The organism is Adlercreutzia murintestinalis, from assembly GCF_943192905.1.
Taxonomy (GTDB): Bacteria; Actinomycetota; Coriobacteriia; order Coriobacteriales; family Eggerthellaceae; genus Adlercreutzia_A; species Adlercreutzia_A murintestinalis.
Genome location: NZ_CALPCC010000009.1, coordinates 1 through 89,187 on the forward strand (window position 1 = coordinate 1; position 89,187 = coordinate 89,187).

Annotated in this window: 79 protein-coding genes and 2 tRNA genes; 56 read left to right on the plus strand and 25 right to left on the minus strand. The window is 55.1% G+C overall.

Annotated elements, in window-relative coordinates:
* Positions 1-226: 226 nt before the first annotated feature.
* From NFR19_RS04005 to rplT, 10 genes are all read left to right on the plus strand, one after another.
* On the plus strand, positions 227-832 hold the full coding sequence (locus NFR19_RS04005; RefSeq protein ID WP_251212501.1) for a hypothetical protein: 606 nt from the start codon (positions 227-229) through the stop codon (positions 830-832).
* A 70-nt stretch (positions 833-902) separates the two neighbouring features.
* A complete protein-coding gene (locus tag NFR19_RS04010) occupies positions 903-1,988 on the plus strand; it encodes an isocitrate/isopropylmalate dehydrogenase family protein (protein WP_251212502.1) in 1,086 nt (361 codons plus the stop codon).
* Positions 1,989-2,259: 271 nt separating this feature from the next.
* Entirely contained in the window at positions 2,260-4,920 is a 2,661-nt protein-coding gene (gene acnA, locus NFR19_RS04015) for an aconitate hydratase AcnA (RefSeq protein ID WP_251212503.1), read from the plus strand.
* A 13-nt stretch (positions 4,921-4,933) separates the two neighbouring features.
* On the plus strand, positions 4,934-6,877 hold the full coding sequence (locus NFR19_RS04020) for a Tat pathway signal sequence (RefSeq protein WP_251212504.1): 1,944 nt from the start codon (positions 4,934-4,936) through the stop codon (positions 6,875-6,877).
* 122 nt (positions 6,878-6,999) lie between these two features.
* Positions 7,000-8,400 (plus strand): UDP-N-acetylmuramate--L-alanine ligase, encoded by a 1,401-nt coding sequence (gene murC / locus NFR19_RS04025; protein ID WP_251212505.1) that lies wholly within the window; start codon positions 7,000-7,002, stop codon positions 8,398-8,400.
* A gap of 34 nt (positions 8,401-8,434) precedes the next feature.
* The gene (gene murB, locus NFR19_RS04030) at positions 8,435-9,328 is read left to right on the plus strand and encodes a UDP-N-acetylmuramate dehydrogenase (RefSeq protein WP_285813450.1); all 894 of its coding nucleotides are present in this window, start codon (positions 8,435-8,437) and stop codon (positions 9,326-9,328) included.
* 103 nt (positions 9,329-9,431) lie between these two features.
* Positions 9,432-10,328, plus strand: a complete 897-nt coding sequence (locus NFR19_RS04035; protein ID WP_251212507.1) for a cell division protein FtsQ/DivIB — start codon at positions 9,432-9,434, stop codon at positions 10,326-10,328.
* A 204-nt stretch (positions 10,329-10,532) separates the two neighbouring features.
* Positions 10,533-11,108 carry a translation initiation factor IF-3 gene (gene infC, locus NFR19_RS04040; protein WP_251212508.1) on the plus strand — a complete coding sequence of 192 codons (576 nt, stop codon included), beginning with the start codon at positions 10,533-10,535 and terminating at the stop codon, positions 11,106-11,108.
* A complete protein-coding gene (gene rpmI, locus NFR19_RS04045) occupies positions 11,101-11,298 on the plus strand; it encodes a 50S ribosomal protein L35 (protein WP_251212509.1) in 198 nt (65 codons plus the stop codon). Before infC ends, rpmI begins: the two co-directional genes overlap by 8 nt.
* 13 nt (positions 11,299-11,311) lie before the next feature.
* The gene (gene rplT, locus NFR19_RS04050; protein ID WP_251212510.1) at positions 11,312-11,671 is read left to right on the plus strand and encodes a 50S ribosomal protein L20; all 360 of its coding nucleotides are present in this window, start codon (positions 11,312-11,314) and stop codon (positions 11,669-11,671) included.
* A gap of 162 nt (positions 11,672-11,833) precedes the next feature.
* Here rplT and NFR19_RS04055 read toward each other — a convergent pair whose 3' ends face one another.
* The gene (locus tag NFR19_RS04055) at positions 11,834-13,381 is read right to left on the minus strand and encodes a lysylphosphatidylglycerol synthase transmembrane domain-containing protein (protein WP_251212511.1); all 1,548 of its coding nucleotides are present in this window, start codon (positions 13,379-13,381) and stop codon (positions 11,834-11,836) included.
* A 20-nt stretch (positions 13,382-13,401) separates the two neighbouring features.
* Positions 13,402-14,460: a glycosyltransferase family 2 protein gene (locus NFR19_RS04060; protein ID WP_349665505.1), complete on the minus strand. Its 1,059-nt coding sequence runs from the start codon at positions 14,458-14,460 to the stop codon at positions 13,402-13,404.
* Between the two features lie 59 nt (positions 14,461-14,519).
* Here NFR19_RS04060 and NFR19_RS04065 point away from each other — a divergent pair, with 59 nt between their 5' ends.
* Positions 14,520-15,482: a glycosyltransferase family 2 protein gene (locus NFR19_RS04065; protein ID WP_251212513.1), complete on the plus strand. Its 963-nt coding sequence runs from the start codon at positions 14,520-14,522 to the stop codon at positions 15,480-15,482.
* A 204-nt stretch (positions 15,483-15,686) separates the two neighbouring features.
* A tRNA-Ser gene (locus tag NFR19_RS04070) sits at positions 15,687-15,774 on the plus strand.
* Positions 15,775-15,957: 183 nt separating this feature from the next.
* Here the strand turns inward: NFR19_RS04070 and NFR19_RS04075 are convergent.
* Positions 15,958-16,200 carry a hypothetical protein gene (locus NFR19_RS04075; RefSeq protein ID WP_251212514.1) on the minus strand — a complete coding sequence of 81 codons (243 nt, stop codon included), beginning with the start codon at positions 16,198-16,200 and terminating at the stop codon, positions 15,958-15,960.
* 2 nt (positions 16,201-16,202) lie between these two features.
* Complete coding sequence (locus NFR19_RS04080; protein ID WP_251212515.1) at positions 16,203-17,636, minus strand: citrate synthase; 1,434 nt, start codon at positions 17,634-17,636, stop codon at positions 16,203-16,205.
* Positions 17,637-17,772: 136 nt separating this feature from the next.
* Here NFR19_RS04080 and NFR19_RS04085 point away from each other — a divergent pair.
* From NFR19_RS04085 to NFR19_RS04095, 3 genes are all read left to right on the plus strand, one after another.
* Positions 17,773-17,849 (plus strand) — tRNA-Arg (locus NFR19_RS04085).
* Between the two features lie 171 nt (positions 17,850-18,020).
* Positions 18,021-19,388 carry a magnesium transporter gene (locus NFR19_RS04090; protein ID WP_251212516.1) on the plus strand — a complete coding sequence of 456 codons (1,368 nt, stop codon included), beginning with the start codon at positions 18,021-18,023 and terminating at the stop codon, positions 19,386-19,388.
* Positions 19,381-20,694 (plus strand): NRAMP family divalent metal transporter, encoded by a 1,314-nt coding sequence (locus NFR19_RS04095; RefSeq protein WP_251212517.1) that lies wholly within the window; start codon positions 19,381-19,383, stop codon positions 20,692-20,694. The genes NFR19_RS04090 and NFR19_RS04095 overlap by 8 nt, the downstream gene beginning before the upstream one ends.
* Here NFR19_RS04095 and NFR19_RS04100 read toward each other — a convergent pair.
* Together NFR19_RS04100 and NFR19_RS04105 are read right to left on the minus strand one after the other, a co-directional pair.
* Positions 20,691-21,176, minus strand: coding sequence for an Rrf2 family transcriptional regulator (locus NFR19_RS04100; protein ID WP_251212518.1), 486 nt, complete (start codon positions 21,174-21,176; stop codon positions 20,691-20,693). The genes NFR19_RS04095 and NFR19_RS04100 overlap by 4 nt on opposite strands.
* A 225-nt stretch (positions 21,177-21,401) precedes the next feature.
* Positions 21,402-23,090: a Na+/H+ antiporter NhaC family protein gene (locus NFR19_RS04105; protein WP_251212519.1), complete on the minus strand. Its 1,689-nt coding sequence runs from the start codon at positions 23,088-23,090 to the stop codon at positions 21,402-21,404.
* Positions 23,091-23,264: 174 nt separating this feature from the next.
* Here NFR19_RS04105 and glmU point away from each other — a divergent pair, with 174 nt between their 5' ends.
* The 5 genes from glmU to NFR19_RS04130 all read left to right on the plus strand — a co-directional run bounded on the left by glmU (position 23,265) and on the right by NFR19_RS04130 (position 28,675).
* Positions 23,265-24,653: a bifunctional UDP-N-acetylglucosamine diphosphorylase/glucosamine-1-phosphate N-acetyltransferase GlmU gene (glmU, locus tag NFR19_RS04110; protein ID WP_251212520.1), complete on the plus strand. Its 1,389-nt coding sequence runs from the start codon at positions 23,265-23,267 to the stop codon at positions 24,651-24,653.
* Positions 24,654-24,726: 73 nt separating this feature from the next.
* Entirely contained in the window at positions 24,727-25,707 is a 981-nt protein-coding gene (locus NFR19_RS04115) for a ribose-phosphate diphosphokinase (RefSeq protein WP_251212521.1), read from the plus strand.
* Positions 25,708-25,892: 185 nt separating this feature from the next.
* Positions 25,893-26,489 (plus strand): aminoacyl-tRNA hydrolase, encoded by a 597-nt coding sequence (pth, locus tag NFR19_RS04120; protein ID WP_251212522.1) that lies wholly within the window; start codon positions 25,893-25,895, stop codon positions 26,487-26,489.
* A gap of 927 nt (positions 26,490-27,416) precedes the next feature.
* Complete coding sequence (locus NFR19_RS04125) at positions 27,417-28,361, plus strand: ATP-binding protein (RefSeq protein ID WP_251212523.1); 945 nt, start codon at positions 27,417-27,419, stop codon at positions 28,359-28,361.
* Between the two features lie 17 nt (positions 28,362-28,378).
* Positions 28,379-28,675 carry an STAS-like domain-containing protein gene (locus tag NFR19_RS04130; protein WP_251212524.1) on the plus strand — a complete coding sequence of 99 codons (297 nt, stop codon included), beginning with the start codon at positions 28,379-28,381 and terminating at the stop codon, positions 28,673-28,675.
* A gap of 966 nt (positions 28,676-29,641) precedes the next feature.
* On the opposite strand, the gene NFR19_RS04135 is transcribed toward NFR19_RS04130, so the two are convergent.
* Positions 29,642-30,181 carry a hypothetical protein gene (locus NFR19_RS04135; RefSeq protein WP_251212525.1) on the minus strand — a complete coding sequence of 180 codons (540 nt, stop codon included), beginning with the start codon at positions 30,179-30,181 and terminating at the stop codon, positions 29,642-29,644.
* Between the two features lie 444 nt (positions 30,182-30,625).
* Here NFR19_RS04135 and NFR19_RS04140 point away from each other — a divergent pair, with 444 nt between their 5' ends.
* The 17 genes from NFR19_RS04140 (at position 30,626) to NFR19_RS04220 (ending at position 49,616) form a co-directional block, all read left to right on the plus strand.
* Positions 30,626-31,234, plus strand: coding sequence for a sugar transferase (locus NFR19_RS04140; protein WP_251212526.1), 609 nt, complete (start codon positions 30,626-30,628; stop codon positions 31,232-31,234).
* A 142-nt stretch (positions 31,235-31,376) separates the two neighbouring features.
* Positions 31,377-32,486, plus strand: coding sequence for a glycosyltransferase family 1 protein (locus NFR19_RS04145; RefSeq protein WP_251212527.1), 1,110 nt, complete (start codon positions 31,377-31,379; stop codon positions 32,484-32,486).
* Between the two features lies 1 nt (position 32,487).
* Positions 32,488-33,654, plus strand: a complete 1,167-nt coding sequence (locus NFR19_RS04150; protein WP_251212528.1) for a polysaccharide pyruvyl transferase family protein — start codon at positions 32,488-32,490, stop codon at positions 33,652-33,654.
* A 10-nt stretch (positions 33,655-33,664) separates the two neighbouring features.
* Entirely contained in the window at positions 33,665-34,876 is a 1,212-nt protein-coding gene (locus NFR19_RS04155) for a Coenzyme F420 hydrogenase/dehydrogenase, beta subunit C-terminal domain (protein WP_251212529.1), read from the plus strand.
* Entirely contained in the window at positions 34,873-35,946 is a 1,074-nt protein-coding gene (locus NFR19_RS04160; protein WP_251212530.1) for a glycosyltransferase family 2 protein, read from the plus strand. The genes NFR19_RS04155 and NFR19_RS04160 overlap by 4 nt, the downstream gene beginning before the upstream one ends.
* Positions 35,947-35,984: 38 nt before the next feature.
* A complete protein-coding gene (locus tag NFR19_RS04165) occupies positions 35,985-37,088 on the plus strand; it encodes an EpsG family protein (RefSeq protein ID WP_251212531.1) in 1,104 nt (367 codons plus the stop codon).
* Between the two features lie 72 nt (positions 37,089-37,160).
* On the plus strand, positions 37,161-38,231 hold the full coding sequence (locus tag NFR19_RS04170) for a glycosyltransferase family 2 protein (RefSeq protein ID WP_251212532.1): 1,071 nt from the start codon (positions 37,161-37,163) through the stop codon (positions 38,229-38,231).
* Between the two features lie 39 nt (positions 38,232-38,270).
* Entirely contained in the window at positions 38,271-39,386 is a 1,116-nt protein-coding gene (locus tag NFR19_RS04175) for a polysaccharide pyruvyl transferase family protein (RefSeq protein WP_251212533.1), read from the plus strand.
* Between the two features lie 28 nt (positions 39,387-39,414).
* On the plus strand, positions 39,415-40,947 hold the full coding sequence (locus NFR19_RS04180; RefSeq protein WP_251212534.1) for a lipopolysaccharide biosynthesis protein: 1,533 nt from the start codon (positions 39,415-39,417) through the stop codon (positions 40,945-40,947).
* Positions 40,948-41,099: 152 nt separating this feature from the next.
* Positions 41,100-42,833 carry an aldo/keto reductase gene (locus NFR19_RS04185; RefSeq protein ID WP_251212535.1) on the plus strand — a complete coding sequence of 578 codons (1,734 nt, stop codon included), beginning with the start codon at positions 41,100-41,102 and terminating at the stop codon, positions 42,831-42,833.
* A gap of 12 nt (positions 42,834-42,845) precedes the next feature.
* The gene (locus NFR19_RS04190) at positions 42,846-43,499 is read left to right on the plus strand and encodes an acyltransferase (RefSeq protein ID WP_251212536.1); all 654 of its coding nucleotides are present in this window, start codon (positions 42,846-42,848) and stop codon (positions 43,497-43,499) included.
* A gap of 16 nt (positions 43,500-43,515) precedes the next feature.
* Positions 43,516-44,682: a Coenzyme F420 hydrogenase/dehydrogenase, beta subunit C-terminal domain gene (locus NFR19_RS04195; RefSeq protein ID WP_251212537.1), complete on the plus strand. Its 1,167-nt coding sequence runs from the start codon at positions 43,516-43,518 to the stop codon at positions 44,680-44,682.
* A 39-nt stretch (positions 44,683-44,721) separates the two neighbouring features.
* Complete coding sequence (locus tag NFR19_RS04200; protein ID WP_251212538.1) at positions 44,722-46,461, plus strand: HAD-IIIC family phosphatase; 1,740 nt, start codon at positions 44,722-44,724, stop codon at positions 46,459-46,461.
* Complete coding sequence (locus NFR19_RS04205; protein ID WP_251212539.1) at positions 46,448-46,687, plus strand: acyl carrier protein; 240 nt, start codon at positions 46,448-46,450, stop codon at positions 46,685-46,687. Before NFR19_RS04200 ends, NFR19_RS04205 begins: the two co-directional genes overlap by 14 nt.
* Positions 46,688-46,790: 103 nt before the next feature.
* Positions 46,791-47,117, plus strand: coding sequence for a MaoC/PaaZ C-terminal domain-containing protein (locus NFR19_RS04210; protein ID WP_285813448.1), 327 nt, complete (start codon positions 46,791-46,793; stop codon positions 47,115-47,117).
* Between the two features lie 5 nt (positions 47,118-47,122).
* Entirely contained in the window at positions 47,123-47,872 is a 750-nt protein-coding gene (locus NFR19_RS04215) for an SDR family NAD(P)-dependent oxidoreductase (RefSeq protein WP_251212540.1), read from the plus strand.
* Positions 47,873-48,059: 187 nt separating this feature from the next.
* Positions 48,060-49,616 (plus strand): DUF6020 family protein, encoded by a 1,557-nt coding sequence (locus tag NFR19_RS04220; protein WP_251212541.1) that lies wholly within the window; start codon positions 48,060-48,062, stop codon positions 49,614-49,616.
* 14 nt (positions 49,617-49,630) lie between these two features.
* Here the strand turns inward: NFR19_RS04220 and NFR19_RS04225 are convergent, their stop codons facing one another.
* From NFR19_RS04225 to NFR19_RS04235, 3 genes are all read right to left on the minus strand, one after another.
* Positions 49,631-50,347, minus strand: coding sequence for a glycosyltransferase family 2 protein (locus NFR19_RS04225; RefSeq protein WP_251212542.1), 717 nt, complete (start codon positions 50,345-50,347; stop codon positions 49,631-49,633).
* Positions 50,348-50,420: 73 nt separating this feature from the next.
* Positions 50,421-51,158, minus strand: a complete 738-nt coding sequence (locus NFR19_RS04230) for a sugar phosphate isomerase/epimerase family protein (protein ID WP_251212543.1) — start codon at positions 51,156-51,158, stop codon at positions 50,421-50,423.
* 84 nt (positions 51,159-51,242) lie between these two features.
* A complete protein-coding gene (locus NFR19_RS04235) occupies positions 51,243-52,892 on the minus strand; it encodes a glucosyltransferase domain-containing protein (protein WP_251212544.1) in 1,650 nt (549 codons plus the stop codon).
* Positions 52,893-52,973: 81 nt separating this feature from the next.
* On the opposite strand from NFR19_RS04235, the gene NFR19_RS04240 reads away from it, so the two are divergent.
* From NFR19_RS04240 to NFR19_RS04255, 4 genes are all read left to right on the plus strand, one after another.
* Positions 52,974-54,101: an FAD-dependent oxidoreductase gene (locus NFR19_RS04240; protein WP_285813449.1), complete on the plus strand. Its 1,128-nt coding sequence runs from the start codon at positions 52,974-52,976 to the stop codon at positions 54,099-54,101.
* The gene (locus NFR19_RS04245; RefSeq protein WP_251212546.1) at positions 54,094-55,032 is read left to right on the plus strand and encodes a glycosyltransferase; all 939 of its coding nucleotides are present in this window, start codon (positions 54,094-54,096) and stop codon (positions 55,030-55,032) included. Before NFR19_RS04240 ends, NFR19_RS04245 begins: the two co-directional genes overlap by 8 nt.
* An 11-nt stretch (positions 55,033-55,043) precedes the next feature.
* The gene (locus NFR19_RS04250) at positions 55,044-55,799 is read left to right on the plus strand and encodes a glycosyltransferase (RefSeq protein ID WP_251212547.1); all 756 of its coding nucleotides are present in this window, start codon (positions 55,044-55,046) and stop codon (positions 55,797-55,799) included.
* A 97-nt stretch (positions 55,800-55,896) separates the two neighbouring features.
* Positions 55,897-56,730, plus strand: a complete 834-nt coding sequence (locus tag NFR19_RS04255) for an NAD-dependent epimerase/dehydratase family protein (RefSeq protein WP_251212548.1) — start codon at positions 55,897-55,899, stop codon at positions 56,728-56,730.
* A gap of 26 nt (positions 56,731-56,756) precedes the next feature.
* Here the strand turns inward: NFR19_RS04255 and NFR19_RS04260 are convergent, their stop codons facing one another.
* On the minus strand, positions 56,757-57,230 hold the full coding sequence (locus NFR19_RS04260; protein ID WP_251212549.1) for a hypothetical protein: 474 nt from the start codon (positions 57,228-57,230) through the stop codon (positions 56,757-56,759).
* Positions 57,231-57,421: 191 nt separating this feature from the next.
* On the opposite strand from NFR19_RS04260, the gene NFR19_RS04265 reads away from it, so the two are divergent.
* Positions 57,422-57,766, plus strand: coding sequence for a hypothetical protein (locus tag NFR19_RS04265; protein WP_251212550.1), 345 nt, complete (start codon positions 57,422-57,424; stop codon positions 57,764-57,766).
* Positions 57,767-57,785: 19 nt separating this feature from the next.
* Positions 57,786-58,688, plus strand: a complete 903-nt coding sequence (locus NFR19_RS04270; RefSeq protein WP_251212551.1) for a hypothetical protein — start codon at positions 57,786-57,788, stop codon at positions 58,686-58,688.
* 158 nt (positions 58,689-58,846) lie between these two features.
* On the opposite strand, the gene NFR19_RS04275 is transcribed toward NFR19_RS04270, so the two are convergent.
* Positions 58,847-59,587, minus strand: coding sequence for a TIR domain-containing protein (locus NFR19_RS04275; protein ID WP_251212552.1), 741 nt, complete (start codon positions 59,585-59,587; stop codon positions 58,847-58,849).
* Between the two features lie 270 nt (positions 59,588-59,857).
* On the opposite strand from NFR19_RS04275, the gene NFR19_RS04280 reads away from it, so the two are divergent.
* The 3 genes from NFR19_RS04280 to NFR19_RS04290 are packed head-to-tail and all read left to right on the plus strand — an operon-like array spanning position 59,858 to position 62,742.
* Complete coding sequence (locus tag NFR19_RS04280) at positions 59,858-60,700, plus strand: sce7726 family protein (RefSeq protein WP_251212553.1); 843 nt, start codon at positions 59,858-59,860, stop codon at positions 60,698-60,700.
* Positions 60,701-60,712: 12 nt separating this feature from the next.
* Positions 60,713-61,648: a sce7725 family protein gene (locus NFR19_RS04285; RefSeq protein WP_251212554.1), complete on the plus strand. Its 936-nt coding sequence runs from the start codon at positions 60,713-60,715 to the stop codon at positions 61,646-61,648.
* Positions 61,645-62,742, plus strand: coding sequence for an RES family NAD+ phosphorylase (locus tag NFR19_RS04290; RefSeq protein WP_251212555.1), 1,098 nt, complete (start codon positions 61,645-61,647; stop codon positions 62,740-62,742). The genes NFR19_RS04285 and NFR19_RS04290 overlap by 4 nt, the downstream gene beginning before the upstream one ends.
* 293 nt (positions 62,743-63,035) lie before the next feature.
* On the opposite strand, the gene NFR19_RS04295 is transcribed toward NFR19_RS04290, so the two are convergent.
* The gene (locus NFR19_RS04295) at positions 63,036-63,542 is read right to left on the minus strand and encodes a hypothetical protein (RefSeq protein WP_251212556.1); all 507 of its coding nucleotides are present in this window, start codon (positions 63,540-63,542) and stop codon (positions 63,036-63,038) included.
* A gap of 432 nt (positions 63,543-63,974) precedes the next feature.
* Here NFR19_RS04295 and NFR19_RS04300 point away from each other — a divergent pair, with 432 nt between their 5' ends.
* Complete coding sequence (locus NFR19_RS04300) at positions 63,975-64,472, plus strand: GNAT family N-acetyltransferase (protein ID WP_251212557.1); 498 nt, start codon at positions 63,975-63,977, stop codon at positions 64,470-64,472.
* Between the two features lie 341 nt (positions 64,473-64,813).
* On the opposite strand, the gene NFR19_RS04305 is transcribed toward NFR19_RS04300, so the two are convergent.
* Positions 64,814-65,566, minus strand: a complete 753-nt coding sequence (locus NFR19_RS04305) for a Fic family protein (RefSeq protein ID WP_251212558.1) — start codon at positions 65,564-65,566, stop codon at positions 64,814-64,816.
* 364 nt (positions 65,567-65,930) lie between these two features.
* Here NFR19_RS04305 and rfbA point away from each other — a divergent pair, with 364 nt between their 5' ends.
* The 4 genes from rfbA (at position 65,931) to rfbC (ending at position 69,457) form a co-directional block, all read left to right on the plus strand.
* A complete protein-coding gene (gene rfbA, locus NFR19_RS04310) occupies positions 65,931-66,833 on the plus strand; it encodes a glucose-1-phosphate thymidylyltransferase RfbA (protein WP_251212559.1) in 903 nt (300 codons plus the stop codon).
* Positions 66,833-67,741 (plus strand): dTDP-4-dehydrorhamnose reductase, encoded by a 909-nt coding sequence (gene rfbD, locus NFR19_RS04315; RefSeq protein WP_251212560.1) that lies wholly within the window; start codon positions 66,833-66,835, stop codon positions 67,739-67,741. Before rfbA ends, rfbD begins: the two co-directional genes overlap by 1 nt.
* Positions 67,734-68,756, plus strand: coding sequence for a dTDP-glucose 4,6-dehydratase (gene rfbB / locus NFR19_RS04320; protein ID WP_251212561.1), 1,023 nt, complete (start codon positions 67,734-67,736; stop codon positions 68,754-68,756). Before rfbD ends, rfbB begins: the two co-directional genes overlap by 8 nt.
* 107 nt (positions 68,757-68,863) lie before the next feature.
* Entirely contained in the window at positions 68,864-69,457 is a 594-nt protein-coding gene (gene rfbC, locus NFR19_RS04325; protein WP_251212562.1) for a dTDP-4-dehydrorhamnose 3,5-epimerase, read from the plus strand.
* A 64-nt stretch (positions 69,458-69,521) separates the two neighbouring features.
* Here rfbC and NFR19_RS04330 read toward each other — a convergent pair whose 3' ends face one another.
* From NFR19_RS04330 to NFR19_RS04340, 3 genes are all read right to left on the minus strand, one after another.
* Positions 69,522-69,791, minus strand: coding sequence for a type II toxin-antitoxin system RelE family toxin (locus tag NFR19_RS04330; RefSeq protein WP_251212563.1), 270 nt, complete (start codon positions 69,789-69,791; stop codon positions 69,522-69,524).
* Positions 69,788-70,012, minus strand: a complete 225-nt coding sequence (gene relB, locus NFR19_RS04335) for a type II toxin-antitoxin system RelB family antitoxin (RefSeq protein ID WP_251212564.1) — start codon at positions 70,010-70,012, stop codon at positions 69,788-69,790. Before relB ends, NFR19_RS04330 begins: the two co-directional genes overlap by 4 nt.
* A gap of 229 nt (positions 70,013-70,241) precedes the next feature.
* On the minus strand, positions 70,242-71,186 hold the full coding sequence (locus NFR19_RS04340) for a hypothetical protein (protein WP_251212565.1): 945 nt from the start codon (positions 71,184-71,186) through the stop codon (positions 70,242-70,244).
* Positions 71,187-71,317: 131 nt separating this feature from the next.
* Here NFR19_RS04340 and NFR19_RS04345 point away from each other — a divergent pair, with 131 nt between their 5' ends.
* On the plus strand, positions 71,318-72,709 hold the full coding sequence (locus NFR19_RS04345) for an ATP-binding protein (protein WP_251212566.1): 1,392 nt from the start codon (positions 71,318-71,320) through the stop codon (positions 72,707-72,709).
* A gap of 123 nt (positions 72,710-72,832) precedes the next feature.
* On the opposite strand, the gene NFR19_RS04350 is transcribed toward NFR19_RS04345, so the two are convergent.
* From NFR19_RS04350 to NFR19_RS04375, 6 genes are all read right to left on the minus strand, one after another.
* Positions 72,833-75,853 carry an ABC transporter permease gene (locus tag NFR19_RS04350; protein WP_251212567.1) on the minus strand — a complete coding sequence of 1,007 codons (3,021 nt, stop codon included), beginning with the start codon at positions 75,851-75,853 and terminating at the stop codon, positions 72,833-72,835.
* Entirely contained in the window at positions 75,850-76,533 is a 684-nt protein-coding gene (locus NFR19_RS04355) for an ABC transporter ATP-binding protein (RefSeq protein WP_251212568.1), read from the minus strand. The genes NFR19_RS04350 and NFR19_RS04355 overlap by 4 nt, the downstream gene beginning before the upstream one ends.
* A gap of 268 nt (positions 76,534-76,801) precedes the next feature.
* On the minus strand, positions 76,802-77,803 hold the full coding sequence (locus tag NFR19_RS04360) for a sensor histidine kinase (protein ID WP_251212569.1): 1,002 nt from the start codon (positions 77,801-77,803) through the stop codon (positions 76,802-76,804).
* Positions 77,804-77,879: 76 nt separating this feature from the next.
* Positions 77,880-78,551, minus strand: coding sequence for a response regulator transcription factor (locus NFR19_RS04365; RefSeq protein ID WP_251212570.1), 672 nt, complete (start codon positions 78,549-78,551; stop codon positions 77,880-77,882).
* Between the two features lie 88 nt (positions 78,552-78,639).
* Entirely contained in the window at positions 78,640-79,923 is a 1,284-nt protein-coding gene (gene brnQ / locus NFR19_RS04370; protein ID WP_251212571.1) for a branched-chain amino acid transport system II carrier protein, read from the minus strand.
* Between the two features lie 121 nt (positions 79,924-80,044).
* On the minus strand, positions 80,045-80,548 hold the full coding sequence (locus NFR19_RS04375; RefSeq protein WP_251212579.1) for a phosphatase PAP2 family protein: 504 nt from the start codon (positions 80,546-80,548) through the stop codon (positions 80,045-80,047).
* A 133-nt stretch (positions 80,549-80,681) separates the two neighbouring features.
* Between NFR19_RS04375 and NFR19_RS04380 the strand changes: the two genes are divergently transcribed.
* Complete coding sequence (locus tag NFR19_RS04380) at positions 80,682-82,184, plus strand: excinuclease ABC subunit UvrA (RefSeq protein WP_251212572.1); 1,503 nt, start codon at positions 80,682-80,684, stop codon at positions 82,182-82,184.
* 92 nt (positions 82,185-82,276) lie between these two features.
* Positions 82,277-83,842 carry a phosphoenolpyruvate carboxykinase (ATP) gene (gene pckA / locus NFR19_RS04385; RefSeq protein WP_251212573.1) on the plus strand — a complete coding sequence of 522 codons (1,566 nt, stop codon included), beginning with the start codon at positions 82,277-82,279 and terminating at the stop codon, positions 83,840-83,842.
* A 189-nt stretch (positions 83,843-84,031) separates the two neighbouring features.
* Here the strand turns inward: pckA and NFR19_RS04390 are convergent, their stop codons facing one another.
* Positions 84,032-84,442, minus strand: a complete 411-nt coding sequence (locus NFR19_RS04390) for a 4Fe-4S binding protein (RefSeq protein WP_251212574.1) — start codon at positions 84,440-84,442, stop codon at positions 84,032-84,034.
* A gap of 3 nt (positions 84,443-84,445) precedes the next feature.
* A complete protein-coding gene (locus NFR19_RS04395; protein ID WP_251212575.1) occupies positions 84,446-86,842 on the minus strand; it encodes a molybdopterin-containing oxidoreductase family protein in 2,397 nt (798 codons plus the stop codon).
* 303 nt (positions 86,843-87,145) lie between these two features.
* Between NFR19_RS04395 and NFR19_RS04400 the strand changes: the two genes are divergently transcribed.
* Together NFR19_RS04400 and NFR19_RS04405 are read left to right on the plus strand one after the other, a co-directional pair.
* Positions 87,146-88,132, plus strand: a complete 987-nt coding sequence (locus NFR19_RS04400) for a MarR family winged helix-turn-helix transcriptional regulator (RefSeq protein WP_251212576.1) — start codon at positions 87,146-87,148, stop codon at positions 88,130-88,132.
* 224 nt (positions 88,133-88,356) lie between these two features.
* The gene (locus tag NFR19_RS04405; RefSeq protein WP_251212577.1) at positions 88,357-88,914 is read left to right on the plus strand and encodes a hypothetical protein; all 558 of its coding nucleotides are present in this window, start codon (positions 88,357-88,359) and stop codon (positions 88,912-88,914) included.
* Positions 88,915-89,187 lie beyond the last annotated feature (273 nt).

The window sequence follows — 89,187 nt, forward strand, 5'->3', positions numbered from 1 at the left end:
TAAGCCCCGCATCGCCGATGGTACTGCGGCGTCAGGCCGCGGGAGAGCAGGACGTTCCGCTCGCGCAGGGTGCTTTTGCATTCCCGGAGAAGAGGGAATGTAGTACACTATCGTGCGATCGATTCTGATGCACTATTGAATTATCAAGCCGCTTGCGAGCGGCTTTTTTCATGCCTGATCGGGTATAATAAAAAGCTCAATCATTTTCAGTAGAGGAGTTGGAGCATTGAGCACGCGATCCGACGATATACGCGAACAAGCTGATAAAGCACTGCGCAATAAAAAGGAGCGCGAAGGGCTGGTGAAGGCGCTGGAGGGATCTTCGCGGCTCTCTCGGCAGCAGTCCGCTGCGGCGCTGGCATTGGTGATCAAGGAGAAGCCGGAGTTGGGTGCTCCGTATATCAGCAATATTATCGATGCTCTCAATCGGCCAGAGGCGCAAACGCGGTGGGAATGCCTTGATGCGTTGACCGAATTGGTTGCTCTTGACCCGCGCGGCTGCGAGAAGGCGGTCGTGGGGGCAGAGACGGCGCTCTTCGATGAGGACAGCGGTCCGCTTCGGCTTTCGGCCATGCGGTTCCTGTGCCGCTTTGGCGCCACCACCGAGAACCGTAGCGAAAAAGTCTGGGGCCTGATCGATGAGGGTATCCAGTGCTATCACGGTGACGTTGAGTTCCAAGATATGCTGGTGGCAGTGATCGACTTCTCTGCGGGCAAGCTTGCTCCTGGTGTCAAGGCAGAGCTGGCTGAGCGCATGTTGTTCGATGCCGAGAATGGCAAGGGAATGCTGAAAAAGCGCGCCATGCAGATCCAGGAGAATCTGAAGAAGTAGCGATGGAGGGCAGCTGAAACTGCCCTTTCGGTAGCGGAGCCCACAAAGGGGTTGCGCAGAGGGAGGTGTCATGCGGCATACGGTGACCCTGATACCGGGGGATGGCATAGGATTAGAGACGTCGGCTGCCATGCAGCGCGTAGTGGCAGCGAGCGGTGCGCAGATCGAGTGGGAGATGGCTCAGGCGGGTGCGGCGTGCATCGAGAGATATGGCTCTCCGCTGCCCGAGGAAACCATTGAGGCAGTGCGTCAGACGAAGGTGGCCATCAAGGGGCCGTGCACGACACCGGTGGGCACGGGCTTTCGTAGTGTGAACGTGGCATTGCGTAAGACGCTCGATCTGTACGTCAATTTGCGGCCCGTAATGAGCATTCCTGGCGCCGGTGGTCGTTATGACGACGTCGATCTGGTGATCGTTCGTGAGAACACCGAAGATTTGTATGCGGGTATTGAGTTTGAAGAAGGGTCTTCTGCTGCCCGCGAACTCATTCGCTTTATCGATGAACATGGGCAGGGCACCATTCGTCCTGATTCGGGCATTTCCATCAAGCCCATTTCAGTAACCGCAACACGCAATATCGTAGAGTTCGCGTTCGACTATGCGGCAAAACAAGGTCGTCATAAGGTAACCGCTGCGCACAAGGCCAACATCATGAAGCACTCTGACGGGTTGTTCTTACGCGTGGCGCGCGAGGTGGCGGCCGAGCATGCGGATATCGAGTTCGACGATAAGATCATCGATGCGTTCTGCATGAACATGGTGATGGATCCCTCGCAGTTCGATGTGATCGTGTTTCCGAATCTGTATGGAGATATAGCAAGCGATTTGGCGGCGGGGCTCGTGGGCGGCCTTGGTCTGGCACCGGGGGCGAACATCGGTCATGAATACGCCGTGTTCGAGGCGGTGCATGGGAGCGCACCCGATATCGCAGGCAAAGACTTAGCGAACCCGACAGCGCAGATACTGAGCGCTGCCATGATGCTGGATCACTTGGGCGAGCATGCATGCGCGGAGCGTATTCGTGCGGGCGTGCGGGCTGTGTATGCTGAGGGTACGCATCTGACAGGAGATATCCGTCGCGCGGATCGAACGACCGAGCCTGCCACGTGCACAGGCTTTACGCAGGAGTTGGTGCGCACGATAGAGCAGCTGTGAGAGCTCATACCGGAGCTATTCGAGAGAATACTCTTTTGGCGCAAGGCTGCCTCGAAAAGGCAGCAAGAGGCTTCTCGAGCGGGCCTTTATCCCAAAAGGCAGGAAAGAGGCGAAGCGAACGCGGCATGTGCAAGGAAGAGCGTCATGATTCACGTGTTCTTGTCCGTTCGATGCCTCGTTGTACCACATGAGGGCTGATTTCGAGAAAAAAAGGGAAAGCGATGCGGAACGTCCACGTGGGCATGAGTAAAGGGAAGAGGAGCAGCGGGCAATGGCGAAGAAGTACCAAGCAGAGTTGAAGGTAGGCGAGCAGCAGTATCGTTACTATCCCGTGAGTGCGATCGAAGGGGCGGATAAGCTGCCGTTCAGCTTGAAAGTGGTGCTGGAGAACGTGCTGCGTAACGCATGCAGCGACGAGGACGCTACGGCGATGGCGAATAGCATCGTGTGTGCGGGTGCAGCAGGCCAGGTGGGTGATGAGATCGAGTTCGGCCCGGCGCGCGTGCTCTTCCAGGATTTCACCGGCGTGCCCGTGTTCGTTGATCTGGCGGTGATGCGCGAGGCGTGCGCGGATCTGGGCGGTGATCCGAAGCGGATCAACCCGCAGATACCGTGCGATCTGGTCATCGACCATTCGGTGATAGCAGATGCAGCTGGGTGCGCTGGCTGCATGGACGAGAATACGAGGTTGGAGTTCGAGCGTAACGCAGAGCGCTACGAATTCCTCAAGTGGGCGCAGGCATCGTTTGAGAATGTGCGCATCGTGCCGCCCGGTCAGGGCATCTGCCACCAGCTCAACATCGAAGAATTCGCCAGCGTGGTGATGACCGACAGCGACGATGGAGAGACTCCTGCGGCTTACTTTGATACGCTCGTAGGCACCGACAGTCACACGCCCACGGCAAACGGTATCGGTGTGCTGGGCTGGGGCGTGGGTGGAATTGAGGCTGAGGCGGCTGCGTTGGGGCAGCCCATCACTACGCTGGTGCCGCAGGTGATCGGCGTGCATATGACCGGTGAGCTGACGCCAGGCGTGATGGCTATGGATGTGGCGCTCACGTTTGCACGTCTGCTGCGCGAGAAAGGCGTGGTGGGGCGCTTCGTGGAGTGCTTCGGCGCAGGCGTGAGCGCACTCTCAGCGCAGCAGCGTGCGTGCATCTCGAATATGACGCCCGAGTATGGCAGCACCTGCACGCTGTTCCCCGTTGATGAGCGCACGATCGATTTCTTGCGCATGACCGGGCGCAGCGATGAGCAGATAGCGCTCGTGCAGGCATATGCGCAGGCTCAGGGCTACTGGAATACGGCCGATGCTGCGGGACGTGCGTATGCGGAGGTCATTGAATTCGACCTGTCAGGCGTGCAGCCGTCCCTTGCGGGACCAAGCCGCCCGCACGACCGCATCAATCTGAAAGATGCCGGTGCGCGTTTCGCGGAGATCTGCGATGAGCGCGGATTGGACAACACGAAGACGGTTCCGGTGCAGATCGGTGGGCAGACCTACGAGCTGGGCAACGGCGCCATTGCCATTGCGGCGGTAACCAGTTGCACGACGGCCACCGATCCGGCCATGATGCTGCAAGCTGGCTTGCTGGCGCGCAATGCTGCAGCGCGCGGGCTCGCGCCTGCGCCATGGGTGAAGACGATCCTGGCGCCGGGAAGCCATGCGACCGAGTTGCTGCTCGAGCGCGCAGGCTTGCTTCCGGCCTTGCAGAAGCTGGGCTTTTATACGTGCGGGTTCGGATGTATGAGCTGCATCGGCAACAGCGGCCCCCTTCTTGATGCGCTGCATGACATTGCTGACGATATTGAACTGGCGAGCGTGCTTTCAGGCAACCGCAATTTTGAAGGCAGGATATCGCCCGATGTATCGCAGAATTATCTGACCACTCCCGCCCATGTGATCGCGTGGGCGCTGGCGGGCACCATGGATTTCGCGCCTGAGACCGATCTGTTGGGCATGGATGCGAACGGTCAACCGGTATATCTGCGTGATATCGAGCCCGATCAGGCCGAGCTCGATGCGCTCGTTGCCGCATACGTGAGTGCTGATCTTTACCGGTGCGGCGCCGAGGGGCTGTATGAGGGGGATGCGGCCTGGCAGGACTTGGCCGCTCAGCCCAGTGACACGTTCGCGTGGGATACAGAGTCTACCTACGTGCGTCGTCCTCCCTATTTCGACGGGATGACCAAGGACGCGCCCGGCGCGCTTCCGATCGAAGATGCGGTGGTATTGGCGCTGTTGGGCGACTTCATCACGACCGATCATATCTCGCCTGCTGGCGCTATCGCCTCCGATTCACCTGCGGCGGATCATCTGCGCGAGCAGGGTATCGCCGAAGCCGACTTCAACACCTATGGCAGTCGCCGTGGCAATCATGAGGTGATGATGCGCGGGACGTTCGCCAATGTGAAATTGACGAATCAGCTTGCCGAAGGACGGCGAGGCGGATGGACGCATGACCATCTCAGCGATGATGCATCCACGATCTTTGCGGCGTCACAGCACTATGAGCAAGAGCAGGTGCCTGCACTAGTGCTTGCGGGCAAAATGTATGGTAGCGGTTCTTCGCGCGACTGGGCGGCGAAGGGCCCGCTGTTGCTCGGCGTGCGCGCGGCTCTTGCGGAGAGCTTCGAGCGCATTCATCGGAGCAACCTGATCGGCATGGGCATCCTTCCGCTTCAGTTCCTAGAAGGTCAGAGCGTGCGATCGTTGGGTCTTGACGGCACTGAGCGGTATACCATCGAACAGCTCAGCTTCACTGACGGTGTGCCCGACGATCGTGTGGCGGTGGTGCGGGCGCAACGAGCCGACGGTACCACCGTTGAGTTCGAGGCGGTGGTGCGCATCGATACACCGACCGAGGGCAGATACTACGAGAATGGCGGAATCCTGCAATACGTACTGCGGGGTTTGGCGAATAGCGAATAGCTAGGAGAGATACATGGCTAAATCTGGATTGGATTCATTGCTTGAAGCGCTGCGGGCCAGCGGTATGGATACCGATGGCATGGGCGGCGGCGCTACTGCGGAAGGCGCGGGTTCGACGAGTGGTGGCGAACGGGCGCAGGGTAGCAGCAGCAGGAACGGTAGCGGCAAGGGCGAAACGCCGCATCTTGACCTTTCGTTCCTTGATAACATGAAAGGCCCTTCCAGCAAGAAGGGATGGATCATCCTCGCGGTCGTGGCAGTGCTGGTTCTCGCTGCGCTGTACTGGTGGTTCCATCCGCCCATCAGCATCAATTCGGTTGATCTTTGGATGCTGGTCGGTCTGGTATGCGTGTTGGGCATCGTAGTGCTTTTGGGGCGCAAGCGTGCCTACGAGAGCGGCGTTGGTAAGGCAGAGAAGAGCCCTTCGGGTGCCAAGCGGATGAAGATGTTGATGATCATCCCTGGCGCCATCATCGCGGTGGGGCTGTTGGGCGCGCTTTTCAGCAACGCCATCATACCGGGCAATGCGGAGAAGTACTCGAACGTGCTCAAGACGGACACGCTCGAGTTCGCTGAGGATATTCAAGAGGCGAACTATTCCGAGATACCGGTGATCGATCGCAATTCCGCCATCTTGCTGGGCAATCGTGAGATGGGAACGATCCCTGAGTACGTGAGCCAGTTCGAGGTATCCGATCTGTACAGTCAGATCAACTTCAAAGGCGAACCGGTGCGCGTGAGCCCCTTGGGCTATGCTGACCTCTTCAAGTGGTTCACGAATCGCGAGAGCGGCATTCCTGCATATTCGCTCGTGAATATGACCACGCAGGACTCCGAGATCGTTCGGTTGGGCGATAACCCCATCTACTACAGCCAAAGCGAGCCCTTGGCGCGCAATATCGATCGATACGTGCAGCTCAAGTACCCCTTCTACATCTTCGACGAGCTTTCTTTCGAGATCGATGAAGAGGGGCATGCGTGGTGGATCTGCCCGGTGCGCACCTACACGATCGGCCTGTTCGGCGGTTACACCATCAACCGGGTGGTGCTCTGCGATGCCACCACGGGCGAGTGCACCGACTTGACGGTGGAAGAGGTGCCGCAGTGGGTGGACCGGGTGTATCCGGCCGAGCTGCTGATCGAGCAGTATAACTGGTACGGTTCCTATCACAACGGCTGGCTGAACAGCTTCTTGGGCCAGGAAGGCGTGGTGCGCACTACGCCGGGCACCGATGGCGCGGTTGGGTATAACTACATCGCCAAAGATGATGACGTGTGGGTCTACACGGGCGTTACGAGCGCGACCGCTGATGACTCCATCATCGGTTTCGTGCTCGTGAACCAGCGCACCCAGGAAGCGCACTTCTACAGTGTAGCGGGAGCCACCGAGAGCTCGGCCATGCAGTCGGCTGAGGGACAGGTGCAAAACCTGCGCTATACCGCCACGTTCCCGCTGCTCATCAATGTGGCCAATCAGCCAACGTACTTCATGGCGCTCAAGGACGGCGCTGGACTGGTGAAGAAGTTCGCAATGGTAGATATTCAGCGCTACCAAAACGTTGCAGTGGGTGACACGGTCGCCGAGACGCAGACCGCCTACGAGGCGCTGTTGGCAACGAATGGGGTCGTGACCGATGCGGCTGACTTGACGGACGTTGACCAGGTGTCTGGTCGCATTACGAAGATGGCCCAGGCGGTCGTGGATGGCAATAGTCACTTCTACGTGACCATCGAGGGTCGCGATGAGCTGTTCGATTTTGGGTTGCCCGGATTGCTGGAGATCATCAAATATGATGTGGGCGACTCCATCACATTCACGTTCTTGAGCACGGAAGGCCAGGCCAACGTGTATTCCATCGTGGGACCCGATGGGGTGGTGACCGCAACGGGCGAGAATGATGCCGAGGGCGACGAGGTGGATGCCGAGGCTGTTGCTGACGCTGCGCAGCCGGTGTAGGCAAGACGGGCGGGCCATATGACCCGCCCGTACGATCCTGCGCGGAGACGTTCAGGGCACAACCTTGGTAAAATAGGGTTTTCAGAACATGGGAGAGACGCAACCGAAGGAGCCTGCTCGCAATGCCGCATACGATCTCTGATACTTTGCATTTCATCGGCATTGGCGGTGTGGGCATGAGCGGCATCGCCAGTGTTGCGGTGGCTCAAGGCATGCGCGTCAGCGGATCGGATATGAAGGAGAGCCGCTATACGAAGCGTCTTGCTGAAGAGGGCGTCCAGGTGCACATCGGGCAGGCCGCCAGTCATATCCCTGAGGGAGACCCGACCATCGTGGTGTCCACTGCCATTTTGGACAATAATCCTGAACTGCAAGAGGCGCATCGGCGCGGGCTGACCATCGTGCATCGCGCGCAGATGCTGGCTGCGCTCGGTCGCGACCTTACCACGCTGGCGGTTGCGGGCACGCATGGTAAAACGACCACGTCATCGATGCTGGCAAGCGTGCTTGACGCGATGGGCGAAGACCCGACGTTTCTGATCGGAGGTACGGTGCGCGCATACGGCACGAACGCGCATTCAGGAAACGGTGCCTACTATGTGGTCGAAGCGGACGAGTCGGACAAGTCGTTTCGGTACTTGTCCCCAGCAGCGGCGATCGTGACCAATATCGAGCCTGACCATTTGGACCACTATGCCGATCTGGACGAGATCTATTATCAGTTCAGCGAATTCATGCGCTCGATCCCAGAAGGGGCGCCCCTGGTAGTGTGCGGCGATGATCCCCATCTGGTCGAGACGGCGCGGCAGAGTGCGGCCAATGTGGTCACCTACGGGCTCTCGGCTGACTGTGATGCGCGCGTGCTCGAATGGGAAAGCGCTGGGGTGGGCTCGACGTTCGCGGTGCAGCTGCCCAGTGGCGCTGTTGTGCGATCGCGCATCAAGCAGAATCCTGGCGTGCATAACGTTCTTGATGGCACTGCGGTGATCGCGTTGATCGATGCGCTCGGTCTTGATGTGGACGCTGCTGCTCAGGCACTGGGTGAATTCGCGGGCGTGAAGCGCCGTTTCGACCTGGTAGGGAGCGCGGCTGGCGTCACGGTGGTGGACGACTACGCGCATCATCCCACCGAGATCGCCGCGACGGTACGGGCTGCGAAAGGACTCGATTTCGAGCGCGTGCACGTGCTCTTCCAGCCGCATCGCTATTCGCGCGCATCGTTGTTCACCGACGTGTTGGCAGATGAGTTCGGCGCTGCCTTCGACGAGGCCGATACGGTTACCTTCATGGACGTGTTCTCGGCAGGGGAAGCGCCGGTGCCCGGCATCACGGGAAAGACGTTCATGAATGTGGTGCTCGATCATGCAGGGCATCCGCCTCTCGAATACGTGCCGCGACGCATCAAGGTGGCTGAAGTGATGGCGCAGGCGGCAGCGTCAGGTGACCTGATCATAACGATGGGCGCAGGTGATGTGACCGAGATGGGTCCGCAGATATTGGCGCGCCTTGCGGAGCGGCAGTAATTTGGCTGCGCACGCCAAGACCATAGAAGGGCTCTTGACGGACCCGGCATTTCAGGGAGAAGTGCGTGCACACGAACCCATGGCAGCGCATACGACCTACCGCATCGGCGGACCGGCTCGCTGGTTCGTGCGCGCGGATTCCGTGTCAGCGCTGACGAGCGTGCTGGAAGCGTGTGTGCGGCAGCGCGTGAGTTGGGCTATCGTCGGGCGTGGTTCCAATCTGCTCGTTTCCGACGATGGGTTCGACGGCGTGGTGATGACCCTTGGTCGCGATTTTCGTAGCTTCCGCATCGATGCGGACGATCCAACGCGCATCATGGCAGGCGCAGGCGTGCTGCTCTCCGCCGTTGTTCAGGAATCCTTCAAGCGCTCACTAGCTGGTCTGGAGTTCGCAGTCGGTACCCCTGGCAATATAGGTGGCGCGCTGCGTATGAACGCAGGGTCGGCGCAAGAATACATTGGAAGTCGCGTCGCCAGCGTGACGACGTACGTGCCGGGAAGCGATCTGCAGCGCCGGGCGGCCACCGATGTGCAATGGGGATATCGGCAGACTTCGTTCGCGCCCGATGAGGTGATCTTGGAATGCGAGTTGGTGTTGGAGGAAGCCGACCCCTTCTTCATTCGGGGGAAGATGGAGGCGAATCTCAAACGTCGACGCGCTTCCCAGCCGCTCGATCTGCCGAGCTGCGGCAGTGTGTTTCGCAATCCGCCAGGCGAGTCGGCGGCGCGCCTGATTGACCAGGCAGGGCTTAAGGGACTGCGCGCAGGGGGCGCTGAGGTGAGCACCAAGCACGCCAATTTTATCGTGAATACAGGAGGTGCGACGGCAGCTGATGTGCGCCGCTTGATCGATGACGTCCGACAACGTGTGATGGATGCCTATGGCACGCAACTTACGACAGAAGTCCGGTTCCTCGGATTCAAATAGGCGTCTAGGCAGCCGCAGCACCCGGCGTCCCGCGCCGAGCAGCCGTGCGAGTTCGCGCAGTGTGGCCGCAAGTCGTTCGGCGCGCCTGAACCGGAGTGCGAGCGTGCCTGTGGGCAGAGTGCATGCAACCGGGGGGCGCAGCATCGCCGACATCAACAAGCAAGCTGATCGTGCCGAGCGTGACAAGCGCCGCGCCCAGTCCATGCAGCGGGCTGCGAAGGCAACCCGTCGACCGCTTCTCATCGTGGGCATCGTCATCGGTGCCATCATCGCGGTGCTGCTAGCGCTGTTCGTGGTTTCGCGCACCGATGCTTTTACGATCGAAGAGGTTACCTTCACGGGCGCCGACCACCTCACCTACGAAGAGGCCACCGCGCTTGTTTCCATTCCGGCGGGCACGACGCTGCTCAATGTGGATGCGGGCAGTATCGAGGCGAGCCTGATGCGTGACTCGTGGGTGCAAGGCGTAGAGGTGAAGCGCGTGTTCCCCTCTACGTTGGAAGTGGTGGTCACCGAGCGCGAAGTGGCAGCCATCGTCGAGATTCCGATGGGTACGAAGCAGACCATTCAGAACTGGGCTATCAGCCCCGAGGGCATTTGGATCATGGCTATACCCAACAAGGATTCGGAGGTAGGGCAAAAGATCAGTCCGCGCATCTACGAGGATGTGGAGAACGTGATCCATATCACGGGGGTAGAGGTGGGGCTGGTGCCTGAGATGGGCACCGAATGCACCGACGCGAATGTGAACAATGCGCTCAAGATCATCACGGGTCTGACCACCGAGCTGGCCGACCAGATCAAATCGGTGACCGCTGCTGACCCTGACTCAACGGTGGTCACCTTGAAGAACAACATCGAGATTTCGTTTGGGCGCGCCGATAACATCCGCGAGAAGGAGCGGGTGTGCCTGGACATCATGAAGAACAACCCAACGGTGGTGAAGATAAACGTGCGCGTCGTCGAGCGCCCCACCTGGAAGCTGGTCGGCAGTTCTTAGGCTTGCATCGCACCGGGGCATACCGTACAATAGCAAAGCTGTTTTCAAGCGAGGACACGTGTCCTCCACCTGTTTCGGCGCCATGTGTTGCTGATGGGTTGCATGAATAGACCAGGGTGATACGTCCCTTTCTTTGATTGTGGCCCGTTGTGCTGTGCATGCGCAACGGGTTTTGTTTTGCGCGCGAGACGCGCACGTAAGGAGGTGAGCGCGATAGCCGCTCAAGAGCCAAGGCTCAACGAACAGATCACTATCGACACCTGCCGTTTGGTCGACTTCGATGGCAACCAGATGGGCGTCTACCCCATCGAGCAAGCTCAGAGCATCGCGGATGCTGCTGGGCTGGATCTGGTGGAGATCGCCCCGAATGCGGATCCGCCGGTTTGCCGGGTGATGGATTACGGTAAATTCAAGTACGATCAAGCCATCAAAGCCAAGCAGGCGCGCAAGAACCAGTCCAAGATCGAGATCAAGGAGATGAAGTTCCGTCCCAAGATCGACATCGGCGACTACACCACCAAGAAGAAGCACGTGCTGCGCTTCTTGGACGCGGGCAATAAGGTGAAGATCACCATCATGTTCCGCGGACGCGAAATGGCACATCCCGAACAGGGGCTCTCTATTTTGGAGCGCTTGGCGGACGATCTGAAAGATGTGGCCGTTATCGAGAACCAACCCAAGATGGAAGGACGCAACATGCATATGCTGATCGCGCCGCTTCCGCAGACAGCGAAGAAGAAGAAAGAAGAGACAGAGAAGGGGGATGCCGACCATGCCTAAGATGAAGACGCATCGCGGCACAGCCAAACGCTTCCGCGTGACCGGCAGCGGTAAGATCATGCGCGCGAAGGCATACAAGAGCCACATCATGACCAAGAAGAGCCAGAAGCGCAAGCGCAATTTCCGTCACGAGACCGAAGTGTCCAAGGCCGACTACAAAGTGGTCGCGCGCGACTTGGGCCTTCGCTAGGAGGTAAGAGCACATGGCACGAGTGAAAAGAAGCGTCCACGCGCGCAAGAAGCGTCGCGAGATACTGAAGAAGGCACGTGGCTACTACGGTGCGAAATCGCGTTCGTATCGCGCTGCGAAGGAGCAGGTCCGCCACTCCATGCAGTACATGTATCGCGATCGCCGCAATAAGAAGCGCGATATCCGTCGTCTATGGATCACGCGCATCAATGCAGCTGCGCGTCTGAACGGCATGAGCTACAGCGTGTTCATGAATGGCGTGAAGAAAGCTGGCATTGAGCTCGATCGTAAGGTGCTCGCCGATATGGCTGTGAACGATCCGCAGGCGTTCTCTGCGGTTGTCGAGGCGGCCAAGAAGGCGGTCGCTGCGTAGGCCATTCCTACGTAGGCATTCCAAAAATGGCGCCCTCTCGAAGCGAAGGGGCGAAGAGAGAAGATGGTTCATGCGTTTGCGGGGGCCATCTTTTTTTGTGGACGGATGATTCGCGTTCTTATTCGCTTCGAGCGCTTCTCGGCTTCGAGCGTCTTTGAGTTTCTAACGCTTCTTGCTGTCGTGCTCGAGCTTCTGCGCACGCTGCTGCAGATCGTCGAGGGTGGCGGACATCTCTTCGATAGGGGTGTGGTTGATGTTGCGCGGGAGCTGCTCCATATCCTGCGCTGCCTCTGCGATATCGTCGGACGGCGCTTCCTTATCCTCTTCGCGCGCCTGTGCGGTCCAGAAGGGAGGACGATTGAAAGCGCGCCGCCAAATGAGCAATGCAACACCCAGCAGCAAGAGGGGCACTGCTACCATCCAAACACCGTTGTACAGCTCAAGTCCGGCGAGCACGCAGAGCATCATCAGGCTGACCGCCCACATCATGCGGCTGCGCCGGATCAGTCCGATGGCGCATACTACGAGCAGCACACCGCCTGATATCAGTCCCGGGCCGATCAAAACGTTACCCAGGTTGATGAACTGCGTGAGTATCTCGTAGGGCGCCAATGCTTGCGCGACGATGGCAAGGGCGATGTTCACAACGCCAAGCAGCAGCATCAGGGTGCCCAGGATCCAGGCCGTATCCTTCATCTTCTGATCGGGGCCAGCGCTCTTCTTCTGTTTGAAGAAGCCGCTTTGGCTGAGCATAAGGGCGCCGATGACGAAGGGGATCCACAGCATGATGCCGCGATAGACCAGCGCGATGGCCGCTGCGGTGGTGGCGCTGGATCCATTGGCGGTCAGGATGATAGCGATGGCTGCCTCGGTAACGCCGATGCCTTGAGGGGTAGGCGAGAGCATGATGGTGACGATAGCGAGCGCGAAGGCTGCGACCAGCGGTGCGATCTGGGTGTAGCCGAACGCGAAGCCGATGCAGATGAGGCAGGACATGTTGAGCACGGCGGACAGCGATGCCCACGCGATGGTGTAGACCACGCCCATGGGATTGTGCGCGAGCAAGCGCGACGAATCGATGAACTGATCGGCGGTGGAGGTGCCCCAGGCGGCGCGGAGGTGCTTCTTGAAGAAATGACCAGCCCAGTTGATGATGCGCTCGATGCGCGTGAGCAACCAGTAGAGCGCATCGGGCTTGTAGTAGCCCACTACGAAGCAGGCGGTTTGCCCGAACAGCACACCGGCAAGCGCGAGGAAGCCCACCAAGATGATGTAGTTCATGCTGTCCGAGATGATCATGACCGTGGTGCCGATGATAGCGATCACGAACACGGCGGCGAAAAACCCGATCTGGCTGAGCAGGCCGCCGCCGGTGGCGGTGCCGAGGCTGGCCCCTTTGCGATGCGCATCGTCGATGATGAAGGCCAGGCCGGTAGCACCGCTGAACAGGCAGAACGTGTTGATGAACACCAAGCTGAAGATGAGCACGACGTTGTGCCCGAACCCGGTTTTGAAGCCCACTGCTTCAAAGGCAGCGTCGTAGCTAGCCGCTTGCGTGAGGTGGCGCAGCACCATCAAGACGACCGCGATGATCAGCGGAATGACAGCGCCTGTGCCGATGATGTCGATGAAGTCGAAGACAAGATCAGCGTTGCCCATGAAGAAGGTAACTGCCAGAATGGCCACTAATATGAGCAGCGCCTTCTTCAAGAGAACAGTTGCCTTCCTGTCTAGTTGAAGTTGAACATCTTCCGACCGATATTGTACCCGGTTATGCCCGCACGCGCTCCGAGACGGGTGGGGATGTTCGATCCGATGACCAGCGGGTGGCGCTTCACGCGACGGAAGAGCTGCGGGCTATGGAAGTGGAGGTAATCCCACATATCGGCGAGCTTTTGGTCGTCTTCGGGCGTGTTGCGCATGCGCAGGAAGATAGCGCACACGCAGATCATGAGCGCCATATGATTGCTCATGTAGCGGAACAGCTTCGCATCGGGCGCATCGTCGGGCAGATGCACCGAATCGATCATCTTGCGGGTCACGCGAAGGTGTTGGTCAATGCGCTCGAGCATGATATCGACGCCAACGCTTTGGCCTTCGCGCCCGATGTAGTACCGATAGACGTCCAGATCGAAATAGCGGATGCTCTTCACGTGGGGCAGGGGAATGTACACGTAGAGGTTGTCCACGTAAAAGCAGTTCTCGGGCAGACGCAGCCCGATATCCTTCAGAAGCTGCGTGCGATAGATGACGGCATGCATGTGCAGGTACTGCACCATGTTGAACCGGCCTAGGTCGTGCCAGGTTATCTCGCGGTCGGTGGGGTAGGTGTTGCGGTGATCCATCACCGTGCGCGTATCCTCGTGTATCTTTTCGTAGACGTAGTTGGTGACCACCAGATCGGTGGGCGCGGTTCGCGTGCGCTGCTCGCGCAGGTAGTCCATGACGGGCGCCATGGCATCCTCGTTGAGCCAATCGTCGGAATCGACCACTTTGAAATACAGGCCATGTGCAGCATCGAGCCCTGCGTTGACGGCGCTTCCATGGCCACCGTTCGGCTTGTGGATGACCTGAACCGTTTCGGGCATCTCTGCGGCCCAGCCATCGGCGACGCGCGCGGTGTCGTCGGTGGAGCCGTCGTCCACGATGATCACCTCGATATCGTCGCCGCACAGTAACAGGGACGATATACACGTATTCATGTATTCCGCCGAATTGTAGCAGGGGACTATAAAAGATATCGTTTTCACAGTACTGATTCTACCATGGTCGCGGATCGCATGCGACACGCGCGCCTTACAATATAAAACGCGGCAGTTGCGCTCGGCCTAGGGTATAATCTGACACTATGACAGGTCAGGTGACAGAGCAGGCGCTACGTGGCGCAGGGGTTGCGGTGCTGATCCCGTGCTATAACGAGGCGCTCACCATCGGCAAGGTGGTCGATGATTTCCGCGCTGCGCTGCCCGAGGCTGATATTTACGTGTACGACAACAATTCCACCGACGATACGGCGGCCATTGCGGCTGAGCATGGGGCGCTGGTGCGCTTCGAGCCGCGGCAAGGTAAAGGCTATGTGGTGCGCCAGATGTTCCGTGAGATCGAGGCGGACTATTACGTGATGGTGGATGGTGACGACACCTACCCAGCCGATGCCGCCCCCGCGCTGATCGCGCCTCTGGTGTATGGTCGTGCCGATATGACAGTGGGCGACCGCCTTTCCAATGGTAGCTATGGCGAAGAGAACGATCGGGCCTTCCATGGCTTTGGCAACGATTTGGTTCGGTGGCTGATCAAGGTGATCTACGGGTATTCCTTCGATGACGTCATGACGGGCTATCGCGCGTTCAATCGGGTGTTCGTCAAGACCATGCCCGTGGTCAGCGAAGGGTTCCAGATCGAGACGGAACTATCCATCCATGCGGTGGACAAGCGCTGGCGCATTACCGATGTGCCCATCGATTATCGCGACCGGCCCGAGGGAAGTTACTCGAAGCTGTCCACGTTCGGCGATGGGGCGAAGGTGCTGGCTGCCATCGCAAGCCTCTTCAAGGACTACAAGCCCATGGCGTTTTTCGGGTGGCTGGCTGCCCTCTTCTTCATTTTGGGTTTGATCGCGGGCATTCCGGTGATAGCCGAGTTCACCATGACGCATCTGGTCGAGCGGTTCCCCACGGCTATTCTTGCTATGGGGCTCGTTACGCTGGGGGCGTTGTCGTTCACGGCGGGACTCATTCTTGATACGGTGGCGAAGAACAACCGCAAGCAGTGGGAACTGACGGTGTATGAGGTCTACGACCAGCAACGTTGATGCTGGTGTGGGCGCATGTGGCATTGCCGCATGCGAGGAGCAGCGGCGGGATACAAGATTGTCGGTGTTGCCCTAGCCGGAAGCACCCGCAGACATGATCCCGCCGTGGTTTTAATGATAATCGTTAGATAAACCAATACGTAAACGTCCGTTTACAAGTGCCCATATCCGTTACTGTTATGTTATCCTGAGCACGTCTTATGCGGAGGCGTGGCCGAGCGGTTGAAGGCAGCAGTCTTGAAAACTGCCGTGCCGAAAGGTACCCGGGGTTCGAATCCCTGCGCCTCCGCCATCTCGTACCGAACGAACCATCGCCGAATCGTCGTGTCCAGAGCGCCAGCTTGAGGCGGTTGCGATCGGCGGCATTCGGGTGATGCTGCAGCGGTATTCAAGTGATGCGGCGGTGACGCTCGGACGGTCGGCAGCGCTCAGGCCATGCGAGTGCACGCGTGCTGGGCGCACCGGGGCAGATGGCTCAGCTGATATCGTCGGGGTCGAAGGGGATCCCATCGCGGTCGCAGCGCATTTGATGGCGGCGCAGCATGCACACGCTGGCGATGCCGCCGGCCGGGTTCAGATGATTGCTCTTATACCCGCAGTTTCCGTATCCGCTGCAACTGCGGCATTTGATGTCGTTCAGCTCGAACCCATCCAGCACATCAGCGGTGAGAGTGCGCAAGCCGCCTCGTGCTGCAGGTCGTTTCGGTGCGTCAGCCATGGTTACTTCCTCTCGTCGATGCATTGATAGATGCGCGGTGCTGCGCGCAAGCTGTTATAGGCGGGCCTGATGATGCGCTTTCCGCTGACGATCTCCTCGAAGCGATGCGCTGCCCAGCCCGCCATGCGCCCGCATGCGAACAGGGGTGTGTAGAGGTCCTCGGGAATGCCCATCATGGAATAGACGAAGCCCGAGTACATATCCACATTCGCGCAGAGCGTCTTCGAGATGCCGCGGCCCTCTGCCACCACCTGGGGCGCTATGCGCTCGATGGTTCGTAGGAGATCGAATTCGGCTTCAAATTCGGTTCCCTTCGCCAGGCGCTCCGCAAACCCCTTCAAGATGTTCGCACGTGGGTCTGACAAGGTATAGACCGCATGTCCCATGCCATACACCAAGCCGGTGCGATCGTAGGCCTCCTTCGCCACGATGCGTCGCAGGTAGTCGGCAACTTGACCTTCGTCCGACCAATCGGACACCTGGCGCTTGATCTCGTCTTGCATGGCGCGCACCTTGTGGTTCGCCCCGCCATGGCGATATCCCTTGAGCGCGCCGATGGCTGCTGCGTAGGCGCTGTAGGGATCGGTGTCGGCGCTGGTGAGCACGCGCGTGGCGAACGTGGAGTTGTTGCCGCCGCCGTGTTCGGCATGGATGCAGAGCATTATGTCGAGCATGCGGGCCTCGTCAGGCGTGAACGCGCGGTCGGGACGCAGCATGCTCAAGATGGTCTCGGCGGTGGACTGGCCTTCCACGAAGCGGTGCATGATCATGGATTCGTGGTTGAAACGCGCGCGCTTGCTGTAATACGACAGCACCATGATGCGCGGCAGGCGGCTCAGCAGCGAGAGCGCGGTGTGGATCTCGTGCTTGGCGGTGCGCTCTTCGGCGTGGTCGTCGTAGGCGTACAGCTTCAAGATGCTCTGAGCCAGCACGTTCATGATGTTGTGCGAGGCGGCGTTCATGAGCGTGCTGGCAGTGAAGCCATCAGGCAGTTCGCGCTGCGTGTCGATGACGCCGATGAACTCATCAAGGGCGTGCTGGGTGGGCAGATCTCCCATGAGCAGCAGATAGCAGAGTTCCTCGAACGCGAATCGGCGCTCGGCGCCTGCGGTGCCCAGAAGATCTGACAACTCGTAGCCGCGCAGCCGCAGCGAGCCTTCGGCTGGCACTTTGACGCCGTCGATCACGTTGTAGCCGATGACCTGCGATATGTTGGTGATGCCTGCCACCACGCCGGTGCCATCCGCATTGCGCAGCCCCCGCTTCACGTCGGTGCCCTCATAGGCGGCAGCCGGAATGCGGTTCACGTCATCGAAGGTGTGGTAGAGCCCGACGCGGCGCGCCTCGTCGGGGCTGATCTGAATGGTATCGGCTTCGCCGACCTGCACGCGGCCGTCGTCATCGGCGACTAGCGTCTCGTCAATTTCGATGGGCATGGCTCTCCTTTGAAGTGTTTGGCTCTATTCTACTATGCTAGGCATTGTTCGCGCGCGGCTGGCTGGCGCGCTTTCGCACAAAAAAGGTGTTGACAGCAACGCGATCCTCGGGGAAAATAACTGTTGCTGAAATCGTGCGCCATTACCTCAGCTGGATAGAGGAGCTGACTACGAATCAGACCGTCGGGGGTTCGAATCCCTCATGGCGCACCACTTTTTAGCCTTGGCCGCAACGACTGATCATCAGCACGTGCGGTTTTTTGTTGTCTGCCGAAAGGATTCGCTTGAAGGTTCGAAAACACAAGCCCCACAGGAAGTGACCTTCGGCTGCACGGTGCACGCGCCCGCGGTTGTAAGGATCGGCGTGGGCGGTTAGGGGTAACCGTGCTCTACCTATCTCAAATGCTGGGAAAGCCCGTGGTGGATTCCAGTGGCGAGAGGATCGGCGTCGTGTCCGATCTTGCCATCTCCACAGGGGAAATGTTCCCGCGCATCACCAGCCTCGCCTTTAAGGGACCGGGCAATGTGCCGTTCATGATCAGCTGGCGCAAGTACGTTGACGCTTTCGACGATGATGACGGCATCACGCTTTCCGTCGAAGCGCCCGATATTCGTTTCAGCTATTTGCAACCCACCGAAGTGCTCTTGGCGCGCGATCTGATGAATCGTCAGATCGTGGACACGCAGGGCATGAAGGTGGTGCGCGTGAACGACCTGAAGCTGTCGCCGTCGGGTACGCAGTTGCGCCTGCTAGGTGCCGAAGTGGGCGCGCGCGGCATCTTGCGCGGACTTCATCCGCTGCTCGAGCGTGCGGCGGTGGCGGTAAGCCGCGCGTTCGGGCATCGCATGGACGAGCAGATCATCGCGTGGAACTACATGGACCTGCTCGATCGCGACCTCTCGGAAGTGCAGCTCTCGGTGACGCATCGTCGTTTGGACGAGCTGCACCCGGCTGACGTGGCTGACATTCTCGAGCAGCTGGACCCCCAGCAGCGCGCTGCCGTGTTCGAGCATCTGGACGAATCGTCGCGCACCGAAGCGGTTTCCGAGATGGAAGATGAGGTGCAGGCGGAGTTCTTGGATGACTTGGATGATGCGACCGCTGCCCGCTTGATCGGAGATATGGATCCAGATGATGCGGCTGATATCGTGCGCGACCTGTCATACGAGAAAGCCGAGACGCTGCTGCGTCTGATGGGTATGGACGATGCCGCTGAGATCCGACGACTGCTTGGCTTTAAGGACGGCACCGCGGGTGGCATGATGACCACGCAGTTCGTCTCGGTGGAGGGCGATACGTCCGTGCACGATGCCATCGCGGTGCTGCGCGAGCTGCCCGAAGACTTCCCGACCGTGCATTACGTGTACGTGACCGATAGTTATGGCAAGCTGGTGGGGTTGCTGTCCATGCGCACGCTGGTGCTCTCATCTGACGACGCGCTTCTTGCCGATATCATGTTCACCGATGTGATCAGCGTGCCGCCCGATGAGGAAGAAGACGACGTGGTGGCCGATATCTTCAAATACGATATTCCTGCCATGCCGGTGGTGGACGAGCGCGGCGCGATGCTCGGCATCGTCACCACCGAAGATGCGTGGGACGTCATCGAAGAGGATCGCAGCACCGACAAGCGCCAGAAGAACGCGCTGCGCATTGTGGGTATCGTGTTGGGAGAAGTGCTCATTTTGATCTTCTACACAGTGGTGCTCTTGCAGATATTGGCTTCGATCGGCATCGTGAACGGTGTTTAAGGCACGGCGCAACATATCAGAGGTACCCGATTCTGCGCAGACACCGGCTGCAACACCGGCTGCAGCGTCGACCGCGCCAGCGCAGCGCAACAAACTGCTCTTGGTGCTCGTCGCCATGGGGCCTGGCATCATCACGGCCATGGCTGGCAACGACGCAGGCGGCATCTCCACGTACTCCACTGCCGGGGCGCAGTTCGGATTCGCGACGCTGTGGGTGATTCCCATCATGTGCATCATGCTGGTGTTGGTGGAGATCACGGCGTCGAAGATGGGCGCGGTGACCGGCAAAGGGTTCGCGGCGCTGATCCGCGAGCGCTTCGGAATTCGCCTGACCACGCTGGCTATGGTGGCGCTGCTGGTGGGAAACGTGGCCACTACGTTCAGCGAGTTCGCAGGCATCGCTTCGGGTATGGAGATGTTCGGCGTGTCGAAGTACATCAGCGTGCCGGTGGCGGCTGCTGCGGTGTGGCTTTTGATCGCGGGCGGTTCGTACAAGCGCGTGCAAAACGTGTTTCTGGTGCTCTCGCTCGTGTTCGTGACCTACATCGTGGCCGCGGTGATGGCGGCGCCGAATTGGGAAACGGCGTTGCTCGCAACAGTGAAGCCCACGCTCGATGCGCAACCGGCTTTCATTTCGCTCGTCATCGCGATGGTGGGCACTACCATCGCTCCGTGGATGATGTTCTTCACCCAGAGCAATGTGGTTGAAAAGGGCCTTGATACCGACGACCTCTTCGGCCAGAAGGTTGATGCGATGTCGGGCTCGATCGCTGCATGTCTCATTGCATGGTTCATCATCGTGACCACGGGTGCGGTGCTGTTTCCGGCGGGCATTCAGATCGATTCGGCGGCTGATGCAGCCCGCGCGCTCGAGCCGTTCGCGGGACACTACGCCCGCGCGCTGTTCGCGGTCGGGTTGGTGGCGGCGAGCTTCTTGGCGGCGTGCGTGCTTCCGCTGACCACGGCGTTCGTGATCTGCGAGGCATTCGGCTGGGAGGCGGGGGTGGATCGCACCTGGCGCGAGGCGCCCACGTTCAAGGGCATCTTCACCGGCGTTCTCATCTTCGCATCCGCGGTGGTGCTGATCCCTGACGTTGATCTGATGGGCATGATGCTGACCGCACAGTTCGTGAATGGCATCATCTTGCCGGTGCTTCTGGCGTTCATGGCGCTGATCGCATCGGACAAGCGCATCATGGGGGCGCTGCGGGCCGGGCGCATCGCGCGGTTTTTGCTGTGGGCTACGGTAGGAGTGGTGGCGGTTCTGACCCTTGCGCTGTTCGTGATGCAGCTGGCGGGGTTTTAAGCCGAGGTGCGCGCGGGGTGGATCAGCTGCTGGCTGGCCGCATTCAAGCACTCAGCAAGGTAGTGTCCGGCGTTCACGGAGTCACGTGCGCACTTCATGAGCATATCGAGCGTGATGCTGCCGAGGTAGGCATCGTAGCTGGAGAGCACCATATCCATGACGTGGAAGAGATTGCTCAGCGCAGGGGCGTTCTCTGGAGTGTCGCGCCGGGTGCGCGCGGCGCTGTTCTCATCGCCGTTGATGGCATTGAGGACCTCGAGCAACGTGATCTCGGCGGGTGGCTTAGCGATGATGTATCCACCGTTTTTGCCCGAACGCGATTCGATCAGTCCGGCTTGCCGCTCCTGTTGGGCAAGCTGGATCAGATAATCGCGCGGGATGCCAGCTTTTTCGGAGATCTCCTTCGATGAGCATACGCAACCGCGCTCTGCCAGATAGAGCAGAGTTCTGAGTCCGTAATCTGTGGAAGCTCGTAAAAGCATGTGCTCCTTATAAGATCGTATCGGGCGTACATGCGCGAGAGTTGCTCTTTGTAGCTTACGGGTCTTTGCTGGTGGAGACGGGGAAGGGCGGAGCATGCGTTGACAACCTGTAATCAGGCCAGGCGAGGAATCAGCTCGCATCGCGCATGGAGGCTGTCGGTGAATGAGAAAGCCCGCATCGCTGCGGGCTTTCGAGTGGCTGATGTGATCGGAGACGCAAGTGCGTCATTCGGCGTGCGCCTTGCCTTCGCGGGCGCGTCGCAGACTGAAGAAGTGGAGCGCGAGGACCACTGCCACCAGAAGCACCAGCCCGATGCCCAGCGCGATCCAAGGGTTGCGCACGAATCCGGCGATGATGTAGCACACGAGGCACACCACCATAACCGTGGTTGCATAGGGGATCTGCGTGGCAACATGGCGCAGATGGTTGCACTTCGCGCCAGCCGAGGACAGGATCGTGGTATCTGAGATGGGAGAGATGTGGTCGCCATAGACCGCGCCTGCCAGCGTTGCGCCTACGGCCACGAGGAAGAGCGGGTCGCTGGCATCGAACACACCGATGACGATGGGAAGGATGAGCGCGACGGTGCCCCAGCTGGTGCCCATGGCGAATCCGATGAAGGCGGCCACCACGAAGATGATGGCAGGCAGAAGGTCGAGCCCTACGCCCAAATTGTTCAGGAAGCCCGACACGAACTCGCCGGTGCCGAGCAGATAGCGGCACACGCCGCCGAGCGACCAGGCCAGCACCAAGATCATGATGGCACCCACCATGGAACGCACCCCCTCGCTCATGGCGTCCATGAAGCCGCCGATGGTGGTCAGCTTGCGCGGCAGGTACATGATGGCCGCGCACACCAGCCCTACGCATGCGCCGATGCACAGGCCCATGACCGGGTTCTCGCCCACGGCCGTGGCGAAGTCGACGCCCTCGAAGAAGCCGCCCATGTATAGCATTCCCAAGATGGAGAAGATGATCAGCACGATGATGGGAACCACCAGGTCGGCCACCTTGCCCTTCTCGGAGATGTTGAGGCCTTTGTACTCGTCGATGGCGCTCACGCTTGCCTCTTCGATGTCGGCACGCTCGGTGACCTTCGGTGGCAGGACGCTGGCATCGGCAGGCAGATTGCCGCCCACCGCTTTCAGCACGCCGTGCTCGGCCTTCGTCTCTTCTGCTTCCAGTTCCTCTTCGATGAGCGCATCTTCGGCGGGCACCTTGTTGTGGCGCGCGGCTGCCTCGGCGGCGCGCATGCTGCTGTAATCGGCGCCGAGGATCAGCATGAAGAACACGAAGAAGATGGTGAGCAGCGCGTAGAAGTTGTACGGGATGGAGGCGACGAAGGTGTTGAAGCCGTCCTCACCCAAATAACCGCCCACGGCAACTGCCCAGCTGCTGACCGGCGCGATGATGCACACGGGAGCAGCGGTGGAGTCGATGATCCATGCCAGCTTCTCGTGGCTGACGTGGAAGCGGTCGGTGATGGGGCGCATGACCGCGCCGACCGTCAGGCAGTTGAAGTAGTCGTCAACGAAGATGATGATGCCGAGGATGGCGGTCAGGATGGTGGCCATCTTGGCATTCTTGATGTGCGTGGACACCCATTCGGCATAGGCGCGGGAGCCGCCTGACACGGCGATGACCACCGTGAGCGCTCCCAATAAGGCAAGGAAGAGCAACAGTGCTCCGTTGCCAGCGATCTGTTCGGCCATCATCTGCGGCACCATGGTGAATGATGCGATGAGCTGTTCTGCGCCTGCGCCGTTCAGAGTGAATTGGTAGATGACCATGCCGACGAACACGCCGATGGTCAGCGACGAATACACTTCCTTCGTGATCAGCGCCAGCGCGAGCGCAAGAAGTGGTGGGATCACAGACCAGAAACCGGTTGCGATCAGGTCGAAGCCTTCCATGTCCCCTCCAAGGGTCGGCCGCGCGCCGCGCGGCTGTCTTGTCCTGCGGATGCGGTATCCGCGGAGGCGCCGCGCCCTTTGCGCGGTTGCCCGTCAGTGTATCAAAATCACCCCGCGTTGGATGCAGATTGCTATACTCATGGGAGGTTCGGACTGACGAATGGAGGCACGATCATGTCAACAGCGGCGATAGTGCTTTGTGCAGGCGCTGGCACGCGCATGAAGTCGGAGAAACCGAAGGTGGCGCATGAGGTGCTGGGGCGCCCGCTCGCGCAATGGGTGGTTGCCGCGGCGCGCGCAGCGGGTGCTGATCCGGTAGTGAGCGTGGTAGGGCATGGTGCTGAGCAGGTGCGTCCGCTGGTGGCGGATACGGTGGTGGTCGAGCAGCCCGAGCAGCGCGGCACGGCTGATGCGGTGCGCTGTGCGCGGGAGGCTCTTGCGGGATTCGACGGTTCGGTATTGGTGCTGACGGGCGATAGCCCGCTGATCACCGGCAAGACACTGCGGATGCTGGCGGATGCGCGGGTGCGCGAAGGCGCGGCTTGTGCGGTGCTGACCATGCAGATGGCCGATCCGTTCGGATACGGGCGCATCGTGCGTGGCGCGGATGCAGGTGCGGGCGCGAGCGGCTTGGGCGAGGTGCATCGCATCGTGGAGCAAAAGGATGCGACAGCAGAGGAGGCCGCTATCTGCGAGTGCAACTCTGGCTTCTACTGCTTCGATGCTGCGGGGCTTTTCGACGCTCTTGAGCAGGTAGGGTGCGAGAACGCGGCCGGTGAGTACTATTTGACTGATGTGCTGGAGATCCTGCGTAAGGCGGGCGAGCGCGTGATCGCGGTGCAGGCAAGCGACGCGCAGGAATGCGCGGGCGTCAATTCACGTGTGCAGCTGGCAGAAGCGACGCGAGTCATGCAGCAGCGCATCAATCGCGCGCATATGGAGGCGGGCGTTACCATGATGGCGCCCGAAATGGTGTGGATCGGGCCCGATGTGATCATTGAGCCGGATGTTGAGTTGTTGCCCATGACCTTCTTGGAAGGGAATACGCGTGTGGCGCGCAACACCGTGATAGGTCCGAACAGTCGCCTGACCGATACGCAGGTGGGCGCAGGGTGTACGGTGGACGAGACGGTGGCCGTAGAGGCGCGCATCGATGATGGCGCTACGTGCGGGCCGCGCGCGTATCTGCGTCCAGGCGCGCATCTGATGGAGGGGGCGAAGGCTGGCACGCACGTGGAGATCAAGAAGTCTACGATCGGGCCGGGAAGCAAGGTGCCGCACCTGTCCTATATCGGTGATACGACCATGGGGGCTGGCGTGAACATCGGCGCGGGGAGCATCACGTGCAACTACGACGGCGTGTCGAAGCATGCCACCGTAATCGGCGACGATGTGTTCGTGGGCAGCGACACCATGATGGTGGCGCCTGTTGAGATCGGCTCAGGGGCTGTGGTGGGCGCTGGCAGCGTGATCACGAAGGATGTGCCAGCCGATAGTCTCGCGGTGGCCCGCGCGCGCGAGCGCGTGATCGACGATTGGGCCAAGAAGCACGCCAAGCACTGATTCGCGTGCGTGCGCAGGGTGTCACGCGCTACAATGGTCGCAGAGGATCCCAAGAGTGGTGAGGAGCGCCCTTATGACGGAAATGAAGAAGTCCATGGCCGTGTTCTCCGGTTCCATTGCGCCGGAGCTGGCGGAGAAGATAGCCGATCATCTGGGTGTGAGCCTTGGCAACGTGAAGCTGGAGAAGTTCGCGAACGGCGAGATCTATGCGCGCTACCTGGAGAGCGTGCGCGGCGCGGACGTGTTCCTCATTCAGAGCGTAGCGGGCGCCGGAGACGCGGATGTGAACGACGCGCTGATGGAGCTGCTGATTATGGCGGATGCTGCCAAGCGTGCGAGCGCTCGTACCATCACCGCGGTCATCACGCACTACGGCTATGCACGGCAAGACCGCAAGGCGGCGGCGCGCGAGCCGATCACCGCTAAGCTAGTGGCGAATCTGATCACCACGTCCGGCATCACGCGGGTGATGACCATCGACCTGCACCAAGGGCAGATACAGGGATTTTTCGACATGCCAGTGGACCATCTGACGGCGCTGCCCATTCTGGCCGATTACTTCCGCGCGAAGGGCTTCGCGGCGGGCGAGGTGTGCGTGGTGAGTCCTGATGTGGGGCGCGCTAAGGCGGCCAAGAAGCTTTCGGATATGCTGGAGGCCGACCTGGCCATCATGCACAAGGGGCGGCCCGGGCACAACAAGGCCGAGATCACAGCGCTGATCGGCGACGTCGAGGGCAAGGTTTGCATCATCAATGACGATATGATCGATACCGGTGGCACCATTGCGGCGGCGGCGGACACGCTGCGCGCGAAGGGCGCCAAGGAGGTGTACATCTGCTGCACGCATCCCGTGTTCAGCGGGCCAGCCTACGAGCGTCTGGAAAACGCTAGCGTGGAAGAGGTCGTGGTGTGCGATACGATCCCGGTGCCGCTGGAGCGCCAGAGCGGGAAGATCAAGACGGTGAGCGTGGCGCCGCTGTTCGCGCGGGCCATCTCGAACGTGTACGACAACGGGTCGGTGAGCGATCTGTTCGATCCGGACTTCGCGCTGTAAGTTCCGTGCGCCTGACGGCGCCCGGAATTGCTCGACGCTGCGAAGCTTCACCTGCATTCCTATTTGCATTTCAAGGCTTTCCCTCACGGCGCGAAGGCCGCTCGGCCGCCTTTCAAAGCAACTAGGAACACATCTAAAGCTTCTCGCTTACTTACTGGCCAACCTGTGTGATGGAGTTGTTTCACGTGAAATATTTTGCTCGTCGAAAAGAAGCCGCGCACGCCGATTGGCTGATCGTTGGCCTGGGCAACCCCGGCGAGGAATATGCGCATACGCGGCACAATGCGGGCTTCGATGCGGTGGATGCGCTGGCTGAGCAGTTGAACGCGCGCTACTGGAAGACCGAGTGCGGCGCGCTGTGCGCGCATGTTGAGCATGGTGGCCAGGCGTTGATCCTGGCGAAGCCGCAGAGCTTCATGAACAAGTCAGGTGGGCCGATGGCGAAACTGGCCGCGGAATACGGCGTGGCCGCTGACCATATCGTCATCGTCCATGACGAGCTGGATATTGACCCTGGCACCATCCGCGTGAAGTTCGGCGGGGGGTTGGCGGGGCATAACGGGCTGCGCTCGATCAACGAGAAGCTGGGTGGCGCGGATTGGTATCGCGTGCGCTGCGGCATCGGGCGGCCGCCGGGGCGCATGAGCGTGACCGATTGGGTGCTGAGCCGCCCCAAAGGTGACGCGATGGAGGATTTCGAGGCTGCTACGGCGTTGGCGGCCGAAGCTGCGCTGTATCTGGTGGACCACCCGCTCGCAGAGGCGCAACAGAAGTTCAACTAGCTCGCTTTCGACCTTACTTTTTCTACTACAATTCAGGCAACTTAACTGCGGAAGACCTGCAATGTTTTTTTTGATTGATCTTGTGGGGATCAGTAAGGAGACAACGCTCTAAGCATACGGAGATGATAGGCGATCTTGCTGCGGGGAGCTTTTCTTAAGGGTGTATGTATTGCAGGCGAGGAAATCTGCTCATGCTTGACACGACGCTTTACTGGGTTGGTCACATGTATTGATCGTCTGTACGCGACATTGTTGAAGCGGTTGCCTAGCATCGATCTACGTGGCGCCGCAGGCAGTGTTCGGCTTCAATTGCACGAGTACTGCTGCGAAAAGCTGTATGGAGCAACCGGCGTACTGCATATCCATAGGTGCGCGATTACTTCTGTTTCGCAAGTGATTTTTGGGCGTAGAGGGGTATGGGGACGTCCTGTGATTTGGACTGATATCGACTGATTGGAACTGATGGCGAGTCATTTACTAGTCAAGCGCTCGGTTGGTTCTAGATAATTTTTATGAGGACGCGTGCTTGGCAAGGGATGAGGAAGTTTCTAAGGAGGTTCTTGAAGCGTATCGCGATTGGGATTCGCTTTCGAGGATGTACTCTTCGATTGTGATGAGGCTGTTTTGCGACCGGTAAGGGTATACGATGCATTTTTGTCGAAGGGCCTTCTACCATGGGATCCATGGGGCAACTTTACGCTTCCCACGACAGAGTTCGATCACGTCGACCCCAATGACTCTGTTGTTATGGCCAATCTATAGGTGGGGGCGAACATGTGCATAGACATGGATCTTGTCTGATTGGCGTATGCAGGGCAATATATGGATGTCGGCGACATATTAACTAGAGATAGGTTCACGAAAAGGAACTTAAGATAACCCTAGATATAATAATGGTTCATACCTAAGGCTAACAGTAGGAGAAAGATGCTTCAAAGTGATATTGACAGTCAATCCATATTTGCTATATGCCAACAAACAACTCCATATATGGGACACCACATCGAAGGATCAGTAACTCTTGATTTGCGAAATTGGTCTTTTCTCGACATCGGTCAAATCGTTGCATTAGCAATGATGGGTAAGTACTTCCAATCAAATGGCCGTTCTGTAGATGTGATCGACAATTCTGCAATCTCTGGCTATCTTCAGCGAATGGATTTTTTTCACTACTTAGGAATCCCCTCGCAGGAAAAATTCCAAAGGCATTCTGGATCGGGAAACTTTTTGGAGCTTTCCGAAATAGATCAGAGCGACAATCGAACAGTTCTACCTTCACGTCTTAAGGAGATCGTAAGTTCCAAATCAGAAGTCGATCCATCGCTGTTATCAGCATTGGAGTACTCTTTTGGTGAAATCATCGATAATGTATCTACTCATTCAGAAACGCCAATTAATGGAGTTGTGGCGGCCCAGTTTTATCCTTCGAAGCAGTTTGCTGAATTTTGCGTTGGAGATCTCGGGGTAGGCATCGTTTCTACTCTAAGGAATAATCCTACCTATACCGCTCTTGGCGACGATGCGCTTTTGCTAGAGGCTTTTGAGGATGGAGTCGGAGAGAATACGGGAACCGACTTTTCCAAAAAAGGACATGGATGTGGCTTCGGATTGGCCTTTGCTGCTCGATTGGTTGAGGCATCGGGTGGTCAGATGTGGGTTGTTTCCCGAAAGCAGGCAGCTTATTTCGGCAAAGGAATCAAAAAATCTTGTGCAGGTCACTTCTTTCCAGGAACGCTAATATGTTTAAGGATCCCTTCAAACGTCAGAGTTCTGCAGTCGGATGTCTTTCGTAATGGAAACGATATGCCTTATCTGTGGACGCCAACCGAAGGACTCATAGATGATACAGAGTGTAATGATATACTTTGGTAACAGAGAAGGAGGCTGCTATGGTGCTGAAAATGAGCCAATTCGGTTCGTCGCTTTGCACAAGAGATATGGGACGTGCGGCCTTCGAAATAATTAATGATGTTCTTTCAGGCTCTTCTGATCGTGTAGTATTTGATTTTTGCGACGTTAATTCCGTAACGAACTCTTTTGCTGACGAAGTATTTGGAAGGCTTGTCTTTCAACATGGATTCGACATGGTGCGAGCAAGAACCCATTTTGAGAATGTCGACCGTTTTTCTGCGGTTACAATTCGCACGGCTATGGCTCGTCGCGAGTCAGTTGCTGCACTCGCTTAGTGCGATTGCAAAAAGTTTCATAGTTTTGAGTCAGCATTAGTTCCAGGTTGATTTGCAAAGCCATCCAAATATCGGTGCGCGGGCGATGCTCTTTTCACGGAATTCAAAGGTGCTTTTGCTGGACAATATGTGTGTCGGCGGCTTGTAGCAAATTGCGGCATGACGTCTTTCTGTTGGTCGGTGGAAAATTCGCGTGGAGAAATGGGCTTCCTTGTTCAAGCGTGCGGCGCGACCTATCCCATAGAGGTCAAAACCGCTGAGAATTTGTGAGCGAAAAGCTTGCGGGTATTTTGCAAGAAATACGACGGCATGAAGGCGCGGTGGTTCAGCCTATCGGGGTATAGGGACAAAGGGTGGATGAAGAACATTCCGCTGTATGCGATCGCACTGTTTGCGAGCTGACAGTGAACACAAAATAGCATACGAACCTCTTGGCAAGGAATGATGATCGGCAATCTCCTTGTTTTTATTCGTTTGTATCATGAAACGCATTGGGATATAAAACAGTCTAGCTAAGTTCGCCGTTCGTGTCGTTGTCCACTAATTCGACATACGGACATTCTTGGTCATAGTTGCTATTATTTGATGCAAAAAACTTTCGGATGTTGCACTTGCCGTACTTCTTCTCTTTTTGGTCTTTCTTATTCTTTTTGCGAAGACTCTTACGACCATATTCGATCATGTTGAGGCGGCGGTATGCACAGTTGATAAAGCGTTCATAACGGCAATCAAGATAAGAGCGATAAAGATGTGGTGATCCAAGACTGCCGCGACATGGCTGGTCGTTGTGGCTTCGTATGCATGCGTTCATTTCATTTGGGTTTTCATGAAAGTATCTGCAAAACATCAATATCTCGCACGCGCGCTGATAGAGATTCTTCGGTCGATGTTGTGCGAATTCAGGCATATCTATATAGAGCGAATCAATAGAGATCTCTTGTATATGCTGCAAAGTTATATCTGAGCCTAAGTGATAGGTATCTGTTGAGAGGCATGGACAGCTTTTCTGGGGTGGCCTGTTTGACTCTTCTTCGGAATATGGGTTGGAATTTTTTTTTGGCATTGTTCAGAAGATGAACTCCGATTCTTTGTTGCTACACCGCAATAGGGCTGACTATTCTTTGATAGATCGAGATAGTTCAGAAAAGGAGCAGCATCGCCTATGGCAACCAATGCTTGATGGTGATATTCGTTCCACTTTGAGATGTCTATGTTCTTAGAATCTTTTGTTGCCTGTATGAGGACCAAGAGCGTTCTTGAGAGGTTTTGAATGGATTCTATCTCCCGGTCGAAGCGGCTTCTTGTTACATATTCGCTTCGGTTGTTCAGGTAACCAACGTCAGCAGAGTGTTTTTTGCGGGAGAGGTTGAAAACGAAAGAGACCATTAAAGGAATCACTAGAATGCCGACAATATAGAGAATGAAATTTACTGGATCTTCTGTAGCGTTTGGAACGGTCAATGAGGGGTTACTGGGATCTGCGTAAGCCTTTTCAATACATAGCATGATTGCCTTCTCGATCGAAGCATTTCGGGAACTTGTCTGCTGCCCAGTGTTTTATGACGCTTGCAGAATACCGCTTGTGTTGGGTTTTTGCTACCCGTTAGATGTGAGACAGTTGACAGTAAAGCTGATTTTGCCGTGATTGTCGACCAAGTCCATGAAGGATAGAGCCATAGTGTTGATAGCCATTGAGCGGTGCGGGTGAGTTGTGAGTTGTGGGGGCATCCTTTACAATGGCATGTGAGCAGATTTCGTAAAAGATTGCAGCTCTTTTACGGGTCTGCGTTTTGTGTTTTCGGACGCAAAACAAGGAAGCTCCGTTGCGAATAGGTAAGTGCTGCTATAGAGACAAAAGAAGAAATAGCGTATTCCGAGTCGACTTCCCCGGATGGTGAGGCGCGTGTTGATTTTTCTCTGGCGCCCAATTCCTCCATTCCACAGAAATCCATGCGTTATCGGGTGATCAAACGAGCGTTCGACATTCTCTTTAGCAGTGCGGTTATTGTGGTGGGTGCAGTACCGGGTATTGTGATAGCTTTGGCAGTAGTGGCTGATACGCACGGCTCTCCATTCTATTTGCAAGAGCGCATAGGCCAATATGGGCGGCCGTTTAAAATCGTGAAGTTGCGCACCATGGTTGCTGATTCGGATGATCTAGAGAAGCATTTAAACGCCGAGCAACTCGAGCAGTGGCAGCAAGAGCATAAGGTCGACGATGATCCGCGGATTACGCGCTTGGGTGCATGGTTACGCAAGCATAGCGTGGATGAAGTTCCGAACTTCTTCAACGTGTTCATCGGCCAGATGAGCGTGATAGGACCGCGTGCTATCACGGTTGACGAGTTGAAATGGTTCGGGGACAAAGCGGCTGTGATGCTCTCGGTGCCCTCTGGTATTACAGGGCTTTGGCAGGTGCAAGGCCGTAATGATGCAACCTTCGAATCGGGCATGCGTCAGAAGCTAGAGTTGTACTACGCTGAGCACGCCCGCATCAAGCTTGATTGGAAGATCGCATTCAAAACGATAACCTCTATAGTGAAAGGGACAGGAAAGTAGAGCCCTTTCCTCAATCTTGATGTGGGTATAAAGGCGCCAAAGAACTGTTGCGTTCATTTAGAGCGCTAAGAACCTGGTAAAATACACTGGGATAACTTGATGTGTAATGGAGCGCGTTCCGTAACTCTTCTTGGAGGAGCGAATGACAAAACCCCTTCGTGTTGCTTTGATAATGGGAAAGATGAACGGCGGCGGGGTAGAGTCTGTTGTCATGAATTACTGTTCTCGTATTAGGGGCGAGAATGTTCAGTTCGACTTTGTTGTTGATTCTGATTCACAGTGTGTTCCTAGAGACTGGTTCGAGGGTAGAGATAACTGTCGATTGATCATGGTATCCCCCTATCAAAGCCTTATCAGGTATCTTAAAGAGCTTGATATCCTCTTTCGGACTGAACACTACGATATCGTCCATTCCCACATCAATTCTTTGTCAGTTTTCCCGCTTTATGCGGCAAAACGTGCTGGTATCAAAACCAGGATTGCTCACGCCCATTCAACGGCAGGAAAAGGGGAGTATAAGAGAAATCTTCTTAAATGGGTTCTTCGTAGGTTCTCAGGTTTGTATCCAACAGACAGGATCGCATGTTCAGCGTATGCGGGAGAATGGCTTTTCGGTCGCACAGCCTCTTTCACAGTTCTCAACAATGCTATCGACGTGAAGAGATTCTGCTTCAATCCCGATATTCGCAAGCGGACACGCGAGGAATTAGGAATCGATGACGATGCTTTTGTGGTGGGGCACATCGGCCGATTCATGTACCAAAAGAACCACCCTTTCTTAATAGATATATTCAAGGAGATTCATGACCGCCAAGCCTCTTCCCGGTTGATCCTAGTTGGGGAAGGCAAGTTGAAGCGGGCGGTCCAGGACAAGGCCACATCGGAAGGCTTAGGGGGTGCGGTTCTCTTTCTTGGTCAAAGAGATGATGTTTGGAGGCTGTATCAGGCCTTCGATATCTTCGTTTTGCCGAGCTTTTATGAGGGGCTTCCTGTTGTGGGAGTGGAAGCTCAGGCTTCGGGGTTGCCTTGCGTGTTCTCGGAAGAGATTACCGAAGAAGTCAAGATCACTGAAAAATGCACTGTGCTTCCGCTCGAAGAAGGAGCTGGCGTCTGGGCGGAAACCATTCTCCGAGAAGGATCGTTACATGCGGGCAACGTGAGGAGCGCCGTTGGTATGGACGCTTTCGACATAGAGAAAGAAGCGCAGCGCCTCGAGACGTTCTACGGGAACTCGATGAAGAGGAATAACTGAGATGGCTTCGATAGCTATTGCATCTTGTTATGACAAGCATAACTACGGAAGTGTTCTCCAAGCCTATGCCACGCAGTTTGCGATCGCGCAGCTGGGGTTTGATGTGATAACCCTGAACAAGGATGGCTTGACCGCGCAACTGCGAGTGAACCGCAGTCGGTATTATCGCCGTAATATCCTCGATCTTTCCATGTATCGTGCAAAGAAAGGCTTTGTGCTGCATAGATTGCGCAAAAAACTCGATCCTCGATTCAAAGAGAAGATGGATGAACGGAAAGAGGCTTTTGACGCTTTTATCGGCGAGCATTTCTCTCTGGCTCCCGAAGTGCCGACTTTCGCGGCTCTGAGCGAGTACTGCGAACAGTTTTCGAGCGTTGTGGTTGGAAGCGACCAGCTTTGGCTTCCCGTTAACATTGCGGGGGATTACTATACCCTTTCGTTTGTTCCGGAGGGCGTGAACAAAGTCTCCTACGCGACCAGCTTCGGCGTTTCCCGTCTCCCTGAATTCTATTTCCAGGAGATGGCGCACTATCTTTCCGGTTACCATGCGATCTCTGTGCGCGAAGAAAGCGGTCAGAAGATCGTAGCCGAGATGGGTTATGACTGCGAGGTGGTAGCCGATCCTACTCTTCTGCTATCGCGGGATGATTGGGATAAGCTGGCTGATGGCGGGTTACAAGTGTCCAAGGAGCCTTATGTGTTCTGCTATTTTATGGGGAAGAACATCTGGAATCGGGAATGCGCAAAACGGCTTGCGCAGGCGTCTGGATGCAAGATAATCGCTGTAAGCCATTTGGATGAGTATGTCGCATATGACGATAGGGGATTTGCCGATTATCAGCCCTACAGAGTCGGGCCAGCCCAATGGCTTGATCTGATAAAAGGAGCAGCCTACGTCTGCACAGATTCGTTCCATGGCACCGTTTTCGCCTCTCTCTACAATAAGACTCTATTCGTTTTCCGTAGACATGAGCAGATGGGAACCCAGTCGACGAATTCTCGTCTTGACACGCTTTTGAAGAGGCTGGGACTGGGTAAGAGAATGTGCGGGACAAAAGACCATTTTGAATCTATCATAGAAGAGCCGGTTGACTTCTCTCGTGTGAATCGCAGCATTGTACAGTACAGAGATTCTTCCGCGAAATGGTTGGCGAGCGCATTACGTTAGCAGGTTCTAAATGATCCAGATTACCGACAAGACGCTCTGTTGCGGTTGTGCCGCTTGCATGAATATATGTCCGGTCAACTGCATCAGCATGAAAGCTGATGAAGAGGGTTGTGAATACCCTTCAGTGGATGTGTGCGTCTGTATCGGATGCGGAAAATGCGAGCGTGTCTGCCCGGTGCTTTCTCCCTTGGCCGAAGAAGCCTGCGATCAAGAGGCTTTTCTTGTGCAGAACAAAGACGAAAGGGTCCTTTTACAAAGCACATCAGGTGGGGCATTCTCCGCTTTAGCCGAGAGCATTATAGAGGAAGGGGGGGTTGTGTGGGGGAGCGGGTATGCTCCTGATTCCCCTGCTCTGGTTGTGACATGTTTTGCTGTTGATACTGTTGGTAAGCTACAGAGCTTTCGAAACAGTAAATATCTTCAAAGCAGCATAGGCTATGCTTTCAGAAAGATAGAAGAACAGCTCCGTGACAGCACGAAGGTCCTTTTCTCTGGAACGCCGTGTCAGGCTGAGGGACTGATAAGATACCTGGGCAGGCCTTTTGACAACCTCATACTCGTAGATGTGGTATGTAGGGCTGTACCTTCTAATGCGGTGTTCGCTTCCTATCTTGAGTGGCTAGAAGCCAAAACGGGCAAGAAAGCGACCCAGGTGCGTTTCCGCGATAAACGCAGATATGGGTATCACTATTCGAATATATGCGCCTTCGAGCACGATTCTGAGGAGCCGTTCTATTCTGCCGGGGTAGAGAGCGACCCTTATCTGAGAGCCTTTTTCTCGAATATATGCGACCGGCCATGCTGCTATGAATGTCGGTTCAAGAAGCGATACAGGAGGGTCGATCTGACGCTTTGGGATTGCTTCGATGTGGGAAGATTCTCCAAGACAATGAACAACAACAAGGGTGCGACCCGCGTTCTCGTTCACTCCGAAAAAGGCGCTCTCATCCTAAAGGATATACAGCCCTATGCGCATGTGGAGCAGATAGAGGTCGATAGGGCGATCGATAGAGTGAACGAGCTTTTCAACTCAGCACGGAAGAATCCGAAACGTTCTATCTTTATGGAAGATCTGCTGCGGATGGATGGCTGCACGCTCATGGAGACCTGGTTTCCAGACAATCTCCGAGTGAAGGCTGAGCGCTTGGGACGCAGGGTCGCCGAGCGTTTTGGCGTCTACGATACAGTGAAGTTCTTTTTGAAAAAGCTGTTGGGGAAATGATGAAGTTCGACTCCGTGCTCGTTACCGCTGTCGTCCCAGCCCATAATTGTGAAAAAACAATATGTGCTTGCGTTGATTCGCTTCTTGGACAAAGTTACGGGAACATCGAGATCGTTGTCGTAGAGAATGGCTCTACAGATAGGACTGCTTCTACAATACAAGAGCAATATGGACGGCAACAAGAGGTTGTTGTTCTTCCGCTTGAAGAAGCGAATGTCGCTCGTGCTCGAAAGGCGGGCGTCGAAAGGGCCAGAGGCGATTTGATTGCGTTCTGCGACTCCGATGACTGGTATCAAAAGGATGCGATACAGATATTGGCCACAAAGCTCCAACAGCAAAATGCCGATATTGTGAACTGCGGGTATGCAAAAGCGATCTCTCCTGGAATCCCACTGCGGTTCCCTCGCTCTTTTGTAGAAGCTGATACTGTCTTGAAAAAGAGCGAATGGTCGTACAGCGATTATGTTAAGCCCTACAATCCTCTTCGCTATCCGTTTTTTAGCGGGCTATGCGGTTCTCTTTATAAAAGATCTGTGCTGCAAGCAGTCCCAGAAGATGTTCTGGATAACGGCTTACGCCGAGGAGAGGATATACTGGTCAATTCCTATGCGCAGTTGATGGCTTCGAAGGTTCTCACGATACCTGATATGCTGTATCGTTATCGAGTCGGGGGCGTTACCTCAAAGAATGAGAGGCTTTTAGAGGATCTTTTCAAACTCAAGGAAGAGCTGGATAGGTATTATGCTCCGCACATCCCTTGCTCGCAAACGGATTTGGACGCAGAATCGGCATCCTATATCCTCAACATCATCTTTAGGAGATACCAGAGCGCTTATGCTGTCAGCAAAAGAGATGTTGTGCTTTTTTATGAGCAGGCTTTACATGATGTCCGCGTGCGGGGTCTTGCCAAGATGTTGCTAGACTCCGACCCGGAAGAGGATGATGTTCTCATAGCAAAGCTATTCTTGCAAGATGATCCAGAATGGTTGGCATGCAATGCAAAAAAGAGGTATGCAGCAAAACGGTATACACTGAAAGCGCTCGCCGGGATAAGCAGATTATTCCGCTAGCGGTTTTTACCGTTCTGTGAGAGTGATAGTCGGGGTGTATGGAATATCTGGCAGCATTCATCATTACAGGGCTCCTCGCTTTCTTCCCTTCGGCGAAGAAGATGAAGAGAGGGCTTCGCATCTTTTTCTGTGCGCTTTCGGTCATGCCGCTCTGCGTGCTTGCTGCGCTTAGGGATGCGTCCATCGGCACCGACCTTATGGTTTATGTGGAACCTGCATTCTACTCTTCATTTTATGTGGGTATCACCAATTTCGAGTATACGCCAAGCCCGGTTTTCGGCGTTTTTACGTGGGTTATCTCGCATGCCTTTGATTCGATGCAGGTCTATTTGTTCATGATCCAATTGGTGATCAACGGCCTTATATACGCAGAGATCTACAGGAGCTGCAAGCGCTATGCTTGGTTTGGTATAACAGTCTTCAATTTGATCTTCTTTGGATACACGTTGAATCTCATCCGTCAGTCAATGGCGATGGCGATCTGCTTGTTCTCGCTGAGGTATGCATGCAAGAGGAAGCCTATACCGTTTTTCGTTTTGCAGTTTTTAGCGTGTGGGGTTCATGAGACAGCTCTTGTGTTCTTGCCGACCTATCTGTTGTTCGGGCAAAAGAGGCCCGTAAGGCAGCTGCGGGATAGTGGGTATTTGAAATTCTGGGGAATCGTGGGCGCTTTTGTCGTCGTTCTTCTCGTCCCAATTCTTTTGAATATCGTACCCTCGCTACAGAGCGAATATCAATATCAGCTTACAAATTCGGGATCCGATAGTATCGGGATGCTCGTTGTCTTCTGCGCGTTCGTCCTTGTTTTCGTTATTCTGGGCAAGAGGGATTGCGGGCTTCTTGGAAAGCAGAGGATGTCTTTGGGGAGACGGTCTTTTGCTTCCGATTGCGGTTTCTGCCTGATCGTAGGATGCGTCTTATACCTTCTTGCGTACATCAGTAAAGAGCTGTTCAGGATAAGCATGTACTATTTTATGTTCTTGCCTTTGTACTGTGCCGATATCGCAGCATCGCTAAGCGCGAAGAAGGACAGGAATCTCTTCTGTTTTGCAGTGTTGCTTTTGGCATGCCTGTTCTGGGTGTGGAAGTTCGTTCACCAAAATGTCGGGAATATTTTCCCCTACGTCCCTTTTTTCCAGTAGAGTCCATATTGGTATAGTGAGATGTGGTTCCGAAGAGGTTTGGTGCAGGGCGCGGGTGATGCGGGGTGATGTATGGATAGCCGAGACAACTGCTCGCATGCGACCTTAGCGAGCATTATCATTCCTGTGTTCAACCTTGAGGCGGGATACCTTGAAAGATGCTTGGCTAGCATCCTTTCTCAGACATATCCTGAAATCGATGTCGTGGTTGTCGATGATGGCAGCAGAGCCTCTTTAGCCGCTGATTATGATGCGCTGTCTAAGCGGTTTCCGAAGATGCGCCTTTTCCACAAGAAGAACGGTGGGGTTTCCTCAGCAAGGAACGTCGGTTTGGAAAAAGCGACAGGAGAACTTGTCATGTTCGTTGATGCCGATGACGAATTGGCATCAGCCGACGTGCTCGAGAGGGCAGTCAATCTGCTCGAGAGGAATGGAGCCGATGTTGCATACGGGGGATATATAGTCAGATTCGAGGACTCGCAACGGCAATCGGATTATGGACTGTCGGGAGAAGAGGGCACGATGCTTCTTCAGGGAAAAAGCCTTGCAGGGTTAGAGGATTTTTTCCTTTCCTATGCCCGTCCGCTTGGTGCGGGTATTCCTCCTACCCTTGGGCGGGGCCCTTGGGGCAAGCTGTTCAGGAAGGTCAGCATCGGCTCGGTGCGCTTCGATGAGGGGATAACGGTTTTTGAAGACGGCATCTTCAATGGCGAAGTCGTGCGGAATTGTGAGACGGTCGTCATCGATGATTCACCCTGGTATATCTATTACCAGTATGCCGCTTCAGCGTTCCATGCGTTCGGTCTCTCGGATTACGGAACGCACGCTCGTGCTGCCAGTGCGCATTTCAATAGCGAATCTGCGGCCTGGTGCTCGCATCGGTGTAAATACATAGTCGAAGCGGCCGAGCAGGATGCTGTACGGGGAGAATTGACCCTATCTAAGATCGCGGGTTTTTTTGGTCGAAACGACATCAGGTCTCTTTTCCAAAAACAAATCAGCATGGGTTATGAGGTTTCCTCCTGGCGGAGGCTGTTTGTTCTCTGCATCCGAAAAAGGCTTTATCCTGGTATCCGGTCATTGTTGAAGATGAAGAGGGCAAAGGCGGTGTCTCGGACTGACAAGCTGATAGTCAAACCGTGATGCTCGCTGCTTTAGGCGAGAAGGGTTAAAGGTTAGAACATGGAGATGGCTGTCAACATCATCACTATCGTTGATCGGTACAACTACGGAAACCGCTTACAGAATTATGCTCTAGCGGAATCATTGAAGGCTCTCGGATTTGAGCATGTTAGAACGATCAGAGTTGTGGATTCTCGGCCAAGATCATATCTCCGCGACATGCGCAGGGCATATCGTGGAGGCAAACAGGGGAGGGGAGCTGCCCAGAGATCATTCGATCAGTTCACAAAGGCCTTTATCCCGTTCAAGAAGACGAAGGGGAAAGACCTGGCAGGCATTCCGGGGCTTTTCGTGATTGGGAGCGATCAGGTTTGGAATCCGAGCTGGGATATAGGGGCGAGCCTTGATGGCGCGCAATTCGCCCTTCAAGTTCCCGGGGCAAGAAAGGCGGCATATGCTGCGAGCTTCGGAATCGAGCTCGGCGCTCTTCCTGAAGAAACAAGGGAGCTCTTTCGCGAGGGCCTCTTGTCCTTCGACGAAAGCATGTTGTCTGTGCGTGAGGATGAGGGTGCTGCGATCGTAGAGAACCTGACGGGATGGAAGGTGCCCGCGGTGGTCGATCCGACTATCTTGCTAGATTCGGCAGCATGGCGTGCGCGGGCTCGCGTACCGCATATCGATGGTATCAAGAAGGAACCGTTCTGCGTCAAGTATTTTCTCGGTGATGAGAGAGCCCAGCAAGAGGTCGAGAGGCTCTCTGCTGCAAATGGCTTGAACGTGGTGGATATCTTAGCGCCGAACGTAGAGATAGGGCCTTTAGAGTTCGTCTGGCTCATCGACCATGCGAGCATGGTCTTTACGGATAGCTTCCATGCGGCGGTTTTCAGTCTCTTGTTCCATACACCATGCAGGGTTCTGGAACGCACGCAAAAGGGACAGTGCGATATGGCAAGCCGGTTCAGGACGCTTGCTGCTGTTGCAGGACTGGATGACATAGGTTTTGCTGATTGCCGTTTGCTGGAAGAATATGCCTATCGGTTCAAATGGGATGAAATCGATGTAAGATTAGATGAGCATCGCAGGGGGTCGCTTGATTGGTTGCAGAGAACGATGGGATTCCTTGCTGGGACGAGCGCCCGATTGGTGCAATCCCATCCAACAAGACGTGAACTGTGAATAGGAAGAGGGCTGGAGCATTTCAGAATTGTCTAAATCAAGGAGCACGGCGCGCAATATCTTCTGGGGCCTTGCCAATAAGATAGTTCTGATCCTGCTCCCCTTCGTTGTGAGAACGGTTCTGATTTATCGTCTTGGCATAGAATATGCGGGGATAACAGGGCTGTTCACGTCGATCCTCAATATCTTGAACATCACAGAGCTGGGATTTGGCAGCGCAGTGGCATTTGCGATGTATAAGCCCATTGCGGAGCACGACGATGTGAAGATATGCGCTCTCATAGGTTTTCTCAAAAACTGCTATCGTGCGATCGGCGCCATCATCGCTCTGGTCGGGCTTTGCTTGATCCCCGCCCTTCCCGTTCTTGTGCATGGAGGCTATCCGAGCGGGGTGAACATCACATTCGTGTATGTTGCGATGCTCAGCGGGATCGTGCTCGGTTATTTCATGTATGGATATAAAAGAACGATCCTCATAGCCAACATGCGCGATGATGTGAGAAGCAAGGCGAATATGATCGCTTTGGCAAGCGAGTATACCCTTCAGATCGTCTTAGTCTGGATCTTCTGTGATTATTATCTCTATGTTCTCGTCATTCCGGTTGGAGCTCTGTTGGAAAACCTCATAATCAACTGGGGTGCGAACCGGCTTTATCCCGATTACCGGAGCCGTGGCAGCTTGGATGCTCCGGCCCGAGCAGCGCTTGTACGCCGTGTTAAGGGGCTGGTCCTTCAAAAACTCGGGAGCGTGGTGCTGACTTCGGCGGATGCGGTTATCGTCTCCGCTTTTCTCGGGCTCACTATCCTGGGGCAATATCAGAATTATTACTATATCTTTATGGCGTGCAATTCATTCATGATAGTTATCGTGAATGCGATCATTCCTGCTGTGGGCAACTCCCTGATCAAGGATGATGAAGAGGCCAACTTCGAACAGTTCCTGACGTTCAATTTCCTTTATAACTGGGTGACGACATGGATTGCGATCTGCATTCTGTGCCTTATTCAGCCGTTCATGCGGCTATGGATGGGCGCCGAATTGATGCTGCCGGATTATTTCGCGCTCGTTTTCTCCGTGTATTTCTATTGCTTCAAGTGGTGCGATATGGTGTTCGTCTATCTGGAAGCTGGGGGACTCTGGTGGAAGGCTAAGCTGGTCCCCATGATTGCCGCTATCCTCAATATCGTTCTAAGCTTGGTGCTCGTGTCAGTGATGGGGTTGGTGGGTGTGCTAGTTGCGACGATCGCCTGCGTTCTGCTCGTCTATGATGTTGGAAACTCGAAGATCGTTCTCTCCCATCTGTTCCCTCACTGCAGGCCTCTTAGAGTGTTTGCTCGACAGCAAGGCGTTCATTTTGCTTGTAGCGTCTTTGTTGCGTCCGTTACCTATTTCTGCTGTACGCTTCTCCCTGTTGGAGGTGTTATGCGTGCCGTCCTCGATCTTGCTCTGCTTCTCGTCCTTCCGAATGCCATACTAGTGCTCTTCTATGCGAAGACGAAGAATTTCAAAGCGGCGCATGATCTGATCGTGCGAACTATTTCCCGCAAAGCGGGGATGTAGAGAACAGGAGCTTTGGGATGGTCTATGTCGTCATAGCGTTATGCTCTCTTGGTGTGCTCCTGCTTGTTTGCCTAGCTGTAGCGTATTCCCATAGTCGAGGACGCGCTGACCGCGACGTTATGGACAGAAGGTTCAGAAGGCTTCCTTCTAGCTTGGAACGCATCGCGATAGGCTCCGGTCCTTGTTTGCACGATTTTGACTTCTCTGATCTTTGGGATTCGGAGAACTTGGCGTTATGGCCCCAAGATCTGCGATACGATTTCAGGATGCTTGAGCATTATGGGGGCCATCTTGCTCCCAGAGGCGTTGTGTATCATGTTGTGTGCCCCCTGTCGTTCCTTGAAAACTCGAACTTGGATGAATATCGATTCCATGTGCAATATGCAGACCTTCTGCCTGCCGAGAGCATAGATGCTCCTAACATCCTGTGCGCCGTCGAGAGGAAGTGGAGGGTGGTCAGCATCCTCGATCTTCGTTTTTCGCGCGGGTACTCGCGGATCAGAAAGCTTCCCGATACGCTTTCGGAGGAAGAAAGAAGACAATATGCTGATAGCTTAAGGGAAGGATGGCTATCTGCGAATGGGGCTCTGAAGGACCTGTGCGATAAAGAGCAGGCTACCCATTTCGCGCGCTCATTCGAGAAGAATAGGGCCTATATAAAGGCTATGAACGAGTATTGCCGTGATCACGGTTTGCGCTATATCATCGTTCTTCCGCCGCTATCTCCGTATCTTGATTCGTTTTTTACGGATGGATTCAAACAAGCGTTTCTCTATGATAACTTACGTGCTTCGGGCATAGAAAGCGCCCAAGTGATCGATTATTCGCGCTCGGCTGCTTTTTGTGATGAAGGGGACTTTTTAAACGGTCTTTTTCTCGGAAGAAGGAGCGCTCGACTCTTTACTGAGCGTGTTATTAGGGAAGTTGAAGGTGATGATGTGTTCGAGAAAGCCTCAGAAGACAGCAAAGCTACCGCGTCCATACCTTTTATAGGATTTGGAACAGGAGTCGTAAGACGCTACTCACGGAATCGGATGCTCCGGATCAAAACGGTTGCGAAGAGGACGCTGATCGCCCTTAAGAACCGGCGCCCTTCTAAAGAAGCATTGATAGATAGGCATATGGATAAGATCGTGAAGGACGCTTATGAGTGCGGTTTCAGGATGTTCGACGCTGGGCGCATCTACGGATATTGCGAGCAGATGATCGGTCAAGGTCTCCATGGTATCGATCGGTCGTCGTATTTTTTGACGACGAAAGTCTCCGATATGGATCTAAGTCGCCCGTGTAGCTCGGGTGATGTGAGTGGCAATCTGGGCGATTCGCTCCGATATCTACAAACCGAATATGTGGATGCATATCTGCTCCATTGGCCTCACGGTAATTGGGAGGATATCTACCACCAGATGGAGAGAGAGTATAAAGAAGGTCGCGCTCGGCATCTCGGGGTATGCAATTTCGGGGTGAATGATCTTGAGCGGCTTTGGGGAGTGTGTGAGGTCGCTCCGACCTTCAATCAGATCGAATGCAACCCGTACCATTCTCAATCGGACGTCAGGCTATGGTGCGCGGAGCACAACGTGAGAGTGATGGCGCATACTCCGACATTTCGGATGAGGCAGGAAATCGCTTCGGAGCCGGTCCTTACAGGCCTTGCGCGGGAAAAGGGAAAGACGGTTGCCCAAATAATATTGCGCTGGCATTATCAGAACGATGTCATCCCAATCGTCTCGACCACTTCACATGAACATCTGAAGGAAGATGTGGACATCATGGGCTTTGATCTGTCCGATGACGAGATGAACCTGATCGATTCGCTCGATAAAGGACAGAGCCTCTTTGCTGGCATTGGGATCGATGATCCGCTTTATGTGTATAATCTCTGAGGGTGATACCGTATGGGAGCAGGCGTTGCATTCAAAAAGATAGCGCATATCAGCATTACCAGATTCCTCTTCTATAATTTCTTCTCCAGAAAAGTGAAAAGAACAGGGAAAGGCCTTTTGATCGTTGGGCGCCATTCCGTTATCGACCTTGCAAAGGGCTCGAAAATACTACTAGGGGATGAGCATTTCTACGTCAATGACCATCGCCCCTCCGGCTCTCGGGCTGAAGCTATCGTGCGCCTTGCAAAGGGCGCTGTTTTGGAGGCCAGGGGATGCGTGAGGCTCTGCTATGGGTCGACGATCGAGGTGCACAGGGATGCATATATGGAGTTGGGCTCGGTCTATATCAATTCCGGGGCTGTACTGATCGCTGGTCTGAAGATGTCAATCGGGGATGGGGTCCTTATATCGCGTGAGGTGTTCATCTATGATTCTGATCACCACCACATTCTCAAAGATGACGGAACGGCGAAGAATCCTCCCCGTCCGGTGGTCATCGGGGACAATGTCTGGATCGGGATAAAGTCGACTATCCTAAGAGGATGTCGCATCGGAGATGGAGCTGTTATCGGCGCCAATTCTCTTGTAGGCGGGAAAGTGAAAGCAGGAGCGATGATGTCGGGAAATCCGGCGCGCTCTTTTGGAGAGGTAAGCTGGCGGCCGTGATCCTATAGAGGGACGAATGATGGTTGATGTAGTTTCGAAAAGGGAATGTGTAGGCTGTAAAGCTTGTGGGGATATTTGTCCTGTGAACGCTATCACCTTTCCAGAGGACCAAGAAGGATTCTGGTCTCCGGCTATCGATCTTGATGTCTGTATCGAATGTGATAAATGCGAATCTGCTTGTCTGGTCCTGAGCAGGCGGGATAGGGGAAACAAGAGTCAGCCGGATGTGCTTTCCACTATAAATCGGGATGAACAAATAAGGTATGACAGCACTTCAGGTGGCCTATATCCCGCTTTGGCGAGCGCTTTTCTAGAGAGTGGCGGTTGGATAATAGGCTGCGCGTTCACGCCTGACATGCAGGGAGCGGAATTCATAGCTTCTTCTAGCAGGGATGGTCTCAGCCGCATCATGCGCTCGAAGTACTTCCAAGCAGATACAGCTGGTATATATGCGACGACCAAGAGATTGCTCGAACAAGGAGAGAGGGTGCTATTCTCTGGCTGTCCATGTCAGGTACAGGCGCTCTATTGCTTTCTAGGTGAAGAGTATGCGAATCTGCTCACGGTGGATTTCATCTGTTTAGGAATCAATTCGCCGCTTGCATATAGAGCTTTTATCAGCGAACTCGAAAACGAACATCATTCTCCGGTGAAGGAGGTGCGCTTCAAAGACAAATCGGCCGGATGGACGCAGCTTGGCACAAAGATCGTGTTCCAGAATGGGGAGGAAGAGTTCCATGGCAAAGATTCAGACCCCTGGGTGAATGCATATGTGGTTGGCAAGCTGATGGTCAGGCCATCTTGCACGGCCTGTCCCTGTAAGGGCTTTCCGCGTGTCGCTGATCTGTCTTTCGGGGATTTCTGGGGGATCGCTCTTTCAAAAGAGGATATGAGAAAAGGCGTATCTGTTGCCTTGATAAATAATGAGAGAGGAAGGAGCCTTCTTGAAGAATCCCGGGATATGCTTGAGGTCATGCGATACACCCTTGAAGATGCAGTCGGAGGTAATCCCGCCTTGGTGCGTTCGGTAGACCGGGGACAAGATGCAGAAGAGTTCTTTGAGCGCATCCATTATGAACCCTATAGCAGTGTTGTTTGGGATCTGGTGGGAAGAAGAAAGAGACTGGGCCTTCTTGGTCGTATCGTCTCGAAGATGAGATCCATCGCTGACAAGTTGAGGTGATCTCTTCCCCAATATCGTTCAGATGATGAAGGGTTTTTTATGGCAAACAGGTTCTTACAGATAAAGAAAAGCAAAAGAAGAGACCGTACCGGCTTCAAGTCGGTAAGAATGGCCGTGATGGGGGATTGCGCTACCCAACATCTTGCTGAGGTTCTCGAAGGGGTTGGTGCTGAGCATTCGCTTGATATTGAGGTGTTCGACGCGGATTATGATCAAATAGATGCTTTGGTGTTGGATAGAGCCTCAGAGTTGTATGCGTTCTCAGCTGACTGCATCCTTATCCAGAACTGCGTTGAGAAGCTCTACGATCGGTATCTTGAATACCCCAGTGAGAAGCGCGGGTTGTTTTGTGAAGAAGTTGTCGGGCTGATGCGCTCTCGTTGGAAAAGGATAGGCGATACATCACGCGCGATGATCATCCAAACGAATTATCCGGAAATGGATGATCGGGTTTTCGGAGATTTTGCCAACGAAGTCCCCGGATCATTCATCAGCCAGCTGCGGCGCATCAACGTCGGGCTTATGGATGCTGCTGCAGCGTCCTCCAAAGTTAGGATATTGGATGTATGCCAGATCCAATCAACCATGGGAAGGGACTGTTTTTTTGACCCAAAGCTCTACTGCACATCGAAGATCCCGTGCTCGTTGGAGGCGCTGTGCTCAATAGGCGAGAGTGCCATCCGCACTGTCCGGGCTATGTTGGGAGAGATGAAGAAATGCGTCATCGTCGATCTCGATAACACGATGTGGGGAGGTGTGATCGGGGATGATGGATTATCTGGGATAGAGATCGGCGATCTCGGTATCGGGGCTGCTTTCGTATCCCTGCAAAAATGGCTGAAAGAGCTGAAGGGGAGAGGCATCCTACTGGCAGTATGCAGCAAGAATGATCTGGAAACCGCTCAGGAACCTTTTGAAAAGCATGATGAGATGGTGCTGAAGCTCGATGATTTCGCTGCGTTCGTGGCGAACTGGGAAGACAAGGCCAGCAATATCAAAGCCATCCAGAAAGAGCTCAACATCGGCATGGACAGCCTGGTATTCATCGACGATAACCCTTTCGAGCGCAATGCGGTACGGTCTCTCCTTCCGGATGTCGTTGTTCCTGAATTGCCGGATGATCCAGCTTGCTATCTTCCTTATCTTCAATTTTGCGACCTTTTTACGGCAAATGCATACTCTATCGAGGATAAGAACAGGACCGAGCTCTATGCTGCAGAGCGATCAAGACGTATCGCAGAATCCCAGTATCAGAGTTACGAAGACTATCTAGAAGGTCTCTGCATGATCGCTGCAGTCGAGCCTTTTGATGAGATGAGTATTCCGCGCGTTGCTCAGCTGACCCAGCGCTCGAATCAATTCAATCTCCGCACCATCCGATATTCAGAAGCAGAGATCAGTGCGATAGCTGCTTCCGATGATTATCTGACAGCAGCTTTCACGCTTTCCGACAGATTTGGCGATCATGGATTGATAGCGCTGGTTATCCTTGAGAAGAGGGGGCTAGATGAGCTTTTCATCGATAGCTTGATCATGAGCTGTCGGGTTCTCAAGCGTGGCATGGAAGAATTCGTCATGAACAAGATCGTGGATTTGGCTCGGGAGCATGGTTTCGGACGCCTTGTGGGCGAATACATCGAGACCAAGAAGAACAAAATGGTTGCAGAGCTTTACAATAATATGGGATTCACGCAGTCGGATGGTACCTATGAGCTTTTACTTGCCGATTATGCGGAAAAGAGCACCTACATCCAGGAGGAAGAGAATGGCGACAGATGAGATATACGGGAAGCTGAATAAGATATTCCGCGACGTGTTCGATGACGATGAGATCGTACTGACTGCAGAGACCACCGCTGATGACATAGAGGATTGGGATAGCCTGGCGCAAATCACCTTGATAACAGTTATCGAAGACGAGTTCGGTATCCGTTTTGCTGCTTCGGAGATCTCAAGCTTGCAGAATGTGGGCGAGATGGTTGAAGTGATAGCGAAGAAGCAGTGAGCCTATGAGCGTGCAAGGCTATACCTTTGAAGATTTCTGTGTAGGGGAGAGCGCCTCTTTTTGTAAGCGGATCTCTCTTGAAATGGTTGAGGCATTCTGAGGATTGTCCGGGGATACCAATATGCTGCATTGCGATCGATCTTACGCAATGGAGCGGGGGTATCAAGATAGGGTCGTTTACGGAATGTTGGTCGCCTCGCTTTATTCGACGCTGGTTGGCGTTTACCTCCCGGGAGAGCTATGTCTCTTGAACAAGGTGGATGTGAGTTTTCGCAAACCTGTATACCCTGGTGACGAATTGACTGTGAGCGGCGAGGTTGTTTCAGTGCATCAGGTGCTCCGTGTTGCAACCATTAAAGCGAAGATAGTCAATCAAGATAGCGTGAAAGTATCGAACGCCACCATCCAAGTTTCTGTGCGGGAGAATTGATCCAGATGGCTGAAATGGCAGAATCAAAAAGGGTACACCTCATAACCGGCGCATCTTCGGCGATCGGTCAAGCTTTTATAGGCGCTCTCTGCTCCGCAGGAGAAGAGGCTGTTGTTATTGCTCAGTACAACCAAACGCCCGTGGAGGAGGTTCGGGATCGAACTGGCTTCAGGATTATTCCTATAAAAGCCGATCTCGGCGATCCTGCGCAAGTTGAGTCCTTGATAAGCCGCATCGACGACATGGGTTATGCGCCTGACAAGATCATCCATCTTGCGGCTGATAAGTTCGCATACCAGCGCTTTAAGCAGCTCGAATGGCAACGCGTAGAGCGAGCGATGTCTATTCAGGTTCATTCGGTTTTGCAGCTGATGCAGCATTACCTTCCCATGATGGCTAAGCAGCATTATGGGCGTGTTGTTATCATGCTCAGCGCATACACGTTGGGGATGCCCCCGAAATTCATGAGCGACTATATTATCGTGAAAAATGCGCTTCTCGGATTGATGAAGGCTGCGGCTGCTGAATATGCGGGTAAGGGCGTGGCTGTGAATGGCATTTCTCCGAATATGATAGAGACCCCCTTCCTTTCGAATATCGACGAGCGTGTTATTGAGATGACGGCTGCAGAGTCGTCCTTGAAACGGAACATAACAACTTTAGAAGTTGCAAAAGCCATTCAATTTCTTTTGTCTGATGAAGCAGAGTGCATGAATGGCGCCAATCTGAATCTTACTGGTGGCGATCGGGCATAAATTGCATTAGGTGTAACCCTTGTTGTTTTTAAGAAGCCATGATCCCATTCTTTGACAAGATGAAACATGCGATAGAAATGCTCGGCGGCAAGCGTGATGTGGCGATCATGGTCGTCGCATCCATTATCTTCTCGATGTGCGTCATATTGCCTCATTGGGCCGATAGGGTTTTTCTAAGAAAGAGTGCGTGGTAATTGCTCTTGCCTTAGCAGTTCTGGTCTTTATCGCGCTTGTGGCTGCCAGACAGCTGATGGGTCGGCTTGCTGCCTCGCATCGTGGAAATGAGGAGCGGATCAGGATCGCTTTTCCTCGGACTGCGCGCTTTTTCTTTGTATGTTTTGCGTTGCTCGAGGTCGTTCTGCTTATCGTTGTTCTGTCGAACTATCCGGGATTTGTCTCTTTCGATTCTTTCGATAGCATACGGCAAGTGCTCGGAACGGCGGAAAGGACGTCGGCGCGTCACTACGATGGGCTTATGAACTATCATCCCATCTTTTTCACGTTTCTCGTCGGCGTTGCCTTTTCGCTTGCGACGCCCTTCGGAGATATAGCTGTATCGGTGTTCGTATTCTCTCTGATACAGATCACGGCAACCGCTTCAGTGCTTGCATGGGCGCTTACCTGGCTGGACAAAAGAGGCGTTGGGAAGCCGTACCTGCTGGTTGCTACGGCATTTCTTCTTTTCAGTCCCGTGGTGATGATCCATGCTATCACGATGTGGAAAGACGTGGTATTCAGCCTCGTTATGCTCGTGTATATCCTCAAGCTCTTTGATTTCGCTTGCCAGGATACGTTGTCTAGGAAGGATATGGTTCTCTTTGTCGCGCTTTCCCTCGGACTCATAGTGCTTCGGAATAATGGGATCTATATCGTTTTGGCCACGCTGGTCTTTATGTTTATAGGTCTTGATAAGGTCAGAAAACTTCTTGCATGCGTCGCGTGTGCATTGATTGCTTTCGTGCTTGTTGTCAATGGACCAGTTTTCTCGCTTCTGCAGATACAGAACGTCAATTTCTCGGAATCTTTGAGCATTCCGCTTCAACAGGTGGCGGCGGTTTTGCATCATGGAGGAAAGATAGACGAAGATCAGAAAGACTTCCTTGACAAAATACGTCCTGTGGAAGAGATGGCATCGAGCTATCGTCCCGAATGCCCGGATCCGATCAAATATGTCGAGGATTTCGATGAGTCGTTCTTGGCCGATCATAAACTGGAGTTCTTGATGGTGTGGGCTCAGCTGATGCCCGAGAACCTGGGCATCTATACAAGAGCCTGGATCAAGGAAACGGAGGGTTATTGGCATCCCGGGTATCTATCTATGATAGGGACTCCAAAAGGTGTAGTGGCTACGGAACGACATGTTTTTAAGGGATTAGGGGAGCAGGATTTTGATTTTTCGGATCCCGTTGATCTGATCGGGCTCGACCTCAACATTTTCAGCATCACGAATACCCTCGCAAAGGATTTCCCTGGCTTATTCAGCATGGGAACCATCGTCTGGGTCGTCATCTTCGGTTTTGTGTTCTCTTTGCTTGGTAGAGAAGTCAGAGGCGTCCTGCGCTTCTTGAGCTTCGTTCCCCTTCTTGCGCTGCTGTTCACGCTGCTGATCGCGGTGCCCATATCATGGTTCTTCAGATATATCTTGGCATTCTATCTGGTCATTCCGTTCCTGCCTGTTCTGTCGGGTATTGCGGGCTGCTGCAGAGTGTATGATGGGGTTCTCGGCGAGCGGTCTACCGTGTAACGGAGTCTTAGGGATCAGTGCGGGTTGTATGAGCCTGATATGGCTCGGAAGAGCACTTTGAGCAAATCGAGATTCCCCTTCATCCCTTTGATCTTTGTCGGGGTGTCTCCTGCGGAGGGATACGCTCTCTCAACGGGCACTTCGCATGCTTTGTATCCGATCTGGGTTGCGCGGATAGCCAGGTAAGCAAGCAATTCATAGCCATCGAATACGTCACGTAGCGGCTGTACGCGAGCGTCGCTGAGATATGAGGCGCTGTAGGCGCGAAAGCCGTTCGTCGTATCGGTGAATCGATGATGAGCCACAAGGGAAGTAAGGGGAGCGTGGATGGCTCTCACGGCGATAAGCCGTGAAAGGGGAGTATTGATGGCACGGCCATCACGAACGAAGCGGCTTCCTTGTACGAATCCGTAGCCTTGTTGAAGCGCATCGATAAAAAGAGGAACGCACTCGACGGAGTCTTTATTATTTCCATCGACCGTGATGATGCCGTCGTATCCGCGCTGTTGGGCAAAGAAGACACCCATTTGCAATTGCGCTCCTTGTTTCCCCGCACTTCTTTTTACAAGGAGCGTATTAACGCCCATGCGTTGAAGGAAATCGACTTCGATGCTGCCATTGTCTGAACCACCGTCGCAGATTATGATATCGCAGAGATCCTCGATTGCATGAAGGTGGGCGCATAACAATTCTCTCTGGATACGATCTCCTTCATTTATCACGGGAATCAAGAGGCAGTAGCTTGATCGCTTTGGTTGTATTTTATCTCCTCGAATGCTGGAACTCCGGGTACTCCGCTGCGGATCATGAGAACACCTCGGCGACATATTCGAGGCATTTGTTCAGGATGCGACGGTCGGCCGATGCCATTTCCAGCGAGATATATCCCTGGTAATCCTGGTCTTCGAGAAGTTCCTTGAGTTGGTAGTGGATGTCTCGTGCTTGAATGGGGGCAAGATGCGGTTCGCTGATATGCACGTGGCTTACGAAGGGGATGATGGGGATGAGGGAGTCAAGGGGCTCATCGTTTGCAAGGATGGTTCCTAGATCGAGGTTTATGGAAAAGGCCGCTGCAATGTATGAGGGGAGGGAGCTTAGAAATCTGTAGGCATCAGTAGTCGTATTCAGGAAATTTGTTTGGTAGATAGCCGGGTTCGGCTCGATGGCGATCCGGGCTCGGTGCTCTTCTGCAATGCCAGCCAAAGCATTAAAGAAACTGTAGGCATCTTCAATGGTTTTTGTGGGCGGAAGGGATCGATTCTTTGGGCAGCCGAAGACAAGATTCGGGCATCCTATGGCATCAGCGTAATGAAGAGCCTGTTCTGTCAGTTCAAGCAGGATCGCGGCTTCGTCTGGAATGAAGATATTCTCGGACCGGCCATACCAGATGCTTTGCATGCTGCATATTTTAAGTCCGTATTCGTTTTCTAGATGCTGTTTGAAATCAAGAGAGACATCAATATTCTCGTAGGGCCTTTCCGGGCATAATCTGGTGGGAGCGATCTCAAGGCCGCGATAGCCTAGAGAAGCTATCGAGCGCAATACGATAGGATCATCGTCGGCGTTCTATGCAATATTCGAAACAGATAATAGGAAGGAAGTCATATATAGTGGGGCACCCTGTTCTTAATCCAGTTTTACTACGACGCATTTTCCGATCATTTGGCAACTATTCTTTGCGGGAAAGCTGTCCATGCGCTGGACATCCTCTAGAGAAGCATACCATGCGATCGTATTCTCATCCGCAACTTCGATATTACAGCCGATGATGTTATCAATGTAGGATTGGAGCGTCTGAGGATATGTGACAGACATATTTGAACCCAAGCCGATTTCCCGTGCGTTTTTTGGTCCCTTCCAAATAGGTGGATAGGAAAAATCGGGAAAGAGGAAAGAGCGATCCACCGTCAAATACTCTGAGCCTGCAAACCAACCTACGAAAACGACCTTTGTTTCTCCTGGAATATAACCATCCACCTGCTCAACTCTATCTAAGATTCGCGTCATGGTAGAAAGGGTGGACTGCGCTTCCAAATCTTTTTTGAGGTAGATGTCGTTGGAATAGATGATGTTGCTTATACAAAGAATACCTATTGCGACTGGGACCCCGGCTTTTACGGCGAGAGACAGGACTTTATTTGGAATCCTCGGCGTGCGAGAAATGGATGGAGTGGGAAAGGGATGATTTAGATTCAGATCGAGGACCACGAAAAAAAGAAGATAGAGAAAAGAAAAGGAATAGAACATCAGTCCATGAACGATGCCCTTTGCTAGGATAAATGTACAGTCTATGGCGAGCGGGAAAAGGAAGATTAAAAAAATAGCCATGGCGATACGTGGTAAAACGGCTCTGTTTTTTGTCAGGATGCGGCCTATACCTATAAGGGTGAATACGCTGATGATGATATTGATGAGGCCGGAGACAGCAACGTATCTGGTTTCAGGGAAGGTGAGAAGCTGAAAAGGAAGCGTATAGGCTCCCAATAAGAGATTCTTTTTCGAAATCCGTGCAAAATCTCCGATTCCCTCGATTCCATTCGTGTCTTGAGAGAGTGATATGTTCGCTATGGAAACAGCAACCCAAGTACCGATCACATAGAGGATTGCTGCTAGGACAAGCACAATGAGAGCGCCACAAACATGCTTCCAAATTGCCTTCAAGGGTACGCCACATAAGCATTCACGGATAAGAAAGATCAGCAATACAGCAAGAAAGGTTTGTATGTAGCTTTGATACAGGGCTAAGGAGAAAAAAAGAAACACGCTACCGAGGAGGTAATTCCTTAAACCCTTTTTCGACCAAAGCCATCCAGCTAACACGCTTGTCAACATTGCAAGCATGTAAATATCGAACCAATTGATATAGGTCGCATTCAATAATGCAAGGGTGGTATTAGCGGACAGGACGCCACTTATGAGAACAATGTAAATTGGCTTGCCGAGTTCGAACATTTTTCCCAAAACGAAGACAGCGGCTGCCACGAATATCGAGCCAAGAATTCCGATAAGAAAGGGAGCTGCTGCATCGCCGCGAATAAAGAGATAAAGCGGTTGCAAAAATCTACCGAGGCTGATTTCTTGTAATACATCAAGGCTTTGATTGAGAAGAAGAGAATCGTGCGAAACCAGCAGCCCGTTCATCCAGCGGTAAAGATGTGCGGCGAACATCCAAATAAAAGTGGAAACGAATGCCCACGATCCGGCGCTTCCTGCAGAGTTGAAAGGCCGCATAAAAACTGCAGTGAAATTAACGTCTTTGAACGAAGCCGATGGCATGCCCTTTTAATTCCTCCGCCCAATTCAAGTAGAATATATCAGAAGTATAAGCGATGTCTTCTTTGCGAAAACGGATAAGATGTGCGAAGTTTCGACAGGATTATATTAGGAGCCGGCCTCTACGGCTTATACGCTGCGGTGCAGAGCGCTCAGCAAGGTTGCTCTGTGCTGGTGCTGGAATGCGATGAGGCGCCGTTCACGCGGGCGACCTATGTGAACCAAGCCCGTGTGCATCAGGGCTACCATTACCCCCGTTCGCTGTATACAGCCACGAGATCGGCGGGCTATTTCAGGCGTTTCAGCGAGGACTATGGATTCTGCATCAACGATTCCTTTGAGCAAATCTATGCCACGTCCTCTGCCATGTCTTGGTCGGACGCACAGCAGTTCCAGGATTTCTGCCGAGCCGCGGACATCCCCTGTGAAGAAGTGGACTCGGACAGGTTTTTCAAAACGGGCATGTGCGACGGGGCGTTCAAGACCCAGGAATACACCTATGATGCGATGCTGCTGAAAGACCATTTCCTCGAAGAGCTTAAAGGGATGTCTGGGATTGACGTGAGGTACGATTCAAGGACGCGGGCTATTCGGAAGGATGGCGACAGGTTCGTCATCGAGTTAGAGAGCAGGGAAGTGGTTGAAACGGGCTTCCTTATCAACACCACCTATGCCTCGGTCAATCAGGTGCTCGACCTGCTTGGGCTCGACCTGTTCAAGATCAAGTATGAGCTCTGCGAGATAACCCTCTGCGAGCCCAGCGATGAGCTGCGGGGGTATGGGCTGACGGTCATGGACGGCCCTTTCTTCTCCATCATGCCCTTCGGGAAGACGGGTCTCCATTCTTTGACGTCGGTCTCGTTCACGCCCCATGAGGCCTCCTATGCGGCATTACCCACATTCCGCTGCCAAGATGAGGTGGGTACCTACTGTTCTCCCCACCATTTGGGGAATTGCGATGCTTGCCCAGCGCGACCGACCAGCGCATTCCCGTTCATGGCCAATCTGGCCCGGAAATACCTGCTTGATCGCTATGGGTTCACCTACAAGGGATCTTTGTATTCGATGAAGCCGATCCTGAAGAGCTCGGAGATCGATGATTCCCGCCCCACGGTGATACGAGTGCATTCGGAGGACCCCACGCTGGTCTCGGTCCTCTCGGGAAAGATCAATACGATCTACGACATGGATGAGGTGTTGGGTTGTGACTGATGCTGTGCAGGCGTTCGTTTCGGCTGTGGTGTATGTGCGCAACGACGAGGCGGGTATCTATGGATTCTTGAAGTGGCTTGGTCCGGCTTTGGAAGAGCGCTTCTTCCAGGTTGAGGTGGTCTGTGTCGACGATGCTTCTGCGGATGGCAGTGCCGACGAGATCCGGCGTGCGGCAGCAGAGCTGCCGGGGGTGACGCTGACGATTATCCATATGGGGTATCACCATGGGCGGGAAGCCGCTATGCGGGCTGGGGATGACCTGGCTATCGGGGATTATGTGTTCGAATTCGACCGGGCGGTGCCTGAATTCCCGCTTTCAGCGCTCGATGAGGCGTTTAAGACCATGATGGAGGGATATGACATCGTCGGCGTCGCTCCGCGGGGACGGCGGCGCTTCACGTCGAAGCTGTTCTATAAGGTGATCAATCACTCTGCGGGTGTCGCTAATGATCTTGATACCGAGACATTTCGGATCCTGAGCCGGCGAGCTCTCAATCGTATTCAGAGCACCAGTCAGGCTTTCCCCTACAGAAAAGCCCTGTATGCGAATTCTGGTTTGCCCCAGGCAACAGTCTCATATGAAATATGCGATGGGGGGGGTCGGAGCGAAAAACGGGATGCGGAGGATGGTCGATACCGGTTGCGCATTGCTGTGGATGCCCTGGTCCTGTTCACGCAGACCGGCTATAAGGTGGCGCTCGGCTTCTCCTTCTTCATGATGGCGGTGGCGCTGTTCATGATCGTCTATTCCTTTGTCTCCTATTTCGCAGGCATCACGGTGTCGGGCTGGATGACGACGGTCCTCTTCATGGCATTCGCGTTCTTCGGCCTGTTCGGAATATTGGCTATCGTGTTGAAGTACCTGCAGATCATCGTCGATCTGGTATTCAAGAAGAAGGCGTACATCTTCGAGGGCATCGAGCGGAATTAGAAAGGGTGGCGATGGAGGAGAGCCGCGACAGCGCTTGGGTCGAGATCCTTTCCCCGGTGCGCAATGAAGAGGGGCGCCTTGAGGAGGGAATAGAGAAGACGGTCGGATTCTTGGAGCCTGCCCATGCGGGCGAGTATCGGCTCACGATCGTCGACAACGATTCCCATGACGGCACGCAGCGGATCGCTGAGCAGCTCTGCGAGAAGCATCCGCAGGTCTCCTATCTCAGGATCGACCGAAGGGGGGTCGGGGCGGCGGTCCGGGCGGGTGTGGCGCAGAGCCGATGCCCTGTGGTGGGCTATATGGATATAGATCTTGCCACGGATCTGCGGCACGTGGATGAAGTGCTCGATCTGTTCCGGGAGCGCCCCGACCTGGAGATGGTGAATGGGTCGCGCTGGGCCCGGGGGTATGGCGCCACGGGCAGGGGCTTGAAGAGGACCATCACCTCCATGGGTCTGACGGCGGTGCTCAAAGTTGCGCTAGGGATGGAGGCGTCTGATGCGATTTGCGGCTTCAAGTTCTTCCGGCGCGAGATAGCCGAGGCGCTGATCGATGCGGCGGATCGTGATGAAGATGGGTGGTTCTTCATCATCGAGATGCTGCTGTTGGCCGAGCGCGGGGGCGTGAGGATCCATGAGCTGCCGGTGGTATGGAGAGATGACGGCCATTCGTCGGTGGAGGTGGGATCGGTGATCCGTAGCTATCTGACCCAGATCGCGAAGCTGCGAAAGCGTTTCGGCCTGCGTGCGGCGAGCGGTGAGTGAAGAGGGAGGGGAGGTTCTTTTGGGTGCACAGGTGCTTGTCGGTTCGACGGGGCTCGTTGGACAGAATCTCCTCCGTTCACGGGATTTCGATCTCGCTGTGCATTCGACCGATGTGGACCGGGCTTTCGGGGCTGATCGCTCGCTCGTGGTGTATGCGGGCGTGCCGGGGACCAAGCATCTGGTCAACCGTGACCCCGAGAGCGACTTGCGGATCATCCTTGATGCGAGGGAGAATCTGCGCCGTATAGGGGCAGAGAAGGTGGTGCTGATATCCACGGTCGATGTGTACGGGGATTCTCGGGGAAAGACGGAAGACGACGAGCCGGGTGGTGGGGGCCTGACGCGGTACGGCGAGCATCGCCTGCGCTTGGAAGGGTGGGTCCGGGAAGATTTCCCCGATGCGCTGATCGTGCGGCTGCCGGCCATCTACGGCGTGGGCCTGAAGAAGAATTTCGTGCATGACGTGATGCACCCTGCGCCGCCGCTGTTGGCAGAGGAGGCCTATCGCCGTTTGTCGCGATCGGCGCCTCTCGTGGAGCAGGGGTATGCGCCAGCAGCGAACGGCTTCTTCGTGCTGCGCAGCGATCGGGCGGAATCGCTGGACGCATGGTTCGCAGACCAAGGGTTCAATGCGCTGAGTTACACGGATAGCCGATCGCGCTTCCAGTTCTATCCTCTGGATCGCTTGTGGGACGACATCACGGCAACTTTGGAGGGCGATGTTCGGCTGCTCAACATCGCGGTGCCCCCTGTTTCTGCCGGCGAAGCCTACGAATGCATCTTCGGCAAAGCATGGACCAACCACCGGGATGCGCCGCCAGCCGACTACGACATGAGGAGCATTCATTATCCGGAAAGAGACGGATCACCAGGATACCTTTGCACCAAAGAAGAAGAACTGCAGGCATTGAGAAGGTTCGTTCTAGGCTGACAGCTGCGAGATGGGGGAATGCATCGCTATCGGGGTTTAGCTAAGGAATACCCCGCTGAAGCATTCTTCACGGTCGCGTCGATCATGATCGATATCCCGAAGCAGAGGGCCAGCGAAAGCAGAGGGTTGAGCGTAAGGCTAAGGACAGATTTGAGGTATTTGATCACCAGTTGATGGATCAAGAACAGCTGCATGCTGATGTCGCCGAGGTAAACGAGGGTCTTGCAGCGGAGGATGCGCGATGCGAGCGACGGAAGCGCGGAATGGCGGGGGGGGGGTCTCAAGGCTATAGGCGGATGCGACCAGGAGCAAAGAGGGGACGCACTACATACTGCCTTGCCCTTGGAGGAAAGGAATGTCAGGAACCCGGATAGGGATATGAACAGGGAAACACCTAGCGTGCCCAATCCGCTGGGTAGCCAGCTTCCCAGGAAGGAACAATGAGACAACATGATGGCGATGATCGCCAACGCACGCAGGGATTGAAGCGATTTGATCATGCGGGTGGATCCTTACCGCGGTCCTTGGTATTGATATGCGATAGCACATCCGACTTTATCAAAGATCCAATCCATTCCGGTAAGTTTTTCGAAAGGAGGAACTTTCGGAAATGGACTGATCTATTTAATGCATGGCCCGATGTTTTTCACTATTCTCTTAAGGTGACGCGAAAAAGAAAAGGGAGAGTTAGATGCCGGGTAAAAAACCAGATATGGGAATAGGAACGGATTTTGCATGGAATCTTCTGAATGTAAGCGATTTTGAGACGTCGGTTGATTTGGTAGAGTTTGAAGAAAGCCTTGAGGAAAGCGGCTTTATAGAGTATTGCTCCGAGCATCTAGATTGCAATCAAGGAGAGCTTGCTGGCGGTACCCTTCACGACTGTTTGCGCATGTGGGTATATTGTTGTGAATGCGCAAAAGAAGCGCCACTGCCTTTTCCTGCTGACTTTGAGAACGTTGCCGATGGTATGGGGTTTGATGGTTTCCTATCCTCTTATCGGGAGGGAGTGCCGCTAGAGGATATCTGCGCGTGACAGCGGAACGGATTTGGACATGGCCGAAGTTGAAGTTGAACAGAAACTGTACTGCTGGGTCATCCAAAAAACGGAGAAGAACCCTTTTCCTCTGAAGGAGTATCGGGATAACCCCTTGCCGAATGCACTGGCACTCCTCCTGTATGCGGGGGGCTTTGAAGATAACCTCCTGGTCTCGCCGGGCTACCTTTCCACAACAGAAGCAAGGGTCGAGCATTTCTTCTCCTCGTTCGATGCGATGTTCAAACCGATTGTCGGCTCTATACCAACGGATCCCTATGTAGGGCTTTTGCATGGCATGGCAAACGGCGCTACCAAAAAAGCTTACGAGGCTTTATATCAAAAAGAATTGAGAGGGGGCAATCATGTGTTCCGTTTCGGCCCTATCATCGAGCTGGATGCAACGAAGCCCAATCACTCTAAAGTGGTCTTTTTTTATGAGCCTAAAAGCGGCACTATAGAACAGTGCTTGAAAAGATATTCTTGTCAGTATTTCAAGCAGGTTGCTGGCAAGCTTTCGCATCTTGAGTTGATCGACGGGTTCTTAGACGATATAGATGTCTGCGCTGCTTCGATCGGGTCGAGCAATTTCTCTGACAGCACATATTTCGGTGGTGCGAATAAGGCTTTCTCGTATGGCGAGACGGATACTTTACTTTTTGCAGCGGATGCATCTGATGCAAAAAGTCCCTATTCAGCCATCGTGAATTACTATGCGAGCCAAGACGGCAAAGCGGCACTCGACTCGATATATGATGACTGGACTCAAGGGGAACGGGATTGGTTCGATGAGAGGATGCAGATCCTGCAAGACGTGGTGTTGAGCGAGGCCATCTATTATCCTCGTGGAGAACAATCGGACCTCACGAGCTATTTGAAAGACCTGCTGCGCACATACCTCCTCGGCTGGGTTGGAGCATAGTACGTTGCGTGGCAGTAGTTTGGTTTGGTGCAGGAAGATGGGGGATAAATTCCTTGTGAGTTCAACTTTTGCTTACGTTTTGCAGCCAGATATATCGCGCAACGGCATACGTGATGTTTTGTGCGGAGTTAGATTCTTGGTATTTGCGATTCGAACTGTTATAGCAGGCAAATGTCGATGGAATGTCCCCTTTTGTTGAGTTCTTTTGCAAGAGGAACCTGTATGTCTTCGATATCGTCTTCGAAGGGAATATAGATTAGGCCGTCAATATCTGAAGGAGGCTCCATTTCCTCCGCTTTGCTTAAAAGGATTGCGACATTTTCCCTTCCGAGTTTTGCAAGAAGCATTCCCATTTCAAGAACGACATTCTGCCTCGCGCGATATTTCTTTGCTGACTCCTGAGTTTTTGGATATCCCACATCGTCGGGAGTGGCCAAGACAATGCCAAAGCTTGTTTGCGGAATGTAGCTTTCTAGTTTCTCGATTATAGTTTTTCCACTAGATTCAAGCTGATCAAGGATTATCGGATTCAAGTTCCAACGCCGTAGCATAGCTTCGAGCTGACCACGGGTTTTTTTATCGTGTCCGTATACGACAAAGACATTTTTGCTACAAGCATCAGGATGATCTTCTGCTCGTTGGAGCAAGGTTCTTACTTCGTCGGTATTCTTTCCTTGTATTGAATATGCTCCCGTATCAAAAGAGTTGATAATACAGCCGTTTCGAAGTTCGATCCTGTAACCGAGATCATTTCCTAGTCGGCTTTCTTTTGTAATTGCGAATCCATTGGCATCGATGAGTTTCTTAATCTCTTCTTTATGCATGGAAACTCCTATGAAGACGCTTAGCATTAATAATGGAATTATACCTATTGGTGCCTCTAAACCTGTCTTATTCACGGTAACTAACCGATTTCTTGAATGTATGTGCCTTTTAATCTTATTAGTAGCAAGACCGATTCGTTTGTTGTGCGGCGGTTTTATAACTGAAAGGGAAGTACGGTTTCGAGTACAGCTATGATCGATGAATGCGCTTCTATTGAAGAGGACGCGTTTGGCGCGATCCTTTCGGGAAAGGTAATCTGGGTTTCAAAAGAGCTTGTACGGCGGCATCTCAAATATTTGCTATGATTGCTCTGGTATTGCAAAAGTAACGGAGAAGGTGTGTTGATGGAGACGAGTTGTCTTAATATGCTTTTCTCGAAGCGTTCCATGATGCAGCTTGCCGATAGCGGAACTTGTGAGGCATTTTGTGAGGCAGTGGTCCGTTTTGTAGGCCGGCGCAAATGCATAACAAATGGTGAGGCTTTGTCAAATGTCTTTTCGTATATGAAAAGACATTATCGGAACGAATATGTGTACAAGAGCCTTCTTCTGAAAAAGATTGTTTATGGTCGACATAGTCCGCATACAACTTCGGCGTTATGCGAACTTCCGGTAGGTGGTTCCATTGCAGATTTCGTACTTATTAATGGCAAGGCATGCGTGTATGAGATCAAGACAGATTTAGACAATTTGGTTAGGCTTGAAGCGCAAATACAAGATTACTACCGTGCTTTTCGTTTCGTGTCGGTGGTTTGCTCAGAGGGAATGTCTAAAAGCCTTTCGAAGTTTTTGGAAGACTCTCCGGTTGGGCTAATGGTCTTAACTAGGAATCTGACATTTAGAACATTAAAAGAGCCTGTTTGTTGCGATACTGGAATAGATTCATTTGTGCAGTTTGATCTTCTCAGGAAAAGTGAGCGAGAGGATGTTATTCTTCAATGTGGCGGGATCCTACCAGAGACGACGCAAGTTCAATATTATTCTGCATGTCTTAAGGCATTCAAGAAGCTAAATCCCGAACATCGGATGGCAGCTTTCGAAGGGACCCTGAAGAAGAGAGGGGATTTTATTGACCAAGAAGCTCTTTTGCTTTATCCGGAGGAATTTAGATTAATTGCATACAATCACGGGGCAAACGTTCGGCAGGCTATGCAACTCCAGCAGTTTTCGCGGTCGTTATATCGGTAGTTGGAGGTTGGGATGTATTTTCCTTTCTTAAGAGGACGCCAAAATGAGCTTTTGGCCATTCGTGAACTGCAAAGCAAAGGTAGATTAAGTCGAGTTACTCCTATTATCGAGCCTGTAAAAGCCTCATCAACTCTCCTATCGGTTCTTGAGCAATTTCGCCAAGATGAGAAAGAAATCATTTTGGTTTGTAGTCCTACTGTTGGTTCTTTCGAAAAGGAGCTAAATCAAGATTTTGAATATCGAGATAAATTCAACAACGTGATTGCAAACAGTATGAATCTCGTCAACCTGTACCTTTGCGGGCAGGGCCTTGATGATGCGGAAGTCTTTATGGTTGCCCATGATGATGCCTCTAGGGCATATTTACTTACGGCAGATAACAGACGCATATATGAGAAGGCGTGTGATAGGGTTTTTCCTCGATATACGCTAGTTTCAGATTCCAAACAGCGCATTCGTCGAAAAGCGCGCGGGGACCGAATAACATTGGAATCGGCATTTAAGCCCCAGCCAAGGAATATTGATTATCGGGCACATGAAGATGATTTTTTGACCGAAGAACTCTTTTACTATTCGCAGGATGGTTTTTGTGGCTTTTCCGATTTTTCAGTGATAGGCGAAGAATACAATGAGGGTGGTTTTTTGCCCAAAGTGGTTGCACTTCATCTTGTGTATCTAAATGAAGAAAATGAGCAGTTGCGTATCAGGCACTTTACTTCGTCGGATAATGTGATCGGATCTGATATTGGCAGGAAATATCATGATGCTCTGGGCAGCCTATTAAAGTGGGCCGAGAAAAATGCCAGCCTACTCAGACCGACATGTGCCCTTGAAGAGATGAATGAGATATTTAAGGCAGAACGCTTTCCGGGGTTAGGTGTTGCAAAAAAGCTAGCCATAATGCATCACCTTGAGATGGTAAATATTTTGCTAGAGGAGCGGAAATGAAATGCTGCCCCTCTTGTTTCAAAGATGGGATTGCGAAAGAGTTGGTGACCACGCTTTCGTCGCCCGGTAATGGTTTATGTGATGTATGCGGCTCAAAAACTGAAATTTTTTTGGAAATAACTCCCGAATCTGAGTTGTCTGAACAATTTGCGGACTTGCTTAGTGTTTTTTCTGCCGTAAAGGATTGCAGAGAATCCTATGAAACGCTGTTCGACGCGTTTTGCGGGACTTGGAATATTTTTGATAGTATTTCGCGCGATGCGTTTGAGAGACTGCTTAAATCTATGTTTCCGGCCAACCAGAGAATCGCAAAGCTTTTGAAAAGCCGAGTGGCTTTAGATCCGAGCCCGGACCCTAAATGCAATTTTGCGCTTAATTTTTTCGGGGAAAAGGATTGGTGTGAATTTGCTCAAGAAATTAAACATATTCATCGCTATCATGCGACCATAGTTCGAAGGGATGTTTTACGGGATCTTTTTAACGCGCTTGAACTAGTGGTTACATCAGGAGGAAGTAGATGGTTTCGTGCGCGTCGTTGGAACAATAAGAGCATAAGTGATTTATCGGTGAATGAGCTCAAAGAGCCTTCCGAAAAAGAAGCAAAAGGGGGCCGCATGAGTCCTGAAGGCGTGCGGTGTCTGTATATATCGAACAATATCGAAGGTGCAATGGCGGAAATTAGGGCATCCAAGCATGATGACATCGCAATAATGGAGATGTCCCCTAGTCGAGATTTAAAAATTCTTGATCTTAGCCGAATAGACAGGATAAGTCCTTTTGATGAAACTGTTGATTGTAGAAAGTTAGCTTCCAATTTAATCAATTTGAATCAGATAAAGGATGCTTTAGTCAAACCTATGCGCTCAACAGATGATGCGATTGAGTATGTTCCTACACAATATATTGCTGATTTTGCACGCAGCATAGGATTCGATGGAATTGGCTATCATAGCGTACTACATGAAAGAAATGGGTTGCCCACCTACAATATTGCTAGTTTTCTTGGTTTTGATGAGGCGTTTATTTGCGAGAGTATTTCCATGTATAACGTTAAAAATATTCACCTTGATGTTGGTAGATTCTGCACAAAATAATAAGCCTAGGGACATTCGCGGTCGAAATCGGTCCGCACTCCGAAGATGCGGTCGAGGCGCTTGGAGGACCATTTTTTTGAAGTTGATGCGCTGCGCATCGCGTTTTCCGGTATCGCTATTCTTGATGCAGCAGAACAGGCAGTACACGAATCGCTCATAGAGTTCATTGAGCACGCAATCGGCCTTAAGGTCCGAAAGGTCGGGATTCTTCAGATTGAAAGAGATGTCGTTTTCATATGGGGAAACGGGGTCGCACTTCAAGTGCAAGGATAGAGGCTCAGAAACGGGAAGATTTAGCTGCTGGGCAGCGACATGCCCATTCCAGATCTGAGCCCATGCGAATAGGAATACCTTTCCTTGTTGGTAGATTGAGAGTGGGTGAAACGTCTGACCGCATGCTTCATTGCGAGCATTAGCGGTGCCATCGAGAACGACTCGCGTTGATGTCCGAGCATGGATCCCGCAGGTGGCTTTCCCGTGAACGTGCTTATGATATTGAAAGCAGAGGCGCTTTTCCCGAGGAGGATATAGGCTTCATTGTAGAGCGCGTCCCACTTCGCAAGGCTCTCTTCGAGTGCTGATTTGTTGTTGGCGAGAAGATCATGAGTTTGAATGCGAAGCTGCATGAACAGGTCGGACAGCTTCTCGGCGAAAGACAACTCTGCTTCGTATCGATTGAAGTTCACTTTGGAGCTTCGCTCATGCTCGTAGTCCCGCCGCTTCGACTTGTGCGTAAAGTGCCCAAGAATCGCACGGCCGATGATGAATAGGACGACGCTCGGGAATATGGCAACGCTCAAAAGAAAGCATCAATGCTTTCGCCCTTTTGCAAAGCATCGTAGGCTGCTCCGAATATCTCCAGCATTTCGGAACCCTTTCATGGATAGAGTGTCGTCAATACGCATATACCGAAACGAACGATGGCGCAGCAGGCCGTGAGGGATGGTAGGCGATTCGCTGAGATTGATTACCCTGTAAAATGTAAATCGGTTTTGTATAGACACAGACGATATCATTTTGAAATGGAATAAGCTCCATCTGTGAGACACTAAGCATGGGAATACTTTACGTATAAAGTATTTTGCATTTTATATTTTGACGTCATTCAGTTTGGTTTGTTGCGGTCTCGGATGAAGATTTGGCCGCCAGAGCGAGAGGGGCGTGTTTGATGCAAGAAGCATCTATGGGCTGATTGCAACAAAAAAGTGTCATTTCTCGGGTTGGAGGAACCCATGTGGCTGACAGTCGCGGAAGCTAAAAAAGCTGATAGGAAGTATGTTTGCGAGATAAGAGAAAATCTTTGTACGGGATGTGTATGTGAAATCGGAATTCGGGCTATAGAAGGATTCGCTGAGGTGGTGGAGGATTTTTCAGAGGATTTGGGGCGTGCTGCAATCCAGATAGGAAAGAAAACGTCGGGTAGTCCGCACGGCTATTTGAAGCATTTTAGAATACGGGTCCAAGATGATAACAGGGGTTGTGGCATTGGGACGGAGTTGCTTTATTGTCTGCATCATATGGTCGATGTGATAGATCCGGCATTAAAGCGGATTGACGGCTGTGAAGCAAATCCCGAGAATGAAGCCTTTCGAGATGGTCTGCTTAGGTTTTATAGGAAATGCGGGTTTGTGGTATCTGAAAATGGTCACAAAATAATCGAGCGAAAGCGCATTTGTCCTTTGAGGTTTTGGATGAAACTCCATTTTGATAAAAAAACATTGAGAAATTAGCAAAGTGTGTCGATTCTATCGACAAAGAAGAAGGATTTTAGCTAAGAGTAATTCAGTACTAATGTACTGAATTGGCTGAAATATGCATATATTGTATCGCCCTAGGGCCATATATATGATTTGGGAAGCGTCGTTGTAGATTCGTCGAATATTTCGCATGCAAGATCAACTTACGTCTTGTCTAGCGGAGGTTCATTTATGGCAAGAGGACTGAGGGATCACTAGATCAGCTCCCAATGGCCGGTTCTGTTCGATCCGATGCGTTCGATCAGGCCGTCTGCTTTCAGGCTGCTGAGGATTCGTTGGGTTTGGCATGTGGAGATGCCAAGACTCGCTCCTCTCTAGGCAGCGGTGAGAGCGGGGTCTTCCTTCAGCAGTTGCAGCGCCTGTTGAGACCGGGAAGCTTCGGCGGGGATACCCTCGGAGAGGAAGGCTATCCGCTTGCTCAGTTCTTCTTCGAGGCACGAAGAGAACAATCGGATGAAGCGCGCGGGGTCCTCATCAGCTTGCCATGCCTCTAGGGAGGTCTTATATTCTCGGGAGTTGTCCACTTTGATGGCGATCGGGGGGAACTCCGCCTGTTGCAGTTGATGATTCATCAGAAGCCGGCCGGTACGGCCGTTCCCGTCAGCGAAGGGGTGTATGCGTTCGAACGCTGCATGGAACCAGGCTATGGCTGGCAGCGCTCCTTGCTCTTCGACTAGCTGCCCATACCCGAAGACGAGGTCATCCATGGCGCTGCGTATCTTATGGGCTGCAAGGGGGACCGTGCGAGAAGCGCGGATGATCGCAGGTGTGCTTCGGTAGGACCCCCGCGCACGCGGTTGCAGGTCGAGCGCGCATCTCTCATGCAGATCGCGGATGAGGTCTTGGTCAAGAGGTGCATCGCTTTCCAGGGCATCTTCCAGGAATGCGCTTGCTTCGAAGATGCGCCGCGCGGCTACCTGCTCTCGACCTGGCTTGCCGCTGACGAATTCGCCTTCGTAGATCACCTCGGTCTCAGCCAGGGTGAGCGTCGACCCTTCGATGGCGTTCGAGTTGAAGGCCATCCGTACCAGGAGGTCTTCAATGTAACTTTGCTGGGCCAGTTCCATCTTTTCTGAGAGTGGGAAGAAGGAGCGTCACCGGTTTTTGGAGAGGTTTCAACTCTTTTAAGGCATCGATATCAGTGATGGATGGGGTTATGATGTCGAGCACAGCGCCTCTTTCTTCGTAATGTCGTAATAAATAGCATATTTACGGTGTTTTGCAGAAATATGTCGTAATATACGCTCTTTTAATACGACATGATTCGTGGGTTTGTTTCGGGGTGTGGTCGGGAAGGAGTTCATTGATCGGACAAAGGGAAGCACACCCTTAGTCCTTGTTGACATCTGAGACGCATCGGGATTTATCAAGTGCGCCTATGTGAGGTTTCCCTATAATAAAGAAAGATGAAACACCGATGAAAGCAGGCGCATGAAGGGTATCATTCTTGCGGGGGGTAGCGGTACGCGGCTCTACCCGTTGACCACCGTGACCAGCAAGCAGCTTTTGCCGGTCTACGATAAGCCAATGATCTACTACCCGCTGTCGGTGCTGATGATGGCGGGCATTCGTGACATTCTGATCATCTCCACGCCAGCCGACCTGCCGAACTTCGAGCGGCTATTGGGTACCGGCGAGCAGTTCGGCGTGAACCTCTCCTATGCTGAGCAGCCCTCGCCCGATGGCCTCGCGCAGGCGTTCATCATCGGTGAGGACTTCATCGCGGGCGACTCGTGCGCGCTGGTGCTGGGAGATAACATCTTCTACGGCAACGGGCTGAGCCGCCATTTGCGCCGTGCGGTGGAAGCGGCTGAGGATGCGGGCGGCGCTACCGTGTTCGGCTATTACGTGGAGGACCCAGAGCGTTTTGGTGTGGTGGAGTTCGATGACGATTACAACGCCATCTCCATCGAGGAGAAGCCGGAGCATCCAAAGTCGAACTATGCGGTCACGGGCCTGTATTTCTACGATGCGCGCGTGTGCGAGCTGGCCAAGCAAGTGAAGCCTTCTGCGCGCGGCGAGCTTGAGATCACCACGCTCAACCAGATGTATCTGGAAGACGGCAGTTTGAACGTGGTAACGCTCGGGCGCGGGTATGCATGGTTGGATACGGGCACCATGGAGTCGCTGTTCGAGGCAAGCGAATTCGTGCGGGTGATCGAGCGCAGCCAGGGGCTGCCGGTGGCCATGATCGAAGAGATCGCCTACGAAAACGGCTGGATCACCCTAGACGAGTTGCGCACCGCGGCGCAGCGCTGCGGCAAAAGCGTATATGGCCAATACTTGATGAAGATCGTTGAAGGGCGCGTTCTGCCGCATAAGGAGCGTGCCTGATGCGCATCTTAGTGACGGGCGCCTCTGGTCAATTGGGGTGCGAGCTGCGCCATTGTCTTGAGACCATGCAGGCCGAGATCGGTCCCATCCCCGAGGAATACCGCGACGCTGCCGTCGTCTACACCGATACGCCTGACCTTGACATCACGAACGGCGATGCGGTCGATGAGGCGGTGCGCCTCGGCCGCTATGATCTGGTCATCAATTGCGCCGCGATGACGAACGTGGATGGCTGCGAAGCAAATGAGAGCATGGCGCGTCTAGTGAACGCCATCGGCGCGTGGAACCTAGCGCGCGCCACCAAGGAGAACGGCATTCCCCTTGTGCACGTTTCCACCGACTACGTCTTCCCGGGAAATGAGCCAGGCGAGCGCGCGGAGAGCGATCCGGTGAGCCCCTTGAGCGCTTATGGGCGCAGCAAGCTTGAGGGCGAGAAGCTCGTGGCGAATGCCAACAACCGGCATTTCATCGTGCGTACCGCATGGCTCTATGGCTATGTGGGCAAGAACTTCGTGAAGACGATGATGCGGCTGGGGGAGTCGCATGACGAGGTCACGGTGGTGGACGATCAGTTGGGCAACCCGACCTCTGCGAACGATCTAGCGTACGAGATACTGAAGCTGGCGTTGACGCACGATTACGGCGTGTACCACTGCACGAACGAGGGTACCTGCAGCTGGGCTGATTTCGCTGAGGCCATCATGGTGGGTGCGGGGTTGGATTGCAAGGTCGTTCGTTGCACGAGCGAGGAATACAAGCAGGCGCACCCGGAAAGCGCTGATCGCCCGCATTTCTCGTCGCTCAAGAATCAGCATCTGGAACAGGCTATCGGCAATGAGATGCGCTCGTGGCAGGACGCGCTCCAAAGCTATTTCGATCAGAGGGAAGAGAGGAACTCCGATGTCTGAGAGGTCGTGTGAGCCGAAGCGGATCATCGTGACCGGTGGTGCGGGATTCATCGGGAGCAACTTCGTGCACTGGGTGGTGGAGAATCAGCCCGGCGTGCATGTGACCGTTTTGGATGCGCTCACCTATGCGGGCAATCGCGCGAATTTGGATGGCATTTCGGCTGACCGCATGACGTTCGTGCACGGGGATATCTGCGATGCAACTCTGGTGGACCAGCTGATGACTGACGCAGATGCTGTCGTTCATTTCGCGGCGGAATCGCACAACGATAACTCCATCACCGATCCGGCGCCGTTCGTGCGGACGAATGTGGAGGGCACCTTCACCTTGCTTGAGGCGGCGCGGAAGCACGGCACGCGCTTTCACCACATCTCGACCGATGAAGTCTACGGCGATTTGGCGCTGGATGACCCGGCGCGTTTCACGGAAGAGACGCCATATTGTCCCAGTAGCCCGTACAGTTCCAGCAAAGCGTCGTCAGACATGTTGGTGCGCGCGTGGCATCGTACCTACGGCGTGGATGCTACCATCTCGAATTGCTCGAACAATTACGGGCCGCGCCAGCATATTGAGAAGTTCATTCCGCGACAGATCACCAACATCCTGAGCAGCAATCGCCCGAAGCTCTACGGCGATGGTCTGAACGTGCGCGATTGGATCCACACGGAGGACCATTCGAGTGCAGTGTGGGAGATCCTGACGCGTGGGCGCTCGGGCGAGACATATCTGATCGGTGCGGATGGGGAACGCAATAACATCGACGTGCTGCGTGCGATTCTGGAGGCCATGGGCAAAAGCGCTGACGATTTCGACTGGGTGCGCGATCGCCCGGGGCACGACCGCCGCTATGCGATCGATTCTGCGAAGCTGCGCCGCGAACTCGGTTGGCAGCCCAAGCGCACCGATTTCGCGCAGGGATTGGCTGAGACTATTCAGTGGTATACCGATAATCCGAAATGGTGGCGGGGTGCCAAGGAAGCGGTTGAGGCCAAGTACGCAGCGCAAGGCCAGTAGGAGCGGGGCGGCATTGCGAGAGCGCTCTGTGATCCTGAGAGCCGCCTTGAAAGCGACACGGGCGCTCCTGATACACAAGTGCAAAGATAGCTAAGCAAGAGAGGGAAATGATGGCGACAGGTGACCAGGTCATATCTGGCAACTTCACGTTCATAGAGACCTCCATCGAAGGCGTTGTGATCGTGGATGTAAAGAGCTATGGCGACGATCGCGGGTACTTCATGGAAACCTACAAGCGCCCTGATTTCGTTGTGGGTGGCATCGTCTGCGATTTCGTGCAAGACAATCAGTCGTTCTCAACGCGCGGCGTGCTGCGCGGTCTGCATTATCAGATTGAGCATCCACAGTCGAAGCTGGTGCGCGTGATCGAAGGCACCGTATTCGATGTGGCGGTGGACCTTCGCCCGAGCAGCCCCACGTATGGGAAGTGGGAAGGTGTCATCCTCTCCGCCGAGAACCGTCGTCAGTTCTTCATTCCGCGCGGGTTCGCGCATGGGTTTCTTGTGCTCAGCGATACGGCCACCTTCTGTTACAAGTGTGATGATGTGTATCACCCCAACGACGAGGGCGGTCTTATGTGGAATGACCCAGCCATCGGCATCGAATGGCCTGCCTTGGAGGGTGATGCGGCGTTCGACTCCGCACAGGTGCTTTTGAGCGAGAAGGACACGAAGCACCCTTCGTTATCATCTCTGCGTTAGACGCGATTGTTCAAAGCTTTTGGCTGGGATATTGTGAAAGAGAGCATGATGCTCTCTTTCACAATTAGCGTTTGTAGACTTCACTACGATGGCCAATCTCAATGGCAAGGATTATCAACGCACCATCATCAATATCGCAGAGAACGCGATAGTTGCCTATGCGATATCTCCATATGCCCGACTTGTCGCCTTTAAGCGATTTGCCATATGCGCGAGGGTCGGAACAGCCATCGAGGTGCTTGATAAGCCAGGAGACGATCACTTTGCGCACGCTTGGATTGAGCTTAGAGAGCTGCTTATCTGCTCTTTTCGAGAATCTAAGTTGCCATGTCATAAGTACTTCTTTGCGACATCCTCTGCGGAAAGCGATACAGGATCTGCATCGAATTCAGCCTTGGCTTCGTACCAAGTGCGGAGGTCTAGCTCGTCTTCGATCTTCTCCAAGACGGAATCGCGGATGAATTCCGATATGCTCATTCCAAATGTTTGGGCATAGTCGGATACGAGTTGTTTTTCTGCGGCATCTAGCCTGATCGTCATCGTTGTTGAAGCCATCACTCCTCCTCTATTGTGTAAGACATTGTAACACAGTAAGAGGAAAGAGACGTTGGAGAAACTTGAGCAAGCAAGGAGAATTGCAACTAATGAAGCAGGCTTCCCGGGCTATTGCTAGCCAAGGTCGCCTGCTCCACAAGCGGGCAATTAGATGCTATCCATGCGCAGGGCTTCCACCACGTTATCAGCGCGGCAGCGGTGCATGCTGGAGGCTCCTAATAGCTCGATATTAAGCAACAGGAAAAGTGACACCGTAATCTTCCGCCATTACCTGCGCTGCAAGGTCTCGCACGGTAGCATCTGCGTCTGATACCGACCAAAGAGAACTCGTTATATTTCTTTTCGGAATAGTACCGTATGTATTGGTAGACGAGAGGGCGATCCCGTCCTCACCTTCTATGAAAACGAAATGCTGTTGCTGGTTGTTGTGGTCGAAAAATTCGATCGTTATTTCATGTTTCCTTGAGAGCATGTCGGCATCAATGCCTTTGGTTCTGAGGTAGTTGTTAAGAGACAGGTACGTTTTATCTCTATCGAAGCCATTGTATTCCTGTTGAAATAGTATCGAGGAATTTTGAGAGTCAAGCTGTACTGTATCGCTATTCAGCTGGACGGGGAGCAATAAGCCCACTTCGCAGTTCTCCCCCTCATATGGGAAATGGTAGACCTCTCGCACGTCCAAGGAGACATAGGTAGCCATCCCCTTAGCGTTTGAGACTTCGTAAAACTTCGATCCGTTTTCTTCAAATGTGGAGACAGTGAGCTGCGGTGCAGTTTCTCGATTGGCGATATCCATCTGGTTTTGCGCAATGTTGGTTGACCAATAGGAGATAAAGAGGGATGCGAGTACTCCTAGAAAAAGGTAGGCGATGGATTTATAGAGCATGCGCCGTGCTTCAATCCATTTTCCAAGCGGGAAAATCATAGCTTTTGGAAGTACAGTGATAATGCAAAGCAGTGCGATACCCGCATAAATGACTTCTCCCGCGAGAAAATGACTCGAGATGATCGGATTGTCTTGTTTGAACAAAATGAATCCAAATGCAAATAAGGCAAATATAGTGCAGATTACTGGAATGAGGTGTTTGATTTGCCGTGTTTTGGGTGTGCTTGAGTATTTGGGTGATGATGCAGATTGCCGAAACTCTTCATTTGATTGATCGGCAGCGGGCATTTCGTATTCCTTTCTACTAGAATGTTGGCGCATCCCAAAAATCAGTATATGAGATACTTATTATGAAATAGAGTATAATACTCTCAATCATAATTCATATTATTGAGAGTTGGTATGAAATGAAACGCTTCGTGGATCGAAAAGGAGACCTTGCGACCTTAGAGGAGCAATTCGCATCCGAAGAGGCATCTCTTGTCGTGCTGTATGGACGCCGGCGCGTTGGGAAAACGGCGCTGATAACGAAGTTTCTTCAGAATAAGAAAGGCGTTTATTTCCTCGCCACCGAAGAATCGGAGGAACAGAATCGTCTCGCCTTTCAAAGACAGGTTGCGGCTGTAACGGGCGATACGCTGCTTACGAACGCATCCATTGATAGTTGGGAGCCGCTGTTCGATCGGCTTACGCAAGGACCGGAGCGCATCGTCCTCGCTCTTGATGAGTTTCAATATCTTGGTAAAGCTAACGTCGCGTTTCCCTCAGTATTCCAACATATCTGGGATACGCTGCTTTCAAAACGCAATGTCATGGTCATCCTATGCGGGTCGCTTATCTCTCTCATGGTCAGCCAAACCCTTGCCTACGATAGCCCGCTGTATGGGCGCCGCACCGCCCAGATACGTATGGTGCAGATACCTTTCAAGTATTATGCAGATTTTTTCGATCATTCACTCTCGCGCCGGTCACTTGTCGGCCGCTACAGTGTAACGGGAGGCGTTCCAAAGTACATCGAAAGATTCGCAGACAGAAAAGAGATCTTTCGTGCCATTGAAGATAATGTACTCAGTCGCAACAGCTTCCTCTTTGATGAGCCGAACTTTCTGTTGTCGAAAGAAGTAGGCGAGGTGGGAAGTTACTTTTCCATTATACGAGCCATCGCGGCGGGCAATCGACGATCAGGCGAGATAGCGGCATCGATGAATGTGAAGCAGACGAGTCTGACGAAGTATCTGAAGGTGCTTGAGAGTCTTGACATACTACAGCGTGATGTTCCAGCAACTGAAGCGCATCCAGAGAAGAGCAAGCGCGGGTTCTATCGAATCAAAGATAACTATTTGCGATTTTGGTTCCGTTTCGTCTTTCCGAACTTAGGGTTGCTTGAGACGGGTCATCAAGATGTGGTACTCGAGCAGATTCGGCAGAATTTTATAGACGGACACGTTTCATATGTATATGAGGCTGTTTGTCGAGATCGAATATGGGATCTAGCAGCAGAGGATGAATTCCCATTTATGCCGAGTCGCGTAGGAGCATGGTGGGGCACCCGGGATATCGAGATCGATCTTTTAGCGTTGAATGATGTCGGCGATAGAGTTGCCTTCGGTGAATGTAAATTTTGGAGAAGCCCTGTAGGTGTGAATGTCCTGGATGATCTCGAGGACAAGGCGAGACGCGCGCAGCAATCGAGTGGTTTTGGACCCTACAAAGATGCGGAAGCACTTTTCGTGATCTTCAGCATCAGCGGTTTTACCGAAAGTTTGAAGAAGAAGGCCGCCGAGCGCTCGGATGTGCTTCTCTTTGACTGAGGTGTCTCAGGGCGATCTTGGTGAAAAGAATGCGAGATGCATTGCTCTAGCGAGTGAGGCAGCTTTGATGGCTGCCTCGCCGTGCTCAATGATGTCTCGTAGTTAACCTGATATTGCGCACCTCTAGATGCTATCCATGCGCAGGGCTTCCACCACGTTGTCCGCGCGGCAGCGGTGCATGCCGAATGCCACGGATATGGCCATAGCAGCGGCGGTCATGGCAATCGCCAGCCCCACATAGGCCCACGGCAGATCGAACGCCAGGCCTGATATCGACTGCGTGACCATGCAGAACAGCAGATAGGACACCACCACCGACACGAGCATGCCGGGGATGAGCCCCTTCACGCCGAAGCTGGCGCATTCGTCCACGATCATCGCGCGGAACTGGCGGTTTGAGAGCCCGATCGAGCGCATCACGGCGAACTCGCGCCGCCGCAGGATCAGGCTGTTCGTGATGGTGTTGAACACATTTGCCAGCGCGATCAGCGCCAGTATCACCGTGAACAGCAGGCAGAAGACGTTCACGACGGTTGCCAGCGTCCGGTTGCTGTTCTGCTGGAGCAGATAGTTGTTGAAGCTGAACCAGTCCAGCGCCGTGTCACCGCTGCTCGCCAGCTGGCTTCGCGCCGTCTGCTCAAGCGCCTCAGCCACCGTGCCAGAGTCGTTGCCGGTCACGTTGAATCCGGCGGTAAAGGAGGGGTCGAACGACTCGAATGTTGACGCTCCGGACGCTTCCGCGCTGGCAGCCTGCGCTGACAGCGCCGACAGGGGCATCACGATGCGCAGCAAGCCCGTCTGTCCCACGATGGTGGGCATCTCGTCAGCCAAGGAAACAACATCGATCTCCATGGTCTCCACCTGCACATCTTCCAACGGCACCGGCACCGCCGCTTCGGATCGGGCAACAGAGGCGTCAGATGACGACGAATCGTCCGCCCGTCCACCCTCTGTCGCATCCAGGTCGGCTTCGTTCACCCACGGCACGAACGAGAACGCCGCGCCACTTTGGGCATCAGTGGCGGCATAGTTCATCTCGTAGCTCACCACGGGCACGCTTTGGCCAGAAGCGGTCTGGTAGGTGCCCCCGGTCAACACCCGGATCGCGCCCGGCTTCGCAAGCATCTCCATCAACTCGTAGGTGATGCCATTGTTGCCGTAGACGCTGCCCGTGGCGATCGCGCGCGGATGCTCGGGATCGTAGAAGGAAACCGGGTCGGCACCCACCAGCGCAGCCAGCCCGTTGAAGGTCACATCATCCACGTATTCCACATACCCGACCGCCCCGTAGTCGCCACTGGTCAGCTTGCCGCTGGACGAGACGGCAGAAGAGAGGGCGCGATCGCTTGAGGTGGCGATCGCCGTTCCAGCCATTTGCTCGGGAATGACGATCGGCATGATTTCGCTCAGCAGCCATCCAACGGGCTCGCTATCGGGCACATCGCACAGCGCATCGTAGGCCGCTGAATACACTCGCACCTGGTCGGTCACATTCGTATCGCCACCATCAAGCATGGCGCTCACGCCGATATCGTAGCGGATATCGCTGTCGGCAGCTGCTACCAGCGTGCCCAAGAACGTATTGAGCGAACCCGCGGTCATCAGCAGCACGATGGCCAGCCCGAGTGATACCGCAGCCGTAGTTCCTTTTGCGGCCCCACGCTTGCGGTTGACGCGTGAAAGCGCGCCCCCAATTCCGAAGATGCGGCCGCTTACGCCGCGCCGCTTCCAGAGACGCGCAGGATCGGTGCTCTTAGCCGAGAGCGCCGCGCCCCTCCGAGATGCGCGATTGCCGCCCGCGCCTCGCAGTGCATCAATAGCGCTGCAATGACCAGCGCGCCAAGCGGGTACGAAGATGGAAAGCAGCACGGTAATCAGCGTGAGCGCCGCCGCCAAGGCGATCATCCAACCCTCCGCATGCACGCCGAACGCAATGCCAGCATCGCCGATGACCTCCACGATGGCTGGCCCCAGTATGGCGAAGGTGACCGCGCAGCCACCGATGCCGATCAACAGCCCCAGCGGTATGCCGATGGCAGCCACCAACAGCGCTTCCAGCAGCACCGCGCGCCTCAGCTGACGCTTCGAAGCGCCCACGGACGAGAGCAGCCCGAACTGCCGCGTTCGCTCGGCCACGCTGATGGCGAAAGCGTTGTAGATGAGCGAAACGCATGCCACCACGATCACAGCGGCCAGCACGCTGGCCACGCCGAAGAAGGTGTTCCATACGGCACCCTCACCGCGTACGCCCAGGTAGCGTAACATGGCGGTATGGTATTGGAGGCTTGCTCCAGGAAAGATCGCCTCGGCACGTTGCTCCACGTCCGTGGTGCTCTCGATGCCACCCATGCTGATATAAGCGCGTGCGGCTCCTTGAGCTTGCGAGGCCTCGGCGGTGATGGCCGCCAGCCCCACCCCGAACGATGCTGTGTAGGCCGCGCGGTCGTAAAAGCCCACGATGGTGAAGGTGCGCTCGGCGGTATCAACCAACTCTTCGTTGAATATGCCACCGTCTTGCGCGGCATCCAGATAGCCCGTGGACGAATCAAGCAGATCGCCGTCTGCCAGCGTTGCGATGGCTGCTCCATCGGGATCGAGAGTGGCGACTCCGGCGTCACCGGCTGCGGCTTTCTCCGCGTCCACAAGTACCGCCTTGCGCTGCCCGACGGGTATGGTGATGGTATCGCCAAGCGCGTGGTCGCCTCGCTCGCGCCAGGTGCTCGCAAGTATGATCTCGTCGCCATTCTGCGGCATGCGCCCCTCAGACGCCTCCATCGCGCAGAGGCGCTGAATATCTCCCGCCACGCTTACGATGGGCAGGTAGGAACCATAAATATCCTGCTCAGCGGCTGTCAGCTGTCCGAATCCCACGTCCTGCATCAGGGCCCAACCGGTCACCTCGCCCGCTTCCAGCGCATCACGCGCTTCCGCTTCTAGCGCCGCAGCATCATCTGATTGCGCCTCAGCCATCCAGTTCCCCGAGATGATGGCTTCTGCCTGATAGAGATAATTGGTGAGGCTGGTGAAGGTGGTCAGCACCGCGGTCAGCAATGCTGCCGCCAGCGCCACACCTGCGATGGTCACGATGGTGCGCACCCGGTTCGCGCGCAGCGACTTGATGGTGAACCGGCCCATGGCATTCATCGGCGGATCCTCTCGTCGCGTACGATGCGGCCATCCTCTATGGCGATCATGCGGTCGGCTGTCAGCGCGATCTCTTCATCGTGGGTGATCACGATCATGGTCTGACCCATCTCTCGGTTCGAATCGCGCAACAACTGCATGATCTCGCAGCTGTTCTTCGTATCTAGATTGCCGGTGGGCTCGTCAGCCAGTACCACTGAAGGTGCGTTCATGAGCGCGCGTCCGATGGCAACGCGCTGCTGCTGGCCGCCTGAGAGCTGACTGGGCAGATGCCCCTCGCGTCCGCGCAACCCGAGTTTGCTGAGCAGCACGCTCAGCCGTTGCACGTTCACTTCGCGCCCATCAAGCGCCACGGGTAGCGTCATGTTCTCCACCACATTGAGCACTGGCACCAGGTTGTAGAACTGATAGACCAGCCCCACCTCGCGCCGACGAAAAACGGCAAGCTGCTCGTCGGTAGAACTGTACACGTCCACGCCGTTCATGAGCACGCTGCCCGACGTGGGCTTGTCCACGCCGCCGATCAGGTGAAGCAGGGTTGATTTGCCCGAGCCCGACGACCCCACGATCGCCACGAACTCACCCTCTGCCACCGAGAAGGACACATCATCGAGCGCGCGCGTGGCGGCCTCGCCTTCTCCGTAGACCTTGGTCAGATGGCTGACGGTCAGTATGTCCATATCATCTGCCTTTCTCTGCGTGCCTCCATCATAGCTATGAGCATACGGCGCGCACCTTGCTACGCTGTGACGGGCTCATTACAGAATAGTCATCTTGATGAGGGATGCGAGAAAGGGATGGCTCGGCACTTCGGAGGATCTGTCTGAACACCTTCTAGAATCGCGCGAAGCGCGTTGGTGAATGCATGAAGGAGCGCAGCGCACGAGCGAAGCGAGCAGCGGAGCGGCAGTATCCTCCGAAGTGCCGAGCCATCCCTTTGTCCTCTGATCATACGACCAGTTTTGGGAAGGCGATCTGGAATTGGGCGCCTCCCTCTGGGGCGTTCGCGGCGCGCAGCGTGCCCCCTTGCACGGAAATGAGCGCCTGCGCGAGCGCCAGCCCGATGCCGAACCCTTCGGGCGCCGGTGTCTCTGCGGTGGCAGTTCCGCGGTAGAAGCGGTCGAAGATGTGCGGCAGATCGTCTGCGGCGATGCCTGGACCGGTGTCGGTGATGGTGAAGGTGGTGGCAAGGGCGTTCTCGGCGGCGCGTATGGTCACGCTGCCACCAGCAGGGGTGTGCTCCATGCAGTTCTTCAGGATGTTCTCCAGCGCTTCGGCGGTCCACATCTCATCGCCCATGAACGTAGCCGCATCGTCGGACTCGATGCGCAGCCGCACGTCGTGCAGATCGAAGGCGGCTTCCAGCGGCGCCGCTGCGCGCTCTATCATCGCACGCGCGCTCACCGGTGCGGTTTGCGCCCGAATGGCGCCCGCGTCCACCTTCGCGATCTTGAGTAGCGTGGTCACCAGCCATGCGATGCGTTCAAGAAGCTCTTCGATCTCGCGCATGGCGCGCTTGCGTTCAAGGGGGTCGTCCATTCGCTCGATCGCGGGCAGCATCAACTCCACCGCGGTCAGCGGCGTGCGAATTTGATGCGACACGTCGGCCAGCGAATCGGCCAGCGCATTGCGCTCCTGTTGAAGCTGGTCGGCCATGCGCGAGAGCCGCGCCACCATCTTCTCAACCTCGTTGGTCAAAACGGCCAGGTCGCCTTCGCGGCATTTCTCGAACGCGACAGCGCGCCCGCTGTGCAGCACTTCGTCTATGCGGGCTGACAGGCGGCGCACGGCGGCATGGCGCCAGAGCGCAACCGAGAGGAACAGAATGATCGCTATGCCCGCGCACAGGCCGCACCAGGGTTTCGCTTCTGCGGGCGCAGCGAAGACGATGATGGTCATGGCCGCTGCGAGCAGGAGGGTCTGGCGAACGACGGCAGCATACGATCCCATCAGGGTCGCCTTCCTGATTCCGCGAATGGCGTTCCTGCCGGGCGCGCCTCATCCACTGCTGCGAACCGCGTTCCCATCAAGCGTCCACCTTGTAGCCCATGCCGCGCACGGTCAGGATGATCTGCGGGTCAGATGGGTCGGTCTCCACCTTCTCGCGTAGGCGCTTGATGTAGACGTTGATGGCGTTGTCGGAGACGTATTCGCCCGCGCTGTCCCAGATGGCGTCCTTGAGGTTCTCGCGCGTGACCAGTTTGCCCTTGCTTTGGAGGAAGTAGAGCAAAAGCCGGTATTCGAGCGCCGAGAGGAACACCTCGCGCCCCGCCTTCGTCACCTGCGCAGAGGTCGCGTCAAGGCAGAGGTCCCCGGCGATCAGGGTGCGCTCCACGGGGTTCGCCTGACGCAGCGCCGCGCGAATGCGAGAGACCAGCTCGCGTGCGCGGAACGGTTTGGGAATGTAGTCCACTGCGCCCATGTCCAGCCCCGCTACGGTTGAGTATTCGTCGTCAGAGGCGGTCAAGAAGATGATCGGCATGCCCGGCGCTACCTTGCGCGCAGCGGCGCACACGGCAAACCCGTTGCCTTCGGCAAGCGTCACATCCAAGAGGGCGATGTCGAAGCGCTGCGCGGTCAGCTGATCGAGCGCACCGGTCTGGGTGCTTGCGGTGGACACATCAAAGCCCTCGGTGCGGAGCAATTCGCTGAGCGCCTTCACGATGGCACCGTCGTCTTCCACCAACAATACGCGCATGATCGCCTCCTTCGCCTGCGACCTCTAGGGTATCATCTCTGCCGATGTTTATCCTACTGAGCGGCGTTGCTCAGGATGTTGGGTGAAGCTACCTGCGGGCAGCAGACCGGTGCTTCCCGAACGTGCACCCCACGACCGCCCCGATCACGCCGCCTACGATCGCGAACGGCAACCACGCGAACCCATAGCTGAACAACGGAAGCGCCTCAACCCATGCGCACGCGCCGACCGCGGAATGGAGGGCAAGGGGAATGCTTGCCACGAACGCACCCAAAGCGGCCCCGCGATAGAGCATGTTCGAGTGGATGTGCCGCGCGAAGAGGATGAGCACCATGGTGGTCATGAAGGGCGGGCACACTAGCACGAGGATGGGCGAAGCCAGGCTGATGATGAGGTCAAGCCCCAGATTGCAGATGAGCACGCCTGCGATCGTGCAGATGATGACGCCCGCAGGGTAGCTGATGCGGTCGTGGGTAAGGTGCTGAAAATACGCAGCCGTGGAACCGATGAGCCCAATGGCGGTGGTCAGGCACGCCAGTGCCACCACCACGCCCAAAATGCCAACCCCGACGCTTCCCATGAGCATTTCGGTGATGCCCACGATCAATTCGGCCTGCGTGACATCGGGCGGGAAGGCGCTGGCGCTGGTAGCCCCCAGATAGGTGAGACCGCCATAGATGAGCGTCAGCAGGGTAGCGGCAATGATGCTGGCAATGGTGAGGATGCGCAGCTTCACGGTGCGCTCGGTGAAACCGGCCGATTTCAGGGTGTCTTGCAGCACGATGGAATAGCCGATCACGCACAGGACGTCCATGGCTTGATATCCGGCAAGGATGCCATCTTGGGCTACATGGTGCGAGAGGGGCTGACCGACCTGCCCGATGGGACCGATGATGCCCGCCATGATGAGCGCTACGATGCCCAGCACGAGCAGCGGCGTGAGCACCTTGCCGATGATGTCGACCACCTTCGATTTGCGAATGGTCAAAAGCAGCACCACTGCGAAGAACGCGAGCGAGAACGGCAGTAGTCCCACATCGCCGAAGTTCGGCACGAGCGACATCTCGTAGGTGGTGGCCGCGGTGCGCGGCATGGCGATGAGCACCCCGGTGCACAGGATCGCCGCGGTGTTCAGCACCACGGCAGGCACCTTGCCGATCGTGCGGCCGAACGCCACTTCGCCGCCGCCCGCCGCGTTGAGCGCGTAGATGCCCAAGCACGCCAGCACCACGTCGATCAGCACGAAGAAGGCCAGGCCCACCGGCCATAGGTTACCGCTCTCCATGCCAAGATACGGCGGGAAGATGAGGTTGCCAGCGCCGAAGAACATGGCGAACAAGGCGAAGCCGGTTACGACCGCTTCTTTCTTCATGCGCTGTCTCCCTCCTTCGTGCGCTATCACCCGCTTCTCATTATGGGCGCGCGTTCGGGATTCAGCGGCGATGCTGCATGTGCGGTGCGCAGTTGCAACCCTTTAGTAAGAGAACCGATGCCTAGAGGGCGTCGATCAGCTTCGCGGTACCAACACCAACGGCAATGCCGAGCACAGCGCCAGCCAGCACGTCGGTGGGGTAGTGCACGTACAGGTACAAGCGCGAAACGGCGATGAGCACAGCCAGCACGGCGCAGGGAATGGTGAGCCCCCGCGGCATGCGCTCGGCCACCAGCACGGCTACCGCAGCACATGCCGCCGCGGTATGCCCCGAGGGAAACGACGAGCCGAACGGCCGCGCAATAAGCAGGTGCATGCTCGGATTCACGTCGCAGGGGCGCGGTCGCATGACCACCTCGCCAATGATGAGCTTCCCGATGACGCCCGCGGCCACCACAGCCACGATCACCGCCACGCCGACACGTCGCTGCTTCGGCAAGCAAGCCAGCACCACGCCGAGCACAAGCCAAACGGCCCCCAGGTTGCCCAGCAACGTGATGGGCACCATGATGCCATCCAGCCACGGCGCACGCAGCGTTGCCTGCAGGGCGTCAAGCAGCATCATTTCGTCCACAGAAGTACCTCGTTTCCGTCTGGTGGCTTGCCGGGAAGCGCACTCTGGTATGAGAATGGTATCCGAAACGCAACCAGGTTGCTGCGCAACAGCCAACAGAGCCAACAACACAAGGAGCAGGGGCATGACAAGGAGCGGAGGCATGGCGAATACCGCGAACGCGTTCGAAGAGGCACGCGCCATCGAAGTGCGCGGCGCGCGCGTGCATAACCTGCGTGACGTGAACGTGGATGTGCCGCTGCATTGCCTGGTGGGCATCGCGGGCGTGTCGGGCTCGGGCAAGAGCTCGTTGGCGTTAGGGGTGCTGTATGCGGAAGGGTCGCGGCGCTATTTGGAGGCGCTGTCCACCTACACCCGCCGCCGCATCGGCCAGACCACGCGCGCCCAGGTGGACGAAGTGCTGCATGTGCCCGCCGCCATCGCGCTGCGCCAACGCCCGGGCGTGCCTGACGTGCACTCTACGTTCGGCACGGCCACAGAGCTTCTGAACCACCTGCGCTTGGCCTTTTCGCGCTTGGGCAGCCACGCATGCCCGAACGGCCACCAGGTGCCACCCAGCCTCAACGTGGCAGCAGAGCGCCCGCTCACCTGCCCGGTGTGCGGCGTTGAGTTCTATGGCCCGGGCGCTGAGGACCTTGCGTTCAACAGCCGCGGCGCGTGCGCAACATGCGGCGGCACCGGCATCGTGCGCACGGTCGATGAATCAACGCTGATTCCTGACCCAACGCTGACGCTTGACGAGGGGGCGGTGGCGCCGTGGCGGCAGCTGATGTGGTCGTTGATGCCGCAGGTGGCCGCCGAGATGGGCGTGCGCACCAATGTGCCCTATCAGGACCTCACCGCGCACGAGCAGGACATCGTGCTGCATGGACCTATGGAGAAGAAGCACATCCTGTACGTGCCGAAGAACAGATCGAGCGCCACTGAGCTCGACTTCACCTACTACAGCGCGGTGAATACGGTGGAAAACGCGCTGGCGAAGGTGAAGGACGACAAGGGTCTCGCGCGCGTGTCGAAATTTCTGAAAGAGGGCATCTGCCCCGACTGTCATGGTACGCGTCTGTCGGCGAAAGCCCGGTCAAGCCTGCTCGGCGGTATGGATCTGGGTGCGGCAACCGCACTGACGCTGGACGGTCTGCGCGATTGGTTGCCCGGGCTTCCCGCAGAGTTGCCGCAGGAAATGCAGGCTATGGCAGAGGCCATCATCGCGGAGACCAGCGAACCCATCTGCCGTCTTGAACAGCTGGGTCTGGGATATCTTTCGCTCGATCGCGCCAGCGCCACGCTCTCTAACGGCGAGCGTCAGCGGGTACAGTTGGCGCGGGCGGTGCGCAGTCGCACCACCGGCGTGCTCTACGTGCTGGACGAGCCTTCCATCGGGCTGCATCCGCTCGATGTGAAGCTGCTGCTGGGCGTGCTCCAGCGCCTGATCGACCATGGAGCTACGGTTATCGTGATCGAGCACGACCTTGACGTCATGGCTAACGCGGATTATCTGGTGGATATGGGGCCGGGCGGCGGCGAGGCGGGCGGGCGCGTGGTGGCTACGGGCACCCCGGAGGCCCTTACGACTTGCGCAAAGAGCGTAACGGGTCGGTATTTGAAGGAAGCCTTGCAGAGTTCATAGTGCGCAGCGCATCAGAGCAGGTCCGGGATGTATTATGTGTGAACACGATAGCACCGACGAACAACGCCGAGAAGCGGCGTGAAGGGAAGCGAATGGATACCAACGAACTGGCAGGCACTGATATCACGCCGCGCAAGAAGGTGTTTCGCAACTTAGCACCAGCCGATCTGATAGAGCATGCGCTGGCACGCGGTGAAGGCGCGCTGTCGGAAACGGGCGCGCTGGTGGTTCACACCGGCAGCCGCACCGGGCGCTCGGCGAAGGACAAGTTCATCGTAGATGTGCCAGAGGTGCATGACGATATCGCCTGGGGCGAGGTGAATCGGCCCGTATCGCAGGAAACGTTCGATGCGCTCTGGGCGCGCGTGGCCGAGCACCTCTCGAATCAGGACGTGTACGTGTTCGATGGCTACGCGGGGGTCGGGCCCGATCACGCGAAGCGCTTCCGCATCGCAGGCGAGTTGGCCAGCCAGGCGCTGTTCGCCAACCAGCTGCTGCGCCGTCCGAGCGCCAGCATGCTCGCAAGCTTCGTGCCCGACTACACGCTGTTGGTAGCGCCCAGCTTCCAATGCGACCCCGACCGCGACGGCACGGCAAGCGAGGCGGCGGTCATGATCGACTACGTCAACCGCCGCGTGGTCATCGCAGGCACGCGCTACGCGGGCGAGATCAAGAAGACGGTCTTCTCCATCATGAACTACGTGCTGCCGTTTTCAGGCGTGCTGCCCATGCATTGCTCGGCGAACATGGGCGAAGATGGCTCCACCGCGGTGTTCTTCGGGCTGTCGGGCACCGGCAAGACCACGCTGTCCACCGACCCGAAGCGCCGCTTGATCGGCGACGACGAGCACGGATGGGCCGACGACATGGTCTTCAATTTCGAGGGCGGCTGCTATGCGAAGTGCATCGACCTCTCCGAACAGCACGAACCCGACATCTTCGGCGCAGTGCGGTTCGGTGCGCTGGTGGAGAACGTGGTCATGAACGAGGCCACGCGTCAGCTTGACTACAGCGACCGCACCATCACCGAGAACACGCGCGTGGGCTACCCGCTGGGGCACATTGCCAACATTCAGCCTGATGGGCGCGGGCGCGTGCCCAGCACGGTCATCTTCCTGACCGCTGACGCGTTCGGGGTACTGCCACCCATTGCGAAACTGGATCTTGACCAGGCCATGTACTACTTCCTGAGCGGGTACACCTCGAAGGTGGCAGGCACCGAGGTGGGCGTCAGCGAGCCGGTCCCCACGTTTTCCACCTGCTTCGGCGAGCCTTTTCTGCCGCTCGATCCGGTGCGCTACGCGCTGATGCTGAAAGAGAAGGTGCAGAAGGCGCGCGCCGATGTGTATCTGGTGAACTCGGGCTGGAACGGCCGTGGGGAGCGCATGCCCCTCAAGTACACGCGTGCCATGGTGAACGCGGCGCTCGCAGGGCAGCTTGACGATGTGGACTATGCGCGCGATGCGCATTTCGGGTTCATGGTGCCGCAGAGCTGCCCGGGCTGCCCAGCGTACATGCTCGATCCGGCAGCTTCATGGGGCGACCGAGCAGCCTATGATGCTCAGGCCGAGAAGCTCGCTGGCATGTTCGCACGCAACTTCGCTGAGAAGTACGCCCACGTACCCCAGGAGATTCGCCAAGCCGGTCCGGGGGAGTAGCGGGAAGTAGCGGGAAGTAGCGCCCCCAAGGGGGTCGCGAATGGGAAGAGCTCTTTCAGAGAGCTTCCCTCATAGAAGAGAGTCCCGTGCAAGAACATGCAAGAACGCCCGCCGCATCTCGAGGACGCGACGGGCGCTTTCAGAGCATCGCTTGTGCGTGCACGATCGCGCACGCACGCGACACCTACCTTATTTCGTGGCGTACACCACGCCTGTGCGGCTGCCTTCGTATTCCGGCAGCTCGAAGGTATGGCAGTGCTTTTCCTTGCACCGCGCCAGGTTCTGGCTGAAACGGCTGTCCGGGTCGGCATCGTCACCGAACGCCAGCGCCTCGGTGGGGCACTCGTACTCGCACATGGGCATCAGGCCCTCAGCCAGACGCTCGGCGCACCACGTGCACGACGTCTGATAGATGGGCTGCCAGCTCATGCGCAGGTTCGGATAGACTCCCTGCGGCCGGTCAATGCCCGCGCCCGATCCGTTCGTGCGCACGGTCACGCGGTAGTCGTCATCGGGCAGATCGTGGCACATCTTGCAGGCCATAGCGCACGTCCAGCATCCGATGCAGCGCTCCATATCAACAAGCATCTTGTATGCCATGGCTCAAGCCACCTTCCCTTCGTCGAACTTGCGAATGTTGCAATAGGAATCCCAGTAGCAGTCGGTGGAGCCAACGAGGGCCGCCATGAACTCCACGAAGGGATTCGGATGATGTCCGTGGGTGACCCAGTCGTTCCACCAGGTGTTCTGCACCGGGCCGGTCGATTGCATGTTCGGGCATTCGTGCACCATCTCGGCGTAGGTGCCCTCTTCAAACTGGCGGCGGCGCCAGCCGAACCATACGTGCACGGTGCCCGCTGGCACGCATTCGTCCACCTCAAGGCGCGTGACCACGTGCCCCTTGTCGTTGTAGACCTCAACCTTGTCGCCGTCGATCAGACCCATCTTCGCCGCGTCGGCCGGATTCAGGCGCGTGGCTGGCGTGCCACCCGACAGCTTCACGTTGATGGGATCATCGGTGAAGCTGGATTGCATGAAGAAGCGCTGACGCCCCGTGAACAGCTGGAAGGGGTATTTGGCCTGCGTACCGATGCAGCCCACCGGCAGCGGATGGGTCACGGCCAAACCATGCCCCAGCAGCCGTTCGGCATAGATCTCAATGCGCCCGGTGGCGTTCTCCATGACCTCGAGGGGGTTCAGGTAGCCGTCGTACTTCGGCTCGGGCGGCGCCATGGTGCGAATCATCTTCTCGGCTTTTAGGCGCTCGTAGGTGATGGGCGGCTGCACGCCTGCGATCAGCGGGAAATCGGTTTCCAGGCGCTTCTGTATCCACTCGGGACCGGTCTTGTCGAAGAACTCGCCCAGGCCGGTGCGCTTGGCCAGTTCGGTGTAGAAGAACACGGGGTCGCGGCATTCCTCAGGCGGATCGATGGCTGGTTCTTGCAGGATAACATGGTTGTAGCACGCGCCCGCAATGAGGTCTTCGCGCTCGAACGACATGCAGTCGGGCAGCACGTAGTCGGCCACCTCGCCGGTGTCGGTCATCCATACGTCGAAGTCCACCACCAGTTCCATCTTGTCGAAGATATCAAGCCAACGCTGGCGCGTGGGTTGCTGATGCACCGGGTTGCCCTGCCCCACGATCAGCGCCTTGTACGGGCTCTCGGGGCTTTGGGCCAGCTCGAACCACTCAGCCATGCGCACCGGCTTCGACTTCACCGAGGTGATATCGCCCTCCACGGGCAGCAGCATGGCAAGGTCGTTGAACACCACTGGCCAGCTTTGCAGCTGAAGCGCTTCGATCACGCCCGAGCCAGGGGTGCCCTGACGCCCGGTCAGAATGCCCAGCAGATGCAGGATGCGATACGTCTCGTTCGAGTTCTCGTAGCGCAGGCCGTATCCGCTCAAGACGAACGCATGCGGAGCGCGCGCGAAATCATCGGCCAGCTTCTCGATCTGCGCGACGCTGAGCCCGACCGTGTCGGCAACGGCTTCGGCAGACCACTTGGCCGCCTCTTCGGCCACCTTGGAAAGCGCCGTCTTGCACTTCACGCCGCCCACCTCGTACTCGCCGAACAAGGCGATCTCGGTGCTGGGCAGCTCACCTCGGGCGCGCGCCACGAAGCCCGGCGCATCGGCAGCGTTGTCCCACACAGCGAAGTTGCCAGCCTCGTCGCGATACATCATGCCGGTGTCCTCGCGCACCAAGTACGGCGCAGCGGTGCGCATCAGCAGATAGCCGTCGTCTTGCAAGCCGTTTTTCAGGGTGTAGTCGATCATGGCCATGGCCAGATGCCCGTCGCTGCCCGGCTTCACGCCCACGAACTCGTCGGCGAACCCGGCGGTGCCGTCGAAGATGAGCCCGATGTCGACGATGCGCGCCCCGCGCTCACGTGCGCGCACCAGGTTTTGCGCGCAGCGAATCTGGTTCTCAATGGGGTTGCAGCCCCACACGTAAATGAGGTCGGTGTCGGCCTGGCTCAAGATGCGCGGGTCCACCAGCACGTGATTCGCCGTGGTGCCGCAGCTGTAGAACTCGGCGTACCAGGGGCCATTGTCAAGCCCGATGGAGCCCATCATGTTCGTCATGCCGAAACAGTTGGCGTAGCGCGAGGGCATCATCTGGTTGAAGCCGTAGGCAGGCGGGCAGCCCGCCGCCAAATTCCACATGCACACCGATTCAGGCCCATAGGCGTCGCGCAGCTCGTTCAGCTTGGCGGCTATCTCGTCAAGCGCCTGATCCCAACTGATGTGCTCCCATTGGCCGCTGCCGCGCGGCCCTACGCGTTTGAGCGGATGCGTCAGGCGCTTCGGGTCGTAGGGTTGGCGCCCGGCCAAGCATCCTTTCTGGCAGATGTGACCATCGGGTTTCTCGGGATCGGAGTACTCCACCTTTTCGGTGCGTACGATTCGCCCGTCGGCCACAATGGTCTTGATGGCGCAGTAGTCGTGGTCGCCCCACCCAGGGCATGCGGTGTAGACGAAGGACTCTTCGCTCATGACTCGCCTCCTTGCTCTCTCTTGTTCTCTCTCTTGCTTGCTGTCTGTGCTTTCTTGCTTCTCTTGGAACTCGCGTGCGGTCGGTTTGGTCGAACTGCTTCGCGGGCGCTGCGGCTCGTTCCGCTCTGTGCCCAACGTGGCCGCGTTTTCAAGGCCTACCGGCTCAACTGCGCGCTTTCATGTATACGCCGTGCGCTGCTAGGCGGGAAGGGTGCTTCGCTCACAATTATCTAGATGAACAATATTGATGTTGAACTATATCGGCATTAAAATAAAATCATCGAGAAGAGGGAAGAGGACGCCATGAACACGGTATTTGATGCAGGGTCGGAGTGCGCACCTGCCGCTGCGGCCGTGCACCCGCCGGTCGATCTGCCGGAAACGCTCTATCGTACGCACGTGTTGACGTGCGATCAGCCTGACAAGAGTTTCGCCTTCGACTTCATGAGCGACTACTTGACCATGATGGATGTGCTGGCGAAGTCGATCGCGCACGAACTCGATCGTGTGTGCGGCATCACTCCCTTGCAATACCGCGCCATGGTCCGGCTGCTCGATGTGGACGAAGCGGCCGCGGGTAGCCTCGCGCACGATCTGGGTGTGGGCGCCTCTACCGTTTCCACGGCGGTGTCGAAGCTGGTTTGTCGAGGCCTGCTTGAGCGCAGCGAAAGCCTGAGCGATATGCGCACGGTGCATCTGGCGCTCAGCGACGCGGGGCGTGCGCTCGTGCAGCATGCTGACGCAGCGGTATTCGCTACCATGCAGGAGTACTGGGGCTCGCTCACCTCCGAGCAATTCGATGCCGCATCGCGCAGCTCGATGAATGCCGTTGAGCTCCATTCTCACCCGCGCATCGAAGGCGGGGCGCTGCGTCTTGATACGGCTTTGGTGGATACCGTCATGATCTCGCGCATGCTCACTTCGCGCGCGCTCCAAGCGTACGGGCTGGCCGTGGGCGACTTTCGCGTCATGCTGGCGCTGCGCGTTATGGGTGGCAGCGACACCAGCGCCGCCATCGCGCAATTCCTGTTCCTCAACTCCAGCGATATCACCTCATGCTTGAAGAATCTGGAAGCGCGCGGGTTCATCACGCGCAGCCGCTCCGATGCGAACCGTCGCATTCGCTCGGTGACGCTCACAGATGCGGGGACGGGCGAACTCTCGCGCCTCATGCCGGTGGTCTTCGATGCGCTGCATGAAACGTGCCACAGCGATGACGAGTTGATCCGCATCCATATCTCGGCGGCGCGCGATCTGGTTGCCCGCAAGCGTCAGCGCTCTGAATTCTAGCCCCAGCGCACTGTCTGCCCAAGCGGACTGCTGATCGCTGCCATGCGCCTGTGTGCGCTCTGTGGAGAAATCGGGCCAAATAGATTTTCTTGCGCGTCAGGGGTTGCGCTTTTTGGAAATACGGGTTTATGCTGCCTGCCGTACCAACGGGAAAATAGGAACACGAAGACCAAGCGGAGGGGAAGCCTGGAAACAGGTTCCGCGGTCGGGACAAGGGACAGGTTATGAGCACACTACGTATGCCCAAACGGGTTATATCTTCTATGCTGGCAGCCGTGCTGGCTATCACACTCATTCCAAGCGATGTGTTGCCTGAGGCCTACGCCGCTTCGCCCGAAGCGTCTGCAAGCGCCTCTGATGACGCGCAGGCAAACGCGTCTGCTGCCGATGCCGCCAAGGACACCGACGCATCCTCGCAAAGTAGCGATGCGCAACAGACTTCCTCGGCAAGTGACGAGCAGATGGCACGTCCGGTCGCGGTGACGAATTCAACCGAGCCTCTGAATGCGAACGCTGCCAAATCTGACAAATCTGACGTTGAGCGTGTGCGTGCCACGGTCTCACTGAACTCAGGCGATGCTCAGACGCTCTTCAGCTTCGCAGGCCTTAACTACGCCGCTAACGCTGATGGCAAGACGGCCACGCTCGTCGGTGTTGCGAACACCTCCCTTGAAGGGGACATCACCATTCCCTCTGAGGTCGTCAGCAACGGCATCACCTATGCTGTTACGAACATAAGTTCTACTCTGGAACTGCGGGGGGGGGTTCGCGGCTCAGAGTGATTCTGATGGCTTAGCCACCCAGGAAAGCGCCGCTGACGACACCTCCACCAGCGCTCCCGCGGGTAACGATTCTGCTACAAACGATGATTCTGGCGCATCTGCGTCCATAAACCCCTACGCACTTGAGGTCTACACCGATGCCGAGCGGGCACATGGTGTGACCTCTGTTGCTATTCCGGCAGGTATCACCTCGATCGATCCTGCCTTCTTCCAGTTGTTCCCGAATGCCACCTCAGTGAGCGTGGATCAGAACAACCCCACCTACACCACCTA

What these genes read in the sequence shown, in the direction of transcription:
- NFR19_RS04145 (WP_251212527.1), top strand. Translation starts at nt 31,377, where the DNA reads ATGACAAAACCCCTTCGTGTTGCTTTGATAATGGGAAAGATGAACGGC.
- rpmI (WP_251212509.1), top strand. Translation starts at nt 11,101, where the DNA reads ATGCCTAAGATGAAGACGCATCGCGGCACAGCCAAACGCTTCCGCGTG.
- NFR19_RS04205 (WP_251212539.1), top strand. Translation starts at nt 46,448, where the DNA reads ATGGCGACAGATGAGATATACGGGAAGCTGAATAAGATATTCCGCGAC.
- NFR19_RS04355 (WP_251212568.1), bottom strand. Translation starts at nt 76,533, where the DNA reads ATGGACATACTGACCGTCAGCCATCTGACCAAGGTCTACGGAGAAGGC.
- NFR19_RS04195 (WP_251212537.1), top strand. Translation starts at nt 43,516, where the DNA reads ATGATGGTTGATGTAGTTTCGAAAAGGGAATGTGTAGGCTGTAAAGCT.
- rfbA (WP_251212559.1), top strand. Translation starts at nt 65,931, where the DNA reads ATGAAGGGTATCATTCTTGCGGGGGGTAGCGGTACGCGGCTCTACCCG.
- NFR19_RS04340 (WP_251212565.1), bottom strand. Translation starts at nt 71,186, where the DNA reads ATGCCCGCTGCCGATCAATCAAATGAAGAGTTTCGGCAATCTGCATCA.
- NFR19_RS04190 (WP_251212536.1), top strand. Translation starts at nt 42,846, where the DNA reads ATGGGAGCAGGCGTTGCATTCAAAAAGATAGCGCATATCAGCATTACC.
- NFR19_RS04065 (WP_251212513.1), top strand. Translation starts at nt 14,520, where the DNA reads ATGACAGGTCAGGTGACAGAGCAGGCGCTACGTGGCGCAGGGGTTGCG.
- NFR19_RS04155 (WP_251212529.1), top strand. Translation starts at nt 33,665, where the DNA reads ATGATCCAGATTACCGACAAGACGCTCTGTTGCGGTTGTGCCGCTTGC.
- NFR19_RS04020 (WP_251212504.1), top strand. Translation starts at nt 4,934, where the DNA reads ATGGCTAAATCTGGATTGGATTCATTGCTTGAAGCGCTGCGGGCCAGC.
- NFR19_RS04350 (WP_251212567.1), bottom strand. Translation starts at nt 75,853, where the DNA reads ATGAATGCCATGGGCCGGTTCACCATCAAGTCGCTGCGCGCGAACCGG.
- NFR19_RS04375 (WP_251212579.1), bottom strand. Translation starts at nt 80,548, where the DNA reads ATGATGCTGCTTGACGCCCTGCAGGCAACGCTGCGTGCGCCGTGGCTG.
- NFR19_RS04165 (WP_251212531.1), top strand. Translation starts at nt 35,985, where the DNA reads ATGGAATATCTGGCAGCATTCATCATTACAGGGCTCCTCGCTTTCTTC.
- NFR19_RS04150 (WP_251212528.1), top strand. Translation starts at nt 32,488, where the DNA reads ATGGCTTCGATAGCTATTGCATCTTGTTATGACAAGCATAACTACGGA.
- NFR19_RS04290 (WP_251212555.1), top strand. Translation starts at nt 61,645, where the DNA reads ATGAAATGCTGCCCCTCTTGTTTCAAAGATGGGATTGCGAAAGAGTTG.
- NFR19_RS04100 (WP_251212518.1), bottom strand. Translation starts at nt 21,176, where the DNA reads ATGCTTTTACGAGCTTCCACAGATTACGGACTCAGAACTCTGCTCTAT.
- NFR19_RS04280 (WP_251212553.1), top strand. Translation starts at nt 59,858, where the DNA reads ATGGAGACGAGTTGTCTTAATATGCTTTTCTCGAAGCGTTCCATGATG.
- NFR19_RS04215 (WP_251212540.1), top strand. Translation starts at nt 47,123, where the DNA reads ATGGCTGAAATGGCAGAATCAAAAAGGGTACACCTCATAACCGGCGCA.
- NFR19_RS04405 (WP_251212577.1), top strand. Translation starts at nt 88,357, where the DNA reads ATGAGCACACTACGTATGCCCAAACGGGTTATATCTTCTATGCTGGCA.
- NFR19_RS04260 (WP_251212549.1), bottom strand. Translation starts at nt 57,230, where the DNA reads ATGATCAAATCGCTTCAATCCCTGCGTGCGTTGGCGATCATCGCCATC.
- NFR19_RS04115 (WP_251212521.1), top strand. Translation starts at nt 24,727, where the DNA reads ATGACGGAAATGAAGAAGTCCATGGCCGTGTTCTCCGGTTCCATTGCG.
- NFR19_RS04140 (WP_251212526.1), top strand. Translation starts at nt 30,626, where the DNA reads ATGCGTTATCGGGTGATCAAACGAGCGTTCGACATTCTCTTTAGCAGT.
- NFR19_RS04270 (WP_251212551.1), top strand. Translation starts at nt 57,786, where the DNA reads ATGGCCGAAGTTGAAGTTGAACAGAAACTGTACTGCTGGGTCATCCAA.
- NFR19_RS04105 (WP_251212519.1), bottom strand. Translation starts at nt 23,090, where the DNA reads ATGGAAGGCTTCGACCTGATCGCAACCGGTTTCTGGTCTGTGATCCCA.
- NFR19_RS04235 (WP_251212544.1), bottom strand. Translation starts at nt 52,892, where the DNA reads ATGCCATCGGCTTCGTTCAAAGACGTTAATTTCACTGCAGTTTTTATG.
- pckA (WP_251212573.1), top strand. Translation starts at nt 82,277, where the DNA reads ATGGATACCAACGAACTGGCAGGCACTGATATCACGCCGCGCAAGAAG.
- murC (WP_251212505.1), top strand. Translation starts at nt 7,000, where the DNA reads ATGCCGCATACGATCTCTGATACTTTGCATTTCATCGGCATTGGCGGT.
- NFR19_RS04265 (WP_251212550.1), top strand. Translation starts at nt 57,422, where the DNA reads ATGCCGGGTAAAAAACCAGATATGGGAATAGGAACGGATTTTGCATGG.
- relB (WP_251212564.1), bottom strand. Translation starts at nt 70,012, where the DNA reads ATGGCTTCAACAACGATGACGATCAGGCTAGATGCCGCAGAAAAACAA.
- rfbB (WP_251212561.1), top strand. Translation starts at nt 67,734, where the DNA reads ATGTCTGAGAGGTCGTGTGAGCCGAAGCGGATCATCGTGACCGGTGGT.
- NFR19_RS04130 (WP_251212524.1), top strand. Translation starts at nt 28,379, where the DNA reads ATGGTGCTGAAAATGAGCCAATTCGGTTCGTCGCTTTGCACAAGAGAT.
- rfbD (WP_251212560.1), top strand. Translation starts at nt 66,833, where the DNA reads ATGCGCATCTTAGTGACGGGCGCCTCTGGTCAATTGGGGTGCGAGCTG.
- NFR19_RS04360 (WP_251212569.1), bottom strand. Translation starts at nt 77,803, where the DNA reads ATGGGATCGTATGCTGCCGTCGTTCGCCAGACCCTCCTGCTCGCAGCG.
- NFR19_RS04200 (WP_251212538.1), top strand. Translation starts at nt 44,722, where the DNA reads ATGGCAAACAGGTTCTTACAGATAAAGAAAAGCAAAAGAAGAGACCGT.
- NFR19_RS04305 (WP_251212558.1), bottom strand. Translation starts at nt 65,566, where the DNA reads ATGGAACTGGCCCAGCAAAGTTACATTGAAGACCTCCTGGTACGGATG.
- NFR19_RS04160 (WP_251212530.1), top strand. Translation starts at nt 34,873, where the DNA reads ATGATGAAGTTCGACTCCGTGCTCGTTACCGCTGTCGTCCCAGCCCAT.
- NFR19_RS04125 (WP_251212523.1), top strand. Translation starts at nt 27,417, where the DNA reads ATGCTTCAAAGTGATATTGACAGTCAATCCATATTTGCTATATGCCAA.
- NFR19_RS04380 (WP_251212572.1), top strand. Translation starts at nt 80,682, where the DNA reads ATGACAAGGAGCGGAGGCATGGCGAATACCGCGAACGCGTTCGAAGAG.
- NFR19_RS04285 (WP_251212554.1), top strand. Translation starts at nt 60,713, where the DNA reads ATGTATTTTCCTTTCTTAAGAGGACGCCAAAATGAGCTTTTGGCCATT.
- NFR19_RS04395 (WP_251212575.1), bottom strand. Translation starts at nt 86,842, where the DNA reads ATGAGCGAAGAGTCCTTCGTCTACACCGCATGCCCTGGGTGGGGCGAC.
- NFR19_RS04390 (WP_251212574.1), bottom strand. Translation starts at nt 84,442, where the DNA reads ATGGCATACAAGATGCTTGTTGATATGGAGCGCTGCATCGGATGCTGG.
- NFR19_RS04170 (WP_251212532.1), top strand. Translation starts at nt 37,161, where the DNA reads ATGGATAGCCGAGACAACTGCTCGCATGCGACCTTAGCGAGCATTATC.
- acnA (WP_251212503.1), top strand. Translation starts at nt 2,260, where the DNA reads ATGGCGAAGAAGTACCAAGCAGAGTTGAAGGTAGGCGAGCAGCAGTAT.
- rfbC (WP_251212562.1), top strand. Translation starts at nt 68,864, where the DNA reads ATGATGGCGACAGGTGACCAGGTCATATCTGGCAACTTCACGTTCATA.
- NFR19_RS04175 (WP_251212533.1), top strand. Translation starts at nt 38,271, where the DNA reads ATGGAGATGGCTGTCAACATCATCACTATCGTTGATCGGTACAACTAC.
- NFR19_RS04135 (WP_251212525.1), bottom strand. Translation starts at nt 30,181, where the DNA reads ATGCTATGTATTGAAAAGGCTTACGCAGATCCCAGTAACCCCTCATTG.
- rplT (WP_251212510.1), top strand. Translation starts at nt 11,312, where the DNA reads ATGGCACGAGTGAAAAGAAGCGTCCACGCGCGCAAGAAGCGTCGCGAG.
- NFR19_RS04080 (WP_251212515.1), bottom strand. Translation starts at nt 17,636, where the DNA reads ATGCCCATCGAAATTGACGAGACGCTAGTCGCCGATGACGACGGCCGC.
- brnQ (WP_251212571.1), bottom strand. Translation starts at nt 79,923, where the DNA reads ATGAAGAAAGAAGCGGTCGTAACCGGCTTCGCCTTGTTCGCCATGTTC.
- NFR19_RS04010 (WP_251212502.1), top strand. Translation starts at nt 903, where the DNA reads ATGCGGCATACGGTGACCCTGATACCGGGGGATGGCATAGGATTAGAG.
- NFR19_RS04250 (WP_251212547.1), top strand. Translation starts at nt 55,044, where the DNA reads ATGGAGGAGAGCCGCGACAGCGCTTGGGTCGAGATCCTTTCCCCGGTG.
- NFR19_RS04075 (WP_251212514.1), bottom strand. Translation starts at nt 16,200, where the DNA reads ATGGCTGACGCACCGAAACGACCTGCAGCACGAGGCGGCTTGCGCACT.
- NFR19_RS04365 (WP_251212570.1), bottom strand. Translation starts at nt 78,551, where the DNA reads ATGCGCGTATTGTTGGTGGAAGACGACGGTGCCATCGTGAAGGCGCTC.
- NFR19_RS04330 (WP_251212563.1), bottom strand. Translation starts at nt 69,791, where the DNA reads ATGACATGGCAACTTAGATTCTCGAAAAGAGCAGATAAGCAGCTCTCT.
- NFR19_RS04400 (WP_251212576.1), top strand. Translation starts at nt 87,146, where the DNA reads ATGAACACGGTATTTGATGCAGGGTCGGAGTGCGCACCTGCCGCTGCG.
- glmU (WP_251212520.1), top strand. Translation starts at nt 23,265, where the DNA reads ATGTCAACAGCGGCGATAGTGCTTTGTGCAGGCGCTGGCACGCGCATG.
- NFR19_RS04300 (WP_251212557.1), top strand. Translation starts at nt 63,975, where the DNA reads ATGTGGCTGACAGTCGCGGAAGCTAAAAAAGCTGATAGGAAGTATGTT.